General features: G+C 74.2%; 102 protein-coding genes, 1 tRNA gene and 1 pseudogene (1 of these 104 running past the window's edge). 61 read left to right on the top strand and 43 right to left on the bottom strand.

All coding sequences use genetic code 11. The features are described 5' to 3' along the window. Together GA0070558_RS06800 and GA0070558_RS06795 are read right to left on the bottom strand one after the other, a co-directional pair. On the bottom strand, positions 1-496 hold the 5' portion of the coding sequence (locus tag GA0070558_RS06800) for an alpha/beta hydrolase family protein (RefSeq protein ID WP_091276922.1). The gene continues 476 nt to the left of window position 1, outside the view; only the first 496 of its 972 coding nucleotides appear in the window; it begins with the start codon at positions 494-496; its stop codon lies off the left edge, out of view. A gap of 102 nt (positions 497-598) precedes the next feature. Further along, positions 599-1,492, bottom strand: a complete 894-nt coding sequence (locus tag GA0070558_RS06795) for an alpha/beta hydrolase family protein (protein ID WP_439709572.1) — start codon at positions 1,490-1,492, stop codon at positions 599-601. Positions 1,493-1,679: 187 nt separating this feature from the next. On the opposite strand from GA0070558_RS06795, the gene GA0070558_RS33280 reads away from it, so the two are divergent. After that, positions 1,680-1,853 carry a hypothetical protein gene (locus GA0070558_RS33280; protein WP_176734124.1) on the top strand — a complete coding sequence of 58 codons (174 nt, stop codon included), beginning with the start codon at positions 1,680-1,682 and terminating at the stop codon, positions 1,851-1,853. A gap of 57 nt (positions 1,854-1,910) precedes the next feature. Here the strand turns inward: GA0070558_RS33280 and GA0070558_RS06790 are convergent, their stop codons facing one another. The 7 genes from GA0070558_RS06790 to GA0070558_RS06760 all read right to left on the bottom strand — a co-directional run bounded on the left by GA0070558_RS06790 (position 1,911) and on the right by GA0070558_RS06760 (position 12,116). Further along, positions 1,911-3,038, bottom strand: coding sequence for an acetate/propionate family kinase (locus tag GA0070558_RS06790; protein ID WP_091276916.1), 1,128 nt, complete (start codon positions 3,036-3,038; stop codon positions 1,911-1,913). Then, positions 3,035-5,104, bottom strand: coding sequence for a phosphate acetyltransferase (gene pta / locus GA0070558_RS06785; protein ID WP_091276914.1), 2,070 nt, complete (start codon positions 5,102-5,104; stop codon positions 3,035-3,037). The genes GA0070558_RS06790 and pta overlap by 4 nt, the downstream gene beginning before the upstream one ends. 82 nt (positions 5,105-5,186) lie before the next feature. Beyond that, a complete protein-coding gene (locus tag GA0070558_RS06780; RefSeq protein WP_007072780.1) occupies positions 5,187-5,366 on the bottom strand; it encodes a DUF6104 family protein in 180 nt (59 codons plus the stop codon). A gap of 116 nt (positions 5,367-5,482) precedes the next feature. After that, positions 5,483-9,229: a multifunctional oxoglutarate decarboxylase/oxoglutarate dehydrogenase thiamine pyrophosphate-binding subunit/dihydrolipoyllysine-residue succinyltransferase subunit gene (locus tag GA0070558_RS06775; protein WP_091276911.1), complete on the bottom strand. Its 3,747-nt coding sequence runs from the start codon at positions 9,227-9,229 to the stop codon at positions 5,483-5,485. Between the two features lie 267 nt (positions 9,230-9,496). Then, positions 9,497-10,321: a DUF2705 family protein gene (locus tag GA0070558_RS06770; RefSeq protein ID WP_091276908.1), complete on the bottom strand. Its 825-nt coding sequence runs from the start codon at positions 10,319-10,321 to the stop codon at positions 9,497-9,499. Continuing rightward, positions 10,318-11,259 (bottom strand): ABC transporter ATP-binding protein, encoded by a 942-nt coding sequence (locus tag GA0070558_RS06765; protein ID WP_043965934.1) that lies wholly within the window; start codon positions 11,257-11,259, stop codon positions 10,318-10,320. Before GA0070558_RS06765 ends, GA0070558_RS06770 begins: the two co-directional genes overlap by 4 nt. 200 nt (positions 11,260-11,459) lie before the next feature. Then, positions 11,460-12,116 carry a hypothetical protein gene (locus tag GA0070558_RS06760; RefSeq protein WP_077938479.1) on the bottom strand — a complete coding sequence of 219 codons (657 nt, stop codon included), beginning with the start codon at positions 12,114-12,116 and terminating at the stop codon, positions 11,460-11,462. A gap of 237 nt (positions 12,117-12,353) precedes the next feature. Between GA0070558_RS06760 and GA0070558_RS06755 the strand changes: the two genes are divergently transcribed. From GA0070558_RS06755 to GA0070558_RS06720, 8 genes are all read left to right on the top strand, one after another. Next, positions 12,354-13,205 carry a GNAT family N-acetyltransferase gene (locus tag GA0070558_RS06755; RefSeq protein WP_091277188.1) on the top strand — a complete coding sequence of 284 codons (852 nt, stop codon included), beginning with the start codon at positions 12,354-12,356 and terminating at the stop codon, positions 13,203-13,205. Next, positions 13,202-14,158 (top strand): lysophospholipid acyltransferase family protein, encoded by a 957-nt coding sequence (locus GA0070558_RS06750; RefSeq protein ID WP_091276905.1) that lies wholly within the window; start codon positions 13,202-13,204, stop codon positions 14,156-14,158. The genes GA0070558_RS06755 and GA0070558_RS06750 overlap by 4 nt, the downstream gene beginning before the upstream one ends. 103 nt (positions 14,159-14,261) lie before the next feature. Then, positions 14,262-15,092, top strand: coding sequence for a DUF4097 family beta strand repeat-containing protein (locus GA0070558_RS06745; protein WP_091276902.1), 831 nt, complete (start codon positions 14,262-14,264; stop codon positions 15,090-15,092). After that, on the top strand, positions 15,089-15,712 hold the full coding sequence (locus GA0070558_RS06740) for a PadR family transcriptional regulator (protein ID WP_091276899.1): 624 nt from the start codon (positions 15,089-15,091) through the stop codon (positions 15,710-15,712). The genes GA0070558_RS06745 and GA0070558_RS06740 overlap by 4 nt, the downstream gene beginning before the upstream one ends. 85 nt (positions 15,713-15,797) lie before the next feature. Beyond that, the gene (locus GA0070558_RS06735) at positions 15,798-16,499 is read left to right on the top strand and encodes a response regulator transcription factor (RefSeq protein ID WP_043966583.1); all 702 of its coding nucleotides are present in this window, start codon (positions 15,798-15,800) and stop codon (positions 16,497-16,499) included. After that, positions 16,496-18,058 carry a sensor histidine kinase gene (locus GA0070558_RS06730; protein WP_077938483.1) on the top strand — a complete coding sequence of 521 codons (1,563 nt, stop codon included), beginning with the start codon at positions 16,496-16,498 and terminating at the stop codon, positions 18,056-18,058. Before GA0070558_RS06735 ends, GA0070558_RS06730 begins: the two co-directional genes overlap by 4 nt. Positions 18,059-18,120: 62 nt before the next feature. After that, a complete protein-coding gene (locus GA0070558_RS06725) occupies positions 18,121-19,734 on the top strand; it encodes a trypsin-like peptidase domain-containing protein (RefSeq protein ID WP_091276896.1) in 1,614 nt (537 codons plus the stop codon). Between the two features lie 308 nt (positions 19,735-20,042). Continuing rightward, entirely contained in the window at positions 20,043-21,101 is a 1,059-nt protein-coding gene (locus tag GA0070558_RS06720) for a glycosyltransferase family 4 protein (protein ID WP_091277187.1), read from the top strand. A 22-nt stretch (positions 21,102-21,123) separates the two neighbouring features. Here the strand turns inward: GA0070558_RS06720 and GA0070558_RS06715 are convergent, their stop codons facing one another. Further along, positions 21,124-22,674 (bottom strand): serine/threonine-protein kinase, encoded by a 1,551-nt coding sequence (locus GA0070558_RS06715; protein WP_091276894.1) that lies wholly within the window; start codon positions 22,672-22,674, stop codon positions 21,124-21,126. Between the two features lie 153 nt (positions 22,675-22,827). Here GA0070558_RS06715 and GA0070558_RS06710 point away from each other — a divergent pair, with 153 nt between their 5' ends. The 7 genes from GA0070558_RS06710 to GA0070558_RS06680 all read left to right on the top strand — a co-directional run bounded on the left by GA0070558_RS06710 (position 22,828) and on the right by GA0070558_RS06680 (position 31,757). Further along, positions 22,828-23,661 carry a patatin-like phospholipase family protein gene (locus tag GA0070558_RS06710; RefSeq protein WP_077938487.1) on the top strand — a complete coding sequence of 278 codons (834 nt, stop codon included), beginning with the start codon at positions 22,828-22,830 and terminating at the stop codon, positions 23,659-23,661. Continuing rightward, positions 23,661-24,686: a 1-acyl-sn-glycerol-3-phosphate acyltransferase gene (locus GA0070558_RS06705; RefSeq protein WP_091276891.1), complete on the top strand. Its 1,026-nt coding sequence runs from the start codon at positions 23,661-23,663 to the stop codon at positions 24,684-24,686. Before GA0070558_RS06710 ends, GA0070558_RS06705 begins: the two co-directional genes overlap by 1 nt. A 9-nt stretch (positions 24,687-24,695) precedes the next feature. Further along, positions 24,696-25,016, top strand: a complete 321-nt coding sequence (cutA, locus tag GA0070558_RS06700) for a divalent-cation tolerance protein CutA (RefSeq protein WP_074472721.1) — start codon at positions 24,696-24,698, stop codon at positions 25,014-25,016. A gap of 47 nt (positions 25,017-25,063) precedes the next feature. After that, positions 25,064-28,825 carry an SCO7613 C-terminal domain-containing membrane protein gene (locus GA0070558_RS06695; RefSeq protein WP_091276888.1) on the top strand — a complete coding sequence of 1,254 codons (3,762 nt, stop codon included), beginning with the start codon at positions 25,064-25,066 and terminating at the stop codon, positions 28,823-28,825. A gap of 188 nt (positions 28,826-29,013) precedes the next feature. Continuing rightward, positions 29,014-30,060 carry a fatty acid desaturase family protein gene (locus GA0070558_RS06690; protein WP_077938490.1) on the top strand — a complete coding sequence of 349 codons (1,047 nt, stop codon included), beginning with the start codon at positions 29,014-29,016 and terminating at the stop codon, positions 30,058-30,060. A 204-nt stretch (positions 30,061-30,264) separates the two neighbouring features. After that, positions 30,265-30,558 carry a 4a-hydroxytetrahydrobiopterin dehydratase gene (locus GA0070558_RS06685; protein WP_091276886.1) on the top strand — a complete coding sequence of 98 codons (294 nt, stop codon included), beginning with the start codon at positions 30,265-30,267 and terminating at the stop codon, positions 30,556-30,558. After that, positions 30,555-31,757 carry an FHA domain-containing protein gene (locus tag GA0070558_RS06680; protein ID WP_091276883.1) on the top strand — a complete coding sequence of 401 codons (1,203 nt, stop codon included), beginning with the start codon at positions 30,555-30,557 and terminating at the stop codon, positions 31,755-31,757. The genes GA0070558_RS06685 and GA0070558_RS06680 overlap by 4 nt, the downstream gene beginning before the upstream one ends. Positions 31,758-31,813: 56 nt before the next feature. Here the strand turns inward: GA0070558_RS06680 and rocD are convergent, their stop codons facing one another. The 3 genes from rocD to GA0070558_RS06665 all read right to left on the bottom strand — a co-directional run bounded on the left by rocD (position 31,814) and on the right by GA0070558_RS06665 (position 34,717). Continuing rightward, on the bottom strand, positions 31,814-33,028 hold the full coding sequence (gene rocD / locus GA0070558_RS06675) for an ornithine--oxo-acid transaminase (protein ID WP_176734132.1): 1,215 nt from the start codon (positions 33,026-33,028) through the stop codon (positions 31,814-31,816). Then, positions 33,028-33,843, bottom strand: a complete 816-nt coding sequence (gene ddaH, locus GA0070558_RS06670) for a dimethylargininase (RefSeq protein ID WP_176734123.1) — start codon at positions 33,841-33,843, stop codon at positions 33,028-33,030. The genes rocD and ddaH overlap by 1 nt, the downstream gene beginning before the upstream one ends. 223 nt (positions 33,844-34,066) lie before the next feature. Further along, the gene (locus GA0070558_RS06665; protein ID WP_091276876.1) at positions 34,067-34,717 is read right to left on the bottom strand and encodes an NAD(P)-dependent oxidoreductase; all 651 of its coding nucleotides are present in this window, start codon (positions 34,715-34,717) and stop codon (positions 34,067-34,069) included. 96 nt (positions 34,718-34,813) lie between these two features. Here GA0070558_RS06665 and GA0070558_RS06660 point away from each other — a divergent pair, with 96 nt between their 5' ends. Next, positions 34,814-35,182: a winged helix-turn-helix transcriptional regulator gene (locus GA0070558_RS06660; protein WP_043965966.1), complete on the top strand. Its 369-nt coding sequence runs from the start codon at positions 34,814-34,816 to the stop codon at positions 35,180-35,182. Between the two features lie 296 nt (positions 35,183-35,478). Here the strand turns inward: GA0070558_RS06660 and GA0070558_RS06655 are convergent, their stop codons facing one another. Further along, on the bottom strand, positions 35,479-36,342 hold the full coding sequence (locus tag GA0070558_RS06655) for a DMT family transporter (protein WP_256091793.1): 864 nt from the start codon (positions 36,340-36,342) through the stop codon (positions 35,479-35,481). 348 nt (positions 36,343-36,690) lie between these two features. On the opposite strand from GA0070558_RS06655, the gene GA0070558_RS34140 reads away from it, so the two are divergent. Both GA0070558_RS34140 and GA0070558_RS06645 read left to right on the top strand, forming a co-directional pair. Next, positions 36,691-36,846, top strand: a complete 156-nt coding sequence (locus tag GA0070558_RS34140) for a GntR family transcriptional regulator (protein ID WP_256091792.1) — start codon at positions 36,691-36,693, stop codon at positions 36,844-36,846. Positions 36,847-36,873: 27 nt separating this feature from the next. After that, positions 36,874-37,728: an Fpg/Nei family DNA glycosylase gene (locus GA0070558_RS06645; protein ID WP_091277178.1), complete on the top strand. Its 855-nt coding sequence runs from the start codon at positions 36,874-36,876 to the stop codon at positions 37,726-37,728. An 11-nt stretch (positions 37,729-37,739) separates the two neighbouring features. Here the strand turns inward: GA0070558_RS06645 and GA0070558_RS06640 are convergent, their stop codons facing one another. The 4 genes from GA0070558_RS06640 to GA0070558_RS06625 form a co-directional block, all read right to left on the bottom strand. Further along, positions 37,740-38,645, bottom strand: coding sequence for an aminoglycoside phosphotransferase family protein (locus tag GA0070558_RS06640; RefSeq protein WP_091276869.1), 906 nt, complete (start codon positions 38,643-38,645; stop codon positions 37,740-37,742). Positions 38,646-38,686: 41 nt separating this feature from the next. Further along, entirely contained in the window at positions 38,687-40,108 is a 1,422-nt protein-coding gene (locus GA0070558_RS06635; protein WP_091276867.1) for a WGR domain-containing protein, read from the bottom strand. A gap of 78 nt (positions 40,109-40,186) precedes the next feature. Continuing rightward, a complete protein-coding gene (locus GA0070558_RS06630; RefSeq protein ID WP_077938501.1) occupies positions 40,187-41,560 on the bottom strand; it encodes an FAD-dependent oxidoreductase in 1,374 nt (457 codons plus the stop codon). 93 nt (positions 41,561-41,653) lie between these two features. Further along, the gene (locus GA0070558_RS06625) at positions 41,654-42,802 is read right to left on the bottom strand and encodes a carboxylate-amine ligase (RefSeq protein ID WP_091276864.1); all 1,149 of its coding nucleotides are present in this window, start codon (positions 42,800-42,802) and stop codon (positions 41,654-41,656) included. Positions 42,803-42,994: 192 nt separating this feature from the next. Between GA0070558_RS06625 and GA0070558_RS06620 the strand changes: the two genes are divergently transcribed. From GA0070558_RS06620 to GA0070558_RS06610, 3 genes and pseudogenes are all read left to right on the top strand, one after another. Beyond that, positions 42,995-43,294 (top strand): DUF6412 domain-containing protein, encoded by a 300-nt coding sequence (locus GA0070558_RS06620; protein WP_353900730.1) that lies wholly within the window; start codon positions 42,995-42,997, stop codon positions 43,292-43,294. Between the two features lie 211 nt (positions 43,295-43,505). Continuing rightward, positions 43,506-44,390 carry a YidC/Oxa1 family membrane protein insertase gene (locus GA0070558_RS06615; protein WP_091276861.1) on the top strand — a complete coding sequence of 295 codons (885 nt, stop codon included), beginning with the start codon at positions 43,506-43,508 and terminating at the stop codon, positions 44,388-44,390. A 62-nt stretch (positions 44,391-44,452) separates the two neighbouring features. After that, positions 44,453-45,703, top strand: a pseudogene (locus GA0070558_RS06610) (cellulose binding domain-containing protein). Between the two features lie 46 nt (positions 45,704-45,749). Here the strand turns inward: GA0070558_RS06610 and GA0070558_RS06605 are convergent. Together GA0070558_RS06605 and GA0070558_RS06600 are read right to left on the bottom strand one after the other, a co-directional pair. After that, entirely contained in the window at positions 45,750-46,421 is a 672-nt protein-coding gene (locus GA0070558_RS06605; RefSeq protein WP_091276858.1) for a DedA family protein, read from the bottom strand. A 119-nt stretch (positions 46,422-46,540) separates the two neighbouring features. Beyond that, positions 46,541-47,146, bottom strand: coding sequence for a DUF1349 domain-containing protein (locus GA0070558_RS06600; protein WP_091276854.1), 606 nt, complete (start codon positions 47,144-47,146; stop codon positions 46,541-46,543). Positions 47,147-47,224: 78 nt separating this feature from the next. On the opposite strand from GA0070558_RS06600, the gene GA0070558_RS06595 reads away from it, so the two are divergent. Together GA0070558_RS06595 and fabG are read left to right on the top strand one after the other, a co-directional pair. After that, entirely contained in the window at positions 47,225-48,877 is a 1,653-nt protein-coding gene (locus tag GA0070558_RS06595) for an alpha-amylase family protein (protein ID WP_091276851.1), read from the top strand. Positions 48,878-48,933: 56 nt separating this feature from the next. Next, a complete protein-coding gene (gene fabG / locus GA0070558_RS06590; RefSeq protein WP_077938507.1) occupies positions 48,934-49,692 on the top strand; it encodes a 3-oxoacyl-ACP reductase FabG in 759 nt (252 codons plus the stop codon). Positions 49,693-49,780: 88 nt separating this feature from the next. Here the strand turns inward: fabG and GA0070558_RS06585 are convergent, their stop codons facing one another. After that, positions 49,781-50,191: a hypothetical protein gene (locus tag GA0070558_RS06585; protein WP_091276848.1), complete on the bottom strand. Its 411-nt coding sequence runs from the start codon at positions 50,189-50,191 to the stop codon at positions 49,781-49,783. Then, the gene (locus tag GA0070558_RS06580; protein WP_043965988.1) at positions 50,184-50,576 is read right to left on the bottom strand and encodes a hypothetical protein; all 393 of its coding nucleotides are present in this window, start codon (positions 50,574-50,576) and stop codon (positions 50,184-50,186) included. Before GA0070558_RS06580 ends, GA0070558_RS06585 begins: the two co-directional genes overlap by 8 nt. A 228-nt stretch (positions 50,577-50,804) precedes the next feature. Between GA0070558_RS06580 and GA0070558_RS06575 the strand changes: the two genes are divergently transcribed. Then, complete coding sequence (locus tag GA0070558_RS06575; protein ID WP_176734131.1) at positions 50,805-51,710, top strand: Gfo/Idh/MocA family protein; 906 nt, start codon at positions 50,805-50,807, stop codon at positions 51,708-51,710. 23 nt (positions 51,711-51,733) lie between these two features. On the opposite strand, the gene GA0070558_RS06570 is transcribed toward GA0070558_RS06575, so the two are convergent. Then, the gene (locus GA0070558_RS06570) at positions 51,734-52,018 is read right to left on the bottom strand and encodes a type II toxin-antitoxin system RelE family toxin (RefSeq protein WP_256091791.1); all 285 of its coding nucleotides are present in this window, start codon (positions 52,016-52,018) and stop codon (positions 51,734-51,736) included. Further along, on the bottom strand, positions 52,015-52,284 hold the full coding sequence (locus tag GA0070558_RS06565) for a type II toxin-antitoxin system prevent-host-death family antitoxin (protein ID WP_091276845.1): 270 nt from the start codon (positions 52,282-52,284) through the stop codon (positions 52,015-52,017). The genes GA0070558_RS06570 and GA0070558_RS06565 overlap by 4 nt, the downstream gene beginning before the upstream one ends. 365 nt (positions 52,285-52,649) lie before the next feature. On the opposite strand from GA0070558_RS06565, the gene erm reads away from it, so the two are divergent. Then, positions 52,650-53,441 carry an ErmE/ErmH/ErmO/ErmR family 23S rRNA (adenine(2058)-N(6))-methyltransferase gene (erm, locus tag GA0070558_RS06560; protein WP_091276842.1) on the top strand — a complete coding sequence of 264 codons (792 nt, stop codon included), beginning with the start codon at positions 52,650-52,652 and terminating at the stop codon, positions 53,439-53,441. A 3-nt stretch (positions 53,442-53,444) separates the two neighbouring features. On the opposite strand, the gene GA0070558_RS06555 is transcribed toward erm, so the two are convergent. Continuing rightward, positions 53,445-54,701, bottom strand: a complete 1,257-nt coding sequence (locus GA0070558_RS06555; protein WP_091276840.1) for an erythromycin esterase family protein — start codon at positions 54,699-54,701, stop codon at positions 53,445-53,447. A gap of 103 nt (positions 54,702-54,804) precedes the next feature. On the opposite strand from GA0070558_RS06555, the gene GA0070558_RS06550 reads away from it, so the two are divergent. Next, the gene (locus tag GA0070558_RS06550) at positions 54,805-54,996 is read left to right on the top strand and encodes a DUF2795 domain-containing protein (RefSeq protein ID WP_077938511.1); all 192 of its coding nucleotides are present in this window, start codon (positions 54,805-54,807) and stop codon (positions 54,994-54,996) included. A 73-nt stretch (positions 54,997-55,069) separates the two neighbouring features. Here GA0070558_RS06550 and GA0070558_RS06545 read toward each other — a convergent pair whose 3' ends face one another. Beyond that, positions 55,070-57,280 carry an MMPL family transporter gene (locus tag GA0070558_RS06545; RefSeq protein ID WP_091276837.1) on the bottom strand — a complete coding sequence of 737 codons (2,211 nt, stop codon included), beginning with the start codon at positions 57,278-57,280 and terminating at the stop codon, positions 55,070-55,072. 39 nt (positions 57,281-57,319) lie between these two features. Continuing rightward, positions 57,320-57,919, bottom strand: coding sequence for a TetR/AcrR family transcriptional regulator (locus GA0070558_RS06540; protein WP_077938513.1), 600 nt, complete (start codon positions 57,917-57,919; stop codon positions 57,320-57,322). 213 nt (positions 57,920-58,132) lie between these two features. Between GA0070558_RS06540 and GA0070558_RS06535 the strand changes: the two genes are divergently transcribed. Then, positions 58,133-58,915 carry an isocitrate lyase/PEP mutase family protein gene (locus tag GA0070558_RS06535; protein WP_091276833.1) on the top strand — a complete coding sequence of 261 codons (783 nt, stop codon included), beginning with the start codon at positions 58,133-58,135 and terminating at the stop codon, positions 58,913-58,915. Between the two features lie 77 nt (positions 58,916-58,992). Here the strand turns inward: GA0070558_RS06535 and GA0070558_RS06530 are convergent, their stop codons facing one another. Next, positions 58,993-60,159, bottom strand: coding sequence for an FAD-dependent oxidoreductase (locus GA0070558_RS06530; RefSeq protein WP_091276829.1), 1,167 nt, complete (start codon positions 60,157-60,159; stop codon positions 58,993-58,995). A 104-nt stretch (positions 60,160-60,263) separates the two neighbouring features. Further along, a complete protein-coding gene (locus tag GA0070558_RS06525) occupies positions 60,264-60,950 on the bottom strand; it encodes a TetR/AcrR family transcriptional regulator (protein ID WP_091277171.1) in 687 nt (228 codons plus the stop codon). Between the two features lie 293 nt (positions 60,951-61,243). Here GA0070558_RS06525 and GA0070558_RS06520 point away from each other — a divergent pair, with 293 nt between their 5' ends. Beyond that, complete coding sequence (locus GA0070558_RS06520) at positions 61,244-62,824, top strand: right-handed parallel beta-helix repeat-containing protein (RefSeq protein WP_256091789.1); 1,581 nt, start codon at positions 61,244-61,246, stop codon at positions 62,822-62,824. An 83-nt stretch (positions 62,825-62,907) separates the two neighbouring features. Here the strand turns inward: GA0070558_RS06520 and GA0070558_RS06515 are convergent. The 4 genes from GA0070558_RS06515 to GA0070558_RS06500 all read right to left on the bottom strand — a co-directional run bounded on the left by GA0070558_RS06515 (position 62,908) and on the right by GA0070558_RS06500 (position 65,452). Continuing rightward, positions 62,908-62,979: transfer RNA gene (locus GA0070558_RS06515), tRNA-Arg, on the bottom strand. A gap of 65 nt (positions 62,980-63,044) precedes the next feature. Continuing rightward, positions 63,045-63,737, bottom strand: a complete 693-nt coding sequence (locus GA0070558_RS06510) for a winged helix-turn-helix domain-containing protein (protein ID WP_043966008.1) — start codon at positions 63,735-63,737, stop codon at positions 63,045-63,047. A 193-nt stretch (positions 63,738-63,930) separates the two neighbouring features. Further along, the gene (locus GA0070558_RS06505; RefSeq protein WP_091276827.1) at positions 63,931-64,608 is read right to left on the bottom strand and encodes a DUF305 domain-containing protein; all 678 of its coding nucleotides are present in this window, start codon (positions 64,606-64,608) and stop codon (positions 63,931-63,933) included. 28 nt (positions 64,609-64,636) lie between these two features. Continuing rightward, the gene (locus GA0070558_RS06500) at positions 64,637-65,452 is read right to left on the bottom strand and encodes a thioredoxin-like domain-containing protein (RefSeq protein WP_091276823.1); all 816 of its coding nucleotides are present in this window, start codon (positions 65,450-65,452) and stop codon (positions 64,637-64,639) included. A 99-nt stretch (positions 65,453-65,551) separates the two neighbouring features. Here GA0070558_RS06500 and argS point away from each other — a divergent pair, with 99 nt between their 5' ends. From argS to GA0070558_RS06465, 7 genes are all read left to right on the top strand, one after another. Then, on the top strand, positions 65,552-67,216 hold the full coding sequence (gene argS, locus GA0070558_RS06495) for an arginine--tRNA ligase (RefSeq protein ID WP_091276821.1): 1,665 nt from the start codon (positions 65,552-65,554) through the stop codon (positions 67,214-67,216). 1 nt (position 67,217) lies between these two features. Continuing rightward, positions 67,218-68,603, top strand: coding sequence for a diaminopimelate decarboxylase (gene lysA / locus GA0070558_RS06490; RefSeq protein WP_043966013.1), 1,386 nt, complete (start codon positions 67,218-67,220; stop codon positions 68,601-68,603). Between the two features lie 8 nt (positions 68,604-68,611). Then, a complete protein-coding gene (locus GA0070558_RS06485; RefSeq protein WP_043966014.1) occupies positions 68,612-69,919 on the top strand; it encodes a homoserine dehydrogenase in 1,308 nt (435 codons plus the stop codon). A gap of 177 nt (positions 69,920-70,096) precedes the next feature. Next, positions 70,097-71,146, top strand: coding sequence for a threonine synthase (gene thrC / locus GA0070558_RS06480; RefSeq protein WP_077938522.1), 1,050 nt, complete (start codon positions 70,097-70,099; stop codon positions 71,144-71,146). A 159-nt stretch (positions 71,147-71,305) separates the two neighbouring features. Continuing rightward, positions 71,306-74,551, top strand: coding sequence for an efflux RND transporter permease subunit (locus tag GA0070558_RS06475; protein WP_091276819.1), 3,246 nt, complete (start codon positions 71,306-71,308; stop codon positions 74,549-74,551). A gap of 157 nt (positions 74,552-74,708) precedes the next feature. Beyond that, positions 74,709-75,530, top strand: coding sequence for a polysaccharide deacetylase family protein (locus tag GA0070558_RS06470; RefSeq protein ID WP_077938524.1), 822 nt, complete (start codon positions 74,709-74,711; stop codon positions 75,528-75,530). Positions 75,531-75,541: 11 nt separating this feature from the next. Then, entirely contained in the window at positions 75,542-76,783 is a 1,242-nt protein-coding gene (locus GA0070558_RS06465) for an MFS transporter (RefSeq protein ID WP_091276816.1), read from the top strand. Here the strand turns inward: GA0070558_RS06465 and GA0070558_RS06460 are convergent. Further along, entirely contained in the window at positions 76,702-77,118 is a 417-nt protein-coding gene (locus tag GA0070558_RS06460) for a hypothetical protein (RefSeq protein ID WP_077938526.1), read from the bottom strand. The genes GA0070558_RS06465 and GA0070558_RS06460 overlap by 82 nt on opposite strands. Positions 77,119-77,228: 110 nt before the next feature. Here GA0070558_RS06460 and thrB point away from each other — a divergent pair, with 110 nt between their 5' ends. From thrB to prfA, 4 genes are all read left to right on the top strand, one after another. Next, a complete protein-coding gene (thrB, locus tag GA0070558_RS06455; RefSeq protein WP_091277167.1) occupies positions 77,229-78,173 on the top strand; it encodes a homoserine kinase in 945 nt (314 codons plus the stop codon). Between the two features lie 296 nt (positions 78,174-78,469). Then, positions 78,470-80,542, top strand: coding sequence for a transcription termination factor Rho (rho, locus tag GA0070558_RS06450; protein ID WP_091276815.1), 2,073 nt, complete (start codon positions 78,470-78,472; stop codon positions 80,540-80,542). 362 nt (positions 80,543-80,904) lie between these two features. Further along, on the top strand, positions 80,905-81,129 hold the full coding sequence (gene rpmE, locus GA0070558_RS06445; protein ID WP_043966028.1) for a 50S ribosomal protein L31: 225 nt from the start codon (positions 80,905-80,907) through the stop codon (positions 81,127-81,129). Between the two features lie 112 nt (positions 81,130-81,241). Beyond that, positions 81,242-82,330: a peptide chain release factor 1 gene (gene prfA, locus GA0070558_RS06440; protein WP_077938529.1), complete on the top strand. Its 1,089-nt coding sequence runs from the start codon at positions 81,242-81,244 to the stop codon at positions 82,328-82,330. 75 nt (positions 82,331-82,405) lie between these two features. Here prfA and GA0070558_RS06435 read toward each other — a convergent pair whose 3' ends face one another. Continuing rightward, entirely contained in the window at positions 82,406-83,956 is a 1,551-nt protein-coding gene (locus tag GA0070558_RS06435; RefSeq protein ID WP_091276812.1) for a GGDEF domain-containing protein, read from the bottom strand. Between the two features lie 77 nt (positions 83,957-84,033). Here GA0070558_RS06435 and prmC point away from each other — a divergent pair, with 77 nt between their 5' ends. The 5 genes from prmC to GA0070558_RS06410 all read left to right on the top strand — a co-directional run bounded on the left by prmC (position 84,034) and on the right by GA0070558_RS06410 (position 89,327). Then, entirely contained in the window at positions 84,034-84,927 is an 894-nt protein-coding gene (gene prmC / locus GA0070558_RS06430; RefSeq protein WP_091276810.1) for a peptide chain release factor N(5)-glutamine methyltransferase, read from the top strand. Positions 84,928-85,069: 142 nt separating this feature from the next. Further along, on the top strand, positions 85,070-85,720 hold the full coding sequence (locus GA0070558_RS06425; protein WP_043966036.1) for an L-threonylcarbamoyladenylate synthase: 651 nt from the start codon (positions 85,070-85,072) through the stop codon (positions 85,718-85,720). Beyond that, positions 85,721-86,332 carry an arsenate reductase/protein-tyrosine-phosphatase family protein gene (locus tag GA0070558_RS06420; protein ID WP_091276808.1) on the top strand — a complete coding sequence of 204 codons (612 nt, stop codon included), beginning with the start codon at positions 85,721-85,723 and terminating at the stop codon, positions 86,330-86,332. 157 nt (positions 86,333-86,489) lie between these two features. Then, positions 86,490-88,610 carry a transglycosylase domain-containing protein gene (locus GA0070558_RS06415; protein WP_091276806.1) on the top strand — a complete coding sequence of 707 codons (2,121 nt, stop codon included), beginning with the start codon at positions 86,490-86,492 and terminating at the stop codon, positions 88,608-88,610. 87 nt (positions 88,611-88,697) lie between these two features. After that, on the top strand, positions 88,698-89,327 hold the full coding sequence (locus GA0070558_RS06410) for a dihydrofolate reductase family protein (RefSeq protein ID WP_091276804.1): 630 nt from the start codon (positions 88,698-88,700) through the stop codon (positions 89,325-89,327). A gap of 106 nt (positions 89,328-89,433) precedes the next feature. Here GA0070558_RS06410 and GA0070558_RS06405 read toward each other — a convergent pair whose 3' ends face one another. Beyond that, the gene (locus tag GA0070558_RS06405; RefSeq protein ID WP_091276802.1) at positions 89,434-90,933 is read right to left on the bottom strand and encodes an SDR family oxidoreductase; all 1,500 of its coding nucleotides are present in this window, start codon (positions 90,931-90,933) and stop codon (positions 89,434-89,436) included. 35 nt (positions 90,934-90,968) lie between these two features. Between GA0070558_RS06405 and glyA the strand changes: the two genes are divergently transcribed. From glyA to GA0070558_RS06340, 13 genes are all read left to right on the top strand, one after another. Further along, complete coding sequence (glyA, locus tag GA0070558_RS06400) at positions 90,969-92,258, top strand: serine hydroxymethyltransferase (RefSeq protein ID WP_176734121.1); 1,290 nt, start codon at positions 90,969-90,971, stop codon at positions 92,256-92,258. Further along, positions 92,251-92,682, top strand: a complete 432-nt coding sequence (locus tag GA0070558_RS06395) for a hypothetical protein (RefSeq protein ID WP_077938536.1) — start codon at positions 92,251-92,253, stop codon at positions 92,680-92,682. The genes glyA and GA0070558_RS06395 overlap by 8 nt, the downstream gene beginning before the upstream one ends. Before the next feature lie 181 nt (positions 92,683-92,863). Continuing rightward, positions 92,864-93,100 (top strand): AtpZ/AtpI family protein, encoded by a 237-nt coding sequence (locus GA0070558_RS06390; protein ID WP_074472880.1) that lies wholly within the window; start codon positions 92,864-92,866, stop codon positions 93,098-93,100. Positions 93,101-93,111: 11 nt separating this feature from the next. Beyond that, positions 93,112-93,909 carry a F0F1 ATP synthase subunit A gene (atpB, locus tag GA0070558_RS06385; protein ID WP_091276797.1) on the top strand — a complete coding sequence of 266 codons (798 nt, stop codon included), beginning with the start codon at positions 93,112-93,114 and terminating at the stop codon, positions 93,907-93,909. Between the two features lie 67 nt (positions 93,910-93,976). Continuing rightward, complete coding sequence (locus tag GA0070558_RS06380) at positions 93,977-94,210, top strand: ATP synthase F0 subunit C (RefSeq protein ID WP_043966050.1); 234 nt, start codon at positions 93,977-93,979, stop codon at positions 94,208-94,210. Positions 94,211-94,240: 30 nt separating this feature from the next. Further along, positions 94,241-94,780, top strand: coding sequence for a F0F1 ATP synthase subunit B (locus GA0070558_RS06375; RefSeq protein ID WP_043966052.1), 540 nt, complete (start codon positions 94,241-94,243; stop codon positions 94,778-94,780). Continuing rightward, positions 94,780-95,601 (top strand): F0F1 ATP synthase subunit delta, encoded by an 822-nt coding sequence (locus tag GA0070558_RS06370; protein ID WP_077938537.1) that lies wholly within the window; start codon positions 94,780-94,782, stop codon positions 95,599-95,601. The genes GA0070558_RS06375 and GA0070558_RS06370 overlap by 1 nt, the downstream gene beginning before the upstream one ends. A gap of 104 nt (positions 95,602-95,705) precedes the next feature. Next, positions 95,706-97,346, top strand: coding sequence for a F0F1 ATP synthase subunit alpha (gene atpA, locus GA0070558_RS06365; RefSeq protein WP_091276795.1), 1,641 nt, complete (start codon positions 95,706-95,708; stop codon positions 97,344-97,346). 9 nt (positions 97,347-97,355) lie between these two features. Further along, positions 97,356-98,285 carry a F0F1 ATP synthase subunit gamma gene (locus GA0070558_RS06360; protein ID WP_077938539.1) on the top strand — a complete coding sequence of 310 codons (930 nt, stop codon included), beginning with the start codon at positions 97,356-97,358 and terminating at the stop codon, positions 98,283-98,285. Beyond that, entirely contained in the window at positions 98,285-99,721 is a 1,437-nt protein-coding gene (atpD, locus tag GA0070558_RS06355) for a F0F1 ATP synthase subunit beta (protein ID WP_077938540.1), read from the top strand. The genes GA0070558_RS06360 and atpD overlap by 1 nt, the downstream gene beginning before the upstream one ends. Positions 99,722-99,934: 213 nt before the next feature. Next, positions 99,935-101,080: an LCP family protein gene (locus GA0070558_RS06350; protein WP_077938541.1), complete on the top strand. Its 1,146-nt coding sequence runs from the start codon at positions 99,935-99,937 to the stop codon at positions 101,078-101,080. Between the two features lie 124 nt (positions 101,081-101,204). Further along, positions 101,205-101,489 (top strand): F0F1 ATP synthase subunit epsilon, encoded by a 285-nt coding sequence (locus GA0070558_RS06345; protein WP_077938542.1) that lies wholly within the window; start codon positions 101,205-101,207, stop codon positions 101,487-101,489. A gap of 12 nt (positions 101,490-101,501) precedes the next feature. Then, entirely contained in the window at positions 101,502-101,957 is a 456-nt protein-coding gene (locus GA0070558_RS06340) for a DUF2550 domain-containing protein (protein ID WP_043966062.1), read from the top strand. A gap of 65 nt (positions 101,958-102,022) precedes the next feature. Here GA0070558_RS06340 and GA0070558_RS06335 read toward each other — a convergent pair whose 3' ends face one another. After that, positions 102,023-102,451 carry a VOC family protein gene (locus GA0070558_RS06335; RefSeq protein WP_091276793.1) on the bottom strand — a complete coding sequence of 143 codons (429 nt, stop codon included), beginning with the start codon at positions 102,449-102,451 and terminating at the stop codon, positions 102,023-102,025. Then, positions 102,427-102,999 (bottom strand): cob(I)yrinic acid a,c-diamide adenosyltransferase, encoded by a 573-nt coding sequence (locus GA0070558_RS06330; protein ID WP_091276791.1) that lies wholly within the window; start codon positions 102,997-102,999, stop codon positions 102,427-102,429. Before GA0070558_RS06330 ends, GA0070558_RS06335 begins: the two co-directional genes overlap by 25 nt. Between GA0070558_RS06330 and murA the strand changes: the two genes are divergently transcribed. After that, positions 102,998-104,434, top strand: coding sequence for a UDP-N-acetylglucosamine 1-carboxyvinyltransferase (murA, locus tag GA0070558_RS06325; RefSeq protein WP_043966067.1), 1,437 nt, complete (start codon positions 102,998-103,000; stop codon positions 104,432-104,434). The genes GA0070558_RS06330 and murA overlap by 2 nt on opposite strands. A 202-nt stretch (positions 104,435-104,636) precedes the next feature. Next, positions 104,637-105,485: a 3-hydroxyacyl-CoA dehydrogenase family protein gene (locus GA0070558_RS06320; RefSeq protein ID WP_043966069.1), complete on the top strand. Its 849-nt coding sequence runs from the start codon at positions 104,637-104,639 to the stop codon at positions 105,483-105,485. A 61-nt stretch (positions 105,486-105,546) separates the two neighbouring features. On the opposite strand, the gene GA0070558_RS06315 is transcribed toward GA0070558_RS06320, so the two are convergent. From GA0070558_RS06315 to GA0070558_RS06305, 3 genes are all read right to left on the bottom strand, one after another. Then, positions 105,547-106,350, bottom strand: coding sequence for an alpha/beta hydrolase (locus GA0070558_RS06315; protein WP_091277165.1), 804 nt, complete (start codon positions 106,348-106,350; stop codon positions 105,547-105,549). Between the two features lie 123 nt (positions 106,351-106,473). Beyond that, positions 106,474-107,322, bottom strand: a complete 849-nt coding sequence (locus tag GA0070558_RS06310; RefSeq protein ID WP_091276790.1) for an ABC transporter permease — start codon at positions 107,320-107,322, stop codon at positions 106,474-106,476. Next, complete coding sequence (locus GA0070558_RS06305; RefSeq protein ID WP_091276787.1) at positions 107,319-108,167, bottom strand: ABC transporter ATP-binding protein; 849 nt, start codon at positions 108,165-108,167, stop codon at positions 107,319-107,321. Before GA0070558_RS06305 ends, GA0070558_RS06310 begins: the two co-directional genes overlap by 4 nt. 96 nt (positions 108,168-108,263) lie before the next feature. Here GA0070558_RS06305 and GA0070558_RS06300 point away from each other — a divergent pair, with 96 nt between their 5' ends. Further along, positions 108,264-110,270, top strand: a complete 2,007-nt coding sequence (locus tag GA0070558_RS06300; protein ID WP_091276785.1) for a protein meaA — start codon at positions 108,264-108,266, stop codon at positions 110,268-110,270. A 95-nt stretch (positions 110,271-110,365) separates the two neighbouring features. Here the strand turns inward: GA0070558_RS06300 and GA0070558_RS06295 are convergent, their stop codons facing one another. Together GA0070558_RS06295 and GA0070558_RS33275 are read right to left on the bottom strand one after the other, a co-directional pair. Then, a complete protein-coding gene (locus GA0070558_RS06295; protein WP_043966077.1) occupies positions 110,366-110,662 on the bottom strand; it encodes a DUF1540 domain-containing protein in 297 nt (98 codons plus the stop codon). A 208-nt stretch (positions 110,663-110,870) separates the two neighbouring features. Continuing rightward, positions 110,871-111,542 (bottom strand): polysaccharide deacetylase family protein, encoded by a 672-nt coding sequence (locus tag GA0070558_RS33275; protein ID WP_176734120.1) that lies wholly within the window; start codon positions 111,540-111,542, stop codon positions 110,871-110,873. Positions 111,543-112,451: the final 909 nt, after the last annotated feature.

Genomic DNA, 112,451 nt, shown 5'->3' with positions numbered 1-112,451 from the left:
CCCGGGTCAGCGCGTACGACACGTCGGCCGGCTGGTTCAGCACGTCCAGCACGTTGGTGTCGGTGCCCCGGGCGGTGTGCGGGAAGGCCGGCGCGGCCACCACGAACCCGGCCGCCGCCCAGCGGGTGAGCAGCAGCTCGTAGTCCTCGGGCCGCCCGTTGAGGCCGTGGCTGAACATCACCACCGGGAAGCGCCCCGTCGCGGCCGTCGCGGACTGCTGCGGCGTCCCGCCCGCCGCGCCCCGGGCCGGATACCAGATCGTCACCGGCAGCGGGCGGTCGCCGTCGCGGTTGAGCTTGAGCTGACGTACGCCGACGGCGAAGCTCTCGCTCGGCGCGCTGCCGGCGGGCACGCGCGGGGCCGGGGTGGTCGCCTTCGGCGCCTGCGTCGGGGCGGCCTCGCGCCAGGCGGGCTCCGCGTCACCCGAGCAGCCCGCCAGGCCGGCGGCGAGCAGGGCGGTGGCCAGCAAGGCGGCGGTACGACGGCGGCGGCACATGAAACCGATTGTGCCTCGCCGGACGGGGGCACCGGCCCGCATCGCACCGCAGGTCAAGGAGCGCTCACCCCGGGCGACAGGGTGCCGCCCGGCGGGGCGCTGTTAGGAAGGGGCCCTTCCTATACAGAAAGCGTTAACAGGGGGCCCTTCCTTGCAACTCCAGTGGGTGGGGAGGGTGGCGTCCGTGGGGAGGCGGCGCAGGGCGGCGCGGTCGCCGTACAACGCCCAGCGCAGGAAGTCCGTGGTGGTGGCGAGGACCTGGGCGAAGCCGGGGCGGCCCGGGGTCAGGTAGCTGCCGTGATCGCCCCCGGTGACGGTGAGGAACCCGGCCGGGCCGGGCGTGCGGGCGTACGCGGCCCGGCCGACCGCCACCCCGACGACCGGGTCGGCGTCGCCGTGCACGAACAGCACCGGCGCGGTCGGCCCGGCGAACGCCCCGGCCAGGCCGCCCCCGGCGAGCACGATGCCCGCCCGCAGCCGGGGCGGGTGCCCGGAGGTGAGCATCCCGGCGGTGGTGAAGCCGCCCGCCGAGTGGCCGGCGGCGGCGAACCGCGCGACGTCCAGGTGGCCGGCGAGCGGGTCGCCCCGGCGGGTGTCGAGGCGCACCAGGTGCCGGATCAGCCGCCACCCGTCGGCCGGCTGGTGGCGTACGTCGGCGCGGGTGAACCGGGCCGCCCCGCGCCGGGTGTGCGGATACGCGGGCGCGGCGACCACGAAGCCGGCGGCGGCCCACCGGCTGGTCAGCGGGGCGTGCAGGGCGGGCAGGCTGTCCAGTCCGTGGCTGAACACGACGACGGGGAACCGGCCGGGGGCCACCCCGCCCCGGGCGGCCGGATACCAGACGGTCACCGGCAGCGGGCGCGCGCCGCCCGGGTCGAGGGTGAAGGTGTGCACCCCGACCGGGTACGCCGTCGCCGGGGCGGGGCCGGCCGACGGGGCGCCGCGGGACCCCGGGGCGGCGGTTGCCGTGCCGCAGCCGGCCAGCAGCGCCATCATCGTCGCGGCGACCAGCCGGCGTACCCACACGCCCTCACGGTAGGCGGCCGGCCGCGCCCGGCGGCCCCGCCGTCCGGACCGGTGGGCGACGCCACCCGGTCGGGGTGGCTCCGCCGATCCGGCGGTCCTGCGGCGTGCCGCCCGGTCGGGCGGGCGCGGGGTGGACCGTCTTGGCTAGGGTCTGGCCATGTCTGACAAGCACATGGACCCGAGCGGCAACACAGAGCAGTTCCGGGCGTTCGCCCACGCCCCGGAGGGCGCCGCCCCGGCCACCCCGGCGTCCCGGGTTCCGCTGGTCGCCGGCATCGCGGTGGCCGTGGTGCTGCTGGTGGCCGTCGTCGCCTGGCTCGCCCTGAACTGAGGGCGCGCCACCGGCTCAGCCCGTGCTCGCGCTGAACTGAGGGCGCGCGCCGCCGGCTCAGCCCGTGGTCTCGGCCACGGCGCGGGCCTCGCGGGCGATCTCGCGTTCCTCGTCGGTGCCGACGACGCAGACGGCGACCTCCGCGCCCGCCGGGGAGATCACCCGGTCGCCGGTGCCGTCGTTGTGCGCCGGGTCGACGGCGATGCCGAGCCGCTCCAGGCCGGCCAGCGCGGCGGCCCGCACCGGCGCCGCGTGCTCGCCCACCCCGGCCGTGAAGGTGACCGCGTCCACCCGGCCGAGCAGCGCGTAGTACGCCCCGACATAGCCGGTGATCCGGCGGGTGTAGACGTCGAGGGCGAGCGCGGCGGCCGGGTCACCGGCGGCGCGGCGGGCCAGCACCTCGCGCATGTCGTTGACCCCGGCGAGGCCGAGCAGGCCGCTGCGGTGGTTGAGCAGGTCGTCGATCTCGTCGACGCCCATGCCGGCCTCGCGGCGCAGGTGGAAGACGATCGTCGGGTCGAGGTCGCCACTGCGGGTGCCCATCACGAGGCCCTCCAGCGGGGACATCCCCATCGAGGTGGCCACGCTGCGCCCGCCCTGCACCGCGCAGGCGCTCGCGCCGTTGCCCAGGTGCAGGGTGATCGTGTTCAGATCGTCGTACGGCCGGCCCAGCAGCTCGGCGGTGCGCCGGGAGACGTACGCGTGGGAGGTGCCGTGGAAGCCGTACCGGCGGATGTCGTACCGCCGGGCGGTGTCCCGGTCGATCGCGTAGGTGGCGGCGGCCTCGGGCAGGGTGTGGTGGAACGCGGTGTCGAAGACGGCGACCTGGGGCACCCCGGGCAGCGCCTCGCGGGCGACCCGGATGCCGGCCAGGTTGGCGGGGTTGTGCAGCGGGGCGAGCGGCACGAGTTCCTCGATCGCCGCGAACACGGCGTCGTCGATGAGCACCGGCTCGGTGAAGCGCCGCCCGCCGTGCACCACCCGGTGCCCCACGGCGGTCAGCCCGGCGAGCCTGTCCGGGCCGAGCCGGTCGAGGATCTCCCGGACGGCCGTCTCGTGGTCGGCCGGCCCGCCGCCGGGCTCGCCGACCCGCTCGACGGTGCCCTTCGCCAGGACCTCGTCGCCGTCGTAGAGCCGGTATTTCACCGACGACGAGCCGCAGTTGAGGACGAGCACCCGACTCATGACGACTCCCCGGCGGCGGCCTGGATGGCGGTGATGGCGACGGTGTTGACGATGTCGGGGACGGTCGCGCCCCGGGACAGGTCGTTGACGGGGCGGCGCAGGCCCTGCATGACCGGGCCGACGGCCACCGCACCGGCGGAGCGCTGCACCGCCTTGTACGTGTTGTTGCCCGTGTTGAGGTCGGGGAAGATGAACACGGTGGCCCGCCCGGCGACGGCGCTGTCGGGCAGCTTGGTGGCCGCGACGTGCGGGTCGATCGCGGCGTCGTACTGGATGGGGCCCTCGACCAGCAGCTCCGGCCGCCGCTCGCGCACGAGCCGGGTGGCGGCGGCGACCTTCTCCACGTCGGCCCCGGCCCCGGAGTCCCCGGTGGAGTAGGACAGCATCGCCACCCGGGGTTCGATGCCGAACCGGGCGGCGGTGTCGGCGGAGGAGATGGCGATGTCGGCGAGCTGGGCGGCGTCCGGGTCGGGGTTGACGGCGCAGTCGCCGTAGACGAGCACCCGGTCGGCGAGCAGCATGAAGAACACGCTGGAGGCCACCGACACCCCCGGCACCGTGCGGATGATCTCGAACGCGGGGCGGATGGTCGCGGCGGTGGTGTGGGTGGCCCCGGAGACCATCCCGTCGGCGTGCCCGGTGTGCACCATCATCGTGCCGAAGTAGTTGGGCTGCGCCACGATGTCGTGGGCCAGCTCGGCGGTCATGCCCCGGTGGGCGCGCAGCTTCGCGTACGCCTCGGCGAACTCGTCGCGCCACGGGCTGGTCGCCGGGTCGACGACGGCCGCCCCGGAGATGTCGACGCCCAGCTCCCGGGTGCGCCGGGCGATGTCGTCGGGGCGGCCGAGCAGGGTCAGGTCGGCCACGCCCCGGCGCAGCAGGATCTCCGCCGCGCGCAGGATCCGCTCCTCCGCGCCCTCGGGCAGCACGAGGCGGCGGCGGTTGGAGCGGGCGCGGTCGATCAGGTCGTACTCGAACATCAGCGGGGTGACCCGCGCGGAGCGGCTGACCCGCAGCCGGCGGGCGAGGTCGACGGTGTCGACGCAGTCCTCGAACGCGCCGAGCGCGGCCTCGACCTTGCGTGGGTGGGCCATGCTGGGCCGGCCCTCGATCCGGCTGGACGCGGCGACCGTGTCGTAGCTGTCGCTGCGCACCGAGAGCACCGCGAGCCCGGTGTTGAGCCCCTCGACCAGGCGCATCGCCCTCGGGTCGGGCCGCTCGCCGAGGGTGAGCACCAGCCCGGCCACGGAGACCTGGCCGGCGACGTGCGCGGCGCTGGCCGCCACCAGCAGGTCCGCCCGGTCGGCCGGGGTGATCACCAGCGCGCCCTCGGTGAGGTGGTCCAGCAGCGTCGGCACGTGCGCCGCGCCGACGACGTAGTCGAGCACGTCGCGGCCGAGCGCGGCGTCGTCGCCGGCCAGCAGGGTCGCGCCGAGCGCCGCCGCCACCTCGGCCACCGTCGGCGCCGACACGGCCGGCACCTCCGGGATCGCGTACGCGGGGACGGGCAGCTCGGGCAGCGTCATCGGCCCCGGCACCCGGTTGGCGATCACCGCCAGCACCGTCGCGCCGAGGTCCACCAGATCGTGGTACGCCCCGCGCGCCGCCGCCGCGATCGCCTCCGGCTGCTGCCCGAAGCCGTCGACGACGGGCACCACGACGCTGCCGAACTCGGTGGCCAGGCGGGCGTTGAACGCCAGCTCGCGGGGGCCCGCGCCGTCGCCGCCGTCGGCGAAGTCGCTGCCCACCACGACCACCGCGGGGCAGCGCCGTTCGACGTCGCGGTACCGCTCGACGATCCGGGAGATCAGCTCCTCCCGGCGGCCGTCGGCGACCAGCGCGCCCGCCTCGGCGTAGCTGCAGCCGTGCAGCTCGTCGACCGGGATCTCGATGCGGTAGCGCTCGCCGAGCAGGGCGAGGATCTGGTCGGGCCCCCGCCCGGGGACCAGCGGCCGGAATGCGCCGATCCGTTCGACCTGCCGGGAGAGCAGCTCGGCGAGGCCGAGCGCGATGGTCGACTTGCCCCCGCCGGAACCGACGCTGGTCAGATACACGCTCCGGGCCACGCCCCCACGCTACAAGATCGCGCCCAGGGCCGCCCGGGTCCTTGGACCCGGGCCGGCGGGGGCTGGCCACCCGTCGCCGAGGTCAGTCGTCGTCGGGGTCGTCCAACCGGGCCAGCCAGGTGGCGAAGCGCTCGATCGGCGTCTCGAACTCGGGGTTCAGGTCCACGAAGTCGCGCAGGCGCTCGCCCAGCCACTCCACGCTCACCTGCTCCTCGCCCCGCCGCTCGACCAGTTCCTCGATGCCACGGTCGGTGAAGTACATCGTGCGTCCTCATCGGTTGTGCCGGCCCGGGGCCGGGTCGTGCGGTCAGGGATGCGAGCGGGGCAGCGCCCGTCGTGGTGACGGTCGCTGCCCCGGCGCACGGCGGTGCGGTCAGGTCACGGGCGGGGCAGTGCCGCCTCGATCAGCGCGTTCTGCTCGACCTCGTGCATCTTCGCCGAGCCGACGGCCGGCGCGGCGGCGGCGGGGCGGGAGATGCGGCGCAGCCGGACCTCGCTGAGGTGCTCCAGCAGGTTGAGCGCGACGAAGCTCCACGCGCCCTGGTTGGCCGGCTCCTCCTGCACCCAGGCGAAGTCCTCGGCGTTCGGGTACTGCGCGAGGGCGGCCCGGATCTCCTCGACGGGCAGCGGGTAGAGCTGCTCCATCCGGACGATCGCGGTGTCGGTGACGCCGCGCTCCGCGCGAGCCTGGAACAGGTCGTAGTAGACCTTGCCCGAGCAGAGCAGCACCCGCTTCACCTGCTCGGCGGGCGGGGCGGCGGTGTCGGCCAGCACCGGGGCGAAGGTGCCCGTGGTGAAGTCCTCCACGCCCGACACGCAGAGCTTGTGCCGCAGCAGCGACTTCGGCGTGAACACCACCAGCGGCTTGCGCTTCGGCGACAGGGCCTGGCGGCGCAGCAGGTGGAAGTAGTTCGCCGGGGTGGTCGGGATGGCCACCCGCATGTTGTCCTCGGCGCAGAGCTGGAGGAACCGCTCCGGGCGACCGGACGTGTGGTCCGGGCCCTGGCCCTCGTGGCCGTGCGGCAGGAGCAGGGTGACGGCGGAGCGCTGGCCCCACTTCACCTCGCCGGAGGAGATGAACTCGTCGATCACCGACTGCGCGCCGTTGACGAAGTCGCCGAACTGGGCCTCCCAGCAGACCAGCGCGTTGACGTTCTCCACCGAGTAGCCGTACTCGAAGCCCATCGCCGCGTACTCCGACAGCAGGGAGTCGTGCACGAAGAACCGGGACCGCTCGCCGTCGGCGGTGAGCGACTTCAGCGGCAGGTAGTCGTCGCCGGTACGGGCGTCCACCACCGAGGCGTGCCGCTGCACGAACGTGCCCCGGCGGGAGTCCTGCCCGGCGAGCCGGACGGTGACCCCGTCGTGCAGCAGCGCGCCGAACGCGATGATCTCGCCGTACCCCCAGTCGATGTTGCCCTCGACGGACATCTTCGCCCGCCGGTCGAGCAACTGCTGGATCCGCTTGTGCGGGGTGAAGCCCTCCGGCAGGTGGGTGTGCGCCTCGCCGACGGCCTTGACGACCTCGGCCGTGGTGGCGGTCGCCACCTGCGGCTCCGGCTCCTCCTCGCGGCGCGGCCGGGCCGCCTGCTTCGGCGCGGAGGCGGCGTCGCGGGTGGCCTTGAAGACCCGCTCCAGCTGCGCCTGGTAGTCGCGCAGCAGCTCCTCCGCGTCCTCCACGGTGATGTCGCCCCGGCCGATCAGCTCCTCGGTGTAGAGCTTGCGGACCGACCGCTTCGAGTCGATGATCTTGTACATCTGCGGGTTGGACATCGACGGGTCGTCGCCCTCGTTGTGCCCGCGCCGGCGGTAGCAGACCATGTCGATCACGACGTCCTTGTTGAACGCCTGCCGGTACTCGAACGCCAGCCGGGCGACCCGGACCACGGCCTCGGGGTCGTCGCCGTTGACGTGCAGGATCGGGGCCTCGATCATCCGGGCCACGTCGGTGCTGTAGAGGCTGGACCGGGAGTGCTCGGGGGCGGTGGTGAAGCCCACCTGGTTGTTGACCACCACGTGCACCGTGCCGCCGGTGCGGTAGCCGCGCAGCTGCGACAGGTTGAGCGTCTCGGCGACCACGCCCTGGCCGGCGAAGGCGGCGTCACCGTGCACCGCCAGCGGCAGCACCGTGTAGCCCTCCAGCTTGAGGTCGATCCGGTCCTGCTTGGCCCGGACGATGCCCTCCAGCACCGGGTCGACGGCCTCCAGGTGCGACGGGTTGGCCACCACCGACACCTTGACGGCGTGCTCGCCGTCGGGGGTGGTGAACTTGCCGTTCTGGCCGAGGTGGTATTTCACGTCGCCCGAGCCCTGCGTCGAGCGCGGGTCGAGGTGCCCCTCGAACTCCGAGAAGATCTTCTCGTACGGCTTGCCGACGATGTTGGCCAGCACGTTGAGCCGGCCCCGGTGGGCCATGCCGATGACGACCTCGTCGAGCCCCGCCTCGGCGGAGGACTCCAGCACCTCGCCGAGCAGCGGGATCAGCGACTCGCCGCCCTCCAGCGAGAAGCGCTTCTGGCCCACGTACTTCGTCTGGAGGAAGGTCTCGAACGCCTCGGCGGCGTTGAGCCGGTTGAGCACGTGCTTCTGCTCGTCGGAGCTGGGCTTTTCGTACTTTCGCTCGATCCGCTCCTGGATCCAGCGCCGCTCCTCCGGGTCCTGGATGTGCATGTACTCCACGCCGACCCGCCGGCAGTAGGAGTCGCGCAGCACGCCGAGGATGTCGCGCAGCTTCATCCGCTGCTTGCCGGCGAAGCCGTTGACCGGGAAGACGCGGTCCAGGTCCCACAGGGTCAGCCCGTGCTGGAGGACGTCCAGGTCCGGGTGCTTGCGGATCTTGAATTCCAGCGGGTCGGTGTCGGCCATCAGGTGGCCGCGCACCCGGTACGCGTGGATCAGCTCGTGCACCCGCGCGGTCTTGTTGATCTGGCCCTCGGAGTTGACGGCCACGTCCTGCATCCAGCGCACCGGCTCGTACGGGATGCGCAGCGAGGTGAAGATCTGGTCGTAGAAGCCGTGCCCGCCGAGCAGCAGCTCGTGCATGACCTTGAGGAACTCGCCGGACTGCGCGCCCTGGATGATCCGGTGGTCGTACGTGCTGGTCAGCGTGATGATCTTGCTGACTGCCAGCTCGGCGAGGGTGGCCTCGCTCATGCCCTGGTAGGGCGCCGGGTACTCCATCGCGCCGACGCCGATGATGGCGCTCTGCCCCGTCATCAGGCGCGGGATCGAGTGCACCGTGCCGATGCCGCCCGGGTTGGTCAGCGAGATCGTGGTGCCCGAGTAGTCCTCCATGGTCAGCTCGTTGCGGCGGGCACGCCGGACCACGTCCTCGTACGCCTGCCAGAACTGCCGGAAGTCCATCGTCTCGCAGCCCTTGATGGACGGCACCACCAGGTTGCGGCTGCCGTCGGGCTTGGCCAGGTCGATCGCGATGCCCAGGTTGACGTGCTCGGGGCGGACCATCGCCGGCTTGCCGTCGACCTCGGCGAAGGAGTTGTTCATCTCCGGGTGCTCGACGAGCGCCCGGACCATCGCGTACCCGATCAGGTGGGTGAAGCTGACCTTGCCGCCGCGCCCCCGGGCGAGGTGGTTGTTGATCACGATGCGGTTGTCCACCAGCAGCTTGGCCGGGACGGCGCGCACGCTCGTCGCGGTCGGCACGCCCAGCGAGGCGTCCATGTTCTGGACGATCTTCGCGGCGACGCCGCGCAGCGGGGTGGTCTGCGGGCCGGACACCGTCGGCTTCGCCGCCGGGGCCTTGGCGGCCGGCTCGGCCTTCGCGGGCGCCGGCTTCGTGGCGGGCTTCGCCGCGGACGCGGCGGCCTTCGGCGCGGGGGCCTTCGCGGCGGCCGGCTCGGCCTGCGTCGCCGGCTGGGCGACGGTGGCGGCGGCCTCCTGCTGCCCGGCCGGCTCCGGCGCGGCCTTGGCGGCCTTGGCCGCCTGGCCGTCCGGGCGCGCCGTGGCGGCGCCCGGCGCGGGGCGGTAGTCGGCGAAGAAGTCGTGCCAGGCCGAATCGACGCTGCTCGGGTCGGCGAGGTAGCGCTGGTACATCTCCTCGACGAGCCACTCGTTAGGGCCGAAACCCGCCAGTGGGTTCTCCTGCGAAGTCTGCTGGGTCGACACGGCCGGTAATCGCCTCTTTCACGCGGGTTTGTGTGTCACGCGGTGTCCTCCGACGCCCCGATTGCGAGGGGCGGACGGGGGACGGCTCCCAGGCTACGCCGTACGAATACGCTAGGCATTTCCGGCTCGGGCGCGTGGTCGGTTTCACAGAAGATGACACAAGTTCGGTCAGCGCCGCGTGTCCCGTTGACTCCGGCCCGGAACCGCGCCGGCCCCGGGCGCGATCTGTGATCACGCTCCGGGGCCGGTCGCCGACTCCGCGAGGGGTCAGGAGATGTCCCGCCGCCGCATGGTGAGGGTGCCGATCACGCCGGTCACCACGGCGTACCCGATCAGCACCGCCGCGCCCGTCCAGCGCGGCGGGTTGCCCGGGATCTGCGTCCCGCTGACCATCAACGACGAGGCCAGCGAGGGCACCAGCACCTGGAGGTTGTTGATCCACTCGCCCCAGCGGGCGGCCAGGATGCTGATCGCGATGGCCGCGCCGATCGAGCCGCCCAGGTAGAGCAGGATGCCGGTGACCGTCGCGCCGATCTGGCTGCGGATCAGCACGCCGATGCCGACGCCCAGCACCGACCAGAGCAGGTACGCCAGCGCGTTGAGCGCCGTCGCCGTCCAGACCGCGCCGTTGCCGAGCTGGGAGCCGAGGTCGACGCTGTTGAGCACCAGCACGCCGAGCACCAGGTTGAGCCCGGTGGTGACCAGCCAGAACAGCATCGCCAGCACGGCCGCCGCGACCAGCTTCGCCGTCATCACCGCCGTGCGGTGCGGCACGGTGAGGAACGTGGTGGTCACCGTCTGGTGGAAGAACTCGCTGGTCACCACGATGATGCCGAGCAGCATCACGATGAGCAGCCCGAAGAACTGCCCGTTGGTGTAGATGTTGGCCGCGAGGCTGTCCACGGACTGCGCGGCCGTCACCTGGTCGGCCTGGTCGGCCGGCACGTCGCCGAAGTTGCCGCTGGCCAGCGCGTCGGTCTGCAGCCAGTTGATCAGCGCGGTGAGGGCCCACAGCGGCAGCGAGATGAGCCCGAAGACCCACCACGTGTTGGTGGTGCGGATCTTGAGCAGCTCGGATCGGACGAGGTTCATCGGATGCCCGCCTTTCCGGCCGTCAGCTCCAGGAAGACCCGTTCCAGGTCGGGTCGCTCCGGGGTCAGTTCGTGCAGCTCCACACCGGCGGCCAGCGCGGCCTTGCCGATGGCCGGGGCGTCCGCCCCGGTGACCAGCAGCACGCCGTGCTCGCCGGTCTCCACCGTCGCCGACTGCGCGCGCAGCGCCGCGACCAGCTCGTCGGCCTGCGGGGTGCGCACCCGCACCCGGCCGCCGCCCTGCGCCATCGAGCCGAGCACCTGCTCGACCGGCCCCTGCCGGACCAGCTTGCCGGCCGCGATGATCACCACGTCGTCGGCGAGCAGCTGCATCTCCGACAGCAGGTGGCTGGAGACCAGCACCGTGCGGCCCTCGTGGGCCAGCCCCTTGAGGAAGCCGCGCATCCACCGGATGCCCTCGGGGTCGAGCCCGTTCGCCGGCTCGTCGAGGATCAGCACCCGGGGGTCGCCGAGCATCGCGGCGGCGATGCCGAGGCGCTGCTTCATGCCCAGCGAGTAGCCCTTGAACTTGCGCTTCGCCGCCGGGGTGAGCCCGACCAGGGCCAGCGCCTCGTCGGCGCGCGACTTCGGCAGCCCGGCCGCCGCGCAGATCACCCGCAGGTGGTTGATCCCGGTGCGGCCCTTGTGCGCGCTGGACGCCTCCAGCACCGCGCCGACGTGGCGCAGCGGGTCGGTCAGGTCCGCGTACCGCTGGCCGCCGATGGTCGCCGTGCCGCCCGTCGGGGTGACCAGGTTCAGCAGCATGCGCAGCGTGGTGGTCTTACCGGCGCCGTTCGGGCCGAGGAAGCCGGTGACCCGCCCCGGTTCGACCGTGAACGACAGATTGTCGACCGCCCGGACGTTCTTGTACTGCTTCGTCAGGCCGGACACCACGATCTGACCGCTGCCGGTTGTGGGGCTTCGCTGCCCGTCAGACATCTTTCTCCTCCCGTGCACGGCGCGCGGAGCGCGCCGAGGTGTGCGGCGCCGTTGCTCCACGCGCCGTGGCACAGCCTGGCAAGGCCGCGCAACCAGGTCAATCAGGCGCGACACCTACCTCCGCCTCCACCTCAGGCAGGAGCCGGTCCTCCCCAGGGACGAGATCGTCCCGCCCGGGGTCCCGCCCCTCGCCCCGCCGGTCACGCCTCCGACAGGGCGATCCAGGCGGCCAGGGCCCGGCCCAGCAGCCGGCCGTCCGGGGCGTAGAGGCTGGTCCGGACCACCGCCTTGCGCCCCCACACGCCGTCGGCCACGCCCGTCACCACGCACTCGTCGCCCGGCGCCGGCAGCCCGTCCAGCACGGCGGTCATCCGGCCCAGCACGTACGGCCGGCCCGGGCCGATCACCGCCCAGCCGCCGGGGCAGTCCAGCGCCGCCCATACCGTAGCCGCGCCCACCTCGGCCGGTGCGGTGAACGGCGCGGCGGTCCGCCCGTCGGGCAGACGACCGGGGAAGATCCGCAGCCCGTCGGCCCGGCCGGGCCCGCAGACGAAGCAGCCGGGGAACGGGTGGTCCACCAGACCCGGGTACGCCGCCGAGGCGGCCCGTGCCGTGTCGAGGTCCACCGGGGGCACCGCCTCCGGCGCCTCGTCGACGCCGCGCACCTGGGCGATCAGCCGGCCGTCCGGGTCGTGCACCTCGCCGCCGCCGAGGGCCAGCGGGGTCTCCAGCGGCGGCGGCTGCCGCAACGTCACCTCGACGGCGCCGCCGAGCCCGGACGCGGCGGCGAAGACGCCGGCGCACCAGCCGCCGTTGCCCGACCCGGGCGGCCCGTTGTATCTCGCGGGGATGATCACGCGCACCTCCTCCGCGCAGCCTCGCACGCCCGGTTTGATGCAAGGAAGGGCCCCTTGTTAACGCCTGAGGTATAGAGGGGTCCCCTTCTCACCCCGCCGGGTGGCGGCCCGGCGAGCGACGTGCGCGGGTGCGCGGGGCGGGCCACCGACCCGGCTGGGGCAGTCCGCCCGGTGGCGTTCACCGGATCGACACCGGTCGTCCCCGCTCGCGGCATCCGGGGCACCTACACAGAGCTCATGGCTGTTCTGCCCGTCGCTGGCGTTCCCCTGACGACCAGCGGATACACCGTGTCGATCGCCGACGACCCCCGCCAGGTCGCGGCCGCGCAGCGCCTGCGCCACGAGGTGTTCGCCACCGAGCTCGGGGCCACCCTGCGCCCCGGCCCGGTCGGCTTGGACGCCGACGACCTCGACCCCTACTGCGACCACCTGATCGTCCGCGAGGAGCGCACCGGCGCGGTGGTCGGGACGTACCGGCTGCTGCCGCCCGGACGGACCCCGCGCCGGTACGCGGAGGCCGAGTTCGACCTCGCCCCGCTCGATCCGCTGCGGGACGTCCTGGTGGAGGCCGGCCGGTCCTGCGTCCACCCGGAGCACCGCTCCGGCGCGGTGATCAACCTGATGTGGACCGGCATCACCCGCTACCTGCACCTGCGCGGGTCGCGCTGGCTGGGCGGCTGCGCCTCCGTCGGAGTCGACGACGGCGGGCTGCTCGCCGCCGGCGTCTGGGAGCATGTCCGGGCCCGGCACCTGGCCCCGCCGCCGCTGCGGGTCCGGCCGCTGCGCCCCTGGCTGGCCGAGCCGCGAGCCGCCGACCAGCGGGCCACCGCCCCGCACGCCACCGCCCCGCACGCCACCGCCCCGCACGCCACCGCCCCGCACGCCACCGCCCCCGGCGACCCGCGCGCGGTCGGGCGGGTCGCGCTGCCGCCGCTGCTGCGCGGGTACCTGCGCCTGGGCGCCTGGGTGGCCGGCGAGCCGGCGTACGACCCGGACTTCCGGGTCGCCGACTTCTACGTGATCTTCTCGCTGGACCGGATGAGCCCCCGCTACCTGCGGCACTTCCTCGGGGACGGGGGCGAGCGGTGACCGCCCGCCACGACCTCTGGCGACCGGTCTCCGGCTGCGACGCGGGCTGCCTGCCCGGCCCGGGGGAGACCGCCGCCGTCCCGGTCGCCCGCCGGCTCGGGCGGCTGGCCGCCGTGCTCCTGATGCTGGCGGCCGGCGCGTTGCTGGCCGGGCTGCTGCCGGTGCTGCCGGCCCGGGAGCGGCGGGCCGCGCTGCGTGGCTGGGCCCGGGGCGCGACCCGGGCGTTCGGCGTGCGGCTGGTGGCCCGGGGCCGGCTGCCCCGGCGGCCGTCGCTCGTGGTGGCCAACCACGCCTCGTGGCTGGACGTGCTCGCGCTGCTGGCCGTGGCGCCGGCCCGGGTCCTGGCCAAGCGCGAGGTGCGCCGCTGGCCGCTGGTCGGGCCGCTGGCCGTCGCGGGGGGCACCCTCTTCGTGGACCGGGCGCGCCCCCGGGCGCTGCCCGCCGCCGTGCGCCGGGTCGCCGCCGTGCTGCGCGCCGGTCACCCGGTCGCGGTCTTTCCCGAGGGTACGACGTGGTGCGGCGCGGTCCTGGACTGCCGGCCGGGCGGCGGGTTCCGTCCTGCCGTGTTCCAGGCGGCGGTCGACGCGGGCGTGCCGGTCGTCCCGGTCCGGATCGGCTACCACCTCGCCGCTCCCGCCCCCGGCCTTTCCTCCGCTCGGGCCGGCGGGCCGACGACCGTCGGCGCCTTCCTCGGCACGGAGAGCCTCGGGCGGTCGGTCTGGCGGGTCCTCGGGGCCCGGGGGCTCACGGTGACGGTCACGGCCACCGCCGCGCTGCACCCGGGGCGGGACGCGGACCGGCGGCGGCTCGCCCGGGCCGCCGAGTCGGCGGTCCACCTCGTGCCGCCCCGGGCCGCCGCTCCGGCCGTCCCGCCCCGGGCCGCCGTCCCGAGGCTGCCGCTCGCGCCCGTGTCGCCCAGGGCCGCCGCCCCGGAGGTCGGCCTGGCGGCCTGACGTCCCTCCGACACGCGACAGTCTTGTTCAGTCGCGATGTATCGCGTTAGCCTTCCCCCGGAAGGAGCGCGCCGCCGGGGCGCGCCTGCCGGCGGGAGGATGCATGCCCAGATGGACCGTCGACCGCCCGCAGCGGCTCACCCTCGACGAGCCGGTCACCGCCCTGCACGTCCGGCTGGTGACCGGGCGGCTCAACGTCGTCGCCGCGGACGGCCCGGCCCGGGTGGACGTCACCCGGGTCAGCAGCCGACCCGTGATCGTCGAGCAGCGCGACGGGGTGCTGACCGTCCGGCACGAACGCCACCCGAGGACGCCCGGGCTGCTCTGGTGGCTCGGCCGGCTCGGTCGCCGCTTCCGGGCCGACGTCTCGATCGCCGTACCCGCCGACGTGCTGGCCGACCTCCGGCTGGTCGACGGCCCGCTGGTCGCCTCGGGCCTGCGCCGGGAGACGCGCGCCGACGTCACGTCGGGCCAGATCACCCTGATGGGCGTGCGGGGACGCACCGCCGCGAAGATCGTCTCCGGGCCGGTGGAGGCCCTGGGGGTGGCCGGGGACCTGAGCCTGGAGACCGTCTCCGGGGAGGTGGTCCTCGCCGACAGCACCGCCGGCACGGTGCGCGCGCACACCGTCTCCGGCGAGATCACCTGTGACCTGGACAATCTGCCCGGCGGCGAGATCCAGCTGAGCACGATCTCCGGCGCCATCACCGTCCGGGTCCGCGAGGACAGCGACCTCGCCGTCCGCCTGCACACCACCGCCGGCCGGATCACCAGCGGGTTTCCCCAGGTGCGCGGCGGGGGTGGCCTCGGCGGCGTACGGGACAGCGCGGGGGTCCTCGGCACCGGCGCGGGTAGGCTCTGGGCGTCCGCGACCTCCGGCAGCATCGCGCTGCTCGCCCGTCCGGTCGACGACGACGCCGAGGAGCTGCCGTGACCACCGTGTTCAGCCACGGGCGGCTCCGGCTCTACCTGCTCAAACTCCTCGACGACGGCCCCAAACACGGCTACGAGCTGATCCGTCTGCTGGAGGACCGCTTCCTCGGCCTGTACGCGCCGAGCGCCGGCACGATCTACCCCCGGCTCCAGCGGCTGGAGGCCGAGGGACGGGTGACCCACGCCGCCGCCGGTGGCCGCAAGGTCTACGAGATCACCGAGGCGGGCCGGGCCGAGCTGCGCCAGCGGGCCGGCGAGCTGGCCACCCTGGAGTCCGACATCAGCTCCTCGGTGGCGGACCTGTCCGCCCTGGCCGGCGAGATCCGTTCCGAGGTACGCGGCTCGGTGCGCGACCTCAAGCGGGAGCTGCGCGAGGCGACCCGGCGGACGCGGCAGTCCCGGCGTACCCCGTGGGAGGCCGCGCCGCCCCCGGGCCCGGCGCGGTCCGCCGCCCCCACCGGCTCCTCGCCGCTGCTGGCCGAGCTGGACGACCGGTTGGCCACGTTCACCGTCGAGGTCGACGCGTTGACGCGGGACGGTCGGCTCGACGACGTCCAGCTCCGCGCGGCGATCCGGGTCCTCGACGGCGCCCTGGACGGGCTGCGCCGGCTGCTCCGCTAGGCGGGCGACGAGCCGCTCCGAGTTCTCAGGGAGTTTCCAGCAACCGCCCAGCGCCGACGCAGCGAGGTCACGGATGATGGTCGGCATGGCCGCTACCCAGACCGAGGCGCGACTGCTCGTCGTCGAGGACGATCCCAACATCCTCGAACTGCTCTCCGCGAGCCTCCGCTTCGCCGGCTTCGACGTGGCCACCGCGACCAGCGGGAGCGCCGCGCTGCACGCCGCGAAGGACCACCGCCCCGACCTGGTGGTCCTCGACGTGATGCTCCCCGACCTCGACGGCTTCGAGGTCATCCGGATGCTCCGCGAGGGCGGCACCCGCACCCCGGTGGTCTTCCTGACGGCCCGGGACGCGACCGACGACAAGATCCGCGGGTTGACCCTGGGCGGCGACGACTACGTCACCAAGCCGTTCAGCCTGGAGGAGCTCACGGCCCGCATCCGCGCCGTGCTGCGCCGCACGGCCAGCGGCGACCAGACGCCGTCCCGCCTCACCTTCGCCGACCTGGAGCTGGACGAGGAGACCCACGAGGTGCACCGGGCCGGGCAGCGCGTGCAGCTCTCGCCCACCGAGTTCAAGCTGCTGCGCTACCTGATGCTCAACGCCAACCGGGTGCTGTCCAAGGCGCAGATCCTCGACCACGTCTGGAACTACGACTTCCGGGGCGACGACAACATCGTCGAGTCCTACATCTCCTACCTGCGGCGCAAGGTCGACAACACCCAGCCCCGGCTGATCCACACCCTGCGCGGAGTGGGATACGTGCTGCGCAAGCCGGCGGCGTGAACGCCGTCGCGCTGGCGAAGGGGCGGCTGCGGAGCGTACCGCTGCGGGTGAAGCTGGTGGCGGCGGTGCTGACGCTGGTCGCCGCGGCCCTGCTGGTGATCAGCTCCCTGACCACCTATTTCCTGCGCAACTACCTGGTCGCCCAGGTCGACGTCGAGCTGCGGGCCTCGGTCAACAACCTCGAGACGTACGTGAAGACCTCGCCCAACGGCAGTCCCGTCGTGCCCACCGACTACCTGCTGGTCGCCATGGACGTGAACACCGGCCGGGTCCGTGGCTACGAGTACGACGAGTTCCGGTTCCGGGTCGACGACCTGCCGGCCTGGCCGAACACGGCGGAGGGCTTCGCGGCCCTGGCCGACAAGGGCCCCCGGACGGTGCCGGCCCGGGACAGCGCGATGCGCTGGCGGATCCTCTACACCGAGCTGCCGACCGGGCAGATGGTGGCCATCGCGCAGAACCTCACCGACGTCGACCTGGCGGTCAAGCGGCTGGTCTGGATAGACCTCCTGGTCGGCGGGGCGGTGCTGATCCTCCTGGCGTCGATCGGCGCGGCGATCGTGCGGACCAGCCTCAAGCCGCTGGTGGAGATCGAACGCACCGCCGCCGCCATCGCCGGCGGCGACCTGACCCGGCGGGTGCCCGACCCGGAGGACGGCGAGCCCTGCCCGACCTCCGAGCTGGGGCGGCTGTCCCGGGCGCTGAACACGATGTTGGCCCAGATCGAGGCCGCCTTCACCGCCCGCGCCGCCTCGGAGATCGCCGCCCGGTCGGCCGAGGCCGGCGCGCGGGACGCGGCCGCCGCCGCGCAGGCGTCCGAGGCGCGGGCCCGCCGCTCGGAGGAGCGGATGCGGCAGTTCGTCGCGGACGCCTCGCACGAGCTGCGTACCCCGCTGACCACCATCCGGGGCTTCGCCGAGCTGTACCGGCAGGGCGCGGCGCGGGCCCCGGAGGAGACCGCCGGCCTGCTGCGCCGCATCGAGGACGAGGCCGCCCGGATGGGGCTGCTGGTGGAGGACCTGCTGCTGCTCGCCCGGCTGGACCGGGAGCGGCCCCTCGCGCTCGGCCCGGTGGAACTGCCGCTGCTGGCCGGCGACGCCGTGCAGGCCGCCCGGGTGGTGGCCCCGGACCGGCGCATCGAGCTGGAGATCGAGCCGGGCTCCGGGCCGCTTGTGGTGCTCGGCGACGACGCCCGGCTGCGGCAGGTGATCGGCAACCTGATGACGAACGCGCTCACCCACACCCCGCCGGACGCCTCGGTGACCCTGCGGCTGCGTACCGAGGCGGGGAACCTGGCGGTGATGGAGGTGGCCGACACCGGCCCCGGGCTCTCCCCGGAGCAGGCCGAGCGGGTGTTCGAGCGGTTCTACCGGGCCGACGCCGCCCGCACCCGGCGGGCCGGCGGGATGACCAGCACCGGGCTGGGGCTGGCCATCGTGGCGGCGCTGGTCGCCGCGCACCACGGCACCGTCGAGGTCGGCGAGACACCGGGCGGGGGAGCGACCTTCCGGGTCCGGGTGCCCCTGCTTCCCGACAGCGGGGACGACCCGGGCGAGTGACTTTCAGGGAACTTCCAGGCGGGTTCCAGGCTGGTCGCAGTGGCATGGGAGAAGGTGGATACATGACCGAGTACGAGACCGACCCGCAGCGGCGACCGGCGCCCTCCGACGCCGAGCCGTCGCACCCCACCGCCGAGCTGTCCCGCGTCGAGACCGGGCAGTCCGACTCCCCGGCCGTCGAGCCCGCCGCTCCGGCCGCGCCGACCGCGCCCGCCGCCCACCCCACCTACCCCGGCCCCGCCGCGCCGGCCGCCGGGCAGCACACCCCCGCCGCCCCCGTCTCCGGGCCCGTCGCCCCTGCCCCCGTCTCTGGGCCCGTCGCCCCGGGTTCCGGCCCGCAGCCGTACGCCGGCCCGGCCACCCCGTCCGCGCCGCCGTACCCGGTGTCGGGGCAGCCGCAGCCGGCCGGGCCGTACCCGAACAGCCCCTGGCAGCCCCAGCACGCCGGGCAGCACTCCGCCGGGCAGCACTCCGCCGGGCAGCACTCCGGCTGGGCCGCGGGGGGCCAGCACGGTCCGGCGGCCCCCGGGTACGCCCCGCACGCCGGTGGTCCCGCGTACCCGGGCGGCCCGGTGCCGCCGCAGCACCCCGGCCAGCCGGTGCCGGCGTGGGCACAGGCCCCGAAGCCGAGCCGCGTGGCCAAGCTGGCCGGCGCCGGGGTGGCGGTGTTCGCGCTGATGCTCGGCTCCGGCGTGGCCGGCGGCGCGCTCGCGCTCGCCATCGACGGCAACTCGGGCGGGATCACCCGCACCTACTCGGCCGCGCCGGTGCTCAACAGCGCCGACCTGCCGAAGATCGCCGCGTCCGTGCAGGACAGCGTGGTCTCGATCAGCACCGGCAGCGGCGAGGGCTCCGGGGTCATCCTCTCCGAGGACGGCTACGTGCTGACCAACAACCACGTGGTCGCCTCCGCGTCGGGCAAGACCGTCAAGGTGGTCTTCGCCGACGGCAAGTCCGCCGACGCCGAGATCGTCGGCACCGACCCGAAGACCGACCTGGCCGTGGTGAAGGCCAGCGGGGTCAGCGGGCTGAAGGCCGCCACGTTCGGCGACAGCGACGCGATGCAGGTCGGCGACCAGGTGCTCGCCCTGGGCAGCCCGCTCGGCCTGCAGGGCTCGGTCACCTCGGGCATCATCAGCGCCCGGGACCGCACCATCCAGGCCGGCGACAGCCAGCAGCAGCAGGACCCGCGCCAGGGGGTCAGCTCGATCGCCGGGCTGCTCCAGACCGACGCCCCGATCAACCCGGGCAACTCCGGCGGCGCGTTGGTCAACACCCGGGGCGAGGTGATCGGCATCAACACCGCCATCGCCACCTCCGGGCAGAGCACCGGCAACATCGGCGTCGGCTTCGCCATCCCGAGCAACAAGGCCAAGGACGTGGCCGGCAAGCTCCAGCGCGGCGAGAAGGTCAGCCACCCCTCGCTCGGGGTGAGCGTGAGCCCGGCCGAGAACGGCGGCGCGGTGGTCGCGTCCGTCACCCCCGGCAGCGCCGCCGAGAAGGCCGGCATCCAGCGGGGCGACGTGATCACCAAGTTCGGGGACACCGTGATCAACGACTCCGACGACCTGGTGGGCGCGGTCCAGGCCCGCAAGGTCGGCGACCGGGTCGAGGTGCAGTACCAGCGAAACGGATCGGCGGCGACGGGAACCGTGACGCTCACCGAAACGTCGTAACGACAGCAGACCTACCTCCTCCCGAAGGGCGGTGGGTGGCGGAGCCAAGGGGGTTGGCTTCGTCACCCACCGCCCTTCCCCCTTCCCGGCCCCCGGAGCCGTCGCGGGCGCATGCCGTTCACCCGGACCGGGTGAGCCGCGCTCACCCCCCGGCCGTCCGGCCCCGCCGGTGCCGGGCCCGTTCCGTTTGGCCCGACCGGGGCCGGGAAAGCGCCGCAGATCACGCGCACTGGGACCACCGGGGAGGACTCGTGGCCGTGAACCACCTGCCGCTCGACCGCTCGGAGGAACGGCCGCTGCGGATCGCCATGGTGGTCCCGCCGTGGCTGACCGTGCCGCCGCCCGGCTACGGCGGCCTGGAACAGGTCGTCGCCGGCCTGGTGGACGCGCTGGTCGACCGGGGGCACGCGGTGACCGTCTTCGGGGCGGGCCGGCGGCACGGCACCCGGGCCGACTACGTCGCCACCTGCGACGACCTCCAGTACGACCGGCTCGGCGAGTCCCTGCCCGAGCTGGCCCACCTGGCGCACGTCGGCCACCTCGTCTCCCCGGCCGACTTCGACGTCGTGCACGACCACACCACGATCGGTCCGCTGGTCGCCGGCCGCCGGGCGGTGCCCACGGTGGCCACCGTGCACGGCAACCCCGTCGGCGAGTACGGCACCGTGCTCAGCGACACCGACCGGGGGGTCGGCCTGGTCGCCATCTCGCACACCCAGCGGCGGCTGAACCCGGGGCTGCCGTGGGTCGGCACCGTGCACAACGCGCTCGACGTCGCCGACGTGCCGCACAAGACCGCGCCGGGGCGTGGCCCGGTGCTCTGGCTGGCCCGGTTCAGCCCCGACAAGGGCCCGGACGTGGCGATCGGGGCCTGCCGGGCGGCGGGCCTGCCGCTGGTCCTCGCCGGCAAGTGCAACGAGCCCGCCGAGCGTCGCTACTACGAGCAGGTGGTGGAGCCGATGCTCGACGACGACGTGACCGTGGTGCTCAACGCCGACCGGGAGGCCGCGCTGCGGATGCTCGTCGACGCCCGCTGCCTGATCATGCCGATCCAGTGGGAGGAGCCGTTCGGGATGGTCATCCTGGAGGCGATGGCGACGGGCACGCCGGTGGTGGCGCTGCGCCGGGGGGCCGTGCCGGAGCTGGTCCGCCCCGGCATCACCGGGCTGGTCTGCGACCGCCCCGACGACCTTTCCGATGCGCTGCGGGAGGCCGACCGGCTGGACCCGGCCGACTGCGTGGCGCACGTCGCGGAGAACTTCTCCACGACCCGGATGGCGCAGGGCTACGAGGCGGTCTACCGCGACTTCCTGCACGGGCTCGCGCCCGCCCCGCCGAGCCGGCCGATCCCGGTGCCGGCCCGCTGACGCCCGCGCGGGCGGGTGCCGGTCACAGCCGGGCCGCCCCGAGCCGCTGGAAGGCGGTGTCGAGCTGGCGGGCGTACGCGGGGGTGATGCTGCCCTCGCGCTGCCGTTCGGCGACCTTGTCGCGGGCCCGCTGCACCGCGGCGGCCAGGTCGCCCGCGCTGTTGGCCTCGACGGCGTGGCCGAGCAGGTTGCGGATGTCGGTGCCGACGTCGACCCGGATCCCGCCGTCGGCCACTCCCGTGTCGATGAGCTGCCGGATCTCGGTGGCCATCTCGGTCACGCTGCCGCCGGACGGGGCGGGCGGCGTGGTCGTCGCCGCGGCCGAGGGGGTGGGCCGGGGCCGGGCGGGCGGCCGGGTCGTGGTCGGCGGCGCGCTCGGCGACCGGGTCGGCGCCGCTCCCAACGACTCCCCGGCCGGCGACTCGGTCGGCAGGGCGCGGGGCGGCGGGTCGGGCTGCTCGTCGAGCCTGGGCCACAGCAGCACCCCCGCGGCGGCCACCGCGGCCCCCGCCGCCACCACGGGCACCGCCCAGCGGCGGCGGGACCGGCCCGGCGACCCGGCGGGCTGCGGGGGCGTCGCGGGGCCGGGCGTGTCCCCGGGCGGCGGGGCCGGGGCCGCGCCGGGCGCGCCCCCCGGCGGGGGAGGCGGTGCCGGGGCGGGCGGACCGGCCGGGACCGGCGGGGCGACGATCGACGGCAGGGTCATCGTCGGGGCGAGCATGGTGGCGGCCTGCGGGTCGGCCGGCAGGAGCTGGTCGCGCAGCGCGAGGGCCACCTGGTGCGCGGTGGGGCGGTCCCGTGGCTGCCGGGACAGGCAGCGCAGGCAGATCCGGACCACCTCGGACGGCAGGCCCGGCACCTCCAGCGGCGGGGGTTCGTCGCCGCTCTCCAGCGCCGCGCCCAGCTGCTCCCAGGTGTCCGCCGGGTAGGGCACCTGCCCGGTCAGGGTCTCGTAGAGCAGCACGCCGAGCGAGTAGATGTCGGTGGCCGGCTGCGCCGGGGCCCCGTCCAGCCGCTCCGGCGCGACGTACGCGGGCGTGCCGAAGGTGCCGCCGTCCTCGTCCTCGTCCGGGGCGCCGACGTGGGTGGCGATGCCGAAGTCGAGGACCTTCGCGCCGACCGGGGTCATCATCACGTTGGCCGGGGTGATGTCCCGGTGCACGATGCCGAGCCGGTGCGCGGCGGCGAGCGCCTCCGCCACCTGGGCGCCGATCTCCACCGCCTCCGGCCAGGGCAGCGGGCCCTCGGTCAGCCGGTATTCCAGCTCCTCCCCGGCGAGCAGCTCCATCACCACGAACGAGGTGATGCTGCCGTCCGGGGCGAGCGTCTCGCCGTAGTCGTGCACCGCCGTCACGTGCGGGTGGACGAGCTGCGCGGCGGAGCGGGCCTCCTCGCGGACCATGTCGCGGAACCGGGCGTCCGCCGCGAGCGAGGGGGCGAGCACCTTCAGGGCGACCGTACGGTCGAGAACCTCGTCGCGGGCCCGCCAGATGACCGACATGCCACCTGCGCCGATCTGGTCGATGAGTCGGTACCTGCGGGCCAGCAGCCTGCCGGCGTGCAGTGTTGCCATGACGGATCGCACCTGCCTGAGGTCGGGGCGGTATCAGGTTGCGCGAATGTGTCCGGCATGTCAACGCCCGTCCGGTCTCACCCGACCGACGCCTGGACGGCCGCGCCCGGGCACCGGACGGCCGGCGTGACCACGCGTGCCAGGATGAACGGCATGGTCAGCGGTCCGGTGGCGTTCGTGCTCGGCGGCGGGGGAGTCCTCGGCGCGGTCGAGGTGGGCATGCTGCGCGCCCTGTTCCGCGCCGACGTCCGCCCCGACCTGGTGCTCGGCACCTCGATCGGCGCGGTCAACGGCGCGCTCGTCGCGGCCGATCCGACCGAGGCGGTCACCGACCGGCTGGTCCGGCTCTGGGCGTCCCCCGAGGCCAGCGAGGTGTACGGCGACTCCGTCGCCCGGCAGCTGCGCCGCTTCGCCGCCCGCACCCACCTGCACTCGCCTCGGCCGCTGCGCCGGCTGCTGGAGGCCGAGCTGGGTGAGGAGACCACCTTCGCCGACCTGCAGGTGCCGTTCCGCTGCTGCGCGGCGCACATCGAGCGGGCCGCCGAGCACTGGTTCGACGCCGGCCCGTTGGTGCCGGCGGTGCTCGCCTCCGCCTCGGTGCCGGGGCTGCTGCCGCCGACCGAGATCGACGGGCAGCACTTCATCGACGGCGGGATCGTCAACTCCATCCCGATCGGCGCGGCGGTCGAGGCCGGGGCGCGGGAGATCTTCGTACTCCAGGTGGGCCGCATCGAGCGGGAGCTGACGCCGCCCCGACGGCCCTGGGAGATCGCCCAGGTCGCGTTCGAGATCGCCCGCCGGCACCGGTTCTCCCGGGAGATGGCGGCGCTGCCCGACGGGGTGCGGGTGCACGTGCTGCCCACCGGGGGGCCGGGCCCGCGCGAGGACAGCCCGTGGGCCTACCGGGACATGGCTGCGGTGGGGCGGCGGATCAGCCGCGCGTACACGGCCTCCCGCCGCTACCTGGCGACCCACCTGGACCGCTGATGCCGCTGCCGCCCCGATGGGTCCGCCGGTTGCTGCTGGCGCCCGGTGTGGTGCTGCTCGCCGTGGCCGTGGTGACCACGCTGCCGGTCTGGGCGTTCGCCGCCCTGGCGCTGTCCCCGCTGGTCCCCGGCCGGCTGCGACCGCTGCGCCTGCTCTGGATCGGCTGCGTCTACCTGGTCTGGGACGCGGCGGCGCTGCTGGCCCTGTTCGTGCTCTGGCTGGCCTCCGGCTTCGGGGTGTGGAAGCGGACGCCACCGTTCCAGCGGGCCCACTACGTGCTCGCCGGCCACTTCCTCCAGGTGTTCTTCTGGCAGGCCCGGTGGACGCTGCGGCTGCGCATCGACGTGGTCGGCACCGGCCCCGACACGGCGCTGCCCGGCCGCCCGGAGCTGGTGCTCTGCCGGCACGCCGGGCCGGGCGACTCGTTCATCCTGATCCACGCGCTGGTCAACTGGTTCCACCGGGAGCCCCGGATCGTGCTCAAGGACAGCCTCCAGTGGGACCCGGCGATCGACGTGCTGCTCAACCGCCTGCCCAACCGGTTCCTCGCCCCGGCGGCCGACCGGCGGGGGTCGGTGAGCGAGCAGATCGGCCACCTGGCGACCGGCCTGGACGACGACGACGCCTTCGTGATCTTCCCCGAGGGGGGCAACTTCACCCCGCGCCGCCGGCTGCGCGCCATCGCCCGGCTGCGGTCGCGCGGCCTGGAGCGGATGGCGCTGCGGGCGGAACGGATGCGGCACGTGCTCGCCCCGCAGCCGGGCGGGCTGCTCGCCGCGCTGGACGCCGCCCCCGACGCCGGGGTGATCTTCGTGGCGCACACCGGTCTCGACCGGATGCTCACCGTCGCCGACGTGTGGCGGGAACTGCCGATGGACAAGCGGATCATCATGCGGTTCTGGTCGGTGCCCCCGGAGGAGATCCCCGCCGGCCGGCAGGAGCGCATCGAGTGGCTGTTCGACTGGTGGTCACGCATCGACGAATGGATCGCGGCGCACCACGACGGGGGCGTCGACGGCGCGTAGGGTGCGCTGGTGGAGCAGATCAGCGTGGTGACGACCGTGGTGGACAGCCGCTCGGTCGCGGACGTGCTCGCGGCGGCCGCGGTCGCCGGTCGGCTGGCCGCCTGCGCGCAGGTGGGCGGCCAGGTGGACAGCACCTACTGGTGGCGGTCCGCGGTGGAGACGACCACCGAGTGGTCGGTGCTGTTCAAGACCGCCCCGGACCGGGTTCCGGCGCTGGTCGACCACATCCGCCTCAGCCATCCGTACGAAGTTCCGGAGGTGCTGGTGACCCGGGTGGACAGCGGCAACCCCGACTACACGGCCTGGGTGCACGAGCAGACCCGGCCCTGAGTACGCGCACTCTGGGTGGGGCTTGACCAGGGCACCATGATGGCCGGGTGGACACGAGTGGCTACCCCTGCCCGGCGTGTGGCGCCCCGGCCGACCTGAGCGTCGGCTGCCGGCGCTGCGGGCGGGCCCCCGACCCGACCGCGGCCGAGGTGATCCGGCTCGACCGGGAGATCGCCGTGCTCTCCGGGCGGGCGGAGCAGGCCCGGCGGGCGTACGTCGAACTGGTCGAGGCGGTGCGGTCGGCGCAGGTCCGCCGGGCGGACCTGGCGGCCCGGGTCCGGGCGGCGACCCCGGTCGGTGCCCCGCGCCCGGCCGGGCCGGTTCCCGCCCCGCCGCCCCTCGTCGCACCGGCTCCCGTGCCGGCGGCCGGGCAGCAGGTGCGGCCGTCCGGCCCGGCGCTGCCGGTGCCCGGCCAGCAGGCGCAGCCGCCGGGTCCGGCCGTGCGGCTGCCCGGCCCGGTGCTGCCCGCGCCGGTCGGGGCGGTGCCGTCCGCGCCGTTCGGGGCGGTGCCGGCGCAGGTCGGCGGGGCGGAGACCTCCACCCGCACCGTGCAGGGGCTGCTCTTCGTGCTCGGCGGCCTGCTGCTCGGCACGGCGGCGGTGGTCTTCACGGCGGTCGCCTGGGCCACGGTGGGCGTCGCCGGCCGGGCGCTGATCCTGCTCGCGTTCACCGCGCTCGCCCTGGCCGTCCCGCCGGTCGCGGCGCGGCGCGGGCTGCGCGGCACGGCGGAGACGTTCGCCGCCGTGGGGCTGCTGCTGGTGGTGCTCGACGGGTACGCCGCCTGGTCGGTGGACCTGTTCGGGGTGGCCGGCTGGCCCGGTGCCCGCTACGCCGCGCTGGTCGGGGGGGTCAGCGCGGCGCTGGCGGCGGGCTACGGCCGGCTGACCCGGCTGACGGTGCCGTGGTTCGCGGCGTTGTTCACCGTGCAGCCGGTGCTGCCGCTGCTGGCCGGCCCGGCCCACCCGTCGGCCGCCGGTTGGACGGTGGTGTTCGTCGGCGTCGCGGCGCTGAACCTCGTCGTGGTCGCCGCCCTGCGCGACCGGGCCCCGGCGCCGACGCCGGCCCCGCCGGGGTCGCCGGTCCAGCCGGCAGCGGCGTCGGCGTCAGCGCCGCTCGGGGAGGTGCCGGTCGGGGGAGCGCCGGTCGGGGGAGCGCCGGTCGGGGCGGGGGCCGCCGGGGGGTCGGCCCCCGCCGCCGGCCGGGTGCTGGCCTGGCTCGGCTACGGCGGCGCGCTCCTCGTCGCGGCCGGCTGCGCGCTGGTGCCGCTCGCCGTGGGCCGGGCCGCCGGGTCGCCGCTGCTGGCCGGCGGGCCCCTGCTCCTGGTCAGCCTGGCCCTGCTCGGCGCGGCGCTGGTCGCCGGCGGCCGGTTGTTCCGCGCCGCCGCGGCGGGGGCGCTGGTCCCGGTGCTCGGCCTCGCGCTGCTGCGCCCGGTGGCGGAGCTGCGCTCGGGACTGCTGACGCTGGCCACGGCGCTCGTCGCGCTGGCGCTGGCCGGGGCGGTCCGGGCGCTGCCCCGCCGGGTCGGCACCGGGCCGAGGGCCGGTGCCCTGGTGGTCGCCGCCGGGGCGGCGCAGGTCGGCGCGCTGCTCGCCGTGCTGCTCGGCGCGGTCGCGGTGGGTCGGGTGCTGCCGCCCTGGTCGGGCGTCGGCCCGGGTCCGCACCTGCCCTGGGGGTGGCAGGTGCCGGTGGCCGTGGCCCTGGCGGCGGTCGCCCTGGCGGCGCTGCTGCCCCGGGTGGCCTGGCCGGTGATCGGGGTGGTCGCGGTCGCGTTCGCCACCCTCGGGGTGTCGGGCGTCGGGCCGCTGCCGTGGTCGGCGGTGCCGGCCGCCGGCCTGGTCGTCGGCGCGGGGCTGCTGCTGTTCGCCGTCACCCGGGCCCAGCCCTGGTGGGGCGTGCTGGCGGCGGCGGTCGCCGGTGCGGCGCTGGTCGGGCACGCGCTCCTGGTCGGCCTGGCCTACCCGGCCGGGGAGGCGGCGCTGCTCGGCGCGGTCGTCCCGCTCGGGCTGGCCGTCGCCGCCCTGGGCCGGCGGGCCGGCGGCACCCGGCGGGGCGTCGCGGGGGCCGCCCTGGCCGCCGCGCTGCTGGCGGTGCCGGCGGCGGTCACCGTCGCGCTCTTCGCCGCCGGGGTGCCGCCCTGGTGGCAGGCGCGGGCCGCCCTCGCCGCCGTCGGGCTGCCGCTGGTCGCGCTGGTCGCCGTCCGCCGCCGATGGCCCGAGCTGACCGGGTACGCCTCCGTCGCCTTCGCCGCCGGGTCCGCGCTGGTGGCGCTGGCCCCCCTGGTCGTACGGGTCGACGAGCCGGTGGCGCTCTACGCCGCGGTGGTGGTCCTGCTGACCGTGCTCGCCGGGCCGGGCACCCGGCCGACGGGAGCGCCGCTGGTCAGCGGCCTCGGCCTGCTCGCGGTGGCGCTGTTCGCCGCCGCCGGGGTGCTCGCGCGGGTGCTCGTCGCCCCGTACGGGGAGGTGGCCGCGCCGTGGTCCGGCGCGCCCACCGGCGGCCCGGTCCCGGGGGCCACCCCGGCCGGCGTGGCCCTGCTCGTGCTGACCCTGGCCGCTGCGCTGGCGGGCCGCACGCCCGGCCCGGGGCGTTCCGCGACTCCGATCGGCGGGGACGGGTTCCCGCCCGGGGCGGGGCTGCCCACGTCGTCCGGCGGGCAGCCGCCCGGGGCGGCGGCGGGGTGGGCCGACGCGGCGCTGTCCGCGCTGCCGTTCGCCGCGGCGGCGCTGCCGGTGCTGCTCGCCGCCGCCGGCACGCCGTGGCCGGTGGTGCCGGCGGTGCTGCTGGCGACCGGGGTGGCCGCCCTGCTGGCCGCCGCCCTGGCCCGGCCCCGGCCGCTGCTCGTCGCGGTCACCGTGCCGGTGGGGCTGGTGGCCACCGTGACCGGGCTGGGCGGGCTGCTCGCCACCCGGGCCGGCACCCTCGCCGGCCTCGGGGCGCTGGTGGTGGCCGGCGTGGTGGCCGCCGTCGCGGGCCGGACGGGCGCGGCCCGGCTGGCCGCCGCCCTGACGGCGGTCGGGTCGGCGACCGGGTTCGCGGTCACCGCCGCGCTGGCGGCGAGCCTGCCGCTGCGTACGGCCTCCTTCGCCGTGCTGGCGGTGGCGGTGCTGGCCCTGGCCGCCGCCGCCCTCCCGTCCGGCGTCGACCCGATCCGGGGCCGGGTGCTCGACGTGGCAGCCCAGGCGGTGGCCCTGCTGGCGGTGCTGCTGGCCGCCGGGTCACCCCGGTACGCCGCCGTGGTCTGCGTGCTCTGGGGGGCCGCCGTGGGGCTGCGGCTGCTGCGCCGGGGCGAGCCGGCCGGGTGGCGCTGGGCGTTCGCGGGCGTCGCCGGGGGCAGCGAGCTGCTCGGCGCGTGGCTGCTGCTGATCGCGGGCGGGGTGGTGCTGCTGGAGGCGTACACCCTGCCGGCGGCGGGCCTGGCCCTGGCCGCGGGCGCGGTGGCCCTGCGCACCCGGCCGGGCCTGAACAGCTGGCTCGCGCTCGGGCCGGGGCTGGTCGCCGCGCTGCTGCCCAGCGGGGTGTCGGTGCTGTTCGCGCCCGATCCGCAGCCCTGGCGGCGGCTGCTGCTCGGGGCCGGCGCGCTGGCCGTGGTGCTGGCCGGCGCGGCCCGCCGCTGGCAGGCCCCGGTGCTGCTGGGCGGGGTCACCCTCGTCCTGCTCGCGCTGCACGAGCTGGCCCGCGGCTGGGACCTGCTGCCCCGGTGGATCTTCCTCGCGGTCGGCGGGCTGGCGCTGATCGGCCTGGCCGCGACGTACGAGCGACGCCGCCGCGACCTGGCCCGGTTCCGGGCGGCGGTGGGGCGGATGAGCTGACGGGCCGACCGGGTGGGGCCGGTGGGGCGGACGGGGCTGCCCGTGCCGGCCCCCGCCCGGGGGTAGGGAGCCCCCTACCCCGGATGCGGGTGCTCGCCGGGTTACCCACGGCTACTGTTGCCGCGAGACTCGGCACAGGGCCCGCCGTCCGGCGTGGCCCGGGTGCCGACGTGCGGGGAGCTCACATCATGCTTGCAGCGACAGCGGACCCGCCGGCCCGGCGGGGCAGCGACTACGCCCGACTGTCCCGACTGGTCAGCGGGGCGGGCCTGCTCGACCGCCGGCCCGCCGGGTACGCCGTCCGGATCGCCCTGACCCTGGCGGCCTTCGTCGCCGGCTGGGTGGCGGTGCCGCTGGTCGGCGACTCCTGGTGGCAACTGCTGGTGGCGGCCGGCCTGGCCGTGGCCACCACCCAGGTGGCGTTCCTCGGGCACGACGCCGGCCACCGGCAGATGTTCCGCCGCCGGGGCCCGAGCGAGGCGGCCGGGCTGCTCGCCGGCAACCTGGCGGTCGGGCTCAGCTACGGCTGGTGGGTCGACAAGCACAACCGGCACCACGCCAACCCCAACCACCACGACGAGGACCCGGACGTCGGTGCCGGGGCGCTGGTCTGGTCGTACGAGCAGGCCGCCGCGACCCGGGGCATCGGCCGGCGGCTGGCCCGGCGGCAGGCGTGGCTGTTCTTCCCGATGCTGCTGCTGGAGGGGCTGGCCCTGCACGTGGCGAGCGTGCGGGCGCTGCTCGGCCGCGCCCCCGACGGCCGGTACGCCACCCCGGTGCGGCACCGGGCCGTCGAGGGGCTGCTGCTCGCGCTGCACGCGGCCGGCTATCTCGGCCTGCTGTTCGCGGTGCTGCCGCCGGGGAAGGCGCTGGCGTTCGTCGCCGTGCACCAGGGGCTGTGGGGGCTCTACATGGGGTGCGCGTTCGCCCCCAACCACAAGGGCATGCCGATGCCGAGGGCCGGCGAGGAGCTGGACTTCCTGCGCAAGCAGGTGCTCACCTCGCGCAACGTGCGGGGCGGCTGGTTCGTCGACGTCGCGCTGGGCGGGCTCAACTACCAGATCGAGCACCACCTCTTCCCCAACATGCCCCGGGGCAACCTGCGCCGGGCCCGGCCGATCGTGCGGGCGTACTGCGCCGAGCACGGGGTGCCGTACGTCGAGACCGGGCTGGTCGAGTCGTACCGGCAGGCGCTGGCCCATCTGCACGAGGTGGGCCGCCCGCTGCGGGGCTGAGCGGGACGCGGCCGGGGCCGGGGCCGGCCGCGACAGCACGCCCGCCCCGGCCCGGTCGGAAGGCGTCGGTCAGGCGCCGGCCGGGCGTCACCGCCCCCGCCGGCCCGAGTCGGCGCTCAGCCTAGCGGCCGGCACCGACCGGCGGGCGTCGATGCCGGCGCACGTCGGACCGGCCCGTCGGTCCCCTGGCGGTAGGGTCTGGCCATGGCAGACGTGCTCACCGCCGAGGCGGTGCGAGACGGGCTGGGCGGCCTGGCCGGCTGGACGGGTGATCCCACCGGGATCAGCCGCACCGCCGAGCTGGGGAGCTTCCCGGCGGCCGTCTCGGTGGTCGACCGGGTCGCCGAGGTGGCCGAGGAGCTCGACCACCACCCCGACATCGACATCCGGTGGCGGACCCTCACCTTCCGCTGCGTCACCCACTCGGCCGGCGGGGTCACCCACCGGGACCTGGAGCTGGCGCGGCGCATCGACGACATTCTCCGGAGTGCCCGATGAGATTCGAGATCAGCAAGGTGCTCGACGCCATCGAGGGGCGGGTCTGCACCGACCCGTCGCTGGCGCGGGCCGTCCTCGACCTGGCCGAGGTGATCCGCTACCAGGACCTCGACGGCGGCCGGCCGGCGAACCTGCTCCGGCTCGGCATGGTGATCGACGCGCTCGCCCGCGACCTGGAGGAGGACAGCGTCCCGGTGTACGCGATCGTGCACCGGGCCCTGCTCTCCGACGCCGACCTCACCTCCAACGAGCGGATGGTGGTGCGCCGCTGGGCCGACGACGGCCTGGTGGAGGTGCTCGACCACCCGGGCGACCGGATGCTGGAGGTCGCCGACCTGCTGGGGCTGCCGGTGCTCAGTCGGGCCCGCTTCGACGGCCTGCGCGGCCGGTTCCCGTGGACCGTCGAGCAGCCCGGCCGGGTGCTCGCCCCGGTGCCCGGCGCGGGCGGGCCGGTGTTCATCGCCCACGTCGGCGGCGGCAACGTGCCGGTCGCCGGCACCCGCTCGGCGACGGGGGAGAAGCTGCTGGCCCGGCAGTGGCGCTGCCCCGAGCCGGGCTGCGCGCTGTTCGGCGGCGGCGGGGGCGGCGGCGCGTTCGCCGACCTGGCCCGGGTCGAGCGGGCCCCGGCCGGGCAGCCGCCGCCCTCCCTGCGCGGCGGCGTGCCGACCTGCCCCCGGCACGGCGCACGGCTCGGCGACGCCGGGCCCCGGCCGCGCACGGAGGTGCTGGCCGTACGCATCGGCGGGCTGATCCGCCGCCGGTTCGTGCTCACCGAGGAGCAGCCGGTGCTGGTCGGGCGCGCGCCGGAGCAGCAGGGCGGGATCGTGCTCGGCCAGTGGCTCAACGACGAGGCGCGGCGCTGGATCAGCCGTGGCCACGTCCGCTTCGAGCTGCGGGCGACTGCTCCGGGTCGCGGCGCGGCGTCAGACGCGCCGAGCCGGAGTGGTCGAGGAGAGGTGATCGTCACCGACGTGAGCACCAACGGGTCGGGGATCCGCCCCGGCGGCTCGATGACGGAGGCGGACCGGATCGCGCTCAAGCCGCAGCAGTCGCGGGTGTTGTCCGCCGGGGACATGGTCGAGCTGTATCCGGGGGTGCAGGTCGGCCGCGCCGACGAGCTGCCCTCGGGTGCGCCGTTCACCCCGACCTCGGTGATGGCCGAGGCTCCGACGATGGCGATGCGCCTGCCCCGGCCCTGAGCCGGCTGCGCCGGCGGGCGCCGGGCCGTGGCCCGACGCCCGCCGACGTCGTACGGTCAGTCGGCCAGCACGGCGGCGAGCTGGGCGACCGCGTGGTCGATCTCCTCGGCGGTGATGACCAGCGGCGGGGCGAGCCGGATCGTGGAGCCGTGGGTGTCCTTGGCCAGCACGCCACGGGCCATCAGCCGCTCGCACGCCTGCCGGCCGGTCATCAGCGCCGGGTCGATGTCGAGGCCGGCCCAGAGCCCCCGGCCCCGCACGGCGACGAGGCCCCGGCCGACGAGGCCGCGCAGCCCGGCGTGCAGCCGCTCGCCCAGCTCCGCCGACTGGCGCTGGAACTCGCCGGTGGCCAGCAGCCGGACGACCTCGGTGGCCACCGCGCAGGCCAGCGGGTTGCCGCCGAACGTCGAGCCGTGCTGGCCGGGCTGGAGCACCCCGAGCACGTCGGCGTTCGCGGCGACCGCGGAGACGGGCACGATGCCGCCGCCCAGCGCCTTGCCCAGCAGGTACATGTCGGGCACGACGTCGTCGTGGTCGCAGGCGAACGTCGCCCCGGTGCGACCCAGGCCGGACTGGATCTCGTCGGCGACGAACAGCACGTTGCGCTCGGTGCAGACCCGCCGTACGCCCGGCAGGTAGCCGGCCGGCGGCACCACGACGCCCTGCTCGCCCTGGATCGGCTCCAGCAGCACGGCCACGGTGTCGTCGTCGATCGCCGCCTCCAGCGCCGCCAGGTCGCCGTAGGGGACCACGGTGAAGCCCGGCGTGTACGGCCCGAAGTCGGCGCGCGCGTCCTCATCCGTGGAGAAGCTCACGATGGTGGTCGTACGCCCGTGGAAGTTGCCCTCGGCCACCACGATGTTCGCCTGCCCGGCCGGGACGCCCTTGACCCGGTAGCCCCACTTGCGGGCCACCTTGATCCCGGTCTCGACGGCCTCCGCGCCGGTGTTCATCGGCAGGACCATGTCCTTGCCGCACAGCTCGGCCAGCTCCCGGCAGAAGTCGGCGAACTGGTCGTGGATGAACGCCCGGCTGGTGAGGGTCAGCCGGTCGAGCTGCGCGTGCGCGGCGGCGATCAGCCGGGGGTGCCGGTGACCGAAGTTGAGCGCCGAGTATCCGGCGAGGCAGTCCAGGTAGCGCCGCCCGTCGACGTCGGTGAGCCAGGCGCCCTCGGCGGAGCTGACCACCACCGGCAGCGGGTGGTAGTTGTGCGCGGTGTGGCGCTCGGCGTCCCGGACCGCCCCCGGCGTCCGCAGCATGTCTTCCACGATCACTTGCTCGCCTTTCCCTGACGGAGTCGCAACGTGCAGCACTTCGGTCCGCCGCCGGCCTTGCGCAGCTCGGACAGGTCCACCCCGATGGTCTCGTAGCCCCGGTCGCGCAGTTGCGCGGCCAGGCCGGTGGCCTGCTCGGGCAGCACCACGTGCCGGCCGTCGCTGACGGCGTTGAGGCCGAGCACCTCGGCGTCGGCGGCGGTGGCGTGGACGGCGTCGGGGAAGAGGCGGCGCAGCGCGGCCCGGCTGCCGGGCGAGAACGCCTCCGGCAGGTACGCCACGGTGCGCTCGTCGAGCACGGTGAGCGCGGTGTCCAGGTGGTAGAAGCGGGGGTCGACCAGCTGGAGGGTGATCACCGGGTAGCCGAAGACCTCCTGGAGTTGGGCGTGCGAGGCGTGCGCCGTGCGGAACCCGGTGCCGGCGAGCAGCACGTCCCCGGCGAGCAGGACGTCGCCCTCGCCCTCGTTGACGTGCTTCGGGTCGTGCAGCTCGAAGCCCGCGCTGGCGAACCAGGCCCGGTACGCGGGGGCCTCGTCGGCGCGCTGCGGGTCGCGGAACTGCACGGACATCGCCTTGCCGTCGATCACGGTGCCGCCGTTGGCGGCGAAGACCATGTCGGGCAGGCCGGGGACGGGCACGATCTCCTCGACGGTGTGGCCCAGCTCGCGGTAGACCTGCCGGAGCCGCTCCCACTGCCGCACGGCCAGCCCGGCGTCGACGGGGGCGGTCGGGTCCATCCAGGGGTTGATCGCGTAGTCGACGGCGAAGTACGTCGGCCGGCACATCAGAAAGCGCTGGCTGGTGGCGTCCATCGTCACTGTCCTGCTCCCATGGGTCGGGCGCGCCCGGCCACCTTCGGCCCACGGGCTGGCGCCGTTGCCCAACGGTATGCGGGCACAGCGACGACATCCACCGCCGGAAGTTGCGTCACCCGACGATTCGTTGCGTCTCGGACCCCGGAGGCGGCGATGTGTTGCGCTGTCGCCGCCCCCGCGCTTGTCCGACCGTCTCCTCCGCCGCTGGCGACTGCCGCCGTCACACGGTGGGCGTCGTGCCCTCTGCGCCCAGGTGCACCCGGTGGTGGCGGGGCGCGTCGATCTCGTCGAGCAGGGCGAGGGCCAGATCCGGGTAGGTGATGCGGCTGCCGGCGTCCCCCGAGGCGAACCGGTAACCCCCGGCGGGCTGGCCGGTGTGGTCGAAGTCCCCGGCGGGGCTGAGCACCAGCCAGTCCGGCACGCCCTCCGCCCGGCGCAGCGCCTCGTTGCCGGCACCGTGCCCGAGGCAGAACGCCCGGTACTCCTGCGGGTAGCCGGGGGTGTCCAGCAGCAGGGCCCCGGTCTCGGTGGGCAGGACGGAGGCCAGCCCCACGACCACCAACCGGCCCACCCCGGCCCGCCCCAGCCCGGCCGCGAGCGCGCGGGCGGCGGCCGGGAAGAACACGTCGGCCGGTACGCCCAGGTCGACGGCGGCGTGCACCGCCGCGTCGTGTCCGGCCGCCAGTTCGGCGACCCGCCCCGCGTCGGTGACGTCACCGGCGGCGACCCGGACGCCCCGCCCGGCCGCCAGGGCGGGGTGGCGGGCCGGGTCCCGCACGACGGCGGTCACCTCGTGACCACGCGCCCGCGCCTCGGCCACCACGGCCCGGCCGGCCCGGCCACCGGCCCCGAAGACGACGATCCCACTCATCGACGTACCCCCTCGCTCCGGTCGCCCCGCGGCGACCTCGCAGCGACGCTAGCCGGGGGGCCGGTTACCGCCCGGATACCGATTACGGTGAGTGTCATGGCGACGCCACTGGACCCGGAGATGTTCGACCCGCTCTGCCCGTCGGACCTGTCGCCGTTCCGGTTCGGCGACAAGTGGGGCGGCATGGTGATCCGCTGCCTGGAGGGCGGCCCCCGACGCTTCTCCGAGCTGCGGGTGCCCCTGCGCGGGGTCAGCGCCAAGGCCCTCACCGCCTCGCTGCGCCGGCTGGAGGCCAGCGGCCTGGTGCGCCGCTCGGAGCAGCCCGGCCCGCCGCGCCGGGTCGAGTACGCCCTCACCGCGCTCGGCCGCAGCATGCTCGGCCCGATCGAGGCCGTCTGCGCGTGGAACCGCGAGCACTGGGACGAGCTTCTCGACGCCCGGGAGGGCGTCGCCCACCCGGACTGAGGCGGGGACCGGGGGCGGGGCCCGCCCCGGGGGTGCCACCCGGACATGCTCGCCGGACATGCTTCGGGGGCGGCGAATCGCCGCCCCCGAAAAGGTGTGCCCGGCCGGTGAACCACCGGAGTGGTCGGGCTGCCGGCGAGTCGCCGGGTCGCACAGTCCCGGTGCACCACCGGGTCCCACAGTCCCGGCGCACCGCCGGGGTCGAGCATCCCCGGTGCACCACCGGGTCGATCAGGGCCGGCGCACCGCCGGGTCGAACTGTGCCGGCGTACCGCCGGCGGGGTCCAATGTGCCCGTCAGAGGCGATCGACAAACTGTGAGTCGAGCCACTCGCGCAGCCGCTGCACCCAGTCGCCGTCCGTGGTGGGCCAGACGAACTGCCCGGTCATCGCCAGCACCCCGAGCACCACGGCGGCCACGCCGAAGGCCATGCCCAGCAGCGCGTCCGTCTTGCCCGCGATGTGCCGGCGGCGGGTGGCGAGCAGGCCGAACACCGACAGCACCGCGCCCAGCGCGCCGACCGCGATGCCGTACCCGGCGAGGGTGCCGGTCAGCACGGCGGCCAGCCCGGCGACGCCGACGACCAGGCCGAGGGTGGCGAGCAGGCTGGCCCTCGGCTTCGGCCCGGCCACCACCGGCACCGGCTCCCGCCGGGTCTCGGCGTCGGCGTCGACCCGGTCGGCCGGCAGGGGCCGTTCGGTGGTGCGGTCCCGGTCGGCCGGCAGCGGCCGTTCGGTGGTGCGGTCCGTCGCCGGTGCGGCCGTGGGAGCCGCCGGCAGGGTCCGGGAGGCACCGCGTTCCCGGTCGGCGGCCCGCTCCGGGTCCGGGGAGTCCACCGTGGGCGCGGCGGTGGCCGGGCGGCGCAGCTCGCCGTCCGGGGTGCGGGCGGTGGCCGCGCGGGCGGTGGCGGCCCGGGCCAGGGCCCCCCGCTCGGCGGCCCGTCGCTCCACGTCGGAGGCCCGCTCGCCGTCGGTGGCGGTCGTGCTGCTGCGGTACGTCGTCTGCTCCCCGCCCCGGTCGGTGACCACCGGCTGCCCGTCGGGGCGGCCGTCGGTGCCGGACGCGACAACTCCGTCGCGCTCGTCGACCCGGCCGTCGCCGTTGCTGTCGTACGTCGTCGCCGGCTCGTTCCGGCGGGACAACAGCGAAGGAATCTTCACCTCATCACCTCCTGATGAACGCGTGGAGACCTCGGAAGCGCCGGTGGCAGCCACGCGGTAACGCCACCGAGATACCCAGCCGCCGATCCGGCGACACCCGGTTCACCCGATCGGGGCGCGCCGCCCCCGCCGCGTCCGCCGTAGCGCCGAGATCTTGGTGAGAAAATGGCCCCTCTGGGGGCCGAAACTCACCAAGATCTGCTTCGGCTGCGTGTGCGTGGGTCCAGGTGGTCAGCGGCGGCCTGCCGCGCGTCCGACCGGCATGTCAGCACGGCGGTCACCTTGGCCCGGCCTCGGGGCGGCAGCCGGCCGTATCGGCCTGCGCGGGGTTGGTGCAGGGCGCGGGAGTTGCAGCCGCTCAAGCCGCTGCCGAGCGAGCTCCGGCTCCAGCAGGAGTACGGCGTGGCACGAGGCACGGTCCGTGCCGCGATCGCCCTGCTGCGCGAGCGCGGGCTGGTCATGACCATGCCGCAGCGCGGGACGTACGTCACCGAGGGCCGCTGACCCCACTGCTGACTATGCTTGGCGGCCGTGCCAGAGGGACACACCATCCACCGCCTCGCCGCCCGGCACGCCGAGCTGTTCGCCGGGGCCGAGGTGCGGGCCACCAGCCCGCAGGGCCGCTTCGCCGACGGCGCGGCCCTGCTCTCCGGCACCGTCCTGGAGGGCACCGAGGCGTACGGCAAGCACCTGCTGCACCACCACGCGAACGGGCTGACCCTGCACGTGCACCTCGGCCTGTACGGCAAGTTCGCCGACGGGTCGGGCGAGCCCCCGCCGCCCGTCGGTCAGGTGCGGCTGCGGCTGACCGGCGACGGTTCGCGTACGCGCTCCGGGCCGGCGGTGTCGCACCACGGGCACTGGCTGGACCTGCGTGGCCCGAACGCCTGCGAGCTGCTCACCCCGCCCGAGGCGGCGGCGCTGCGCGACCGCCTCGGCCCCGACCCGCTGCGCGCCGACGCCGACCCGGCCCGCGCGTACGCCCGGATCTCCCGCAGCGCGACCCCGCTCGCGGCGCTGCTGCTCGACCAGTCGGTGGTGGCCGGCACCGGCCTGATCTTCGTCACGGAGGCGTTGTTCCGGGCGGGCCTGTCGCCGCTGCTGCCCGGCCGGGAGCTGCCCCCGGCCCGGTGGCGGGAGCTGTGGGCGGACCTGGTGCACCTGATGACCCGGGCCGTCGAGGCGGGCCGGATCGACACCGTGCGGGACGCCCACCTGCCGGAGGCCACCGGCCGCGCGCCCCGGGTGGACCGGCACGGCGGCGAGGTCTACGTCTACCGCCGCCCCGGCCAGCCGTGTCACGTCTGCGGCGACGAGGTGCGCCGGGGCGAGCTGGCGGGCCGCAACCTCTACTGGTGCCCCACCTGCCAGCCCGGTCAGGCCTGACCCGCCGCCGCTCAGGCGAGGTCGAGCAGCCAGCGGACGATCTCGGCGTGCTCGGTGAACACGACGTCATCGGTCATGCTCCAGGCCAGCGTGTGCCCGATCGCCCAGCCCAGCACCCGCTCGCGGTCCAGGCCCAGCTCGCCGGTCAGTTTGTCCAGTCGCCGCCGCACCGCCGCCGGGGAGTGGCCCAGCTCCTGGCCCCGGACGATCGCCACCACGCCGAACTCGCGCTCCCCGGCCAGCGGTTTCGGGTCGATCACCAGCCACGGCTCGCGGGTGGCCCGCAGGATGTTGCCGGCGTGCAGGTCCTGGTTGACCAGCACCTGCTCGCCCTGCGTGTCGACCAGCTCGGCGAGCCGGCCGAGCGCGGCGTCGAGCAGCCGGCGCTCGAACGGCCGGCCGAGCCGCTCCCAGCGCACCGGCAACTGCTCCGACCAGCCCGCCGCCTCCTCGGCCAGCGGCGTGAACGGCGTGCCGACGGGTCGCCACAGCCGGGGCAGCAGCCCGGCGACGACGTCCAGCGCCTCGTCGAGCGTCACCTGCGGCGCTCCGTCCCGACCGACGGCGTGCAGCTGCGTGCCCGGGTCGCAGCGCTCCACCAGCAGCGCCCGCCGACCCGGGTCGTGGGCCAGCAGCCGGGCCGCCCCGTCGCCCGCCCAGCACGCCAGGGCCGTGGCCTCGTGCACGCTGTCGGCGTCGGGAAGCTGCAGCTTGAGCACCGCCCGGGTGCCGTCGGGCAGCTCGACCGGCCGCGCCAGGGAGGCGAACGCGTACGGGAAGGGCGGGCCGGTGAGCCGCAGCCCCCACTGCTCGACGCAGTCGGCGAGCCGGCCCGGCAGCGCCGCCAGCCAGGCCCGGCCGAAGGGCGTCCGCCGCAACCAGCTCAGCCGCTCGGGGATCTCCAGCTCCGTCTCCATCGGACCATCCTTCCCCACCGCCGCTGCGCACCGGGGACCGCTCAGCGCAGCCGGCGGATGTCGCCGTACGCCCGGTAGAAGCCGCCCCGGCCCGCCTCGCGGACCTCGGTGACCAGGTAGCGCGCGCCCGGCTCGCGGATGCCCTTGGGGAACTGCACCGACCAGTCCCGTCGGTAGCCGTCGGAGAGCACGTGGACGCGCAGCCGGCCGCCGTCGTCGACGCACTGCACCACCACGCCGCCCCGGTCGTCGGTGACCACCTCCACGGTGGTCCACGCCGCCGGCTCGGGCTGCCGGGCGGGGGCCTTGACGTCCACCACCTCCGGCACCGTGCCCGCCTCGGCGGCCCGGATCGCCGGCTCGCTGGCGTCGACGCAGGCCAGATAGCCGCTGGTGGTGACCACGTAGAGCCGGTCGTCGTGGAACTGCATCGAGTAGGCCGAGCCGCAGCCGGTGCCGAGCTTCCACAGCCGGTTGCCGGCCGCGTCGAAGCAGTAGATCGACGACTGGTTGTCGCCGGCGAAGACGTACCGGCCGTCCTCGGCGGTGGCGCACGAGAAGACCGGGGCGTCGCAGCGGTAGATCTGCTCGGCCCGCCCGTCCTTGCGCAGCCGCACCACCTCGCGGGTGCCGGTGCCGGCGAACACGGCGTCGCGCTCCTGCCAGCCGAACAGCACCGACCCGGTGCGGGTGTGCCACAGCTCCCGGCCGGTGCGCCAGTCGTAGCCGGTGACCCCCTGCGAGTGGCCGTGGTAGAGCGCGTCGGCGTCGCAGCGCACCATCCACGCCGCCCGGCCGCGCCCGGGTCGCCGCCACAGGAACTCGTCCTCGTGGTCGATCGCGGCGATGCCGCCGTCGGCGTCGGCGACGCCCAGCACCCCGTCGTGGATGTCCAGCCAGTAGATGTCGATGTCGGGGGCGATCGCGTACGCCACCCGGGGCACCTTGCCCGACAGGTCGTAGACGTTGCCGTCGTCGCAGCCCGCGTAGAGCCAGGCGTCGTCGGCGACGATGCACTTCACCCCGTCGGGCAGGCGGACCTGGTCGAGCACCCGGGCGTCGTGGTCGAGGGTGGTGATCACCCCGTGCTCGTTGCCGACCATGCAGTGCTGCCCGTCGACGAAGATGCCGAACGCGGGCGCGCCCGAGGCGTACCGCCACAGCACGGGGGCGGTGCGGGCCGTCGAGCGGGTGCTGACGATCTGCCGCCGCGACACGGGCCGCTTCTGGCGGACGCCGGGCACCGCCGGGGCGTACCCCTTGCGGACCTTCTCGCCGATCTTCTTCGCGGCGGCGGCGCGGGCGCGCGCGTTGTCCGGGTAGGACGTGGTCTTCACCTGACCCTGGTCGCCGATCCGGCCGTAGCGCAGCGTCAGCGCGGTGTCGTCCACCACCACCTCGTAGAACTTGTGCGCCGCACCGTCCACTTCAGACAGTTCGAGGTAGGTCGTCTCCTGCGACATGGTGATGCCTTTCGAGAGGGTGGGGCGCCGGACCCGGCACCACGGCTGCGCCCACACGCTAACCGCGCCCCCCGACACTTACCCCTGGTGCAGGGCGTCGACCGCCTTGCGGGCCGCGATCAGCACCGGGTCCCACACCGGCGCGTACGGCGGGGCGTAGCCGAGGTCGAGGGCGGTCATCTCGTCCACCGTCATCTCGTTCCACAGCGCCACGGCCAGCGTGTCGATCCGCTTCGCCGCCTCGGACCAGCCGACGATCTGCGCCCCGAGCAGCCGCCCGCTGGACCGCTCGGCGATCAGCTTCACCGTCATCGTCCGCGCCCCCGGGTAGTAGCCGGCCCGGTTCGTCGACTCGGCCCGCACCGACACGAACTCGAACCCGCTGGCCGCGGCGTCCCGCTCGCGCAGGCCGGTGCGCCCCACCTCCAGCTCGCAGACCTTCGTCACGGCCGTGCCGATGACGCCGGGGAAGGTGGCGTACCCGCCGCCGAGGTTGATCCCCGCGACCCGGCCCTGCTTGTTGGCGTGGGTGCCCAGCGGCACGTGCACGGGCAGCCCGCTGACCCGGTGCAGGGTCTCGACGCAGTCGCCCGCCGCCCACACCCCCGGCACCCCGGGCACCCGCATCCGCCGGTCCACCCGGATCCCCCCGGAGAGGCCGACGGGCAGGCCGGCGGCCTCGGCGAGGGCGGTGTCGGGGCGTACCCCCAGGCCCAGGACCACGACGTCGGCCGGCAGCGGCCCGTCGGCGGTGACCACCGCGGACACCCGCCCGGCCCGGCCGTCGAGCCCGGTCACCTCGACGCCGGTGCGGATGTCGATGCCGATGCCGCGCATCGCGTCGGCGACCAGCGCCGCCATGTCGGGGTCGACGGTCGCCATCGGCTGGTCGGCCTGCTCGACGAGGGTGACCGACAGGCCGCGCTGGATCAGCGCCTCGGCCATCTCCACCCCGATGTAGCCGCCGCCCACCACCACCGCGCGGCGCGGCGCGGGCTCGGCGTCCAGCCACGCGCGCAGCGCCGAGGCGTCGTCGAGGGTCTGCACGCCGAAGACGCCCCGCACCTCGGGGTCGGCCCAGTCGGGTCGCTTCGGCACCGCCCCGGTGGCGTACACCAGCTCGTCGAAGGGCTCGCGGACCTCGCCGCCGCCGTCGAGGTCGCGGGCGACGACCTCCCGGCGGGCCAGGTCGATCGCGGTGACCTCGTGCCGCAGCCGGACGTCGATGTCGAAGTCGGCGCGGAAGGTCGCCGGGTCGCGGGCGATGAGCTGGTCCCGCTCCGGGACCACCCCGCTGATCCAGTACGGGATGCCGCACGCCGAGTACGACGTGAAGTGCCCCCGCTCGAACGCCACGATCTCCAGGTCGGACCGGTCGCGGCGGCGGCGCGCCTGGGAGGCCGCCGCCATGCCGGCGGCGTCCCCGCCGACGACGATCAGCCGTTGCGCCACGACGACCATCCTGTCACGTCGCGCCCCGCCCCGGGCCGGTCCCGGCGGTGCGGGCGTCCGTCCCGGCCCGGTGCGGGAGCCCGGCCGCCACGCTCAGCCACGGGTCTGCCGGGCCACGTCCCGCGCCACGTCGACCAGGCTGCCGGTGCGCGCGAAGACGGCCCGCTGCCGCGCCGCCCCGGTGCCGTGCCGGCGCAGCCCGCCCAGCAGGTCGGTCACCTCGGCCAGGTCGCCGTGTCGCTCCAGCGCGGGGGCGAGCCGCTCGACGAGGGCGTCCAGCAGCTCCCACGCGGGGCGCAGCTCGCCGTCGGTCAGGTCGACGCCCGCACCCTCCAGGCCGTCGTGGGCGGCCCGCCAGTGCGCGGCCACCAGCAGGTGGTGGTCGGTGCGGATGGGCGGCCGGCCCTCGGCGATGTCGGTCATCGCGGTCGCCACCAGGGCCCGGACCAGGGCGGCGATCAGCACCGCGTCGTCCACCGAGGGGCAGACGTCGCCGATGCGCAGCTCCACCGTCGGATACTTCGCCGACAGCCGGGCATACCAGTAGAGCATCCCCTCGTCGAGCATCACCCCGCTGGCGATGAGCTGCCGGATCAGCCGCTCGTAGTGCTCGTGCGACTCCAGGTACGGCGTCGGCGCCACCGACGGCCAGCGTTCCCACTCCACCGAACGCCAGCTCGCGTAGCCGGTGTCCACCCCGGCGGAGAACGGCGAGTTCGCGGTGGCCGCGTGCAGGATCGGCAGCCAGGGCCGGACATGGTTGAGCACCTGCACCCCGGTCTCCGCGTCCGGCACCCCGACGTGCACGTGCATGCCGTTGTTGCCGGGCCCCGGCACCAGCAGCCGGAACCTCTCGATCATCCGGTCGAAGCGGGGCTTGTCGACCACCGGCGGCACGGGCCCCTCGACCGGGCCCGTGCCGATCGCCAGCACCCGTACGCCGGCGCGCTCGGCGGCGTCGGCCAGCGCCCGGCGCAGCACCCCGAGGGAGTGCCGGATCGACGACAGCTCCAGCCCCGGCGGGCTGCCGATCTCGATCTGGCTGGTCTGGAACTCCCGCTCCACCTGCCCCCGCAACTCCGCCGGCACCTGCTCCATGACCAGGTCGACGGCCGGCACGGCGGTGCCGGTGTGCGGGTCGACGAGCAGGAACTCCTCCTCCACGCCGACGGTGAGCAGGTCGGTCCCGCCCTGGGCGGCGTCCCGTTCCCGCTCGGCCACTGACCCGCTCATCGCACTCACCGTCCGTTCCGTGCCGGTCGCGGTACCGCGCCGCGACGTCGACGGCGCATTACCCACCGTGTCGGCGAGGGGAAACGCCCACCCGCGTGTCGGGTGTAAGGAAGGGCCCCCTGTTAACGCTTTCGGTAGAGAAGGGAACCCCTCTCACCGGAGATGTTCGCCGGGTGGACGGCACCTCCTACCCTGGCCGGCGTGACGGGGCTGCTGCTGGCGGTGACGGGGGCGTGGGCGTACGCGCTCACCCACCTGACCCTGCTCGCGGACCGCCCCGCCGAGTTGCTCGCCGGGGCGGCCGTCGCCGCCGTCGTGCTGCTCACCGTGCTGCTCGCCGGGCGGCCCTCCGCGGCGGCCGGCCCGCCGAGGCGGGGCGTCGGCCGGGGCGCGGGCCTGCGCGAACGCGCCCGCCGCCGGGGCGTGCCCCGGCAGGTCGACCCGGACGCCGCCGGTCGTCCCCGCCCCCGCGCGCCGGGCCCGGCCCTCTCGGCCGGGTAGCGCCCCCCCGGACACGTCCGCCCCCGCCCGCCCGCCGGGTGGACCAGGGCGGCAGCCCGTCGTCCCCTGTCGCCGCCCGGCCGGTTCCGCCGTGGTCCCTCCCGCCGCGCCCCTCTCCGGGTCCGCAGCCGGGACCACGAGACGTCGTCCGTCCCGCCGCGCCCGCCACGGGCCGGCCGGACACCATCGGAAACCGGACCGAGGGGTCACCATGCTCGCCTTCGCACCACTGCACGCCGCCGTCGGCGTCGCCGCCGACACCGTCACCTGGCTCGCCGGCACCCTACAGCCGCTGACCGGCGGGGCCGCCACGGCCGCCGCCATCGTCCTGTTCACGATCGCCGTCCGCCTGCTGGTCTCACCGCTCACCCTGGCCCAGGTCCGTGGGGAGCGGCGCCGCGCGGCCCTCGCCCCGCAGGTCCGCGACCTGCAACGCCGGTACGCCGACGACCCCGCCCGCCTGCAGAGCGAGCTGTTCGGGTTGTACCGGTCGGCCGGGGCGAGCCCCGTCGCGGGCTGCCTGCCGGCGCTGCTCCAGGCCCCGTTCTTCCTGGTGATGTACCGGCTGTTCAGCACCGGCGAGGGCAGCACGGGTGAGGGTGGCGCCGGTGCCGGGCTGTTGGCCGAGCGGCTGGCCGGGGTGCCGCTGGGCTGGCACCTCTCCGACGGGCTGGCCGGTGCGGCGGGCCCGCTGTTCGGGGCGCTGCTGGCGGCGCTGGTGGCGCTGGCCTGGTGGTCGTCGCGGCGGGCCCGGCGCGCGGCGGCGGCCGGCACCACCCCGAGCGGCACCACTGTGGACGGCACTACTGTGGCCGGCGTCGGCACCATGACCGAGGGCGCGGGCACGGCCGGCGGCGGCGCCACGACCGGGGGCGCGGGCACGGCCGGCGGCGGTGCCACGGCCGACGGGGCGGTGCCGGCCGTGCTCGGGCGGGTGCTGCCGCTGCTGCCGTACCTGACCGTGGTGGTGGCGCTGGTGGTGCCGCTGGCGGCGGTGCTCTACCTGGTCACCACGACGGCGTGGACGGCCCTCGAACAGGCGGTGCTGCGTCGCCCGCAGGTTTCCGCCGGCCAGCCCCTGGACAGGAACAGTTAACAGTCCTAATAATAAGCGCCAACGTTGACGGATGTGAATGCCGTCCGGGCGTGGAGGGCTGCATGAGGCGTATCCGAGCACTGATTTTGACCCTGGTGACCGCGTGCGCGGCGACCGTCGGGGCGGCCTGGGTGGCCCTGCCGGCGTTCGCCGCCGGGGCCACCGCGACCTTCGTCAAGACCGCCGACTGGGGCACCGGCTGGGAGGGCAAGTACACGATCACCAACGGCGGGGCCAGCACCCTCTCCGGCTGAGCGGTCACCTTCGACCTGCCGGCGGGCACCACCCTCGGCAGCTACTGGGACGCGCTGCTGACCTCCTCCGGCCAGCGGCACACCTTCACCAACCGGTCCTGGAACGGGACCCTCGCCCCGGGGGCGAGCACCTCGTTCGGCTTCGTCGTCGCCGGCACCGGCGACCCGACCAACTGCACCGTCAACGGCGGCTCCTGCACCGGCGGCGGCACCCCGTCCGGCCCGGCCACCCCGGGCGGGCTGCGGGTCACCGGCACCACCGCATCGTCGGTGTCGCTGGCCTGGAACGCCGTCTCCGGCGTGACCGGCTACCGGGTGTACGAGGGCAGCGCCGTGCGGGCCACCGTCACCGGCACCTCGGCGACGGTCTCCGGGCTGGCCACCTGCTCCGCGCACAGCTACACCGTCGCGGCGTACAACTCCTCGGGTGAGTCGGCGAAGTCGGCGGCCGTGTCCGCCACCACCTCCGGCTGCACGGGCGGGAACGGGCCGATGGCTGCCGCGCCGTACCTCTACCCGGGCTGGGGCGACCCGCCCGCACCGGCGACGGTCATGGGCGCGACCGGCGTCAGGTGGTTCACCATCGTCAAGCAGAACAACCCGGGGATCAGGACGATCGTCACGTTCGGCACCTCGACCACCGGCCCGTCGTACTACGGCACCCGGCTGATCAACCAGGCCGCCGCGCTCGGGGCGAACATCGACACGTTCACGATCATGCCGTTCGACTTCGGCGGCGGCGCGAACATTTACCAGAACACCGTCAACGCCGCCGAGGGGCTGAAGACCGCGCTGAAGAACGCGGTCGGCTGGTCCGACGCCACCGCGTACGCGCACATGGGCATCTCCGGCATGAACGGGCTGTCCGACCAGCAGGAGCTGACCTCCCCGGCCACCTGGACGCAGATCCGCGACTGGGCGAAGGCCCGCGGCCTGTCCCGGTTCACCTTCTGGTCGGTCAACCGCGACCGGCCGTGCCCCGGCGGGGGAGTGGTCGCCAACTGCTCCGGCATCGCCCAGAACACCTGGGAGTTCACGAACATCACGGCCCGGTACTGAGCCGCCCGGTACTGAGCCGGGACGGCACGCGCGGGCCCGTGCGCGGTCAGCGGCCGGCGGTCACCGACTGCCGGTCGCGCCGCGCGCGGCGGCGGCGCACCTTTTTCGCCGCCCAGCTCACGACCATCACCCCGAAGACGGCGAAGATCGCGTAGTTGAACCAGCTGCTGTAGCGGTCCACCTCTTCCCAACGCGACCCGAGCGCGAAGCCGGCCCCCACGATCAGCGCGTTCCACACCCCGCTGCCCAGCGTGGTCAGCAGCACGAACTCGCCCAGCGGCATCCGGTTCGCCCCGGCCGGGACCGACACCAGGCTGCGGACCACCGGGACCACCCGGCCGATCAGCACCGCCCACCGGCCGTGCCGTTCGAACCAGCGGTCGGCCTTCTCCAGGTCGTCGCGGTCGACCAGCGGGATGTGGTCCAGCCACCGCTTCAACCGCTCCTCGCCCAGGGCCGCGCCGAGCCAGTAGAGCACCAGCGCCCCGAGCAGCGAGCCGACCGTCGCGGCGACGACGATCAGCACCACGTTGAACTGGCCCTGCGAGGCGAGGTAGCCGGCCATGGCCAGCACGATCTCGCTGGGGATCGGCGGGATGATGCTCTCCAGGGCCACCAGCAGGGCCACCCCGACCGCGCCGAGCGTCCCGATGACGTCGGCCACCCACCCGGTCAGCCCGGTGAACTGCGACGGTTCGACGTCCTGGGCGAGGGCCATGGGTGTCCTTCCGTGGAGCCGCGGGAGCGGACCTGGGTGGGGCCGCCGGGGGGATCGGGAGGTGTTACCCAGTCTGCGGGCGATCACACCCCCCCGGTGACCGGGCCCACCCGAGGGACTCAGTGCAGGGCGGCGTCCGCCGGGCCCCGCCGCCAGCCGGTGAACGTCACGGCCAGTCCGCCCCGCGTCGGCGAGCAGCAGAACGGCCCGGCCGTCGCCTCGGCGTCCGGCGCGAGCGGGGCCACCCGGACCAGCCGCCACGGCTCGTCGCCCGCGCGGGCCCGCACGGTCAGCGCGTCGCCGGCCCGGCTCACCCGCACGCTGACCGTCCGCCCCGACCACTGCGGCACCGGGGCCACCGACCAGTCGGAGACCTCCCGGGTGACCACCGCGCCGACCTGCGGGTCGCCGTCGCTGACCTCCACGCCGGCCTTGACCCAGTTGCGCTCGTCCACCCGGACCAGCACGCCCGCCTGGTCGAACTGCTCGGTGAAGTCGAGCCGGAAGTCGACCTCCACGGCGCTGCCGGACGGCAGCGGGGCGAGCAGGGCCGGGCCGTCGTCGTGCACGAAGCCGTAGCTGGTGTGCCGCCAGAAGTCGCTGCCCGCGCCCGGCTCGACGACCAGCCCGCCGTCGGGCGTCGGCTCGGCCCGCACCGGCCGGTGCAGCCACTCGCCCTGCGCCCAGTCGACGTCGCGCAACCCGGTACCCGATCCGCTGCTCATGCCGGAAACGCTACCGTCCGCCCGACGCGGGCGGCGTTCGCGTTTGCCGGCGGGCCGAATCGGAGAAGGTACGCCGGCATGGGTGACAGGTGGTATTCCGAGGCCGTCGTCTACTGCCTCGACATCGACACGTACGCGGACTCCGACGGCGACGGGGTCGGCGACATCCGGGGCCTCATCGGCCGGCTGGACTACCTGGCCCGGCTCGGGGTGACCTGCCTGTGGCTGCACCCGATCCACCCGTCGCCCAACCGGGACGACGGCTACGACGTCACCGACTTCTACAACGTGGACCCGCGCTTCGGCACCCTCGGCGACTTCGCCGAGCTGCTGCACCAGGCGCAGAACCGGGGCATCCGCGTCATCATCGACCTGGTGGTCAACCACACCTCCGACCAGCACCCGTGGTTCCAGTCCGCCCGGTCGTCGCCCGACTCGCCCTACCGCGACTGGTTCGTCTGGGCCGACCACGAGCCCGCCGACCGGCACCAGGGCATGGTCTTCCCGGGCGAGCAGAAGGAGACGTGGACGTACGACCGGACGGCGAAGGCGTGGTACTACCACCGGTTCTACAAGTACCAACCGGACCTCAACTTCGCGAATCCGAAGGTGCGCGCCGAGGTCAAGAAGATCGTCTCGTTCTGGCTCCAGCTCGGCGTCTCCGGCTTCCGGATGGACGCCGTCCCGTTCATCATCGAGCTGACCGAGCCGGGCAACCCCGACTCCCCGAAGGACTTCGAGTTCCTCACCGAGCTGCGCCAGCACGTCCAGTGGCGCCGGGGCGACGCCGTCCTGCTCGCCGAGGCCAACGTGGAGCCCGACGAGCTGCCCACCTTCTTCGGCGACGGCAGCGGCTCCGGCAACCGGATCCACATGCTGTTCGACTTCATGCTCAACGGCCGGCTCATGCTCGCCCTGGCCCGGCGGGACCCGGAGCCGGTCATCGAGGCGCTGCGCGACACCCCGACGCTGCCCACCGGCGGCCAGTGGGCCACCTTCCTGCGCAACCACGACGAGATCGACCTGTCGCGGCTCACCGCCGCGCAGCGCGACCAGGTGTACGCCGAGTTCGGCCCCGAGGAGCACATGCGCATCTACGACCGGGGCATCCGCCGCCGGCTCGCCCCGATGCTCGGCAACGACCGCCGTCGCGTCGAGCTGGCGTACGCGCTCCAGTTCTCGCTGCGCGGCACGCCGGTGCTGCGCTACGGCGAGGAGATCGGCATGGGCGAGGACCTGTCGCTGCCGGGGCGGGAGGCGATCCGTACCCCGATGCAGTGGTCGTTCAAGCCGAACGCCGGCTTCTCCACGGCGGACCCGGAGAAGCTGGTCCGTCCTGTGATCGACGCGGGCGACTACTCGTACGAGAAGGTCAACGTAACCGCCCAGCGCGGTGACCCGCGCTCGCTGCTGTCGTGGTTCGAGCGGATGATCCGGACGCTGCGTGAGGCCCCGGAGATCGGCTCCGGGTCGACCACCCACATCGACGTGCCGATGCCGGCCGGGGTGCTGGCGCACCGGGCCGACGGCCCGACCGGGACGATGGTCTTCCTGCACAACCTCGGCACCGACGACGTGGAGATCGACCTGGGCATGCTCGCCGCCGAGGCGGACCTGCCGCTGGACGTGCTCACCGACCGCCGGTACGGCGAGGTGGGCAAGCTCGACTCGCTGAAGCTCGCCGGCTACGGCTACCGCTGGATCCGGCTCTGCCGCGGCGACACGTTCTGACCTCCGGCCGGTGGGTTACGCTCCCCGGGTCGGGCGTAGGTTACCGGGAGGTAGGCATGTCGGAGGAGCAGCGGGTCGCCATCGTGACCGGGGCCGCGCGGGGGATCGGGGCGGCCACCGCCCGCCGGCTCGCCGCCGACGGCCTGGCCGTCGCCGTGGTCGACATCGACGAGGCGGCCACCGCCGACACCGTCGACGCGATCGTGGCGGCCGGCGGCCGGGCGATCGGCGTCGGCGCGGACGTCGCCGACCGGCCGCAGGTCACCGCCGCCGTCGAGCGGGTCGCCGCCGAGCTGGGCGCACCCACCGTGCTGGTCAACAACGCCGGCGTGCTCCGCGACAACCTGCTGTTCAAGATGACCGACGCCGACTGGGACACCGTCATGGGCGTGCACCTGCGCGGCGCGTTCCTGTTCAGCCAGGCCGCCCAGCAGCACATGGTCGAGGCGAAGTGGGGCCGGATCGTCAACCTGTCCAGCACGTCCGCGCTGGGCAACCGGGGCCAGGCCAACTACGCGGCGGCGAAGGCGGGCCTGCAGGGCTTCACCAAGACCCTCGCCATCGAGCTGGGCCCGTTCGGGGTGACCGTCAACGCGGTCGCGCCCGGGTTCATCGTCACCGACATGACCGCCGCCACCGCCGCCCGGATGAAGGTGGACTTCGAGGCGCTCCAGAAGCACGCCGAGTCGGAGATCCCGGTGCGCCGCGTCGGCCGCCCGGAGGACGTGGCGCACACCATCTCGTTCCTGGTCAGCGAGGGCGCGTCCTTCGTCTCCGGCCAGGTCGTCTACGTCGCGGGCGGTCCGAAGGACTGAGGTGCAAGGAAGGGCCCCTTGTTAACGCTTTCTGCATAGAAGGGCACCCTTCTCACCCCGCCGGGCGGGTGCGGCGGAGGGGCAGTGGTCAGCGGGTGCGGGTGCGCCAGAGCCAGAGCAGGCCGAGCACCGGCAGCACCAGCGGGACATAGCCGTACCCGCTGCCGAACCCGGACCAGACCGTCTCGTCGGGGAACAGCTCCGGGTCGGCGAGGCTGAGCAGGCCCACGCCGACCACCCCGACCAGCTCCACCGAGCAGCAGGCCAGCGCGACCCATCGGCCCGCGTGCCCGGCGCGGGCCAGCCCCACGGCGGCCACGATGTAGACCAGCGCGGCCAGTGCCGACAGCAGGTACGCCACCGGGGCCTCGGCGAACCGCGTGGCGATCTGCAGGCCCGCCCGGGAGGTCGCGGCGATGGCGAACAGCAGGTACACGGCGATCAGCAGCCGGCCCGGCCCGGTGTTGGTGGCGGGCGGGTGCGTCTCGGTCTCAACCACCGACGACCTCCCAGGTCTGCTGGAGCCGGACCACCACGACCGGCGTGACCACGCAGATCGCGCAGACGATCGCCGAGCCCCACCGGGTCGGCTCCATCCGGGCCAGCACCCAGGCCAGCGGCGGCAGGCAGACCAGCGTCACCAGGTAGCCGAAGAACGCGCCCGGCTCGCCCGGCCGTTCGCCGCCGCCGAGGGCGACCAGCGCCACCACGGCCAGCGCGAGCAGCGCCAGCTCCAGCACGGCCAGGCCGGCGAGCTGCACCCGGTCCGGCGGCCGGTTGCGCACCGCCGCCACCAGCGCCCACCCGGCGAGTACGAGCGACAGCACGATCGTCGCCGTCGCCAGCACCCCGTCCACCGGGGAGCCGGCCGCCGCGCTGGTCATCGACGCCAACGGCGTCGCAGTCTCGGTCACCGGGACAGCCTACTAACCGGCGTAGTACACGCCCCCGGCCCGGTCCACCCGCAGCCCCGCCCCACGCCCGTCCGCCTCCCGGGCCGGGGTCCGCGTTCCCGTGCCCGACGCGTCGGCTGCGCCAAGGCGGGGCGGGCGGCTAGCGTGGATCACGGCTCCGGGCTCGCCGGCGCCGACGACGGACACCGGGGGTGGACCGTGTTGCGGTTCGGCTTGTTCGGCACCGGCCACTGGGCGGCCGAGACGCACGCGGCGGGCATCGGCGCGCACCCCCGCGCCGAGCTGGCCGGCGTCTGGGGCCGTAACCCCGAGCGCGCCGCCGCGCTGGCCCGCCGGCACGGGGTGCCCGCGTTCACCGAGGTCGACGCGCTGCTCGACGCCTGCGACGCGGTCGCCGTGGCGCTGCCGCCGGACGTCCAGGCCGACGTCGCCGTCCGCGCCGCCACGGCCGGGCGGCACCTGCTGCTGGACAAGCCGCTGGCGCTGACCGTCGCCGACGCCGACCGGGTGGTCGCCGCCGCCGCGCAGTCCGGCGTCGCCTCCGTGGTCTTCTTCACCAGCCGCTTCCAGCCGAACATCGCCGGCTTCCTCGCCTCGACCGCCGCCGCGGGCGGCTGGCACACCGCCAGAGCGGTCCGGTTCGCCTCGATCTTCCAGCCCGGCAGCCCGTACGGCGGCTCCCGGTGGCGTCGCGACCGGGGCGCGCTGTGGGACATCGGCCCGCACGCCCTGTCGATCATCCTGCCGGTGCTCGGCCCGGTGACCCGGGTCGCCGCGATGGACGGCCCGCGCGGCCTGGTCCACCTGCTGCTCACCCACTCCGGCGGCGCGACGAGCACGGTTTCGCTGACTCTCGACGCCCCGCCCGAGGCTGTCGCCACCGAGTTCGCCTTCTACGGCGACGGCGGCGTCGAGCCGGTCCCGCCCGGCGATGGCAGCTCGCTGACCGCGTTCGGGGTGGCGATCGACCAGCTTTTGGAGGAGATCGACGCCGGCACCCGGGACCACCGGTGCGACGTGCGGTTCGGCCGCGACGTGGTGGGCGTCCTCGCCGCCGCCGAGACCGCCCGCGCCGAGGGCCGCACCGTCACCGTGCCCGACTGAGACCGCTGCGGCAGCCCGGTGCGTCACAGGACGTCGTAGACGTCGCTCCGGTGGCCGAGGTGGACCACGAGCACGATCAGCTCATCGTCGCGGACGGTGTAGACGATCCGGTAACTACCCGAGCGGATGCGCAGCAGGCCGGGGTGTCCGGTCAACGCCTTGACCCCGGCGGGCCGGGGCTGGATGGCGAGTCCGGCGATGACGGCAAGAAGACGGGCCTGCACCGGGCGGTCGAGCTTGCGCAGCAGCTTGGCGGCTACCCGGTCGACCCGGACGGTGTATACCTGCGGCGGGGTCGGTGCGCTCACAGCCCGAGTTCGCTCCGCAGTTCGGCCAGCGCGATCGGCGTGTCGCCGGCGTCGATGCGGTCCAGCGCCTCGCGCGCTGCTGCCACGTCGGCGGCGTCCTCGGCCCGCTCGATCGCCTCGGCCAACTCGACCGGCACGATCGCCGCCAGTCGTTGGCCACGTCGCGTGACGTAGGTGATGCGCCCGGCGTAATGGGCGCGGGACACCACATCCGCGAGGCTTTCGCGGGCTTCGGAGATCGGCAGCTCCGCTGCGGATTCGCTCATGCCCCCAGCGTACGACTTGTACAACTCGTACGACAGGGTTGTGCCTGGGTGGCCGGCAAATCGGTCGCGTGACCGGGGTCGCCCGGCCTACTCTGCCCGCATGTTCACGCACGCCCTGATCGACGTGGCCGCTTCGCCGGCCGCGTGGGCCCCGCTGCTGGTGGCCCGCCCGCGAGTCCGGCGTCCGGCCCCGGCCGGCCGGGACGCCACCCGCGCCTGATCGCCGCCGGGCGGTTGACGCCGCCCGCGTCCCCCGCGCCGAGGGCCGTCCGAGTCCCCATCCGACCGGACAGGCCCACCCGCCGGCTGCCCGCCGGCCGCCTGTCCGTGCCCGTCGCCGCCGGCGACAGACAGGACGACGACCCATGGCACCCCGCCGTACCCGTGCCACCGAACGCGACCGGTCCCGTCGCGTACTGTCCCAGAACTTCCTCGCCGACCCGGCCGCCGACGCGCGGATCGTCGCGGCGGCCCGCCCCGGCCCCGGCGACCTGCTCGTGGAGGTGGGCGCCGGCCGGGGCCGGCTGACCCGCGCGCTGGCCGCCCGGTGCGGGCGGCTCGTCGCGTACGAGATCGACCCGGTCGCCGCCGCGGACCTGGCCGTGACCTGCGCCGACCTGCCCGGGGTGACCCTGCGCCGGGCCGACTTCCTGGCGGCGGACCCGCCCGCCGAGCCGTTCGCGGTCGTCGGCAACATCCCCTGGTCGCTGACGGCCGCCGTGGTCCGCTGGTGCCTGGCCGCCGACCGGCTGCGCTCGGCGACCCTGCTCACCCAACTGGAGTACGCCCGCAAGCGCACCGGCCACGCCGGCCGGTGGAGCCGGCTGACGGTGCTGACCTGGCCCGGGTACGCGTGGCGGCTCGCCGGCACCGTGCCCCGCGCCGCGTTCCGCCCGGTGCCCCGCGTCGACGCCGGCATCCTGCGCCTCGACCGGCGGGCCGAGCCGCTGCTGCCGCCCGGCGAGTGGCCCGCGTACCGCCGGTTGGTGGAGGTCGGGTTCGGCGGGGTCGGCGGCGGCGTCGCGGCCTCGCTGAGCCGGCACCGCCCCCGCGCCCGGGTCGACGCGGCGTTGCGCGCGGTGCGCCTCGACCGGGACGCCCTGCCCGGCGAGGTCTGGCCGGAGCAGTGGATCACCCTGCACCGGCTGCTCCGCTGAGGGTCACACCCCCGCCGGGTACGTCTCCATCTCGCCGAACGAGGTGAGCGCCGGCAGCGGGCGCACGCCGCGGGTCTCGTCGCACCAGACGAACGCGTCGTAGCGCTCGCCCAGCCGGGTCGGCACGTAGTTGCCCCACGACTCGAAATTCGGGTCGTACACGACGCCGACCGCCCGGTGGTCGTGCTCCTCGGTGACCCAGCCGGGCTGGTCGGGGCCGCCGAAGACCAGCACCGCCCGCTCCGGCAGCAGCTCGTGCAGCCGCCGCTCGACCGAGCCGGGGCGGGCGGGCGGCACCACCATCTCCTCGGCCGGCGAGCCCCAGCGCGGCGCGGCGACGACCGTGCCCCGGTAGCTGCCGAAGCCGACGAGCACCACGGCGTCCGCGCCGTGCCGTTCGCGGGCGAGCTGGCCGATGTTGACCATCCCGTCGGCGGCCATGTCGGTGGCCCGGGCGTCGCCGACGTGGGTGTTGTGCGCCCACACGATCCCCCGCGAGCCGGGGCCGTGGAAGTCCAGCAGCCGGTCCAGGGTGTCCGCCATGTGGATGTCCCGGACGTTCCACGAGTGCGGCCCGCCGCCCATCATCGCCCGGTAGTAGCGCTCCGCGCCGGCCACCACCTCCGCGTTCTGCCAGGCCGAGAAGCGGTCCGGGCCGTCCGCGGCGGCCTGTTCCCGGGTACGCGCCAACAGCCGCACCACCTCCTCCTCGCAGCGGGCCGAGACGAACCGGCTGGCCGCCCCGTACTCCTCGATCCGCCGTCCGTACGGCTCGAAGCACCGGTACGCCTCCTGCGCGGCCTCCAGCGAGGCGGGCTCCTCCTCGCCCAGGTAGTCGAAGATCGCCTGCATGGACTCCCAGAGGCTGTAGACGTCCAGCCCGTGGAAGCCGGCGCGCTGCTGCTGGGGGCGCTCCTGGTTCCAGGCTCGCAGCCAGCGGCAGAAGCGCGCCACCTCGGCGTTGGACCACATCCAGGTCGGCCAGCGGGTGAAGCGCTCCAGCGCGGCCTGCGGGTCGGCGAGCCCGCCGGGGGCGGCGGTGACCGACCGGTGTACGCGCTCGCAGTCCGGCCAGTCCCCCTCGACGGCGACGAAGCGGAAGCCCTGCTCGGCGATGAGCCGCCGGGTCAGCTGCTCGCGGAGGCGGTAGTAGTCGTGGGTGCCGTGCGTCGCCTCGCCGATCATGACGATCCGGGCGCCCCGGATCCGGTCCAGCAGTCCATCGAAGTCGCTCGGCGCGCCGAGCCGCTGTACCAGCATGTCCGCGGCTACCCGGCCCCCGCCGGCACAAACCGCCCGCCGCCCGCGCCCGGTCGGGGGCGCGCGGGGGCATGGAGACGGGCCGAACGGGTAGCCGGCCGGCATGACCGTCAGTGGGGTGGAGTTGCAGGAGTACCTGGCCGGGCTCGACTACCCGGTCTCCCGGGAGGACCTGGTCCGCTGGGGGCAGGAGAACGGGGCCAGCACCGAGGTGTTGCAGATGCTGCACGCGCTGCCGGCGGAGGAGTTCTCCTCCGCGGCGGAGCTGACCGAGGCGCTCACCACGCTCGCGTGAGCGTGTCCGCAGGTGTTTGCAGGGGCCCCCTGTACAACAGAATGCGTTAACAGGGGGCCCCTCCTTGCACAGCTCAGACCTTGTCGGCCAGGTGGGCGCGCAGGCCCTCGCCCTCGACGTCCACGTTGGGCAGGATCTTGTCCAGCCAGCGCGGGATCCACCACGCCGCCGTGTTGAGCAGCGACATCACCGCCGGCACGATGGTCATCCGCACCACGAAGGCGTCGATCGCGACGCCGGCGGCGAGCGCGAAGCCCATCGACTTGATCACCGGGTCGTCGAGGAACACGAACCCGCCGAAGACCGAGATCATGATGAGCGCGGCGGCGGTGACGACGCGCGCGCCGTGGCCCATGCCGTTGATCGTGGCCTGGCGCGCGGTGTCGCCGTGCACGTAGTCCTCCCGCATCCGGGAGACCAGGAAGACCTCGTAGTCCATGGCCAGGCCGAACAGGATGCCGATGAGCAGGATCGGCAGGAAGCTGACCAGCGGCCCCGGGGTGTCGAGGCCGACGAGCCCGGCCAGCGTCCCCTCCTGGAACACGGCCACCGTGATGCCGAACGTCGCGGCGACCGTGAGCAGGAAGCCCAGCGCCGCCTTGACCGGCACCAGGACCGACCGGAACACCAGCATCAGCAGCAGGATCGACAGGCCGACGACCAGCAGCAGGTAGACCGGCAGCGCGTCCGAGAGCTTCTCCGACACGTCGATGCCGATCGCGGTCGCGCCGGTCAGCAGCACGTCCGCCCCGTCGACGCCGGCGACCTGGCGGCGGATGTCGTGCACCAGCTCCTCGGTGGCCTCGTCGGTCGGGCCGCTGCGGGGGATCACCCCGAGCAGCGCGGTCCGCCCGGTCGGGTCGGTCTGTGGCGGGGCCACCGCGAGCACCCCGTCCGTGGCCTGGACCAGCTTGGCGACCTGCGGGGCCGCGGCGGCGGTGGCCTGCGGGGAGTCGGACGTGACGACCACCGCGAGGCGGCCGGTGAAGCCGGGGCCGAAGCCCTCCCGGACCAGGTCGTTGTTCACCCGGGCCGGCGAGCCCGCGGCGGCGGTGCTGGCGTCCGGCAGGGCCAGCCGCATGTCGGGGGCGGGCACCGCGAGCAGGCCCAGGCCGAGCAGGGCCACCAGGATCACCGGTACGCGCAGCCGGGTGACCAGGTGCGCCCAGCGGAAGCCGAAGCCGGACCGGTCCTCGGCGGTTCCTGAACCGGTCGGCTCCTCGGCCGGTGCCATCCCGTTCGCCGGCGCGGTGCCTGCGGTGCTGCCGGCCCGGCGCAGCCGGCGGGGGAGGACCCGGTGACCGGCGAAGCCGAGCAGCGCGGGGGCGAGGGTGATGGCGACCAGCACGGCGACGGTCACCGTGCCGGCGGCGGCCAGGCCCATGACGGTGAGGAACGGGATGTCCACCACGGCGAGACCGGCCAGCGCGATGACCACGGTGGCCCCGGCGAACACCACGGCGGAGCCGGCGGTGCCGACGGCGCGGCCGACCGCCTCCTCCGGTGAGAGCCCCTCGATCAGGTGCTGGCGGTGGCGGGAGGTGATGAACAGCGAGTAGTCGATGCCGACCGCGAGGCCGAGCATCAGGGCCAGGATCGGCGCGGTGCTGGTCAGCTCGATGGTGCCGGAGAGCGCGAACAGGCCGGCCATGCCGACGCCGACGCCGATCAGCGCGTTGAGCATGGTCATCCCGGCCGCGACCAGCGACCCGAACGTGATGACCAGGACGATCGCCGCCACGAGGACGCCCAGTGCCTCGGTGGAGCCGACCTCCGGCTCGCCGCCGAGCACCTCGCCGCCCGGGGCGATCTGCCAGCCCTGCGCCTCGGCCTGCGCGCCCACCTTCTCGTACGCGTCGCGCTGCGCGTCGGTGACGTCGTCGGCGCGGCCGGCGAACTGCACCTGGATCAGCGCGTACCGGCCGTTGGGGGAGATCGCCTGGGACTGGTACGGGTCCACCGCGCCGACCACCCCGGGCAGGGTGGCCGCCTCCTGGGTCACCTGCTTGACCAGGGCCTGCCCCTCGGGCGTGGCGAGCTGACCGTCCGCCGGTGCCTTGACGGCGATGGTGCCGGTGGCCCCGCTGGCCGCCGGGAACCGCTCGGCGAGCAGGTCGATCGCGCGCTGGGACTCGGTGCCGGGCATGGTGAAGTTGCTCGCCGTCGGGCCGCGCAGCGTCGCCGCGGCGACGCCGAGGCCGACGAGCACGACGAGCCAGACGACGGCGACGAGCCGCCGGTGGCGTAGTGAGGCCCGGCCGAGCCGGTACAACAGGGTCGCCATCAGATCCTTGTCCTCGATCGTGGGTGGGGTCGTCGTGGGTCAAACCGTGGTGGTGGAGCCGTCCTGGGTGGAGCTGCTGCCGGGCGGCGGCGGGTCGGCCGGGGGCACCAGCGCGCGCCGGACGAGGCCGAGCAACGCCTCGCGCAGCTCGTCGTCGTCGAGGTCGTCGAACTCGCCGCAGGTCTCGGCGATCCCGGCGAGCACGACCAGGGCCGCGACCCGGGCGGCCGGGTGCGGCGAGTGGCCGGCGAACGCCGCGACCAGTCGTTCGGAGATCTGCTGCACGTGCGCGAAGGCCGGCTGCTGGAGCAGCACGGGGAACTCGCCGCGCAGCAGCGCGATCTGCCGGCGGAAGCGCACCGCGAGGTCGACGAAGCCCTCGGCGGCCACCCGCTGGGCCCGGTCGCCGCCGAGCCCCGCGATCCGCTCGTCGAGCTCGACCACCGCCGCCAGCTCCGGGGCCATCAGCTCGCTGAGCAGGGCCTCCTTGTTGGCGAAGTGGTAGAGCACGGTGGCCTTCGAGACGCCGACCTCGCGGGCGATGTCCTGCAGTGAGGTGCCCTTGTAGCCGGTGACGGCGAACCGCCGCCCCGCCGCCGCGAGGATCTCCGCGTGTGTCTCCGGTACCGCCCGTGCCATGCCCGGCCACCTCCCGCCCACCAGCATGCCTGACCGATCGGTCAGACCCTGACCGATCGGTCAGAGGAATCGGGTGGCGTTGGCCACAGCGCTGCCCGCCTTCGCGACGGGACCAGGAGCCGGCCGGGGCCGGACCAGGAAGCGGCCGGCAGCGACGCCGGACACGGCCCGCTCGAAGAACCGGTACCGCCCCCCGGGTGCCATGATGCGGGGATGACCGAGAACCCATCGACCTCCGTCGAGCACGCGGACGCGCTGCGCGCCCTGCACAAGTCCGGCGACCCGCTGGTGCTGCCCAACGCCTGGGACGCCGGCTCCGCCCGGGCGGTCGTCGCGGCCGGCTTCGCGGCCGTCGCCACCAGCAGCGCCGCCGTCGCCGAGTCCCTCGGGTACGCCGACGGCGAGGCCACCCCGGTCGAGGAGATGTTCGCCGCCGTCGCCCGGATGGTGCGCGCGGTGCCCGTCCCGGTCACCGCCGACCTGGAGCGGGGGTACGGCCTGAGCCCCGCCGAGCTGGTCGAGCGGATGCTCGCCGCCGGGGTCGTCGGGTGCAACCTGGAGGACTCCGACCCGCGCACCGGCGCGCTGTACGACGCCGAGGAGCAGGCCGACCTGCTGGCCGCCGTGCGGGCGGCGGCCGACGCGGCCGGGGTGCCGCTGGTGCTCAACGCCCGCATCGACCTCTACCTGCGCGGGGCCGGCGACCCGGACGGCCGCACCGCCGAGGCGATCCGTCGGGGGCGGCTCTACCGGGCCGCGGGGGCGGACTGCGTCTACCCGATCTTCCTCGCCGAGCCGGAGCGGATCGCGGAACTCGTGTCAGCCGTGGACGCCCCGGTGAACGTCGGCTTCAAGCCGGGCGGGCCGAGCCTGGCCGAGCTGGCCGGGCTGGGCGTGGCCCGGGTCAGCTTCGGCCCCGGCCCGTACCGAGTCAGTCAGGCGCGGATCGCCGGCCTGCTCGACGCCGTCCGCTCCGGCGCCAACCCGTATGCGTAAGGAAGGGCCCCCTGTTAACGCTTTCGGTATAGGAAGGGCCCCTTCCTAACCAGCCTGCCGACCCGTTCCGGCAGCCGTCAGCGGGCCTCGGCGTACGCGGCGAAGCGGTCGACGAGGCCGTGCGGTGCGTCGTCGCGGAAGCAGATCTCCAGGTTCGCGGCGGCCTCCCGGGCGGCTTCCTCGGCGCGGGGGAACAGCGCCCGTTCGTATTCCGCCAGCGCGCTCTCGACGTCGTCGGGGTGGGCGGCGAGGGCCCGGCCGAGTTCGGCGCCGTCGAGCATGGCGAGGTTGGCGCCCTCCCCGGCGAAGGGCGACATGAGGTGGGCGGCGTCGCCGAGCAGGGTGACGCCGGGCACCCGGTCCCAGCGGTGCCCGACCGGCAGCGCGTGGATGGCACGCGGGACCAGGGGGCCGTCGGCGTCGGCGATCAGTGCCCGCAGCTCGGGCGCCCAGCCGGCGAACTGGTCGAGCAGGAAGGACCGGGCGGGGCCGTCGCCCGGCCACTCGTGCCCCGGGACCGCGCCGGCGTGGTCGACGCCGGCGAGCCGGTCCTCGGGCAGCCGCAGGGCGACGTAGACGTGCAGGCTGCCGTCGGTCTCCCGGTGGGCCAGGAAGCCCTTGCCGGGGCCGAGGGCGAACAGCATGCCGGACCCGACGAGCGCGGCCTGCGCGGGGTGCCGGCGGTCGGCGTCGCGCAGGGTGGCCTCGATGAACGACAACCCGGAGTACGTGGGCGTGGCGGCGGAGACCAGCGGTCGGATCCGGGACCAGGCGCCGTCGGCGCCCACGAGCAGGTCGGTGGTGGCGGTCCCGCCGTGGGCGAGGGTCAGCTCGTGCCGCCCGTCGCCGAGGGCGCGGGCGGCCGTGACCCTGCCGCCCCAGCGGACGGTGCCCTCGGGCAGGGAGTCCAGCAGCAGCCGGTGCAGGTGGCCCCGGTTGACCTCGGGGCGGTCGCCGTCGCCCTCGTCGGCCTCGTCCAGGTGCGCGGTGCCGTGCCGGTCGAGCACGCGCACGGCCTGCCCGCCGGGGTGGACGAGGCGCAGGAACTGCTCGTGCAGGCCGGCGGCCCGCAGGGCGACCTGGCCGTTGTGCTGGTGGATGTCGAGCATGCCGCCCTGGGTGCGGGCGTCCGGTGCGGCGTCCCGCTCGTAGACGGTGGCGGGAATGCCGTGGACGTGCAGGACGCGGGCGAGCGTGAGGCCGCCCAGTCCGCCGCCGACGATGCCGATCGCTGGTGTGCGCACGGGTCTCCTTCAGGTGTGGGTGCTGCCGGTGCTGGATGACGAACGAGTTCTTGACGAACGCGTTCGACGCGGGCATGGAAAGCCGCCGTGCGGCCGGGGAGGGGTCAGTCGCCGCCCCGGCCGGCGGCGAGGCCGTCGAGCAGGGTGCTGAACGCCCACCGCACCCGCTGTTCGCCGGTGCCGGAGAACAGCTCGTCGCGGGCGCGGTGGAGGTGGGGGTGGTTGCCCGGATCGGCGTCGCGCACGGCCGACACCTGCTGGCGTACCTCGCCGTCGGCGTCGGCCGACCCGTCCCGGGTGCCCTGTTCGGCGGCCGTGGCCGTGGCGTGCTGCAGCAGCAGGTCGACGCCCCAGGCCGCCTGCCGCACGGGGATGCCGCCGGCGTGCAGCAGGCCCAGCACCGCATCGACCAGCCGCAGGTAGTGCGGCCCGGAGGGGCGCAGCACCAGCGCCGACCGGGCCAGGCCCGGATGACCCATCAGGATCCGGGTGTACGCGTCGAGCAGGCCGATCACGTCCTCGCGCCAGCGCCCGGCGTCGTCGGCGGACGGCAGCGGAAGGTCCGCGATCAGCGCGTCGAGCAGGGCGGCGTGCATCTCGGCCAGGTTGTCGACGTAGACGTACAGCGACGCCGGGCCGGTGTCGAGCTCCGCCGCCAGCCGGCGCATGGTGACCCGCTCCAGGCCCTCCTCGCGCATGACACGCAGGGCGACGCTCACCACGCCGTCCCTGCTCAGCGGCGGCTTGGCGGGGCGGTCGCGGCGACTCACGGGGACGCGCCGAGGGCTCATGAACGCGATCGTAACGAACATGTTCGTCGACTGGCAAGGGCGCCCCCGCGACGGGCCGTCCCGGCCGGTCCGCGACGGCGCGGGCGGGCCGGGACGGAAGCCTTGCTTTCATTGATGAGCTTTGGCATCCTCCACGTGGAAAGCGCTTTCCAGTGCTGGTGTCTCCGGGCGACGCCGGCACCGGCCACGCCTGCGCCCCGGCCGCACGCTGTCGATCGACGGCCGGCCGTGCGCCCGGCCCGGCCAACCCGGGCATCCCGTCCCGCGACCAGTTCGATCCCCTGGAGACCCCCATGCGCCTCAGCTCCATGATCGCCGCGACCGGCCTGCTGGCCGGCGCGCTCGTCGTGCTACCCCAGGCGGCGCAGGCCGCCCCCGTCCGGTACGAGGCCGAGACCTCCCCGGCGGTGTGCACCGGCACCGTCGACGCGGACTGGGCCGGCTACTCCGGCAGCGGCTTCTGCAACGCCACCAACGCCGTCGGCGCGTACGCCCAGTTCACGGTGACCGCCGCCGCTGCCGGCGCGGCGACGGTGCAGATCCGGTTCGCCAACGGCGCCACGACGGTCCGGTCGGCGGACCTGGTCGTCAACGGCGCGACCGTGCAGAACCTCGCGTTCGAGGGCACCGGCGCCTGGAGCACGTGGGTGACCAGGACGGTGTCGGTGAACCTGACCGCCGGCAGCAACACCGTCCGGCTCACCCCGACCGTCTCGGCCGGCCTGCCCAACGTGGACTACCTCGACGTCGACGCGGGCACCACGACGCCGCCCCCGGCGACGAACGCGCTCTACGTGGCCACCAACGGCGACGACGGCAACCCGGGCACCCTGGCCGCCCCGCTGCGCAGCATCCAGCGCGCGGTCGACCTCGCCCAACCCGGCCACACCATCTACCTGCGGGGCGGCACGTACGCGCCGAGCACCAACCTCCAGCTGCTCAAGAACGGCACGTCGAGCCAGCCGATCACCATGCGCAACTACGGCACCGAGCGGGTGGTCATCGACGGCGAGAACATGCCGCACACCCCCGCGCCGGTGGGCGGCAGCATCCCCCGCGCCGAGCGGGGCGCGATCCACATCGAGGGCGACTGGTGGCGGCTGGCCGGGTTGGAGATCGTCCACGGCCCGTACGCGGTGTTCGCGCTCGACGTCAACAACACCGTCTTCGACCGCCTGGTGACCCGGGACAACTACGAGTCCGGCATCCAGATCCAGGGCGCGTCGAGCAACAACCAGGTCGTCAACCTCGACTCGTACGGCAACCGTGACCCCCGCAAGAACGGGGAGAGCGCCGACGGCCTGGCCATCAAGGAGGGCTCCGGCACCGGCAACGTGGTGCGGGGCGCCCGGCTGTGGAACAACTCCGACGACGGGCTGGACTTCTGGATGTTCGAGTCGCCCATCCTGCTGGAGAACAGCCTGGCCTGGGGCAACGGCTTCAACCGCTGGAACCTGCCGGACTACACCGGCGACGGCAACGGCTTCAAGCTGGGCGGCAACGGCGTGGCGGCCAACCACACCGTGCGCAACAGCATGGCGTGGGGCAATGCCGTCGGCGGCTTCATCGACAACAACAACCCCGGCCGGCACACCATCGACCACTGCACCGCGTGGAACAACCCGGGGACCGGCTTCGACTTCAGCCGGTCCAGCAGCACGCTGACGAAGAACCTCGCCGTGGCCAACGGCACCGCCGCGTCGCTGGGCTCGACCTCCACCGGCAGCGGCAACTCGTGGAACATCGGCGGCACCTGGTCGCTGGCCAGCGCCGACCCGGGCACGATCACCGGGCCGCGCACCGCCGACGGCTCGATCCCGTCGTCGACCTTCCTGCGCCCGGCCAACGGCGCCGACGTGGGCGCCCGCTTCTAGCCGACAGGAGAAGGCCGGAGACACGACGAAGGCCGCTGACCTGATCGATCCTGGTCAGCGGCCTTCGTGTTGCTCATCCGAGGTGCCCCCGGCAGGATTCGAACCTGCGCCCCCGCCTCCGGAGGGCGGTGCTCTATCCCCTGAGCTACGGGGGCTCAGCGACGGGAGAAGACTAGCAAACGTCCCCACCGAACGCCGAATCGGTATCCGGCCCGGCGGGTCAGGCCGCGATCGCCCGTCCGCAGCTCGGCAGCGGGTGCAGGACGATCCGCCGGGGCAGCCGGCGCGGCCACTCGTTCTTCGGCCAGGAGCCGTCGACGATGACGTGCACCGGGTTCTCCTCGGCCCCGCTGAGCCGCAGCACGAAGTCGCGGGGCAGCGGCGGGTCGACCGACGGGGTGGTGATCATGAAGCGGACCCGGCCCCGGGACGACACGGCGGAGACCACGTCGGCCGCCGGCATCGTGCCGCGCAGCCGCACCCGGCCCAGCCAGTAGACCTCGGCGAGGTGCTCCTGGGCGGCCCGGGTGATCGCCGGGTACTCCAGGCGTACCCAGCGCTCGACCGCGCCGACGCAGAGCCCGCAGGCGCGCTCGCGCGGCTCGCGCGGACCCAACCCCCAGGCCCGCAGGTACGCCCCGACGGCGCCCGCGTCGGCCCGGGGGTCGAAGCGGCGCTGGACGAGCGTGGTGAGGCTCTGCCGCGTCCACAGCTCCTCGTCCAGGCCGAACTCGTCGGGGTGGACGCCGCGCAGGACGTCGATCAGCTCCAGTTCCTGTTCGCGGCTGAGGGCTCCCGGCTCGCCCTGCCGCTGTCCGCGACGGACGGCTGCCACCGTCCCGTCACCGCCGATGGTGTGGCGTCGGCACCAGCTGGTGACCGACCGCCGTGCGTCTCTGAGTGCAACCCCCACGTCCTGCGCAACGAGCCCGAATCGCAACTGGTCACGATATGTGGGTAGAAAACTCTCTCAAGCTGGCCAAAGGGTCGGATGGCTTCTAAACGGACACAGCTCGCCGGCAGAACGTGAGCGGACACGGGAAAGGCCCGCGCCGTCGCCGGGTTCGGCGGGAGGCACGGGCCCTTCGGATGTCGCGGTGCGGCGGTCAGCCCTTCGCGAGCCGGTCGCGCGCGGCCGTGAGGTTGGTCAGGTCGGTCTGCTGCGTGTTCTTCATCGTCTGGGCCACCCGCACGACCTCGGGGTCGTCGCTGGCGTCCAGGATGCCGTCGATCATGTGGACCCCGCCCAGGTGGTGCTGGATCATCAGCTCCAGGAAGAGGACGTCCTTCTCCCGGCCCTGGGGGGTGTCCCGCAGCTTCGCCATCTGTTCCGGGGTGGCCATCCCCGGCATCAGGCCGTTCTTCATCGACGCCGTGCCGTCGGGCATCCACGCCATCCGCGGCTGCGACCCGGTCGGGTCGAGCCCCCAGGAGCGCAGCCACGTCTGCATGGTGCCGATCTCGCCCTGCTGGCCGGTGGCGATGTCGCCGCCGATGCTGACCACCTCGGCGTCGGTGCCCTGCTGGAACGCGATCAGCCCCATCTCCACCGCCTGGGCGTGGTGGGTGGTCATGTCCCGGGCGAAGCCCGCCTCAGCCGAGGCGTCACCCGGCCGGGTGAGCTTCGGCGTGAGCAGGCCGCCCGCGTACCCGAGGAGGAGGCCGACCACGACGGCGGCGACCACCGCCAGCGTGCCGAACCGGCGCGCGGTCGTCGGCCCGCCGTCGCCATCGGCCGCCGGGGCCTCGGCCGTGTCGGGTTCCGTCGTCGTGGGTGCGGTCATCGGGGTCCTCGTCCCTGGCGGTGTCGGGTCACTGGGTGGGCATCGGGGCGCCGTCACGCGGCGTGGTGCCGGTGGCGGTGATGCCCGGCTCGCCGCAGTTGGCGGTGGGACCCTCGATGGAGGCGTTCACCCGCAGCGTCTTGATGAACTCGTCGATCCGGCTGTCGTCGGCGTTGTCCACCTTGAGCTGGTAGCCCCAGGCCTGGAGGGAGATCGGCTTGTCCTGCCCCTCGAACGGGCTGAGCATCAGCTTTTCCTGGCCCTCGACCTTGCTCTTGAGCTTGGCCACCTCGTCGGCCGGCAGGTCCGGGCGGTAGGTGATCCACACCGCGCCGTGCTCCAGGCTGTGCACCGCGTGCTCGTTGGCGATCGGGGCGTCGTAGACGTTGCCCATGCAGTTCTGCCAGGTCGCGTTGTGCGGGCCGGCCACCGGCGGGGACTGCGCGTACTTGATCGAGCCCGGCTGGTGGTTGCTGCCCTTGACCAGATCCGGGTCCGTCTTGCGGAAGTTGACGATGCCGCTGATGTCGGCGGCCCGGTCCTCCCACGGCTTGGAGCCCTGGAACGTCGCCCAGGCGCCGAAGCCGATGATGCCGACGGCGAGCACGCCGACTGCCGTGAACAGCGCGATCGGGCCCCACGAGCGGCCCTGGCTCACCTTCACCGGTGCGATCGGCTTGCGGGGGCCCTTGCCCTTGCCGCCCGCCGAGGTGCGTGGGGCGTCGCCCGTCGACTTGCCGGCCCCGGCCTTGGCGCCGGCCGCCGGCCGGCCCGCCGCCGGCTTCTTGCCGGTGGTGACCACGGTCGGACGGCGCTCCGGGCCGCCCGGGGTGCTGATGCTCATCGTGCCTCGTCAGGTCGGTCGGTCAGAGTGGGTGGCGGACGGTGTTCACGCGCAGGGTGGCCGCCGAGTGACCGAGTCTACCCCCGATAACATGGTTCGGTGACTCCCGCAGAACTGGCCGAGGTCGTCCTCTCCGCAGCCCACGCAGTCTTCGCCGACCGGGGCCTGGACAGCTCCGCGCTCCCGGGGCGCACCGCCGTCGAGCGACCGCGCAACCCGGAGCACGGCGACTACGCCTCGACGCTCGCCCTCCAGCTGAGCAAGAAGGTGGGCGTGCCGCCGCGCGAGCTGGCCACGGCGCTGGCCGAGCAGCTCGGCCGGGCCGCCGGGGTCAAGTCGGTGGAGATCGCGGGGCCGGGCTTCCTCAACATCCGGCTCGACGCCGCCGCCGCCGGCCAGCTCGCCCGGTCGATCGTCGAGGCCGGCCCGGCGTACGGCACCGGCACGGCCCTCGCCGGCCAGAAGATCAACCTGGAGTTCGTCTCGGCCAACCCGACCGGCCCGGTGCACATCGGCGGGGTCCGCTGGGCCGCCGTCGGCGACGCGCTGAGCCGGCTGCTGCGCGCGACCGGCGCCGACGTGGGCACGGAATACTACTTCAACGACGCCGGCTCCCAGATCGACCGGTTCGCCCGGTCCCTGCTGGCCGCCGCGAAGGGCGAGCCCGCCCCGGAGGACGGCTACGGCGGCGCGTACATCGCGGAGATCGCCACCGAGGTCCGCAGCCGCCGGCCCGACGTGCTGGAGCTGGGCGACGCCGCCGCGCAGGAGGTGTTCCGGGCCGAGGGCGTCGAGCTGATGTTCGAGGAGATCAGGTCCTCGCTGCGTGACTTCGGGGTGGAGTTCGACACCTACTTCAACGAGAAGGACCTGCACGACCGGGGCGAGCTGGACCACGCCCTGGCCCGGCTGCGCGAGCAGGGCCACCTCTACGAGGCCGACGGGGCCACCTGGCTGCGCACCACCGACTTCGGCGACGACAAGGACCGGGTGCTGCGCAAGTCCAACGGCGAGTGGACGTACTTCGCCGCCGACTGCGCGTACTACCTCGACAAGCGCGAGCGTGGCTTCGACCGCGTGGTGATCATGCTGGGCGCCGACCACCACGGCTACATCGGCCGGATGAAGGCGATGTCCGCCTGCTTCGGCGACGACCCGGCCGTCAACCTGGAGATCCTGATCGGCCAGCTCGTCAACCTGGTCCGCGACGGGCAGCCGGTGCGGATGAGCAAGCGGGCCGGCACCGTGGTCACCCTGGAGGACCTGGTCGACGCGATCGGCGTGGACGCCTCTCGGTACGCGCTGGCCCGCTACTCCAGCGACTCCCCGATCGACATCGACGTGGAGCTGTGGACCCGGGCCACCCGCGACAACCCGGTCTACTACGTGCAGTACGTGGCGGCGCGCACCGCCAGCGTGGGCCGCAACGCGGCCGAGGTGGGGCTGACCCGGGGCGACGGCGAGGCGTTCCGCCCCGAGCTGCTCTCCCACGACAAGGAGAACGACTTGCTCAAGGCGCTCGCCGAGTTTCCCGCCGTGGTGGCCACCGCCGCCGAGCTGCGGGAGCCGCACCGGGTGGCCCGCTACCTGGAGGAGCTGGCCGGGGCGTACCACCGGTTCTACGACAACTGCCGGATCCTGCCGCGCGGCGAGGAGGAGGTCACCGACCTGCACCGGGCCCGGCTCTGGCTCAACGACGCCACCCGCACGGTGATCGCCAACGGGCTGCGCCTGCTGGGCGTGTCCGCCCCCGAGAGGATGTGACATGCGGGCTCACGAGGCCGGTGCGCTGCACGGCGACATCGGCAGCCGGGGGCCGGCGTGGCTGCGTACCCCGGTCGACGTCAACGCCCTGGTGCCGCCGCTCTGGCCGCGCACGGTGACCCGGGCCGCCGACGGCGCGCTCGCCGTCGGCGGGCTCGGCGTGCGCGAGATCGCGGCCGAGTTCGGCACCCCGGTGTACGTGCTCGACGAGGACGACCTGCGCTCGCGCTGCCGCGACTTCCGGGCGGCCTTCCCCGACGCCGACGTCTACTACGCGGGCAAGGCGTTCCTGTGCCGGGCGGTGGTGCGGATGATCGCCGAGGAGGGGCTCTTCCTCGACGTGTGCACCGGCGGCGAGCTGGCCACCGCGCTGTCGGCCGGGATGCCGGCGGAGCGGATCGGCTTCCACGGCAACAACAAGTCGGTGGCGGAGCTGACCCGGGCGCTGGACGCGGGGGTGGGGCGGATCGTCCTCGACTCGTTCACCGAGATCGACCGGCTCACCGCGCTGGCCCGCGAGCGCGGGGTCCGCCCCGGCGTGCTGATCCGGGTCACCGTCGGCGTGGAGGCGCACACCCACGAGTTCATCGCCACCGCGCACGAGGACCAGAAGTTCGGCTTCTCGCTGGCCGGCGGGGCGGCTGCCGCCGCCGCGTTCAAGGTCATCGACGAGGGCGTGCTGGACCTGCGCGGCCTGCACTCGCACATCGGCTCGCAGATCTTCGACGCCAGCGGGTTCGAGGTCTCCGCCCGTCGGGTGCTCGCCCTGCAGGCGCAGATCCGCGACGCCCGGGGCGTCGAGCTGCCCGAGCTGGACCTGGGCGGCGGCTTCGGCATCGCGTACACGACCCAGGACGACCCGGCGACCCCGCAGGAACTGGCCAAGCGGCTGCGCAAGATCGTCGACGGGGAGTGCGCCGCCGAGCGGCTGGCCGTGCCGCGCCTGTCCATCGAGCCCGGCCGGGCCATCGTCGGCCCGGCGGTGTTCACGCTCTACGAGGTCGGCACGGTCAAGAACGTCGACGGCATCCGCACCTACGTGAGCGTGGACGGGGGGATGAGCGACAACATCCGCACCGCCCTCTACGACGCGTCGTACTCGGCGACGCTGGCCTCCCGGGCCTCGACCGCCGAGCCGCTGCTCGCCCGCGTGGTGGGAAAGCACTGTGAGTCCGGGGACATCGTGGTGAAGGATGAATTCCTGCCCGCTGACGTGCAGGCCGGAGATCTTGTCGCGGTGCCCGGGACGGGTGCCTACTGCCGGAGCATGGCCAGCAACTACAACCACGTGCCCCGCCCCGCGGTGGTGGCGGTGCGCGCCGGCCGGGCGCGACTGATCGTCCGGCGGGAGACGGAAGAGGACCTGCTCGCATTGGATGTCGGATGACCTCACCTGTGCGCTTGGCGCTGCTCGGCTGCGGAACGGTCGGCAGCGAGGTGGTGCGGCTGCTGCACGAGCAGTCGGCCGACCTCGCGGCCCGCATCGGCGCCCCCCTGGAGATCGCCGGCATCGCCGTGCGCCGGCTCGGCCGGGACCGGGGCGACCTGCCGGTCGACGAGGCGCTGTTCACGACCGACCCGCTCGGCCTGATCAAGCGGGACGACGTCGACGTGGTGATCGAGGTCGTCGGCGGCATCGAGCCGGCCCGGGGCTGGCTCGTCGAGGCGCTGCGGGCGGGCAAGAGCGTGGTCACCGCCAACAAGGCGCTGCTCGCCGAGGACGGCCCGGCCCTGCACGACGCGGCGGCCGAGGGCGGTGCCGACCTCTACTACGAGGCGTCGGTCGCCGGGGCCATCCCGCTGCTGCGCCCGCTGCGCGACTCGCTGCACGGCGACCGGGTCAACCGGGTCACCGGCATCGTCAACGGCACCACCAACTTCATCCTCTCCGCGATGGACGCCACCGGTGCCGGCTTCGCCGAGGCCCTGGAGGAGGCCACCGAGCTGGGCTACGCCGAGGCCGACCCGACCGCCGACGTGGAGGGCTTCGACGCGGCGGCCAAGGCGGCGATCCTCGCCTCGCTGGCGTTCCACACCCGGGTCACCGCCGCCGACGTGCACCGCGAGGGGATCACCGAGGTCACCGCCGCCGACGTGGCCAGCGCCAAGGCGATGGGATGCACGATCAAGCTGCTCTGCATCGCCGCCCGGGGCCGCGACGCCGCCGGCCGGGAGACGGTCAGCGTGCGGGTGCACCCGGCGATGATCCCCCTGACCCACCCGCTGGCCAGCGTCGGCGACGCGTTCAACGCGGTCTTCGTCGAGGCCGAGGCGGCCGGGCAGCTCATGTTCTACGGCCGGGGCGCGGGTGGCGCGCCGACCGCCAGCGCCGTGCTCGGCGACGTGGTGGCGGTGGCCCGCAACCGCCTCGCCGGGGTGCGCGCGCCCAGCGAGTCGGCGTACGCGGATCTCGCCGTGCGGCCGATGGGGGAGGCCCTGACGCGCTACCACATCAGCCTCGACGTGGCCGACCGTCCGGGCGTGCTCGCGGCGGTGGCCGGGGTGTTCGCCCGGCACGACGTGTCCATCGCCACGGTCCGGCAGGGCTCGGCGGACGGCCCGGCCGGCTCCGGCGACGCCGAGCTGGTCATCGTCACCCACGTCGCGCCGGACGCCGCGCTCGCCGCCACCGTGGAGGAGCTGCGCGGGCTGGACATCGTGCGGTCGGTGGCGAGCGTGCTGCGGGTCGAGGGCGGGGCCTGACGCGGCTGGTCCGCCGGGCCCCGTCGGCCCCCGCCGTGGCGGCGGGCACGCCACGGCGCGCGCGTCCGCGTCTCGCCTGGTGGTTACGCTCAGGTGCGGCGTGCGCCGGTCGGCGAGGCTGGTCCACGCTGGGTGTGCCCGGCCTGTCGGCGGGGCGGTAGAGGTGAGGAGAGCGACATGTGGCGGGGTCTGATCGAGACGTACCGGGACCGGCTGCCCGTCACCGACGCCACCCCGGTCGTCACCCTGCACGAGGGGAACACCCCGCTGCTGCCCGCGCCGGTGCTCTCCGCCCGGCTCGGCTGTGACGTCTACCTCAAGGTCGAGGGGGCCAACCCGACCGGCTCGTTCAAGGACCGGGGCATGACGGTCGCGGTCTCCAAGGCCGTCGAGCACGGCGACAAGGCGATCATCTGCGCCTCGACCGGCAACACGAGCGCCTCCGCCGCCGCGTACGCGGCCCGCGCCGGGATCACCTGTGCGGTGCTGGTGCCGCAGGGCAAGATCGCGCTGGGCAAGCTGGCCCAGGCGCTGGTGCACGGCGCGCGGCTGCTCCAGGTCACCGGCAACTTCGACGACTGCCTGGCGCTGGCCGCCAAGCTCGCCCAGGACTACCCGGTCGCGCTGGTCAACTCGGTCAACCCCGACCGCCTGCAGGGGCAGAAGACGGCCGCGTTCGAGATCGTCGAGGCGCTCGGCGACGCGCCCGACATCCACTGCCTGCCGGTCGGCAACGCCGGCAACATCTCCGCCTACTGGATGGGCTACTCGGAGGACCTGCGCGCCGGCAACGCCACGAAGGCCCCGAAGATGTACGGCTTCCAGGCCGCCGGGGCCGCCCCGATCGTCACCGGTCAGGTGGTGCACGAGCCGTCGACCATCGCCACCGCGATCCGGATCGGCAACCCGGCGAGCTGGACGAAGGCCGTCGACGCCCGGGACGCCTCCGGCGGCCTGATCGCCGCCGTCAGCGACCGGGAGATCCTGGCCGCCTACCGGCTGCTGGCCCGCGAGGTCGGCGCGTTCGTCGAGCTGGGCAGCGCGGCCAGCGTCGCCGGGCTGCTCCAGCAGGCCGCCGCCGGCAAGGTGCCGGCCGGTTCGACGGTCGTCTGCACGGTCACCGGGCACGGCCTGAAGGACCCGGAGTGGGCCATCTCCACGGCTCCCGCACCGATCACCATCGGCAACGACGCCCTCGCCGCCGCCCGCTCCCTCGACCTGGCCTGAGCCCGCGCCGGGCGGCGGCCCGCCCACGTGCGGCGACGGGCGCGACACGCCGCCGGGGCGGGGCGGCGCGACCCCTGGCCCGGCCGGGATGATTGCGTCGGGCACACTCTTCGTTACCGAGCTGTCCCGCCCTTCTCTTCCCAGGAGTGAGCCACGCCGATGTCGCTGCTCGCCAGATTCAGCCTCGCCAACCGAGGGCTGGTCGCCCTCATCGCGGTGGTCACGACGCTGTTCGGTCTGTTCGCCGTCCCGTCGTTGAAGCAGCAACTCCTGCCGTCGCTGGAGTTCCCGGGCGCGTTCGTCGTGGCGGTCTACCCCGGCGCCGCGCCCGAGATCGTCGAGTCGCAGGTCACCGAGCCGATCGAGAACAGCATCCAGGGCATCCCCGGGCTGGAGAAGGTCACCTCCACCTCCCGCGAGGGCTCGGCCACCGTCCAGGTGGAGTTCACGTTCGGCACCGACCTGGACAACGTGGTCAACAAGATGGAGACCGCGCTGAACCGGATCGACAGCCAGCTCCCCGAGGGCGTCGACCCGCAGGTCCTCACCGGCACCACCGACGACCTCCCGGCCGTGGTGATCGCCGCGTCGGGCGGCGGCGACGAGCGGGCGCTGGCCGACCGGCTGCGCGACACCGTGGTGCCGGAGCTGGAGGGCATCGACGGGGTTCGCACCGTCGCCGTGACCGGCACCCGGGAGCAGGTCGTCACCGTCACCCCGGATCCGGCGAAGCTGGCCGCCGCGAAGCTCGCGCCGACCGCGATCGGCACGGCCCTGAAGACCAACGGCGTCGCCGTGCCGGCCGGCGCGGTCAGCGACGGGTCGCGGGCCCTCACCGTCCAGGTGGGTACGCCGATCCGCTCCGTCGACGACCTCAAGGGCATCGTGCTCACCTCGACCGCGCCGAAGGCGGCCCCGGTGAAGCTCGGCGACGTGGCGGCCGTGGAGCAGCAGCTCGCCCCGGCCACCTCGTTCACCCGCACCAACGGCCGGGACAGCCTCGGCATCGCCGTCACGGCCGCACCGGACGGCAACGCCGTCGAGATCTCCCACGAGATCCGCGACCGCCTCGCCGACCTGCGCTCGGCCTCCGGCGCGGACCTGACCGTCGTGTTCGACCAGGCCCCGTTCGTGGAGAAGTCCATCGAGAGCCTCACCACCGAGGGCCTGCTGGGCCTGGTCATGGCGGTCGTGGTGATCCTGGTCTTCCTGCTGTCGGTGCGCTCCACCGTGGTCACGGCCGTGTCGATCCCGCTGTCGGTGCTGGTGGCGCTCATCGCGCTCTGGGCCGGCGACTACTCGCTCAACCTGCTCACCCTCGGCGCGTTGACCATCGCGGTCGGCCGGGTGGTCGACGACTCGATCGTCGTGCTGGAGAACATCAAACGCCACCTGGAGTACGGCGAGCCGAAGCGGCAGGCGATCCTCACGGCGGTCCGCGAGGTGGCCGGCGCGGTGACCGCGTCGACGCTGACCACGGTGGCCGTGTTCGCCCCGATCGCGCTGGTCGGCGGCTTCGTCGGGCAGCTCTTCGCGCCGTTCGCGATCACCGTGACGGTGGCCCTGCTCGCCTCGCTGCTGGTCTCGCTCACGGTGATCCCGGTGCTGGCCTACTGGTTCCTCAAGCCCGGGCGGGTCGCCGACGAGGCTGCCCGCCGGGCCGCCGAGGAGAAGGAGCTGCGCAGCCCGCTCCAGCGGGGCTACCTGCCGGTGATCGGGTTCGCCACCCGCAGCCGGGGGACCCGCTGGATCACCGTCGGGCTGGGGCTGGTGGTGCTGCTCGGCACCTTCGTCCTGTCCGGCGCGCTCAAGACCAACTTCCTGGACGACTCCGGCCAGGACACCCTGACCATCACCCAGCAGCTCCCGGCGGGCAGTGGGCTGGCCGCCACGGACCAGGCGGCCCGCCAGGTCGAGTCGGTGCTCGACCGGGCCGAGGGCGTCGAGACGTACCAGGTCAGCGCCGGGGGCAGCGACCAGCCGTGGGCGGGCGGCGGCGGCAACAACGCCGCCACCTTCTCCGTGACGCTCGACGGCGAGACCGACGTGGCCGAGGTGAAGCGGGCGCTGCGCCGCGAGTTCGACTCTCTCGGCGCCTCCGTCGGCGAGCTGAGCTTCGGCGGCGCCGAGGCCGGCGGGTCGACCAACCAGCTCGAGGTCGTCGTGCAGGCGGCCGACACCGAGGTGCTGGCCCGGGCGGCCGAGCAGGCGCGGGCCGCCATGGCCGGCACGGCCGACGTCGAGGACGTCTCGACCAGCCTGGCCGAGCGGGTGCCGCGGGTGGACGTGACCGTGGACCGGCTGGCCGCGGCGAAGGCGGGGCTCACCGAGGCCGCCGTCGGGCAGCTCGTCGCCCAGGTCTACCGGGGCACCCCGCTGGGGCAGGTCACCTTCGACGGCGGCCAGCAGGACGTGGTGCTGCGCTCCGGCGCGCAGCCGCCGCTGACGGTGGAGGAGCTGCGGGCACTGCGGGTCGGCCCGGTCAAGCTGGACGACATCGCCGACATCACCCAGGCCGAGGGGCCGCAGCAGGTGACCCGCATCGACGGGGAGCGCAGCGTCACGGTCACCGGCACGGCGACCGGCGCCAACCTCGGCGCGACCACCGAGGAGCTCCAGCGGAAGCTGGACGACATCGACGTCCCCGGCGCGACCATCAGCATCGGCGGCGTCAGCGCCGACCAGGCGGACGCGTTCGCCGACCTGGGGCTGGCCGTGCTCGCGGCCATCGCGATCGTGTTCCTGATCATGGTGGCGACGTTCCGCAGCCTGACCCAGGCGCTGATCCTGTTGATCTCCGTGCCGTTCGCGGCGACCGGCGCGATCGGCCTGCTGCTGGTCACCGGCACCCCGCTGGGCGTGCCGGCGCTGATCGGCGTGCTCATGCTGGTCGGCATCGTGGTGACCAACGCCATCGTGCTGCTGGATCTGATCAACCAGTACCGGGCGCAGGGCATGGGCGTCGGCGAGGCGGTGGTCGAGGGCGGCCGGCGTCGGTTGCGCCCGATCCTGATGACCGCCGTCGCGACGATCTTCGCGCTGCTGCCGATGGCGTTCGGCCTGACCGGGGAGGGCGGCTTCATCTCCAAGCCGCTGGCGATCGTGGTGATCGGTGGCCTGCTCAGCTCCACCCTGCTCACCCTGATCCTGGTCCCGACCCTGTACACGATGGTGGAGAACACCAAGGAGTCGCTGCGGGCCCGCCGGCAGCGTCGCCGGGGCGTACCGCCGGCGGAGTCCACGGGCGACGGCCCGGCGCCGGCCGACGAGCCCGTGCCCGCCGCCGCGCCGGCCGCTCCCGCCCGGCCCGCGCCGTCGGCGGCCCTGGTGGACGGCACCGACCAGTTCGAGGTGCTGCGCCTGCCGAAGAGCCGGCAGTCGCCGTTGCCGCCGCCGGCCGACTAGCCGACGCGACCGCCCACGCCCCCGCCGGGTTCCACTCCGGCGGGGGCGTTCGCGTGTCCGGCCGCGTCGCGCATCCGACCGGGTACGGTGAGTCAGAGGTCGCATACTGACGGTATCGGGTCGCGCCGGGTGACCTGCTGTTGCGCGGGAGCGGGCCATGGCGGACGGCGCTGGCCGGTGGGGGCGACGGACGGTGCTGCGCCGTGCCGGGCTGCTCGCCGGGGGCGCGCTCGTCGGGGCCGGCGCCACGGTGCAGACCACCTGGATCGCCGACCGGCGGCTGCCCCTGGCCGGCGGCCCGGCCAGCGCCACCGTCGGCGGCGATCTGCAGCAGGTCGGCGACGGCGAGGTGTCGGTCGTCTGGGGGGCCCACACCGGCCAGCGGCTGGTGGCGCTCACCTTCGACGACGGCCCCCGCCCACAGTGGACCCCGATGGTGCTCGACACCCTGGAGCGGTATGCCGTGCCGGCCACGTTCTTCCTGGTCGGGCAGCGCGTCCGGCAGCACGCGGACCTGTTGCGCGGCCGGCTCGGCCGGCACGAGGTGGGCAACCACAGCTGGGCGCACCACGACCTGGCCCGGCACGACGCCGCCGAGGTCCACGACGACCTGAGCCGGGCGCACGACGCGATCGCCGAGGGCGTCGGGGTCGCCCCCCGGCTGCTGCGCCCCCCGTACGGGCACCTCGGCGGGGCGGTGCTGCACGCCGCCGCCCGGCTCGACTACCGGCTCGTGCTCTGGTCGTTCCAGATGGCCGAGGCGCGTTTCCCCGACGACCCGGCCGGGCACGCCCGGCGGATCGTGGCCGGGGTGCGACCGGGCACGATCCTGCTCGCCCACGACGTCGGGGACGCCCGTCGGCTGGTCGCCCTGCGCGGCCTGCCCGACATGATCACCGGGCTGCGGGGCCGCGGGTTCACCTTCGTCACCGTCTCCGAGCTGCTGCGGCAGGCGGGCGCGCCGCAGCCCGGCGGGTAGGCTTCCCGTACGTGTCTCCCACCCTCTCGGTCCTGGTCCGCAACCGCAGCTTCCGCAACCTCTTCCTCGCCGAGCTGGTGGTCTTCGGCGCGGACTGGTTCGTCATGGTGCCGCTGCTCGTCCTGCTGCCGAAGCTGACCGGCAGCGGGGTGTGGGGGGCCCTCGTGCTGGCCCTCGACACCGGAGTGGTGGCGCTGCTGCTGCCGTACACGGGGACGATCGCGGACCGGTTCGACCGCAAGAAGATCATGATGGCGGCCAACGTCGCCGCGCTGCTCGGCGTCCTGCTGCTGCTCGGCGTCCGGGGCGCGGGCACGGCCTGGCTGGCGATGGTGGCGATCGCCGTGGTGGCGGTGGCGAAGGCGTTCTACTCGCCGGCCGCCCAGGCCGCCCTGCCCAACGTCCTCGACCCCGAGGACCTGGCCGCCGGCAACGCGATCGCCGGCTCGGCCTGGGGCACCATGACCGTCGTCGGCGCGTCGCTGGGCGGCGTGCTCAGCGCCGCCGCCGGGCCGTACGCCTGCTTCTGGGTCGCCGCCGGCGGCCTGACGCTGGCGGCGGGCCTGGCCGGGCTGATCCGCCGCCCCCTGCAGGCCCCGCGCGACGCGGCCGTGCCCGCGCAGCGCACCTGGGCGGCCATCCGGGAGGCCCTCGGCTACATCGGGCACCGGCCCCGGGTGCTCGGCCTGGTCACGGTGAAGTCGGCGGTCGGCCTGGGCAACGGGGTGCTGACCGTCTTCCCGCTGCTCGCCGGCGTGTACGGGGTGGGCCCGATCGGTGTCGGCCTGCTCTTCGCGGTGCGCGGCGCGGGCGCACTGGTCGGACCGATCCTGATGCGACGGGTGCTGACCAACCGCGCCTGGCTGCTGCCCGGCCTCGCGCTGTCGATGTCGCTGTACGGCCTGGCCTACCTCGGCACGTCGGTGGCGAACTGGTTCCCGCTGGTGCTGGCGCTGGTGTTCGTGGCGCACTTCGCGGGCGGCAGCAACTGGGTGATGTCGAACTACGCCCTGCAGGGCGAGGTGCCGGACCGGCTGCGCGGGCGCGTCTTCGCCACCGACATGATGCTGGCCACCCTCGCGATCTCGGTGAGCCAGCTGGTGGTGGCCGGGGTGGTGGACCTGGTCGACGAGCGGGTGGTGCTGGCCGGCTGCGGCCTTGTCACCCTGGTCTACGCGCTGGGCTGGCGGGTCGCCACCCGGCGGCTGTCGCTGACCGACCCGGTCGCCGAGCCCACCCCGGCGGGGGCGTGAGGGGCGCGCCCGGTCAGCGCCCCGGCGATCACCAGGCCCAGCCCGGCGGGGTGCAGCAGGGAGAAGAGCAGGCCGACCGCCGCGCTGTAGCGGGCCACCGTGCCGGCGGGCAGCGACGACCACGCCGAGGAGTAGAGCCGGGGCAGGGCGACCAGCCAGGCGATGTTGAGCAGCGCGGTGACCAGCAGGATCCCGACGCCGGCCAGCAGCAGGGCCCGGGAGGGGCCGCGGAGTCGGTGGCGGCTCACGGCGGCCAGGACCAGGCCGGTCACCAGCACCAGCACGGTGGGCAGTTGCGTGGCCGTCTGCACGGCCGCGTACCCCAGGAATTCCACGCCGTTCCCCTCCCTGCGGACCCGTCGGCCGTCAGGCTAGCGAAGGGGGTCACGTCCCACGGGCCGGGCGGGACGCCGCAGGGCCGGTCCGGCGGCCTAGCATGAGCGTCGTGCCGACGACATTCGTGGCCGGGCCGGTGAAGGTCCGGGTCCCCGCCACCAGCGCCAACCTCGGGCCGGGGTTCGACGCGCTGGGGCTGGCGCTCGGCCTGCACGACGACGTGGCCGCCGAGGTGGTGTCCGACGGCGTCCGGGTCACGGTGTCCGGGCAGGGCGCGGGCGAGCTGCCCGGCGACGAGACGCACCTGGTCGTCCAGGCCATGCGGGCCACCTTCGACGCGCTGGGCGGGCAGCCGCCGGGCCTCGCGGTGGAGTGCGTCAACCGGATCCCGCAGGCCCGCGGGCTGGGCTCCTCGTCGGCCGCCATCGTGGCCGGCGTGCAGCTGGCCCGGGCCCTGGTCGTCGACGGCGCGACCCGGTTGGACGACGCGGGCGCGCTGCGGCTGGCAGCCGAGATCGAGGGGCACCCCGACAACGTCGCGCCCTGCCTGCTCGGCGGTTTCACGATCGCCTGGACGGAGCCGACCGGCGCCCGGGCGGTCTCGCTGGCCGTGGCCGAGGAGGTGCGGCCGATCGTCTTCGTGCCCGCCGAGCGCGGGCTGACCGCCGTGGCCCGCGCCGCGTTGCCGGCGGCGGTCCCGCACGGCGACGCCGCGCTCAACGCCGGCCGGGCGGCGCTGCTGGTGCACGCCCTGACCGCCGAGCCCTCGCTGCTGCTGCCCGCCACGGTCGACCGGCTGCACCAGGACTACCGCGCCGCCGGCATGCCGGACTCGTCGGCCCTGGTGGAAGCGCTGCGTGCGGCCGGTGTGGCGGCCGTGATCAGTGGGGCCGGGCCCACCGTGCTGGCGCTGACCGAGCCCTCGGAACATTTCGCGCCCGGGGCCGGTTGGCAGGTGTGGTCGTTGGGTATAGACAGCCGCGGAGCGCGTGTCGCACGGGGTACACTTGAACACGCCGAGCGGGACCCTGTTGCCGCAGGTCGGAAGAGTTGATTACGCTCTAGACTTAGCACAGCCGCGAAGCATGCGATCCTCCTGCGGGTCGGCGCACCCCCGAAGCTGTCGGCGGTCAGCCCGTCACCCCTGCCTAAGGCCCACGCCGCACCGCAGTTTCCGCAGGTCGCCGCAGACGGCGAGACCTGCTCACCGAGGTTGGTGAGTCGGGGAAACCGACCGGCTGCTGTGTCACAGTCTCCCGCGACGCGTCATGCGAGGCGGGTGCACCGAGGCCGCCCGGCCACCTGCTTGTCGACTCCGGGCAGTCCCGGCCTATCGAGGGAAGGAATCCATTGAGCGACACCACCGACGTGACGTCGGATGTTTCCAACGTCGCTGGCGATGCCACCGCCGCTGCCCCCACCCGTCGTCGGCGTAGCGGCACCGGGCTGTCGGCGATGCTGCTGCCGGAGCTCCAGAGCCTGGCCGCGTCGCTCGGCATCTCCGGCACGGCTCGCATGCGCAAGGGCGAGCTGATCAGCGCGATCTCCGAGCGGCAGGGCGGCGCCGCCGCCGGGACCCCTCGTCCACGGGCCGAGGCCACGGCCGCCGCCGCTTCCGCCCGCGAGGAGGTGCGCGCCGAGGTCACCCAGGCCCCGTCGGGCGCCGACCAGAACCGGGCCCCGGCCGAGCCGGCCGCCGCCCCGGCCGAGAGCCGGACCCGGACCCGGCGCAGCAGGGCCGTCGCGGCGGCCGAGTCCCGGCCCGCCGAGGCCGAGACCCGGCCGGCGGAGACCCGGGCCGAGGAGCCGCCGGCCGCCACTCCCGCCACCGGTGCCGCCGAGCCCGCCGAGCGGGTCGAGGGCCGCCGGGAGCGGGGCGGCCGGGAGCAGGCCGACCGTGCCGAGCGCGGCGACCGTGCCGAGCGGGCCGAGCGCGGTGACCGTGCCGAGCGCGGCGAGCGGGCCGACCGTGGCGAGCGGGCCGAGCGCACCGACCGTTCCGAGCGGGTCGACCGCGGCGGTGACCGCAACGAGCGGGGCGAGCGGGCCGACCGTTCCGAGCGTGGCGACCGCAACGAGCGGGCGGACCGTGGCGACCGCAACGACCGCAACGACCGGGGTCAGCGCGCCGAGCGGGACAACGGCGACGACGACGACGAGGGCGGCGGCCGGCGGGGCCGGCGCAGCCGCTTCCGCGACCGCCGCCGGGGCCGTGGCGAGCGCGGTGAGGGCGACGGCGCCGCCGCTGGCGGTGGTGGCGGCGGCGGTCGCGAACCGCAGGTGAGCGAGGACGACGTGCTCGTCCCGGTCGCCGGCATCATCGACGTGCTCGACAACTACGCCTTCGTCCGGACCACCGGCTACCTGGCCGGCCCGAACGACGTCTACGTCTCGATGTCCCAGATCAAGAAGTACGGCCTGCGCCGGGGTGACGCGATCACCGGCGCGGTGCGGACGGCCCGGGACGGCGAGCAGCGGCGGGACAAGTACAACCCGCTGGTGCGGCTCGACACGATCAACGGGATGGAGCCGGACGAGGCGCGGCGGCGGCCGGAGTTCTACAAGCTCACCCCGCTCTACCCGCAGGAGCGGCTGCGGCTGGAGACCGAGCCGCACATCCTGACGACGCGGGTGATCGACCTGGTCATGCCGCTCGGCAAGGGCCAGCGGGCGCTGATCGTCTCGCCGCCGAAGGCGGGCAAGACGATGGTGCTCCAGGCGATCGCGAACGCCATCACGCACAACAACCCGGAGTGCCACCTGATGGTGGTGCTGGTGGACGAGCGGCCCGAAGAGGTCACCGACATGCAGCGGTCGGTGAAGGGCGAGGTCATCGCGGCCACGTTCGACCGCCCGCCGCAGGACCACACGACGGTGGCGGAGCTGGCGATCGAGCGGGCGAAGCGGCTGGTCGAGCTGGGGCACGACGTGGTCGTGCTGCTCGACTCGGTGACCCGGCTCGGTCGGTCGTACAACCTGGCGGCGCCGGCCTCCGGCCGGATCATGTCGGGTGGTATCGACTCCACCGCGCTCTACCCGCCGAAGCGCTTCCTGGGTGCGGCCCGCAACATCGAGAACGGCGGCTCGCTGACCATCCTCGCCACCGCGCTGGTGGAGACCGGTTCCATGGCGGACACGGTCATCTTCGAGGAGTTCAAGGGCACCGGCAACGCGGAGCTGAAGCTCGACCGGAAGATCGCCGACAAGCGCACCTTCCCGGCCGTGGACGTCAGCGCGTCCGGCACGCGCAAGGAGGAGATCCTGCTCGCGCCGGAGGAGCTGGCCATCATCCACAAGCTCCGCAAGGTGCTGCACTCGCTGGACTCGCAGGCGGCGCTCGACCTCCTGCTGGACCGGCTCAAGCAGTCCCGCACCAACATCGAGTTCCTGATGCAGATCGCGAAGTCCACACCGGGCGAGTGATCCGGTAGGCAGTACGCGCGGAAGGGCACGGCCGCTCACGGCCGTGCCCTTCCGCGCGGTGTGCGCCCCGCGCGCCCCGTGCCCCTCCGCGCCCCCCGCGCCCCTGACCGGGTGGTGAGAAGGGGACCCTTCTCTACCGGATGCGTTAACAAGGTGCCCTTCCTTGCACCCGGGGAATGCGGGAGGGGACCGGCACGTTGACGAAGCCGGACCTGCTGTGCGGCCCGCCCGAAGGGCCGGCTCACGCCCATGGCACACTGGTCAATCGGCCACCGGTTCCGGTTCACGCCCGATCCCGACACGCACGCGTCGGGGCCGCACGGGCGACCCGGCGACCACCAAGCGAGAGGACCGAAGGCGACATGAAGCCCAACATCCACCCGGAGTACACGACCACCGAGGTCACCTGCTCCTGCGGCAGCACCTTCACGACCCGCAGCACCGCCAAGGGCGGTTCCATCCACGTCGAGACCTGCAGCGCCTGCCACCCGTTCTACACCGGTAAGCAGCGCGTTCTCGACACGGCCGGCCGGGTCGCCAAGTTCCAGCAGAAGTACGCCAAGGTTCAGGCCAAGAAGGCCAAGTAGCTCCACGATCGGCGCCCGCGTCCGGCTTCCCGCCGGGCGCGGGCGCCGTCCGTATTGCCCCTTCCGTCCGGATGTCGCCGGCCGGTAGTCGTCGTCGAAGGAGCACCCGAGCATGAGCAGCGAGCGGCTGGCGGCCCTCCTCGACGAGTACGCCCAGCTGGAGAAGCGCCTCGCGGACCCGGCGATCCACGCGGACCAGAGCGTCGCCCGCCGGGTCGGCCGCCGCTACGCCGAGCTGTCGCCCCTGCACAAGGCGGCCGACGAGCTGGAGCAGGCCCGCGCCGACCTGGCCGCGGCCCGGGAGCTGGCCGCCGAGGACCCGTCCTTCGCCGGCGAGGCGGAGTCGATCGCCGCCGGGCTGCCCGCCCTGGAGGAGCGCCTCGCCGAGCTGTTGATCCCGCGCGACCCGCACGACGCCAAGGACGTCATCGTCGAGATCAAGGCCGGCGAGGGCGGCGAGGAGTCCGCCCTGTTCGCCGGGGACCTGCTGCGGATGTACACCCGGTACGCCGAGCGCCGCGGCTGGCTCACCGAGGTCATCGACGCGCAGGACTCCGACCTGGGCGGGGTCAAGGACGTCTCGCTGGCGATCAAGACCAAGGGCGTCCCGGAGGGCGGCAACGGGGTGTGGTCGCGGCTCAAGTGGGAGGGCGGGGTGCACCGGGTGCAGCGCGTACCCGTCACCGAGTCGCAGGGGCGCATCCACACCAGCGCCGCCGGCGTGCTGGTGCTGCCCGAGGCCGAGGACGTCGACGTCACCATCGACCCCAACGACCTGCGGATCGACGTGTTCCGCTCGTCGGGTCCGGGCGGCCAGTCGGTGAACACCACCGACTCGGCGGTGCGGATCACCCACGTGCCGACCGGGATCGTCGTCTCCTGCCAGAACGAGAAGTCGCAGCTGCAGAACCGGGAGCAGGCGATGCGCATCCTGCGGGCGCGGCTGCTGGCCGCCGCCCAGGAGCAGGCCGACGCCGCCGCCTCGGACGCCCGCAAGGCCCAGGTGCGCACCGTGGACCGCTCGGAGCGCATCCGCACGTACAACTTCCCGCAGAACCGGATCACCGACCACCGGATCGGCTACACGGCGTACAACCTCGACCTGGCCCTCGCCGGCGAGCTGGACGGCGTGCTCGACGCCCTGGCCGACGCGGACCGCGCGGCGCGGCTGGCCGGCGACCCGGAGCTGACCCGCCGCTGAGGCGGGCCGGCGGGGCTGCCGCCGCTGCGCGGCCCCCGGACCGTGCCGTCGGCGCGGGGCGGCCCGGACAGGGGCTCAGCCGGCGCGGAGGCGGTTCTTCGCGGCGAGCATCTCCCGGTCGGCGGTCTCGAACGCCGCGCCGATCGCGCCGCGCAGCCCCGGGCCGTTGGCCTCGACCTCGGCGAAGCCGATGGTCACCCCGACCGGGGTGCCGGGCACCAGCGCCTCCCAGTCCTCCGTGCGCACCGCCGCCTCGATCCGGCGGGCCACGTCGGCCGCCTCGGTCATGCCCGCGCCGGACAGCACCACCACGAACTCGTCGCCGCCGTAGCGGGCCACGAAGTCGCCCCGGCGCATCACCCGGTTGATCACCCCGGCGATGCGCTGGAGGACCAGGTCGCCCGAGTGGTGGCCGTGGCGGGTGTTGACCGCCTTGAAGCCGTCGAGGTCGCACACCCCGATCACCACCCGCTCCCCGCCGGCCACGACGGCCGCGATGTAGCGCTCCAGCCGGCGGCGGTTGGGCAGGCCGGTCAGCGGGTCGGTGAGCGCCTCGCCCTCGAACCGGGCCGCCTCCCGCCGCATCTCCTCGTGGTCGATCCGGGCGGCGATGCCGTCGATGTAGACGTCCCGCAGCCGGTCGTTGCGCTGGGCGGCGAGGCGGAACGCGTGCCGGTCGGCCCGGTGGGCCGCCGCGTGGTCGCCCGCCCGGGCGTACGCGATGCTGCGCAGCCGGGCCGGCTCCGCCGCGCCGAGGGTCTCGTTGGAGACGCGGGCGGTGTCGAGCCGGGTGATCGCCTCGATCGGGTTGCCGGCCGCGATGGCCAAGCAGACCTGGCCGAGCTGGCGCATGTCCCGGGCGCGGGCGCTGTCCGCGCCGTGGCCGAGCAGCCGGTTCGGGTCGGCGTCGGGGGTGGCCTCCACCCGGTCGCCGAGGGCGGCCCGGCGGGCGGCGGCGTAGCCGTACGCGGCCAGGCTGCTCGGGCGCAGCTCCTCGGCGCGCCCGCCGCGCAGGAACCGGCCCAGGTCGGCGTCGACGTCCCGCAGCACCCGCAGGCAGCCGTCGCTGTCGCCGTTGTGGTCGAGGGCGACCGCGTTGCGCAGCCGGATGCCGGGCGCGGCGAACGTCTCCTCGGGGATGCCGGCGGCCAGCCCGAGCTGGCGGGCGCGCTCGATCGCGCCGAGCGCGTACCCGTGGAAGCTGAGGTAGGAGTAGGCCATCGCCAGGTCGTGCCAGCCCCAGGCCGTGTCCCGGTCCGGGTCCTCGACCGCGCCCAGCGCCCGGGCCGCCTTCACCAGGTGGGTGACGCACCGGTCGAGCGCCCCCTGGTGGTGGGCGGCGAGCGCGGCCAGCGCGTTGAGGTGCCCGTGCAGGTAGGGCTCGGCGAGGTCCCGTACGGCGGCGGACGCCTCCTCGATGGCCCGCGTGTATTCGGCGGTGCGCCCGAGATTGATCAATGCGGAGAGGCGCTGCACGAGGGCGTCGGCCCGGGCGTACGGGTCGTCGGTGCTGCGGATCACGCCGTCGAGCAGGAGACACGACTCGGCGGAGCGACTCACCTCCTGCAGGGCGCGCGCCCGTGTCAGGACGTCAACCTGGTCGTTGACCCGGTTGAGCCACCCCACGCGCGACCTCCCTGTCGGTGTGTGCACACGGAGGCACCAACTCGTGGCGCGGGCCCGCGACGCTTCATGATTATGTCGTGACCTCCCTTCCGCAACACCCGTCCGAAGGGTCAGAACGCCTCAGGCCCACGGTGGCGGTGGCCCGCGCCGCCCGCGTCCTCGCCGCGGCGGGGATCGATGCCCCGCGTGTCGAGGCCGAGCTGCTCGCCGTCCACGTGCTGGGTGTGCCCCGGGGGCGGCTGGCGCTGGCCGACGGCCTCACCCCCGACCAGCTCGACCGGTACGACGCCCTGGTCGCCCGGCGGGCCGACCGGGAGCCGTTGCAGCACCTCACCGGCTCGGCCGCCTTCCGGCACCTGGAGCTGGCGGTCGGCCCGGGTGTCTTCGTGCCCCGCCCGGAGACGGAACTGCTCGCCGGCTGGGGCGTCGACCAGGCCCGTGCCGGTAGTCCCCTGGTCGTCGACCTGTGCAGCGGCTCGGGGGCGATCGCGCTCGCCGTGGCCCAGGAGGCGCCCGCCGCCCGGGTGGTGGCCGTGGAGCGGTCCCCGGCGGCGCTGGCGTGGCTGCGGCGCAACGCCGCCGACCGGGCCGCCGCCGGGGACCGGCCGGTGGAGGTGGTCGCCGCCGACGTCACCGACCCGGGCCTGCTGAGCGACCTGGAAGGGCGGGTGGACGTGCTGCTGTGCAACCCGCCGTACGTGCCCAGGGCCGTCGAGGTGCCCCCGGAGGTGGCGGCACACGACCCGGACGAGGCGGTCTTCGGCGGGGCGGACGGGCTGGACGTGATCCGCCCGGTGCTCGCCCGGGCCGCGCGGCTGCTCCGCCCCGGCGGGGTGCTCGGCGTCGAGCACGACGACACGCACGGCGCGGCGGTGCCCGCCCTGCTGGTCGCCGACGGCCGGTACGAGGCGGTCGAGGAGCACCGGGACCTGGCCGGGCGGCCCCGGTTCGCCACCGCCCGCCGCTGCTGACCGCCCGCCCGTCGGTGACCCTCCGCCGTCGGTGACCCTCCGCCCGCCGCGCCCCGTCGGAGGCGGCCGCATCCGGACCTGTGGGACCCGCTCACGCCGAGGACGCCGACCGGGCCGGGGCGTGGCAGACTGACTTCTCGTGATGCTCTACGACTGTCGGTCGCTCGCCGACCGGGACCGCGGCATCGCCGCTGCCATCGAGGCCGTCAAGAACGGCGAGCTGGTCGTCCTGCCGACGGACACGGTCTACGGGATCGGCGCGGACGCGTTCACCCCGTACGCGGTGAAGGCGCTCTCGGACGCCAAGGGTGGCACCCGGCAGGCGCCCCCGGTGCTGATCGGGTCCCGGCACACCCTCGACGGCCTGGTCTTCACGCTGCCCCGGTCGGCCCGCGACCTGGTCGAGGCGTTCTGGCCGGGCGCGCTCACGATCATCGTGGAGCACTCGCCGAGCCTGTCGTGGGACCTCGGCGACGAGACCGGCAGCGGCGTGGTCGCGGTGCGGATGCCGCTGCACCCGGTCGCCCTGGAGGTGCTGCGCGAGACCGGCCCGATGGCGGTGGCGTCGGCCAACAAGGTGGGCCAGCCGGCGGCGGTGACCGCCGAGGCGGCCCGGGAGCAGCTCGGCTACACGGTGCGCGCCTACCTGGAGGCGGGGGAGTGCCCCGATCCGGTGCCGAGCACCATCGTCGACCTCACCGGCGAGGCGCCGACGCTGGTGCGGGCCGGGGCGATCCCGGTGGAGCAGTTGCGCGACGTCGTGCCGGACCTCGTCGAGAGCCGGGTGGGCTGAGTGCCGCCGTTCACCGTCCTGCACGTCTGCATGGGAAACATCTGCCGCTCGCCGATGGCGGAGCGGCTGCTGGCGCTGGCCGTCCGCGAGCGGCTGACGCGGCGCGGCGGCGACCCGGCCGACGCCGACGCGCTGCTGCACAGCCACAGCGCCGGCACCGGCGGCTGGCACGCGGGGGAGGAGATGAACCCGCCCGCCGCCCGCCAGGTGACCGCCCGGGGCGGCGACGTGGCCGGCTTCGCCGCCCGCAAGCTGCGTTCCGACCTCATCGACGCGGCCGACCTGGTGCTCACCGCCACCGCTGACCAGCAGGAGTACGTGGTGGCGCTGCGCCCCGACGCCGCGTCCCGCACGTTCGTGCTCGGCGAGTTCGGCCGGCTGCTGGCGGCCGTGGACGCCGCCGGGCTGCCCCCGGCCGACGCCACCGGCGACGCCGTGCACGCCCGGGGCGTGGCCCTGGTCGCCGCCGTGCACGCCGCCCGGGAGGGCGCGACCCCGCTGCACACCGACGACCTCGACGACCCGTGGGGGCGCGGCGACCAGTGCTTCAGCCGGGTCGCCGACGAGATCGAGGAGACCGTCCACCCGCTGGCCGCCGCGCTGCTGCCCTGAGTCGGTTCCTCCCGCCGGCGCGGCGGGGGTGGGGCGCGGCGCGTCGCGTGTCTTTCTCGCGAAATTCGTACCCCTTTGGGGAAAAGCGGCGGGGTTCGCCGCCGTCCGGGTCATTCTGAACGGGTCCGCACCTGACCGGCTCCTGCGGGGAGAGCTGATGATCCGGGCCCGTCGTCTCCACAAGCTCATGACCATCGTGCTCGCCGGCGTGCTCGCCGGGCTGGCGCTCGCCGTGGCGGCGCTGCCGGCCGCCCTGGTCTTCGGGATCGGCGTCCGGGGGATCACCGAGCCGTGGTCGGAGCTGCCGGCGTCGCTGCTCACGCCGCCCACGGCGCAACGGTCCACCCTCTACGCCAACGACGGCCGCACCCTGATCACGTCCTTCTACACCGAGGACCGGGTCGACGTGCCGCTGGCCCAGGTGGCGCCGGCCATGCGCCAGGCCGTCGTCGCCGCCGAGGACGTCCGCTTCTACGAGCACAAGGGCGTGGACCCACGCGGTGTCATCCGGGCGTTCACCGCCAACCGGCGCGACGGCGCGCCCCGGCAGGGCGCGTCGACCCTGACCATGCAGTACGTGCGCAACGTGCTCGCCGGCGACCCCAACCTCACCGAGGAGCAGCGGGCCAAGGCCACCGAGGTCACCCTCACCCGCAAGATCAAGGAAATGCGGTACGCCCTGGCGGTCGAGCGCGAGCTGAGCAAGGACCAGATCCTCGCCGGCTACCTCAACATCGCCTACTTCGGTGCCGGCGCGTACGGGGTGGGCGCCGCCAGCAAGCGCTACTTCTCGAAGTCGCCGGCGAAGCTCACCCTGGCCGAGTCGGCCCTGCTGGCCGGGCTGGTCCGCTCGCCGGACACCGACGACCCGATCAACGGCGACGCCGACGCGGCGCTGGCCCGCCGGGCGTACGTGCTGGACCGGATGGTCGAGACCGGCCAGGTCACGCCCGAGGCGGCCGAGGCGGCGAAGGCCGAGCCGCTCAAGCTGAAGCCCAGCGCCACGCCGAACGACTGCACGGCGGTCCCGCAGGAACACAACGACTGGGGCTTCTTCTGCGACTGGTTCACCCGCTGGTGGAGCGAGCAGCCGGCGTTCGGCGCCACCGCCGACGAGCGGCAGCGCACCCTGCGCCGGGGCGGTTTCCGGATCGTCACCTCGCTCGACCCGGCCGTGCAGCGGACCGCCACCGAGCAGGTGCTCGACGTCTACGACGTCGACGACCCCCGTGCCGCGCCGACCGCCGTGGTGCAGCCCGGCACGGGCCGCGTGCTCGCCCTCGCGGTGAACCGCAACTACAGCGTCGAGGAGAACCCGCAGGGGTGGCGCAACCGGCCGAACACCGTCAACCAGCTCGTCGCCGGGGGCGGGGCCATCACCGGGTACCAGGCCGGGTCGACGTTCAAGATCTTCGCGGTGCTCGCCGCGCTGGAGGCGGGCCTGCCCCTGGACACCCTCTTCGACGCCCCGCCCCGCATCGTCACCCGCTTCCCCGTGACCGGTGGCCCCGCCGACTGCCGGGGCCGCTGGTGCCCGGTCAACGCCGACCCGGTCGGGATGGACGGCTACCGGACCATGTGGGACGCGTTCGGTCGGTCGGTGAACACCTACTTCGCCTGGCTGACCGAGCGGGTCGGCGCGGACCGGGTGGTGGAGATGGCCGAGCGGCTCGGCATCCGGCTGCGCGCCGAGTCCGACGCCAAGTTGGCCCGCTACGGCGCGCGGGACTGGGGCCCGTTCACGCTGGGCGTCGCCGCCACCACCCCGCTCGACCTCGCCGGGGCGTACGCTGCGGTGGCCGCCGAGGGGATGTGGTGCGCGCCCACGCCGGTGGTGCGGATCCTCGACGCCGCCGGGCGGGAGGTCGCCGCCGGCCGCCCGGACTGCCGCCAGGTGCTCGACACGGACGTGGCCCGGGGCGCGGCCGACGCGGCCCGGTGCCCGGTCGGCGACCAGTCGATGTACGGCGGCTGCGCCGGCGGCACCGCCCAGGACCTGCGCGCCCGGCTGGGTCGACCGGTGGCCGGCAAGACCGGCAGCTCGGAGGGGAATGGCACGGAGACCGTCGTCGCGTTCACCCCGCAGCTCGCCGTCGCCTCGATCGCCGCGAACCCGGACGATCCCCGCGACGCGGTGGGCCGGGAGGTCCAGGCCCGACTGGTCGACCTGGTGGGCCGCACCCTCTACGACACCCTCCAGGGCCAGCCGGTGCGCGACTTCGTCCCGCCGAGCGAGTCGGTAGCCCGGCACGCCACGGCCCCCCGCGCCGGCAACTGACCGCCCGCCGCCCGGCAACCGATGAGTCTGCCGGTCGCCGCAGGTCTATCGGCCGACCGCGACAACCGGCATCGTCAGGAGTTGAGCATGGGCGTCATCCATCTTGAGCTGTTCGTGACGCTGGACCTCGTCGGGCAGGCACCCGGCGGCCCCGGCGAGGACCCGGAGGGGTTCCCGTTCGGCGGCTGGCAGGCGCCCCTGCTGGACGAGGTCACCGGGGCGCAGGTCCTCGCCGCGTACGAGGGCACGGACGCCCTCCTGCTCGGCCGGCGCACGTACGACATCTTCGCCGCGTACTGGCCGCACCAGGCAGGCGGCGCGGACAACGAGATCGCGGCGCTCTTCAACAGCGTCCCGAAGTACGTGGCCTCCCGTGGCCGGCCCGAACTCTCCTGGGCCGGGTCCACCCAGCTCGGCCCGGACCTCGCCGACGCCGTACGCGAGGTCCGGGACCGGCACGAGCACGTGAAGGTCGTCGGGAGCCTCAACCTGGTGCAGACCCTCCTGCGCGAGAAGCTCTTCGACCGGCTCGACCTCTGGGTGTATCCGATCACGCTCGGCGTCGGAAAGAAGGTGTTCGACGGCGGCGCGGTGCCCACCAACCTCACCCTCCTCGAACCGCCGGTGGCCAATCCGAAGGGCACCGTCTACCTGCGCTACGGGCTCGCCGAAGGCACGCCGGCAACGGGCGACATGAGCGCACCCGATCGCGGCTGAAGCAGTCCCCTTGATCGTTTGCTGCCTACCGGCGCGACATGCCGGGCGGGATGCCGGTAGGCGACAAACGATCTTCCTGCGTCGGCCGTACGACGTAGCCCACCGTTCAGCTGCCCACAGCGCGCGAGGGGGCGGCGGCCGCCGACGGGAGGGCTTCCGCGCCGCGGGCGATGTTCCTCGCCATGCCGCCGAAGACGATCGCGTGGAAGGGCAACACCGCGCCCCAGTACGCGTGCCCGGGCAGGCCCCTCGGCAGGAAGACCGCGCGCTGGACGTACCGGCTGGTGCCGTCCCCGGTCGGCTCGGCGCGCATCTCCAGCCAGGCCCGGCCGGGCAGCCGCATCTCGGCGCGCAGCCGCAGCAGTTCGCCCGGGACGATCTCCTCGACCCGCCAGAAGTCCAGCGCCTCGCCGACCCGCAGCCGGTGCGGGTCGCGCCGGCCCCGGCGCAGCCCCACCCCGCCGGCCAGCCGGTCCAGCCAGCCGCGCACCGCCCAGGCCAGCGGGAACGAGTACCAGCCGTTCTCGCCGCCGACGCCCTCGATCACCCGCCACAGCGCGTCGGCCGGGGCGCGCACGGCCCGCTCCCGCACGTCCGTGTAGGCGGTGCCGCCGGACCACTTCGGGTCGCTGGGCAGCGGCTCGGCCGGGGCGTCCGGCCCGCTCGCGGTGGACCAGCGGGTCTCCACCTGCGCGTCGCGGACCCGCGCGAGCGCCAGCTCGACCGCCCGGTCGAAGCCGGTCAGCCCGCCGGGCGGGTCCGGCACGTACGCCGCGATGTCGTGCTCGTGGGCGACCGCCTCGTGGACCAGGCTCTCGACCAGCGGCCGGGCGATCGCGTTGGGCACGGGGGTGATCAGGCCGACCCAGTGCGACGACAGCGACGGGGTCAGCGGCCGGACCGGCAGGATGAGCCGCCGGCGCAGCCCGGCGACCCGGGCGTAGCGCTGCATCATGTCGCCGAAGGTGAGCACGTCGGGGCCGCCGATGTCGAACGCCCGGTTGACCTGCGGCGGCAGCGCGGCGCAGCCGACCAGGTAGTGCAGCACGTCCCGCACGGCGATCGGCTGGATCCGGTTGCGAACCCAGCGCGGGGTGACCATGGCGGGCAGCCGCTCGGTGAGATGGCGCAGCATCTCGAACGACGCCGAGCCGGACCCGATGATGATCGCCGCGCGGAGCACCGCCGTGGGCACCCCGCTGTCGAGCAGGATCCGGCCGACCTCGGCCCGGGACCGCAGGTGCGCCGACGGGAGGCCGTCGTCGGCCTTCGGCTCGGGGCCGCCGAGGTAGACGATCCGGCGTACGCCCGCGGCGCGCGCCGCGTCGGCGAAGGCGACCGCCGCCTCCCGGTCGGCGGCCTCGAAGCCGGCCTGCCCGAGCGAGTGCACCAGGTAGTAGGCGACGTCCACGCCCGCGAACGCGGCCGGCAGGGTCTCCGGCCGGCGCAGGTCGCCCTCGGCGATCTCGGCCCGCGCCGCCCACGGCACGTCGCGCAGCCGATCGGCGTGCCGGGCCAGGCAGCGCACCTGGTGTCCCTCGGCGAGCAGCAGGGGCGCGAGCCGTCCGCCGATGTATCCGGTCGCGCCGGTGACGAGGCATCTCACGGCCTCCAGTGTGCGGCTCCGTAGACTCGTTCGCTGTGGAGAACGCGAGGAGCACCTTCTGGGGGCCGGACTTCGAGCAGCTCAGCGCCACCGATCCGGAGATCGCCGGGGTGGTGCTCGGCGAGCTGGACCGGCTGCGCGGCGGCCTGCAACTGATCGCCAGCGAGAACCTGACCTCCCCGGCGGTGCTGGCGGCGCTCGGCTCGACGCTGACCAACAAGTACGCCGAGGGGTATCCGGGCCGGCGCTACTACGGCGGCTGCGCCGAGGTGGACCGGGCCGAGGAGATCGGCGTCGCCCGGGCGAAGGAGCTGTTCGACGCCGAGCACGCCAACCTCCAGCCGCACTCGGGGGCGAGCGCCAACCTGGCCGCGTACGCCGCGCTGGTGCAGCCGGGGGACACGGTGCTGGCGATGGACCTGCCGCACGGCGGTCACCTGACCCACGGCAGCCGGGTGAACTTCTCCGGCAAGTGGTTCCACACGGTCGGCTACCGCGTGCGCAAGGACACCGAGCTGATCGACTACGACGAGGTGCGGGACCTCGCCCGCGCCCACCGGCCCAAGATGATCATCTGCGGGGCGACGGCGTACCCCCGCCTGATCGACTTCGCCCGGTTCCGGGAGATCGCCGACGAGGTGGGCGCGTACCTGATGGTGGACGCCGCGCACTTCATCGGCCTGGTCGCCGGCCGGGCCGTGCCCTCGCCGGTGCCCCACGCCGACGTCGTCTGCGCCACCACCCACAAGGTGCTGCGCGGCCCGCGCGGCGGCATGATCCTGTGCCGGGAGTCGCTGGCCCCGCGCATCGACAAGGCCGTCTTCCCGTTCACCCAGGGCGGGCCGCTGATGCACGCCGTCGCGGCCAAGGCGGTGGCCCTGCGCGAGGCCGCCCAGCCCGAGTTCCGGGCGTACGCCGCGCAGGTGGTCGCCAACGCCCGCGCGCTCGCCGCCGGGCTCGCGGCCGAGGGGATGCGGCCGGTCTCCGGCGGCACCGACACCCACCTCGCGCTGCTCGACCTGCGCGCCGCCGGGGTGAGCGGGGCCGAGGCCGAGGCGCGCTGCGACGCCGCCGCCGTCACCCTGAACAAGAACGCCATCCCGTACGACCCGCAGCCGTCGATGGTCGCGTCGGGCATCCGGGTGGGCACGCCCAGCGTCACCACGCAGGGCATGGGCGAGGAGGAGATGCGCCGGGTCGCGGCGCTGATCGCCCGCGCGGTGCGCACCGATCCGGGCGAGCCCGGGGGAGCCGACGCCCTCACCCGCGTCGCCGCCGACGTGGCCGAGCTGGTCGCCGCCTTCCCGGCGTACCCCCGTGGCTGAGCCCGGGGTGGCCGCGGAGCCGGCGGCGGACGACCGGGGCTGGCGGCTGCGCCACCTGCCGGTGCTGGTGGCCGTCTCCGCCGGGGTGGCGGCGCTGGGCGCGGCGGCCGGCGGGGTCCTCGGCGGGGCCGACGCGGCGCTCGGCGTGGCGGCCGGTGTCGCCGTCACCGTGGCCAGCTACGTCCTCACCACCGTGGTTCTGGCCTGGGCGGACGCGCGCAACCCGCAGCTCGTGCTGCCGTTCGGGGTGGGTCTGTACGTCGCGAAGTTCACCCTCCTGGGTGGCGTGATGGTGGCGGTCGCCTCGACGGGCTGGGCGGGGGTCGTCCCGCTGTGCCTCGGCATCGCCGTCGGCGTGGTCGTCTGGACCGGCGCGCATATCTGGTGGCTCAGCACGGTGCACGCGCGCCGGACCAGGGGCTGAGTCCTCAGCGTCCCACGTTTCGGTACGACGCGCGATTGTGTCCGACACCGGTCATTCATTCGGTGGCGCGAGGGGAGTAGCGTGCCCACAGACGACGCGCCCGCCCGACGCCCACACAACCACGGTTGTGCGGGGGGTGAGGCACAGCCTCGTTTCTCCGACTGATATCGTTCGCCCCGTCATGGCTGGTGACCAAAACCCCCGACCCAGCGGCGGCCCGGACGACATTCCGACCGGTGCCGGCCAGGGTTGGACCGCGCTCTCGTACCTCATCGGGGGCATGCTCGTCTGGGGTTTCATCGGCTGGCTGGTCGACCAGTGGCTCGACACCGGCGGCATCGCCACCGGGATCGGCGTCGTGCTCGGCATGGCCGGGGGGATCATCCTGGTCGTCCGCCGACTCGGCACGCCTACTTAGGAAGGGACGCGGTGTTCGGACAGGCGAACGTCCTGGCAGCGGGCCAGGCGGCATTCCCACCCAGCGTGGAGGACTTCTACCTGCCCAGCATCCTGCCCTGGGGTGCGCACGACTCCTACTGGTTCACCAAGATCACGGCCATGGTCTGGGTCGCCGTCGGCATCCTGATCATCTTCTTCCTGGCGACCTACCGGAAGCCACAGCTGGTGCCGACGAAGAAGCAGTGGCTCGCCGAGTCCATCTACGGCTTCGTGCGCAACAACATCGCCGTCGACATGATCGGGCACGCGGGGGTGCGGTTCGCGCCGTACTTCACGACGCTGTTCTGCTTCGTCCTGCTGACGAACTTCTTCGCGATCGTGCCGCTGTTCCAGATCTCGCCGAACTCGCACATCGCCTTCCCGGCCTTCCTCGCCGTGATCAGCTACGTGCTGTTCAACTACGTCGGCATCCGGCACCACGGCTTCGTGAAGTACTTCAAGAACTCCCTGATCCCGCCGGCGCCGTGGTACATCCTGCCGCTGCTGATCCCGATCGAGTTCTTCTCGACCTTCCTGGTCCGGCCGTTCTCGCTGGCCGTCCGTCTCTTCGCGAACATGTTCGCCGGCCACATGCTCCTGCTGGTCTTCACGCTCGGCGGGTTCGCGATGCTCAGCGCCAACGCCTGGCTGGCTCCGGTCTCGGTGCTGTCCTGGGTGATGACCATCGCGCTCACCTTCCTCGAGTTCCTGGTCATCTGCCTGCAGGCATACGTCTTCACGGTGCTCACCGCCAGCTACGTGCAGGGCGCGCTCGCCGACGAGCACTGATCCACCTCGCACCACCCGTTGTCGTCCCGCGTGAGAGTCACGCGTGATAACCAGGAGGAACCCACTAATGGACATCTACGCCGCGGTAGAGGGCAGCACCGCCGCCATCGGCTACGGTCTCGCGGCCATCGGCCCGGGCATCGGTGTCGGCCTGGTCTTCGCCGCCTACATCCAGTCGACCGCCCGTCAGCCGGAGTCGTCCCGGATGACCCTGCCCTACGTCTGGATCGGCTTCGCCGTCATCGAGGCGCTCGCGCTGCTCGGCATCGCCTTCGGCTTCATCTGGCAGGGCCAGCTCTAAACCCGCCCCCCTTTGACCGGGAGGTCTCCCATGTACCTGCTCGCCGCAGAGGGTGGTGAGTCGACGCACAACCCGATCATCCCGATCTGGCAGGAGATCGTGGTCGGTGGCATCGCCTTCATCCTGCTCTGCATCGTGCTGATGAAGTTCGTCTTCCCGCGCATGGAGCAGACGTTCCAGGCCCGGGTCGACGCGATCGAGGGTGGCATCAAGCGCGCCGAGGCCGCCCAGGCCGAGGCCAACCAGCTCCTTGAGCAATACCGTGCGCAGCTCGCCGAGGCGCGCACCGACGCCGCGAAGATCCGGGACGACGCCCGGGCCGACGCGGAGGGCATCCGGCAGGACATCCTCGCCAAGGCGCGGGAGGAGTCCGACCGCATCATCGCCGCCGGCAAGGAGCAGCTCGCCGCCGAGCGGGCCACCATCGTGCGCGAGCTGCGCACGGAGGTCGGCACGATCGCGGTCGACCTGGCCAGCAAGATCGTCGGTGAGTCGCTGGCCGACGAGGCCCGCCGCAAGGGCACCGTCGACCGCTTCCTCAGCGACCTCGAGAGCGCGGGGGCCCGCTGATGCAGGCCGCCAGCCGGGAGTCGTACCAGGCCGCGACCGAGCGCCTGGCGGCGTACGCGCGGGGTGCGGAGCCGTCGGCGGTGGCCGCCACCGCCGACGACCTGCTCGCCGTCGCCGGCCTGCTGCGGCGCGAGCCGCGGCTGCGCCGGGCGCTGTCCGACCCGGCCCGGCCGGGCGCGGACCGCGCCGGGCTGCTGGGGGACATGCTCCGGGGCAAGGTCGGCGCGGACGCGCTCGACCTGCTCACCGGGCTGGTCTCCGGCCGGTGGTCGGCGCCGTCGGAGCTGCTCGACGGTGCCGAGCGTCTCGGCGTGGAGGCGCTGCTGGCCAGCGCCGACGCCGCCGGTGACCTGGGCGAGGTCGAGGACGAGCTGTTCCGCTTCGGCCAGGTGGTCGCCGGCCAGCCCGCGCTGTCGGCGGCGCTGTCCGACCCGGTCGGCCCGGCCGAGCGGCGGGCCGAGCTGGCCCGCGAGCTGCTCGCCGGCAAGGCCCGCCCGGTCACCGTCCGCCTCGTCGAGGTGGCGCTGAACGGGTTCGGTGGGCGCTCCTTCACCGGCTCGCTGACCCGGCTGGTCGAGCTGACCGCCGACCGGCGGGACCGGCAGGTCGCGTACGTGACCGTGGCGGCCCCGTTGAGCGACGAGGACGAGCGCCGGCTCGGTGCCCGCCTCTCCGCGATGTACGGTCGGGAGGTCTCCGTCAAGCAGACGGTCGACCCCTCGGTCCTCGGCGGCGTCAGCGTCCGGGTCGGGTCCGACCTGTACGACGGCACCGTCCTGCGCCGCCTCAACGAGACCCGCAACGCGCTCGTGACGCGCTGACCGGCATCCCGCTGGCGCACCGCGAAACGCCTGGATTGACAGACGCCATTCGGACCGGTCGGTACTAGGTATCCCCGGGCCCCTGATACTTAAGGAAGCAGAGGATGGCCGAGCTGACCATCTCGACGGAGGAGATCCGCGGCGCCCTGGAGCGCTACGTCTCCTCCTACTCGCCCGACGTCTCCCGCGAGGAGGTCGGCACCGTCGCCGACACCGGCGACGGCATCGCCCACGTCGAGGGCCTGCCCTCGACCATGACCAACGAGCTCCTGGAGTTCGAGGACGGCACGCTCGGCCTGGCGCTGAACCTCGACGTCCGGGAGATCGGCGTCGTCGTTCTCGGTGACTCCGCCAAGCTCGAAGAGGGCCAGCGCGTCAAGCGCACCGGTCGGGTGCTCTCGGTGCCGGTCGGCGACGCCTTCCTCGGCCGCGTGGTCAACCCGCTCGGCCAGCCGATCGACGGCCTCGGCGACATCGCCAACGAGGGCTTCCGCGAGCTGGAGCTCCAGGCCCCGAACGTGATGTCCCGGCAGTCCGTCGACGAGCCGCTGCAGACCGGTATCAAGGCGATCGACGCCATGACCCCGGTCGGCCGGGGCCAGCGGCAGCTGATCATCGGCGACCGCAAGACCGGCAAGACCACGGTCGCGCTGGACACCATCCTCAACCAGCGGGACAACTGGCGCTCCGGCGACCCGAAGAAGCAGGTCCGCTGCATCTACGTCGCCATCGGCCAGAAGGCCTCCACGATCGCCTCGATCAAGGGCATCCTGGAGGAGGCGGGCGCGATGGAGTACACCACCATCGTGGCCTCGCCGGCGTCCGACCCGGCCGGCTTCAAGTACCTGGCGCCCTACACCGGCTCGTCCATCGGTCAGCACTGGATGTACGGCGGCAAGCACGTCCTCATCGTCTTCGACGACCTGAGCAAGCAGGCCGAGGCGTACCGGGCCGTGTCGCTGCTGCTGCGCCGCCCGCCGGGCCGCGAGGCGTACCCGGGTGACGTCTTCTACCTGCACTCCCGCCTGCTGGAGCGCTGCGCGAAGCTTTCCGACGAGCTGGGCGGCGGCTCGATGACCGGCCTGCCGATCATCGAGACGAAGGCCAACGACATCTCGGCCTTCATCCCGACCAACGTCATCTCCATCACCGACGGCCAGATCTTCCTGGAGACGGACCTGTTCAACCAGGGCGTCCGGCCGGCCATCAACGTCGGCACCTCGGTCTCCCGGGTCGGCGGCGCCGCCCAGATGAAGCCGATGAAGAAGGTCGCCGGCTCGCTCCGGCTCAACCTGGCCCAGTTCCGCGAGCTGGAGGCGTTCGCCGCCTTCGCCTCCGACCTGGACAAGGCCTCCCGGGCCCAGCTGGAGCGCGGCTCCCGCCTGGTCGAGCTGCTCAAGCAGCCGAACTACTCGCCGTTCCCGGTGCAGGAGCAGACCGTTTCCGTCTGGGCCGGCACCGAGGGCAAGCTCGACGACATCCCCGTCGGCGAGATCCGCCGGTTCGAGGCCGAGTTCCTCCAGTACCTGCGGCACAAGCACGAGGGCACCCTCGCGGCGATCGCCGACAACAAGTGGGACGACGAGGTGATCTCCTCCCTCGACCAGGCCATCGCGAGCTTCAAGCAGACGTTCCTGGGCAAGGAGGACGAGCCCCGGATCAACGAGGCCCCCGCCGCCCCGCTGGAGGGCGACGAGAACCGCGAGACGGTGACCCGCTACCGCGACAACGCCGAGAAGCAGTAGGGCTGACTCATGGCGGCCCAGGTACGCGTTCTTCGTCAACGGATTCGCTCGGCGAAGGGGATGAAGAAGATCACCAAGGCGATGGAGCTCGTGGCGACGAGCCGGATCGCCAAGGCCCAGGCCCGGGTGCAGGCGTCCCTGCCGTACGCCCAGGCCATCACCGGCGTGCTCACCGCGCTGGCGTCCAACGCCCGGATCGACCACCCGCTGCTCACCCCGCGCGAGCGGGTGCGGCGGGCCGGCGTCCTGCTGGTGACCGCCGACCGGGGCCTGGCCGGCGGTTACAGCTCCAACGCGATCAAGACCGCGCAGTCGCTGATCGCCCGGCTGCGGGACGAGGGCAAGGAGCCCGTGCTCTACGTCATCGGCCGCAAGGGCGTCGGGTTCTACCGGTTCCGGGACTGGCCGATCGAGGCGAACTGGACGGGCTTCTCGGAGCAGCCGACGTTCGCCGACGCCCGCGAGGTCGGTGAGACGCTGATCAAGGCGTTCACCGCCGGCGCGGACGACACGGACGGCTCCGCCGGGCCGGACGGGGTGCGCGGGATCGACGAGCTGCACATCGTCTACACCGAGTTCCACTCCCTGATGACCCAGACCCCGGTGGCCAAGGTCATCGGCCCGATGCAGGTCGAGGACCGGCCCAAGTCCGAGGGCCTGCTCCCGGCGTACGAGTTCGAGCCGGAGGCGGAGGCGCTGCTCGACGCGCTCTTGCCGAAGTACATCAACACGCGGATCTACGCGGCGTTGCTGGAGTCGGCGGCGAGCGAGTCGGCGTCGCGTCGGCGGGCGATGAAGAGCGCCACCGACAACGCCGAAGAGATGATCGAGAAGTACACGCGTGAGATGAACTCGGCCCGCCAGGCCGGGATCACCCAGGAGATCAGCGAGATCGTCGGCGGCGCGAACGCGCTCGCCGCGTCGGGAAGTGAAGTGTGATGACTGCCCCAGTACAGACCAAGACGGCCACCGGTCGCGTGGTCCGGGTCATCGGCCCGGTCGTCGACGCCGAGTTCCCGCGCGACGCCATGCCGACCCTGTTCAACGCCCTGAACGTCGAGGTGAGCCTCTCCGGCGGCGAGAAGACGCTGACCCTGGAGGTCGCCCAGCACCTGGGTGACAACCTGATCCGCGCCATCTCGATGCAGCCGACCGACGGCCTGGTGCGCGGCGCCGAGGTGCGCGACACCGGCTCGCCGATCACCGTGCCGGTGGGCGACACCGTCAAGGGCCACGTCTTCAACGCCATCGGCGAGTGCCTCAACCTCACCGAGGGCGAGTCGCTCAGCCCCGACGACCACTGGGGCATCCACCGCAAGGCCCCGGCCTTCGCGGACCTGGAGCCGAAGACCGAGATGCTGGAGACCGGCATCAAGGTCATCGACCTGCTCGCCCCGTACGTCAAGGGCGGCAAGATCGGCCTGTTCGGCGGCGCGGGCGTGGGCAAGACGGTGCTCATCCAGGAGATGATCACCCGCGTGGCCCGGAACTTCGGTGGTACGTCGGTGTTCGCCGGCGTGGGTGAGCGCACCCGTGAGGGCAACGACCTCATCGCCGAGATGACCGAGTCCGGCGTCATCGACAAGACCGCGCTGGTCTACGGCCAGATGGACGAGCCGCCGGGCACCCGGCTGCGCGTCGCCCTGTCCGCGCTGACCATGGCGGAGTACTTCCGCGACGTGAAGAAGCAGGAGGTGCTGCTCTTCATCGACAACATCTTCCGCTTCACCCAGGCCGGTTCCGAGGTGTCCACCCTGCTGGGCCGGATGCCGAGCGCCGTGGGTTACCAGCCGACCCTGGCCGACGAGATGGGCGAGCTCCAGGAGCGGATCACCTCCGTCCGGGGCCAGGCCATCACCTCGCTCCAGGCGATCTACGTGCCGGCGGACGACTACACCGACCCCGCCCCGGCCACCACGTTCGCCCACCTCGACGCGACCACCAACCTGGAGCGGTCGATCTCCGACAAGGGCATCTACCCGGCCGTGGACCCGCTGGCGTCCTCGTCCCGGATCCTCGCCCCGGAGTTCGTCGGCGCCGAGCACTTCGCGGTGGCCACCGAGGTCAAGCGGATCCTGCAGAAGTACAAGGACCTGCAGGACATCATCGCCATCCTCGGCATCGAGGAGCTCTCCGAGGAAGACAAGATCACCGTGCAGCGCGCGCGGCGCATCGAGCGCTTCCTGTCGCAGAACACCTACGCCGCCGAGCAGTTCACCGGCGTGCCGGGCTCGACGGTCCCGATCGCCGAGACCATCGAGGCGTTCAAGAAGATCAGCGAGGGTGAGTACGACCACTTCCCCGAGCAGGCCTTCTTCATGTGCGGCGGCCTGGAGGACCTGGAGCGCAAGGCCGCGGAGCTGATGAAGAGCTAGACGCACGTCACACTGTCGAGGGCCGTCCCGGAAACATCCGGGGCGGCCCTCGTTCATCTGCAGGCCCTATGATCTCCGCTGTCCGGTTGCTGATCGGCGGCTCCGTCGAACGCGAGGTACCGTCGATTCACGCCGTCCCCCGGACGAGTGAACATCGTTGCAACTTTTCGGCTGCGTACGCCCGTCTCCAAGTCGTGGGCGTGACGAACGGAGATGCTCGTGGGTAAGGCCGGCAAGGGCGGCAGGAAGAAACCGTCGGCGTGGTCGCGGGTCCCCCGCTGGGCCCGGGTGTGCACCGTCTTCGGGTCGGTGCTCATGCTGCTCAGCGGCGCGGTGCTGGTCGGCTACGAGGCGCTGATGGCCCGCTACGAGGGCGCGGTGGGCAAGGGCGACCTGTTCGGCGACCAGGCCGCCGGCGCCCAGGAGCGCAAGAGCGACATCAAGGGCCCGCTCAACATCCTGCTGGTCGGCATCGACCCGCGCGACGTGAAGACCCCGCCGCTGGCCGACTCGATCATGGTGCTGCACATCCCGGCCGAGCTGGACCGGGCGTACCTCTTCTCCCTGCCCCGGGACCTGCGGGTCGAGATCCCGAGGTTCAGCAAGGCGGACTTCAACGGCGGCACCGACAAGCTCAACGCCGCCATGTCGTACGGCAGCCGGGTGCCGGGGCAGAATCCCGACGCGGCCCGGGGCTTCGAGCTGCTGGCCAAGACCGTGCAGCAGGTCACCGGGATCGACCGCTTCGACGCGGGCGCGATCATCAACTTCACCGGCTTCCAGAAGATCGTCGACGCGATGGGCGGCGTCGACATGTACATCGAGCGCGAGGTGCGCTCCGAGCACCGCGAGCCGAGCGGGGTGCACCGCAAGGGCAACCCGTACGGCGAGGGCTACATCGGCCCGCAGGCGGTCTACAAGAAGGGCAACCAGCACCTCAGCGGCTGGCAGGCGCTGGACTACGTCCGGCAGCGGTACCCGAAGAACGGCGTCCCGGACGCCGACTACGGCCGGCAGCGGCACCAGCAGCAGTTCATCAAGGCGATGGTCGACCAGGCGTTCAGCGCCGACGTGGTGACCAACCCGATCAAGCTGGACCGGGTGATCCGGGCCGCCGGGCAGTCGCTGATCTTCAACGGCCGGGGCAGCAGCGTGGTCGACTTCGCGATCGCCCTCAAGGGCATCCGCTCGAACAACGTCGAGCTGATCAAGTTGCCGGGGGAGAACATCGGCACCGGGTCGGCGTACCGGGGGGAGCGGCTGCGGCCCGAGGCCGAGGACTTCTTCACCGCCCTGAAGAAGGAACAGCTCGACGCCTTCCTGCTGGAGCATCCGGACTTCCGGAACAAGACGAAGTAGCGTTTCCCGGGCCGAACGGAACGCTCCTCAGGCGCGGGTGGCGCAGCTTACGCCACCCGCGTTGGGGGCCCGCGACGGGCGCGACTAGACTTTCGGCAATCCGCCGCCGCAGCAAGGAGACAGCGTGGCACAGCAGCTTCACGTCGAGCTCGTAGCCGTCGAGGAGAAGGTCTGGTCCGGCGAGGCCGAGATGGTCGTCGCCCGCACGACCGAGGGTGAGCTGGGTGTGCTGCCGGGGCACGCGCCCCTGCTGGGGCAGCTCGCCGAGCCCGGCCAGGTCCGCATCAAGCTTCCCGGCGGCGAGCAGGTCTCGTACGAGGTGGCCGGTGGCTTCCTCTCGGTGAGCCGCGAGGGCGTCACCGTACTGGCCGAGAGCGCCACTCCGGTTTCCGCCGCGCAGAGCCGCTGAGCCGTCCCGCCGATGGAGATCGTGGAAGGGATCGGAATCGGCGTCGCCGCGGTGCTCGTGGCCCTGTTCGTCCTCTTCCTCCGGCGCGCGCTGGTCACCCGCAGCGGCGGGATCATCCGGCTCAGCGTCCGGGTGACCACCGTGCTCGACGGGCGGGGCTGGTCGCCCGGTTTCGGCCGGTTCGCCGGTGACGAACTCCGGTGGTACCGGATGTTCAGCTTCGCCCTGCGCCCCAAGCGGGTGCTTTCCCGCAAGACGCTGGTCGTGGAACGCCGCCGGCTGCCCGAGGGGCAGGAACGCCTCTCCATGCCCGCCGACTGGGTGATCCTGCGCTGTGCCAGTCGCCACGTGCCGGTGGAGATCGCCATGGCCCGCTCCACCGTCACGGGCTTCCTGTCCTGGCTAGAGGCCGCCCCGCCCGGGGCGGCCTCGCCGCGTCTGGCCCCCCAGGACTGGCCCGCCGCCTGACGCGTCCTGCTCTCCCCGGAAACCCCTCACGAGGCCGGGCACGTCGTCGGGGCTTCTGCCCTTCGTCAGTCTTTGGTTGAGGCGATCAGCTCGACCTCGTACCCCTGGGTGTTGGTGAGGTAGGCCGCGTAGGTGTCCGCGCCGCCGGCGTGGGGATGGCGGTCCGCGAAGAGCAGGGACCAGCCGTGGGCCGGTGCTGCCGCGACCAGCCGATCCACGTCGGCTGGCTGGCCCGCGTGGAATGCCAGGTGGTTCAGGCCGGGGGCGAGCCGATCGTGGTTTCGTCCGGTCATTGCCGGGGACTCCTCCACCACGACATACGTCGGGCCGAGCCGCCAGGACCGGCCGGCGGGCCAGTCCTGGAACGGCTGCCAGCCCAGCTCGCCCAGCAGCCAGCCCCAGCAGCGCACCGCCTCGGCCAGCTCCGGCACCCAGACCTCGACGTGGTGCAGGGTGCCGACGGGGACGGTCAGCGTTGGCCGCCCGGGACCCATAGCACGTCGCCCCCCGGATTCGCCGTTCTTGACAGGATGAAGAGCAGATCGGAGAGCCGGTTGAGATACTTTGCCGGGAGGGTGCTGGTCCGGTCGGGGTCGTGTGCGACCAGCGCCCACGCCGCCCGCTCGGCCCGCCGGGCGATCGTCCGTGCCACGTGCAGCAGCGCCGCTCCCGCGGTGCCGCCGGGGAGGATGAAGGAGTCGAGCTTGCCCAGGCGTGCGTTGAACTCGTCGCACCATCCTTCGAGGCGCTCCACGTACTCCTCGGTGACCCGCAGCGGCGGATACTTCGGGTCCGGCTCCACCGGCGTGGACAGGTCGGCGCCCACGTCGAACATGTCGTTCTGGATCGACCCGAGCACCGCCCGCAGTTCGTCGTCGAGCTGGCCGAGGGCGAGCGCGACGCCGATCGCGGCGTTGCACTCGTCCACGTCCGCGTACGCGGCGATCCGCGGATCGGTCTTCGGCACCTGCTCGTTGTTGCTCAGCCTGGTCATGCCGGCGTCGCCGGCCTTGGTGTAGATGCGCGTGAGGTGGACGGCCATGACGCACAGCCTACGGATACCGGACCTGACGATCCCCGCCCGACCGGCCCCGGCGCGCCCCGCCGGGCTCGGCCCCGGTGACGCCGGCGACCCGGCGGTCAACGACGTCGACGTCATCCGCGTCGCCGGCGACGCCCGCCTCGCCGGAACGGTGCACGTGGTCGGGGCGAAGAACTCGGCCCTCAAGCTGATGGCCGCCGCGCTGCTCGCCCCCGGTCGCAGCGTGATCACCAACGTCCCGCGCATCACCGACATCGCCATCATGGGCGAGGTGCTGCGCCGGCTGGGCTGCGGCGTCCGCTTCGACGCCGACGAGCCGGTCGACCCGATGGTGGCCCGGGGCGGCGTGGCCCGGTCCCGGTCGGTCACCATCGACGTGCCCGAGCGGCCCGGCGCGGAGGCCGACTACGACCTGGTCCGCCGGCTGCGCGCGTCCATCTGCGTGCTGGGCCCGCTGCTGGCCCGCCGGGGGTACGTCAGGGTGGCCCACCCCGGCGGGGACGCCATCGGCTCCCGGGGGCTGGACATGCACATCGCCGGGCTGACCCGGATGGGCGCGGACATCTCCGGCGAGCACGGCTTCGTCATCGCCGCCGCCCCGGACGGCCTGCACGGCGCCGACATCGTCCTCGACTTCCCCAGCGTCGGTGCCACCGAGAACCTGGTGATGGCCGCCGTGCTGGCCCAGGGCACGACGGTGATCGACAACGCGGCCCGGGAGCCGGAGATCGTCGACATCTGCTCGATGCTGATCCGGATGGGCGCGCGCATCGAGGGGGAGGGCACCTCCACCCTGCACATCGACGGGGTGCCCGAGCTGCGGCCGGTGCGGCACGCCACGGTGGGGGACCGGATCGTCGCCGGGACCTGGGCGTTCGCCGCCGCGATGACCCGGGGGGACGTCACCGTCACCGGCATCGACCCGGGCTTCCTGGAGGTCGCGCTGGACAAGCTGGTCTGCGCGGGCGGCCTGGTGGAGACCCGGGGCGACGCCTTCCGGGTACGGATGGCCGACCGGCCCACGTCCGTCGACGTGGTCACCCTGCCCTACCCGGGCTTCGCCACGGACCTGCTGCCGATGGCGATCGGCCTCGCGGCGGTGAGCGACGGCGCATCCCTGATCACCGAGAACATCTTCGACGGCCGGTTCATGTTCGCCAACGAGATGATGCGGCTCGGCGCGGACATCAAGACCGACGGGCACCACGCCGTCGTGCGGGGCCGGGACCGGCTCTCCGGCGCACCCGTACGGGCCACGGACATCCGGGCCGGCGCAGGGCTGATCATCGCCGGGCTCTGCGCGGACGGGGTCACCGAGGTCTCGCACGTGCACCACGTCGACCGTGGCTACCCGGACTTCGTCGCCGACCTGCGGGCGCTCGGCGTGGAGGTCGAGCGGGGCAGCGTACCGGAGGAACCGGCCCTGGAGATCTGAGCGCGCGCGGGCGGTCCCGGCGCGCGCCGCGCGGCCGGTGCCCGCGCCCCGGCCGGCGCAGCGCGTCGGTGCCGGCACCGTGCCCCCGGCGGGTCGGGTGGCCCTCGTCCCAGCCTGTGCACCGCGCGGCCCTGGGCTTAGTCTTCGTTCAGTCTCGCCGCTAGGGTGCTGACAGACACTCAAACAGGCGAGGGAGAAGCAGATGGCGGGTCGACTCGCGGTCGTCGGGGCCGGGCTGATGGGCTCGGGCATCGCCCAGGTGGCGGCGCAGGCAGGCTGGCAGGTGACGCTGCGGGACCTGGACGACGCGGCCACCGGGCGCGGACTGGCCGGCATCCGGAAGTCGCTGGAGAAGTTCGCCGAGAAGGGCAAGATCGAGCCGGGCGAGGTGGACGCCGCGCTGGGCCGGATCACCCCGACGACGGACCTGGAGGCGGTGGCCGACGCGGACATCGTCGTCGAGGCGGTCTTCGAGCGGCTGGAGATCAAGCAGGAGGTCTTCCGGGCCCTGGACAAGCTCTGCAGGGCCGACGCGGTGCTCGCCACCAACACCTCGGCCATCCCGGTCACCCAGATCGCCGCCGTCACCGAGCGCCCCGAGTCGGTCGTCGGCACGCACTTCTTCTCGCCGGTGCCGATGATGAAGCTGTGCGAGCTGGTCCGGGGCTACAAGACCAGCGACGAGACCCTGGCCACCGCGAGGGCGTTCGCCGAGGAGATCGGCAAGACCGTCGTCGTGGTGAACCGGGACATCGCCGGCTTCGTCACCACCCGGCTGATCGCCGCGCTGGTCGTCGAGGCCGTCAAGCTGGTCGAGTCCGGCGTGGTGTCGGCCGAGGACCTGGACACCGCCTGCAAGCTCGGCTTCGGCCACGCGATGGGGCCGCTGGCGACCACCGACCTGACCGGCGTCGACGTGCTCATGCACGCCTCGAAGAACATCTACACCGACACGGCCGACGAGAAGTTCTTCCCGCCGGAGCTGCTCCAGCGGATGGTCACCGCCGGCGACCTGGGCCGCAAGACGGGCAAGGGCTTCTACACGTACTGACGGGGTTGGGCGTGGCCCGCAGGTGCGCTCGCCTGCGGGCCGGCCCCCTGATGGGGCGGCGTCACGGGCCGGCGAGGGCGGCGCCGAGCAGAGCGAAGGCGTCCGGGACGACGCGCCCCCAGTAGGTGAAGTCGTGCCGGCCGTCGGCGTACTCGGCCCGGACCGGGGGCTCGGGCAGGGCGCGGGCCAGCGCCTGCACCTCGTCCAGCAGCCCGTCCTGCCGGCCGCACCAGAGCCCGACCGGGGTGCCGCGCAGCCGGGCCACGCCGGTGAAGACGGCGTCCCCGGCGCGTACGGCGGGGGAGAACGCGGCCACCGCGCGCAGCCAGCCGGGGAAGGTCTCGGCGAGCAGCAGCGACCCGAAGCCGCCCATCGACCAGCCCCAGGCGGCGACCCGGCCGGTGTCGAAGCCACGCTCGGCGCACCAGGCCGGCACCTCCTCGCGCACCATCCGCTGCGGGTCGTCGGCTCCCGCCGGCCGCCAGGAGAGCCGGCCGCCGGTCGCCCCGGCGAGGACGAACGGCGGCGCGCCCCGGCGCACGGCGTCGGTGAGGAACCGGGCGAGACCGAAGCGCGCGTAGTCGCGCGGGGTGGCCGACGCGCCGTGCAACACCAGGCAGACCGGCAGCCCCCGCCCGTCGCCGTGGCCGGCGGGCACGGCCGTCCAGAAGTCGACGGTACGGCCCCGGGCCGCCGACTCCCGCCGCAGCAGCCGCTCGTCGCCGGGCGGGGCGTCCGGCAGCTCAGGGGCCGGCCCCTGACGGGGGCGGATCGCCTCCCGGGCCGCCACGGCACCGCCCACGGCGAGCACCGCCGCGCCGGTTGCGGCCAGCAGCACCCCGCGCCGGCTCAGTCGCGCCACCACCGGCACAGTCTCCCAGCCCCGCCCCGCATCGGCTGCCCCGCGCCCGCGCCCGCGCGGGTCGGCGGTGAGAGGGGTGCCCCTCTCTACCGAATGCGTTAACAGGGGGCCCTTCCTTGCACCGCCTCAGCCGTCGCGCTTCGTCGTCCAGCGGAAGGTGGTCAGGCACAGGACCAGGCCGATCACGCACCACAGGCCCAGCACGAGGGCGACCCGGCCCAGCTCGAACGATCCGCCCGGTTCCTGCGCGCCGAAGCCGTCCGGCAGGAAGACCGAGCGCAGGCCCTGGCACATCCACTTCAGCGGGAACAGCGCCGCCACCTGCTGCATCCAGGTCGGCAGGTTGGTGAAGACGAAGAAGACGCCGGAGATGAACTGGAGGACGAGGGCGACCGGGGTGACCACGGCCGAGCCGCTGCGCGCCGTGCGGGCCAGCGACGAGATGGCGATGCCGCACAGGGTGCACGCGGTGACCCCGAGGACGGAGACCCACCCGAAGGTGAGCCACCTGCCGGCCGTCCCGGGCAGCTCCAGGTCGAACAGGGCGACCGAGACGGCGAGCAGCAGGGCGGTCTCGGCGACGCCGACCGCCACCACCATGATCACCTTGCCGGCGAACCAGACCCACTTCGGCATCGGCGTGCCCCGGTAGCGCTTGAGCACCCCCCGGTCCCGCTCGATCGGGATCCAGATGCCCAGGTTCTGGAAGCTGACCGTCATCAGGCCGGTCGCGATCATGCCGGTGATGAAGTACTGCGTGTAGCTCACCCCGGGGGCGATCTCGTCGCTGAAGATCGCCGCGAAGATGAGGATCATGATGATCGGGAAGCCCATCGTGAACACGACGGACTCCCGGCTGCGCAGGAACTGGGTGATCTCCAGCCGGCCCTGCCGCAGGGCGAGCACGCCCGCGCCAGGCCGGCGGGCCGGCGCGGCGGCGGTGGCCGGGGCCGCCGGCTTCGTCGTGGTCGTCATCGGTGTCCGATCATGGTCAGGTAGACGTCTTCCAGGGTCGGCCGGGTCACCGTGAGGCCGGGGACCTCGCCGCCGTGGCGCGCGGCCAGCTCGGCGACCAGGGCCGTCGGCGTCGCGCTCTGCGCGCTCTCCAGCACCCCCTCGGGGGTACGCCAGGAGACCGTCGCCAGGGACTCCTGGCGGTTGCCCAGCAGCTTCGGCGGGGCCACCTCGATCACCCGCCCGGCGGCGATCACCCCGACCCGGTCGGCGAGCGCCTCGGCCTCGTCGAGGTAGTGGGTGGTCAGCACGATCGTGGTGCCGGCGGCGGCCAGGTCCCGGATCAGCTCCCAGAACTCGCGCCGCGCCTCCGGGTCGAAGCCGGTGGTCGGCTCGTCGAGGAAGAGCAGCTCGGGGCGGCCGATGATGCCCAGCGCCACGTCGAGGCGGCGCTTCTGCCCGCCGGAGAGGGTGTGCGTGCGGGCCTTCGCCTTCGCGCCGAGGCCGACCCGTTCGACCACCTTCGCCGGGTCGTCGGCGTCGGGATAGAAGCCCGAGAAGTGCCGGACCACCTCGCCGACGGTCAGCTCGTCGAACTCGCCGGTGCCCTGGAGCACGATGCCGACCCGGGAGCGCCAGTGCGGGTCGGGGGACGCCGGGTCGCTGCCCAGCACCCGTACCTCGCCGGAGTCGCGCCGCCGGTAGCCCTCCAGGATCTCCACCGTGGTGGTCTTGCCCGCCCCGTTCGGGCCGAGCAGCGCGAACACCTCGCCCCGCCGGACGTCGAGGTCCACGCCCGCCACCGCGACGTTGTCGCCGTACGCCTTGCGCAGCCCCCGGACGGAGATCGCCAGCTCGTCATCCATGCCGTCAAGTGTGCGACCTGGGCGGGGCCGATGCGGAGGCGGGGCTGTGTGGTTTTGCACAGCCCGATGTACTGAACGGTAACTTAAACTCCGGAAATGGACGAGAAGGCCCCCGCCGGCCGGCTGCCCGAGCGCGACCGCCCCTGGGTGATGCGCACCTACGCCGGCCACTCCTCGGCCGCCGCGAGCAACGCCCTGTTCCGCCGCAACCTGGCCAAGGGGCAGACCGGCCTGTCGGTCGCCTTCGACCTGCCCACCCAGACCGGGTACGACCCCGACCACGAGTTGGCGGCCGGCGAGGTCGGCCGGGTCGGGGTGCCCGTGGCCCACCTCGGCGACATGCGGGCCCTCTTCGACGGCATCCCGCTGGCCGACATGAACACGTCCATGACGATCAACGCGCCGGCCATGTGGCTGCTCGCCCTCTACGGCACGGTCGCCGCCGAGCAGGGGGCGGAGCTGGCCCGCTGCGCCGGCACCACGCAGAACGACATCATCAAGGAGTACCTCTCCCGGGGGACGTACATCTTCCCGCCGGCGGCGTCGCTGCGGCTCACCGCCGACCTCGTCGCGTACACGCTGCTCCGGATGCCCCGGTGGAACCCGGTGAACGTCTGCTCGTACCACCTCCAGGAGGCCGGGGCGACGCCCGTGCAGGAGGTCGGCTTCGCCCTCGCCACCGCCGTCGCCGTCCTCGACGCGGTGCGCGACTGCGGCCAGGTGCCGCCCGGGCGGATGGGTGACGTCGTCGCCCGGATCTCGTTCTTCGTCAACGCCGGGGTGCGGTTCGTCGAGGAGACCGCCAAGATGCGCGCGTTCGGCGTGCTCTGGGACGAGATCGCCCGCGACCGGTACGGCGTGACCGACCCCAGGCAGCGCCGCTTCCGGTACGGGGTGCAGGTCAACTCGCTCGGGCTGACCGAGGCCCAACCGGAGAACAACATCCAGCGCATCGTGCTGGAGATGCTCGGCGTCACCCTGTCCCGGGACGCCCGCGCCCGCGCCGTGCAGCTCCCGGCCTGGAACGAGGCGCTGGGCCTGCCCCGCCCCTTCGACCAGCAGTGGTCGCTGCGCATGCAGCAGGTCCTCGCGTACGAGTCGGACCTGCTGGAATATCCCGACCTGTTCGCCGGCTCGCACGTGATGACCGCGCTGGTCGACGGGATCGTCACCGGGGCGCGGGCCGAACTGGAGAAGGTGCTGGAGATGGGCGGCGTGGTGGCCGCCGTCGAGTCCGGGTACCTCAAGAGCGCGCTGGTCGCCTCGCTGGCCGAACGCCGCCGCCGGCTGGAGTCCGGCGCGGACACGGTGGTGGGCGTCAACCGGTTCACCGAGACCGAGCCGTCGCCGCTGACCGTGGCCGGCGCCGGGTCGATCGAGCAGGTCGACCCGGCGGTGGAGGCGGCGGCCGTGGCCGCCGTACGCGAATGGCGGGCCGGACGCGACGGCGCGGCGGTCGACGCGGCACTGGAGCGGCTACGCGCGGACGCCGCGACCACCGCGAACCTGATGCCGGCGACCCTGGAGTGCGTGCGGGCCGGGGTGACCACCGGCGAGTGGGCCGGCGCGTTGCGGCGGGTCTTCGGCGAGTACCGGGCGCCGACCGGCCTGGCCGGTGGTGCCGGGGCGGGCGGCGACGCGACCCTGGCCGCCGTGCGGCAGCGCGTCGCCGCGACCGCCCGGGAGCTGGGCAGTGGCCGGCTGCGGCTGCTGGTCGGCAAGCCCGGCCTGGACGGGCACTCCAACGGGGCCGAGCAGATCGCCGTGCGCGCCCGCGACGCCGGCTTCGAGGTGATCTATCAGGGGATCCGGCTGACCGCCGGCCAGATCGTCGCCGCCGCCGTGGAGGAGGACGTCGACCTCGTCGGCCTGTCGGTGCTCTCCGGCTCGCACCTGGCCGTCGTGCCGGCTGTGCTGGACGGCCTGCGCGCCGCCGGCCGGGGCGACCTGCCGGTGGTGGTCGGCGGCATCATCCCGGCCGGCGACGCCGACGCGCTGCGGGCGGCGGGCGTCGCCCGGGTCTTCACGCCGAAGGACTTCGCCCTCACCGGCATCGTCGACGACCTGGTGACGGTGGTCCGCCACGCCAACGGCTTGGGGTAAGGAAGGTTTCCCTGTTAACGCATTCCGTTGTACAGGGGGCCCCTGTTAACACCTGGCGCGGCGGCCGCCGCCGCGGACCAGTTACCGGAAGGCGGTCAGCGGCTGGCGTAGGTCATGCAGTCGGCCATGTCGTTGTCCGGCCCGACGCGGATCGCCGGGGCATGACACTCCAGGTCGGCGTTGTGCCGGCAGTCCGAGCGCTGACAGGCGCCGACCTGGGCGATCATCGTGTCGATGCCGCCCCGGACGGGCATCTCGACGAACGTGTGGCAGTGCGCGTGATCGGTGCTGCCGATCGTGATGGCGAACGCGTGGCAGTCGCCGGTGTGGTTGTAGGCGCAGGCCGCGACCACGCATTCCTGGACGCGGGGCATCTCCATCGCCGTAGTCATGACGACCTCCTCTGGGTTCTCGAATCTCCTCCCATATTAGGTTTTTGTCGGTTTTATTGTCGGCGATCGGCCATCCCCGGTCGGTCGGCATCCGGGTTTGGCCGGCATCCCCGGTCGGTCGGCGTCCCCGCTTGGTTGGCATCCCGGTCGGCCGGCGTCCCCGGTCGGGCGGCAGGGATCGGGCTGCCGGTCGTGATCGGGCACCGGGTCACCCGAGCGGTCTCGCCCCCAGCACCTCGGAGAGCGGGGCCGGCCGCAGGCCCAGCTCGGCGAGTCCGGCCAGGATGCGCGGCAGCGCCTCGTCGGTCATCGGGGCGTTCGCCTCGGTGACGTGCAGGACGACGACCGAGCCGGGGCGTACCCGGGACAGCACCGCGTCGACGACCGGCCGCCAGGACTTCGCGAACGGGTCGCCGCTGATGACGTCCCCGTCCACCACGGTCACGCCCAGCGGGGCGAGCTCGGTCAGCGCGGCGCGGTCGTGGCACAGCCCGGGGAAGCGGAAGTAACGGGTCTGCCTGCCGCCGTACGGGGCGATCACGTCGAACGTCCGGGCCACGTCGGCGGCCATCCGCTGCCGGGGGATCGCCGGCAGCTGATAGCAGTCGGTGGTGAAGGCGAGATGGCCGTACGTGTGGTTGGCCAGCTCGAAGCGGGGATTGGCGGCCAAGCGGCGGGTCACCCCGGGATACTCCTCGACCCACTTGCCGGTCAGGAAGAAGGTGGCCGGCACCCGCTCCCGTTCCAGCAGGTCGATGATCGCCAGGTTCGCGTACGACCGCACCGCCCCGCTGCGCAGTTGATACCGCATGGCGTCCGTCATGTCCGCGTCGAAGGTCAGCGCCACCAGGTCACCGGTGCGGGGTCCGTGGTCGACCACCGGGGGCCGTCGGTCGGTGCGGCTCGCGCCGGGGAGGGCCGTGGTCGGGGGCCCCGCGCTGGGCTCGTCGGTCCGTCCGCCCTGGCCGGGCCGTGACGGTGCCCCGGGTCGCCCGGATGCGGATGCCGGCGAGGTCGGGCGGTTCGTCCCCTGCTGCGTTCCATCCTCCCCGCTGGCGGGCGGCGTCACGGCCGTGGGCACCCGTCCGATTGCGGCGCGGCCGGGCGCGTCCGACGGCGCGGGCGCGACGAGAAGGACGGCGACGCCCGCCAGGGCGGCGACCGTCGCGATCAGGGGTACGCGAGAGTTCTTTGCGGGCACCGGGAGATGATCTCTTGGCGGGTGCCGGCCCGGCTGCCCCGCCCCACGCGGGATCTCCCGGCGGGATGCCGGGAAGATGGCGGTATCCCGCGTCGTTGATACCCCCATCTGCCCGACATCCCGTCACCCCTCCGCCGGAATGGGCGGATTGTCCGACCCGGTGGGGTGGCGTGGGGCGGGGTCGAGCCGGGGTCGGGGTGGTGACGGGCGGCACCCTGCGGCCGGAATCCCGGCCGGGGCGGGGGCGTTACACCTGACGGACGACCGCAGCAGCACCCCGGATCCCCCCGGATCTGGCAGGACCAGCCCCCGCCACCCGAGTCATCCCCCCGGGAATGGGGGCCGGTCGCCGGTCGTTACACCTGGACCCGGCGCCGCAAGGCAGCCGCACCCCCTCCTCTTCTTCCCCCGTTGTTCGTTGTTCGGGCGCCTCGACGTGGTGCTCGCACACCCCCCGCCATCCCCCTCCGGCGGATGTGGGACGTGTGCCGACCCCCGGATAGGAGACACCCCCATGAACACGACCATCCTGCGTAAGAGCGTCCTCGGCATCGCCGGACTCGCGTTCGCCGGTGGCCTCGCCGCCGG

The sequence above is a fragment of the Micromonospora haikouensis genome, from assembly GCF_900091595.1.
In the GTDB taxonomy this organism is placed as follows: domain Bacteria; phylum Actinomycetota; class Actinomycetes; order Mycobacteriales; family Micromonosporaceae; genus Micromonospora; species Micromonospora haikouensis.
Note: the sequence above shows the minus strand (reverse complement) of the source record. Positions and strands in the feature narration are given on the sequence as shown.

What these genes read in the sequence shown, in the direction of transcription:
- GA0070558_RS06295 (WP_043966077.1), bottom strand. Translation starts at nt 110,662, where the DNA reads ATGACTACGGCGATGGAGATGCCCCGCGTCCAGGAATGCGTGGTCGCG.
- GA0070558_RS06615 (WP_091276861.1), top strand. Translation starts at nt 43,506, where the DNA reads ATGCTCGCCTTCGCACCACTGCACGCCGCCGTCGGCGTCGCCGCCGAC.
- GA0070558_RS06380 (WP_043966050.1), top strand. Translation starts at nt 93,977, where the DNA reads ATGGACATCTACGCCGCGGTAGAGGGCAGCACCGCCGCCATCGGCTAC.
- GA0070558_RS06390 (WP_074472880.1), top strand. Translation starts at nt 92,864, where the DNA reads ATGGCTGGTGACCAAAACCCCCGACCCAGCGGCGGCCCGGACGACATT.
- GA0070558_RS06310 (WP_091276790.1), bottom strand. Translation starts at nt 107,322, where the DNA reads ATGACGACCACGACGAAGCCGGCGGCCCCGGCCACCGCCGCCGCGCCG.
- GA0070558_RS06410 (WP_091276804.1), top strand. Translation starts at nt 88,698, where the DNA reads ATGGGCGTCATCCATCTTGAGCTGTTCGTGACGCTGGACCTCGTCGGG.
- GA0070558_RS06795 (WP_439709572.1), bottom strand. Translation starts at nt 1,492, where the DNA reads ATGATGGCGCTGCTGGCCGGCTGCGGCACGGCAACCGCCGCCCCGGGG.
- GA0070558_RS06525 (WP_091277171.1), bottom strand. Translation starts at nt 60,950, where the DNA reads ATGAGCCCTCGGCGCGTCCCCGTGAGTCGCCGCGACCGCCCCGCCAAG.
- GA0070558_RS06425 (WP_043966036.1), top strand. Translation starts at nt 85,070, where the DNA reads ATGCTCTACGACTGTCGGTCGCTCGCCGACCGGGACCGCGGCATCGCC.
- GA0070558_RS06770 (WP_091276908.1), bottom strand. Translation starts at nt 10,321, where the DNA reads ATGAACCTCGTCCGATCCGAGCTGCTCAAGATCCGCACCACCAACACG.
- GA0070558_RS06665 (WP_091276876.1), bottom strand. Translation starts at nt 34,717, where the DNA reads ATGAGTGGGATCGTCGTCTTCGGGGCCGGTGGCCGGGCCGGCCGGGCC.
- GA0070558_RS06705 (WP_091276891.1), top strand. Translation starts at nt 23,661, where the DNA reads ATGCCGCTGCCGCCCCGATGGGTCCGCCGGTTGCTGCTGGCGCCCGGT.
- GA0070558_RS06470 (WP_077938524.1), top strand. Translation starts at nt 74,709, where the DNA reads ATGGCGGACGGCGCTGGCCGGTGGGGGCGACGGACGGTGCTGCGCCGT.
- thrC (WP_077938522.1), top strand. Translation starts at nt 70,097, where the DNA reads ATGTGGCGGGGTCTGATCGAGACGTACCGGGACCGGCTGCCCGTCACC.
- GA0070558_RS33280 (WP_176734124.1), top strand. Translation starts at nt 1,680, where the DNA reads ATGTCTGACAAGCACATGGACCCGAGCGGCAACACAGAGCAGTTCCGG.
- GA0070558_RS06580 (WP_043965988.1), bottom strand. Translation starts at nt 50,576, where the DNA reads ATGACCAGCGCGGCGGCCGGCTCCCCGGTGGACGGGGTGCTGGCGACG.
- GA0070558_RS06360 (WP_077938539.1), top strand. Translation starts at nt 97,356, where the DNA reads ATGGCGGCCCAGGTACGCGTTCTTCGTCAACGGATTCGCTCGGCGAAG.
- GA0070558_RS06720 (WP_091277187.1), top strand. Translation starts at nt 20,043, where the DNA reads ATGGTGGTCCCGCCGTGGCTGACCGTGCCGCCGCCCGGCTACGGCGGC.
- GA0070558_RS06520 (WP_256091789.1), top strand. Translation starts at nt 61,244, where the DNA reads ATGCGCCTCAGCTCCATGATCGCCGCGACCGGCCTGCTGGCCGGCGCG.
- GA0070558_RS06715 (WP_091276894.1), bottom strand. Translation starts at nt 22,674, where the DNA reads ATGGCAACACTGCACGCCGGCAGGCTGCTGGCCCGCAGGTACCGACTC.
- GA0070558_RS06755 (WP_091277188.1), top strand. Translation starts at nt 12,354, where the DNA reads ATGGCTGTTCTGCCCGTCGCTGGCGTTCCCCTGACGACCAGCGGATAC.
- GA0070558_RS06790 (WP_091276916.1), bottom strand. Translation starts at nt 3,038, where the DNA reads ATGAGTCGGGTGCTCGTCCTCAACTGCGGCTCGTCGTCGGTGAAATAC.
- GA0070558_RS06415 (WP_091276806.1), top strand. Translation starts at nt 86,490, where the DNA reads ATGATCCGGGCCCGTCGTCTCCACAAGCTCATGACCATCGTGCTCGCC.
- GA0070558_RS06765 (WP_043965934.1), bottom strand. Translation starts at nt 11,259, where the DNA reads ATGTCTGACGGGCAGCGAAGCCCCACAACCGGCAGCGGTCAGATCGTG.
- GA0070558_RS06545 (WP_091276837.1), bottom strand. Translation starts at nt 57,280, where the DNA reads ATGGCGACCCTGTTGTACCGGCTCGGCCGGGCCTCACTACGCCACCGG.
- GA0070558_RS06725 (WP_091276896.1), top strand. Translation starts at nt 18,121, where the DNA reads ATGACCGAGTACGAGACCGACCCGCAGCGGCGACCGGCGCCCTCCGAC.
- GA0070558_RS06335 (WP_091276793.1), bottom strand. Translation starts at nt 102,451, where the DNA reads ATGGGTCCCGGGCGGCCAACGCTGACCGTCCCCGTCGGCACCCTGCAC.
- GA0070558_RS06780 (WP_007072780.1), bottom strand. Translation starts at nt 5,366, where the DNA reads ATGTACTTCACCGACCGTGGCATCGAGGAACTGGTCGAGCGGCGGGGC.
- prfA (WP_077938529.1), top strand. Translation starts at nt 81,242, where the DNA reads ATGAGCAGCGAGCGGCTGGCGGCCCTCCTCGACGAGTACGCCCAGCTG.
- GA0070558_RS06635 (WP_091276867.1), bottom strand. Translation starts at nt 40,108, where the DNA reads ATGTCGCAGGAGACGACCTACCTCGAACTGTCTGAAGTGGACGGTGCG.
- GA0070558_RS06735 (WP_043966583.1), top strand. Translation starts at nt 15,798, where the DNA reads ATGGCCGCTACCCAGACCGAGGCGCGACTGCTCGTCGTCGAGGACGAT.
- erm (WP_091276842.1), top strand. Translation starts at nt 52,650, where the DNA reads ATGGCACCCCGCCGTACCCGTGCCACCGAACGCGACCGGTCCCGTCGC.
- GA0070558_RS06690 (WP_077938490.1), top strand. Translation starts at nt 29,014, where the DNA reads ATGCTTGCAGCGACAGCGGACCCGCCGGCCCGGCGGGGCAGCGACTAC.
- GA0070558_RS06340 (WP_043966062.1), top strand. Translation starts at nt 101,502, where the DNA reads ATGGAGATCGTGGAAGGGATCGGAATCGGCGTCGCCGCGGTGCTCGTG.
- GA0070558_RS06605 (WP_091276858.1), bottom strand. Translation starts at nt 46,421, where the DNA reads ATGGCCCTCGCCCAGGACGTCGAACCGTCGCAGTTCACCGGGCTGACC.
- GA0070558_RS06555 (WP_091276840.1), bottom strand. Translation starts at nt 54,701, where the DNA reads ATGCTGGTACAGCGGCTCGGCGCGCCGAGCGACTTCGATGGACTGCTG.
- GA0070558_RS06330 (WP_091276791.1), bottom strand. Translation starts at nt 102,999, where the DNA reads ATGGCCGTCCACCTCACGCGCATCTACACCAAGGCCGGCGACGCCGGC.
- GA0070558_RS06505 (WP_091276827.1), bottom strand. Translation starts at nt 64,608, where the DNA reads ATGACCGCACCCACGACGACGGAACCCGACACGGCCGAGGCCCCGGCG.
- GA0070558_RS06710 (WP_077938487.1), top strand. Translation starts at nt 22,828, where the DNA reads ATGGTCAGCGGTCCGGTGGCGTTCGTGCTCGGCGGCGGGGGAGTCCTC.
- lysA (WP_043966013.1), top strand. Translation starts at nt 67,218, where the DNA reads ATGCGGGCTCACGAGGCCGGTGCGCTGCACGGCGACATCGGCAGCCGG.
- GA0070558_RS06600 (WP_091276854.1), bottom strand. Translation starts at nt 47,146, where the DNA reads ATGAGCAGCGGATCGGGTACCGGGTTGCGCGACGTCGACTGGGCGCAG.
- GA0070558_RS06745 (WP_091276902.1), top strand. Translation starts at nt 14,262, where the DNA reads ATGCCCAGATGGACCGTCGACCGCCCGCAGCGGCTCACCCTCGACGAG.
- GA0070558_RS06540 (WP_077938513.1), bottom strand. Translation starts at nt 57,919, where the DNA reads ATGGCACGGGCGGTACCGGAGACACACGCGGAGATCCTCGCGGCGGCG.
- atpD (WP_077938540.1), top strand. Translation starts at nt 98,285, where the DNA reads ATGACTGCCCCAGTACAGACCAAGACGGCCACCGGTCGCGTGGTCCGG.
- GA0070558_RS06660 (WP_043965966.1), top strand. Translation starts at nt 34,814, where the DNA reads ATGGCGACGCCACTGGACCCGGAGATGTTCGACCCGCTCTGCCCGTCG.
- GA0070558_RS06305 (WP_091276787.1), bottom strand. Translation starts at nt 108,167, where the DNA reads ATGGATGACGAGCTGGCGATCTCCGTCCGGGGGCTGCGCAAGGCGTAC.
- GA0070558_RS06565 (WP_091276845.1), bottom strand. Translation starts at nt 52,284, where the DNA reads ATGAGCGAATCCGCAGCGGAGCTGCCGATCTCCGAAGCCCGCGAAAGC.
- GA0070558_RS06680 (WP_091276883.1), top strand. Translation starts at nt 30,555, where the DNA reads ATGAGATTCGAGATCAGCAAGGTGCTCGACGCCATCGAGGGGCGGGTC.
- GA0070558_RS06350 (WP_077938541.1), top strand. Translation starts at nt 99,935, where the DNA reads ATGCTCGTGGGTAAGGCCGGCAAGGGCGGCAGGAAGAAACCGTCGGCG.
- ddaH (WP_176734123.1), bottom strand. Translation starts at nt 33,843, where the DNA reads ATGGACGCCACCAGCCAGCGCTTTCTGATGTGCCGGCCGACGTACTTC.
- GA0070558_RS06320 (WP_043966069.1), top strand. Translation starts at nt 104,637, where the DNA reads ATGGCGGGTCGACTCGCGGTCGTCGGGGCCGGGCTGATGGGCTCGGGC.
- GA0070558_RS06550 (WP_077938511.1), top strand. Translation starts at nt 54,805, where the DNA reads ATGACCGTCAGTGGGGTGGAGTTGCAGGAGTACCTGGCCGGGCTCGAC.
- GA0070558_RS06475 (WP_091276819.1), top strand. Translation starts at nt 71,306, where the DNA reads ATGTCGCTGCTCGCCAGATTCAGCCTCGCCAACCGAGGGCTGGTCGCC.
- GA0070558_RS06640 (WP_091276869.1), bottom strand. Translation starts at nt 38,645, where the DNA reads ATGGAGACGGAGCTGGAGATCCCCGAGCGGCTGAGCTGGTTGCGGCGG.
- murA (WP_043966067.1), top strand. Translation starts at nt 102,998, where the DNA reads ATGACGCACAGCCTACGGATACCGGACCTGACGATCCCCGCCCGACCG.
- GA0070558_RS06535 (WP_091276833.1), top strand. Translation starts at nt 58,133, where the DNA reads ATGACCGAGAACCCATCGACCTCCGTCGAGCACGCGGACGCGCTGCGC.
- GA0070558_RS06370 (WP_077938537.1), top strand. Translation starts at nt 94,780, where the DNA reads ATGCAGGCCGCCAGCCGGGAGTCGTACCAGGCCGCGACCGAGCGCCTG.
- GA0070558_RS06500 (WP_091276823.1), bottom strand. Translation starts at nt 65,452, where the DNA reads ATGAGCATCAGCACCCCGGGCGGCCCGGAGCGCCGTCCGACCGTGGTC.
- GA0070558_RS06685 (WP_091276886.1), top strand. Translation starts at nt 30,265, where the DNA reads ATGGCAGACGTGCTCACCGCCGAGGCGGTGCGAGACGGGCTGGGCGGC.
- fabG (WP_077938507.1), top strand. Translation starts at nt 48,934, where the DNA reads ATGTCGGAGGAGCAGCGGGTCGCCATCGTGACCGGGGCCGCGCGGGGG.
- atpA (WP_091276795.1), top strand. Translation starts at nt 95,706, where the DNA reads ATGGCCGAGCTGACCATCTCGACGGAGGAGATCCGCGGCGCCCTGGAG.
- GA0070558_RS06300 (WP_091276785.1), top strand. Translation starts at nt 108,264, where the DNA reads ATGGACGAGAAGGCCCCCGCCGGCCGGCTGCCCGAGCGCGACCGCCCC.
- GA0070558_RS06375 (WP_043966052.1), top strand. Translation starts at nt 94,241, where the DNA reads ATGTACCTGCTCGCCGCAGAGGGTGGTGAGTCGACGCACAACCCGATC.
- rpmE (WP_043966028.1), top strand. Translation starts at nt 80,905, where the DNA reads ATGAAGCCCAACATCCACCCGGAGTACACGACCACCGAGGTCACCTGC.
- GA0070558_RS06595 (WP_091276851.1), top strand. Translation starts at nt 47,225, where the DNA reads ATGGGTGACAGGTGGTATTCCGAGGCCGTCGTCTACTGCCTCGACATC.